This window comes from Bartonella sp. AP20NXHL, assembly GCF_042196165.1.
Classification (GTDB): Bacteria; Pseudomonadota; Alphaproteobacteria; order Rhizobiales; family Rhizobiaceae; genus Bartonella.
Genome location: NZ_JBHIPV010000002.1, coordinates 57,672 through 173,014, shown reverse-complemented (window position 1 = coordinate 173,014; position 115,343 = coordinate 57,672). Strand labels below are relative to the sequence as shown.

General features: G+C 37.6%; 88 protein-coding genes and 4 pseudogenes (2 of these 92 cut by a window edge). 48 read left to right on the top strand and 44 right to left on the bottom strand.

Going from position 1 to position 115,343, the window contains the following annotated elements:
* Both ACFILL_RS01935 and ACFILL_RS01930 read left to right on the top strand, forming a co-directional pair.
* Positions 1 to 123, top strand: partial view of a YfbR-like 5'-deoxynucleotidase gene (locus tag ACFILL_RS01935; protein ID WP_375630780.1) — the end only. The gene continues 495 nt to the left of window position 1, outside the view; 123 of the gene's 618 nt are visible here — the last part of the coding sequence; its start codon lies beyond the left edge, outside the window; the stop codon is at positions 121 to 123.
* Between the two features lie 351 nt (positions 124 to 474).
* Positions 475 to 617: pseudogene (locus ACFILL_RS01930) on the top strand (integrase); the annotation flags it as partial.
* A gap of 98 nt (positions 618 to 715) precedes the next feature.
* Here ACFILL_RS01930 and panB read toward each other — a convergent pair.
* The 11 genes from panB to rpoZ all read right to left on the bottom strand — a co-directional run bounded on the left by panB (position 716) and on the right by rpoZ (position 10,145).
* Positions 716 to 1,531 (bottom strand): 3-methyl-2-oxobutanoate hydroxymethyltransferase, encoded by an 816-nt coding sequence (gene panB, locus ACFILL_RS01925; protein ID WP_273791095.1) that lies wholly within the window; start codon positions 1,529 to 1,531, stop codon positions 716 to 718.
* Positions 1,528 to 2,388, bottom strand: a complete 861-nt coding sequence (gene panC, locus ACFILL_RS01920) for a pantoate--beta-alanine ligase (RefSeq protein WP_375611217.1) — start codon at positions 2,386 to 2,388, stop codon at positions 1,528 to 1,530. The genes panB and panC overlap by 4 nt, the downstream gene beginning before the upstream one ends.
* A 23-nt stretch (positions 2,389 to 2,411) precedes the next feature.
* Positions 2,412 to 3,158 carry a DNA repair protein RecO gene (recO, locus tag ACFILL_RS01915; protein ID WP_273791097.1) on the bottom strand — a complete coding sequence of 249 codons (747 nt, stop codon included), beginning with the start codon at positions 3,156 to 3,158 and terminating at the stop codon, positions 2,412 to 2,414.
* A gap of 26 nt (positions 3,159 to 3,184) precedes the next feature.
* Complete coding sequence (gene era / locus ACFILL_RS01910) at positions 3,185 to 4,090, bottom strand: GTPase Era (RefSeq protein WP_273791098.1); 906 nt, start codon at positions 4,088 to 4,090, stop codon at positions 3,185 to 3,187.
* Positions 4,083 to 4,790, bottom strand: a complete 708-nt coding sequence (rnc, locus tag ACFILL_RS01905) for a ribonuclease III (protein ID WP_273791099.1) — start codon at positions 4,788 to 4,790, stop codon at positions 4,083 to 4,085. The genes era and rnc overlap by 8 nt, the downstream gene beginning before the upstream one ends.
* On the bottom strand, positions 4,771 to 5,583 hold the full coding sequence (lepB, locus tag ACFILL_RS01900; protein ID WP_273791100.1) for a signal peptidase I: 813 nt from the start codon (positions 5,581 to 5,583) through the stop codon (positions 4,771 to 4,773). The genes rnc and lepB overlap by 20 nt, the downstream gene beginning before the upstream one ends.
* Positions 5,584 to 5,663: 80 nt before the next feature.
* The gene (acpS, locus tag ACFILL_RS01895; protein WP_273791101.1) at positions 5,664 to 6,065 is read right to left on the bottom strand and encodes a holo-ACP synthase; all 402 of its coding nucleotides are present in this window, start codon (positions 6,063 to 6,065) and stop codon (positions 5,664 to 5,666) included.
* A gap of 28 nt (positions 6,066 to 6,093) precedes the next feature.
* Positions 6,094 to 6,702 carry a DUF2062 domain-containing protein gene (locus ACFILL_RS01890; RefSeq protein WP_375630786.1) on the bottom strand — a complete coding sequence of 203 codons (609 nt, stop codon included), beginning with the start codon at positions 6,700 to 6,702 and terminating at the stop codon, positions 6,094 to 6,096.
* Positions 6,703 to 6,797: 95 nt separating this feature from the next.
* Positions 6,798 to 7,376, bottom strand: coding sequence for an orotate phosphoribosyltransferase (gene pyrE, locus ACFILL_RS01885; RefSeq protein WP_273791120.1), 579 nt, complete (start codon positions 7,374 to 7,376; stop codon positions 6,798 to 6,800).
* A gap of 16 nt (positions 7,377 to 7,392) precedes the next feature.
* A complete protein-coding gene (locus ACFILL_RS01880; protein WP_273791103.1) occupies positions 7,393 to 9,618 on the bottom strand; it encodes a bifunctional (p)ppGpp synthetase/guanosine-3',5'-bis(diphosphate) 3'-pyrophosphohydrolase in 2,226 nt (741 codons plus the stop codon).
* Positions 9,619 to 9,746: 128 nt separating this feature from the next.
* Positions 9,747 to 10,145, bottom strand: a complete 399-nt coding sequence (gene rpoZ / locus ACFILL_RS01875; RefSeq protein WP_273791104.1) for a DNA-directed RNA polymerase subunit omega — start codon at positions 10,143 to 10,145, stop codon at positions 9,747 to 9,749.
* A gap of 569 nt (positions 10,146 to 10,714) precedes the next feature.
* On the opposite strand from rpoZ, the gene ACFILL_RS01870 reads away from it, so the two are divergent.
* Positions 10,715 to 11,383, top strand: a complete 669-nt coding sequence (locus ACFILL_RS01870) for a uracil-DNA glycosylase (RefSeq protein ID WP_273791121.1) — start codon at positions 10,715 to 10,717, stop codon at positions 11,381 to 11,383.
* A gap of 48 nt (positions 11,384 to 11,431) precedes the next feature.
* On the opposite strand, the gene smpB is transcribed toward ACFILL_RS01870, so the two are convergent.
* Together smpB and dapA are read right to left on the bottom strand one after the other, a co-directional pair.
* Positions 11,432 to 11,908 (bottom strand): SsrA-binding protein SmpB, encoded by a 477-nt coding sequence (smpB, locus tag ACFILL_RS01865; protein ID WP_012231306.1) that lies wholly within the window; start codon positions 11,906 to 11,908, stop codon positions 11,432 to 11,434.
* An 18-nt stretch (positions 11,909 to 11,926) separates the two neighbouring features.
* Positions 11,927 to 12,811: a 4-hydroxy-tetrahydrodipicolinate synthase gene (dapA, locus tag ACFILL_RS01860; RefSeq protein ID WP_273791105.1), complete on the bottom strand. Its 885-nt coding sequence runs from the start codon at positions 12,809 to 12,811 to the stop codon at positions 11,927 to 11,929.
* Positions 12,812 to 13,061: 250 nt separating this feature from the next.
* Here dapA and ACFILL_RS01855 point away from each other — a divergent pair, with 250 nt between their 5' ends.
* Positions 13,062 to 15,152: a lytic transglycosylase domain-containing protein gene (locus ACFILL_RS01855; protein ID WP_375643104.1), complete on the top strand. Its 2,091-nt coding sequence runs from the start codon at positions 13,062 to 13,064 to the stop codon at positions 15,150 to 15,152.
* 1,039 nt (positions 15,153 to 16,191) lie between these two features.
* On the opposite strand, the gene ACFILL_RS01850 is transcribed toward ACFILL_RS01855, so the two are convergent.
* On the bottom strand, positions 16,192 to 16,962 hold the full coding sequence (locus ACFILL_RS01850) for an energy transducer TonB (protein ID WP_375630892.1): 771 nt from the start codon (positions 16,960 to 16,962) through the stop codon (positions 16,192 to 16,194).
* Between the two features lie 244 nt (positions 16,963 to 17,206).
* Between ACFILL_RS01850 and ACFILL_RS01845 the strand changes: the two genes are divergently transcribed.
* The 5 genes from ACFILL_RS01845 (at position 17,207) to ACFILL_RS01825 (ending at position 23,556) form a co-directional block, all read left to right on the top strand.
* Positions 17,207 to 19,387, top strand: coding sequence for a TonB-dependent hemoglobin/transferrin/lactoferrin family receptor (locus ACFILL_RS01845; protein ID WP_375630794.1), 2,181 nt, complete (start codon positions 17,207 to 17,209; stop codon positions 19,385 to 19,387).
* A gap of 271 nt (positions 19,388 to 19,658) precedes the next feature.
* Entirely contained in the window at positions 19,659 to 20,702 is a 1,044-nt protein-coding gene (locus tag ACFILL_RS01840) for a hemin-degrading factor (protein ID WP_375643105.1), read from the top strand.
* A gap of 18 nt (positions 20,703 to 20,720) precedes the next feature.
* Positions 20,721 to 21,623 carry a hemin ABC transporter substrate-binding protein gene (locus tag ACFILL_RS01835; protein ID WP_273791109.1) on the top strand — a complete coding sequence of 301 codons (903 nt, stop codon included), beginning with the start codon at positions 20,721 to 20,723 and terminating at the stop codon, positions 21,621 to 21,623.
* 5 nt (positions 21,624 to 21,628) lie between these two features.
* The gene (locus ACFILL_RS01830; protein WP_375630798.1) at positions 21,629 to 22,726 is read left to right on the top strand and encodes a FecCD family ABC transporter permease; all 1,098 of its coding nucleotides are present in this window, start codon (positions 21,629 to 21,631) and stop codon (positions 22,724 to 22,726) included.
* Positions 22,723 to 23,556: a heme ABC transporter ATP-binding protein gene (locus ACFILL_RS01825; protein WP_375643106.1), complete on the top strand. Its 834-nt coding sequence runs from the start codon at positions 22,723 to 22,725 to the stop codon at positions 23,554 to 23,556. Before ACFILL_RS01830 ends, ACFILL_RS01825 begins: the two co-directional genes overlap by 4 nt.
* A gap of 1,127 nt (positions 23,557 to 24,683) precedes the next feature.
* Here the strand turns inward: ACFILL_RS01825 and ACFILL_RS01820 are convergent.
* Positions 24,684 to 25,658 (bottom strand): tail fiber protein, encoded by a 975-nt coding sequence (locus tag ACFILL_RS01820; protein ID WP_375630802.1) that lies wholly within the window; start codon positions 25,656 to 25,658, stop codon positions 24,684 to 24,686.
* A gap of 3,342 nt (positions 25,659 to 29,000) precedes the next feature.
* Here ACFILL_RS01820 and thiC point away from each other — a divergent pair.
* From thiC to ACFILL_RS01775, 9 genes are all read left to right on the top strand, one after another.
* Positions 29,001 to 30,836 (top strand): phosphomethylpyrimidine synthase ThiC, encoded by a 1,836-nt coding sequence (gene thiC / locus ACFILL_RS01815; RefSeq protein WP_375643108.1) that lies wholly within the window; start codon positions 29,001 to 29,003, stop codon positions 30,834 to 30,836.
* Positions 30,833 to 31,783, top strand: a complete 951-nt coding sequence (locus ACFILL_RS01810; RefSeq protein ID WP_375643109.1) for an FAD-dependent oxidoreductase — start codon at positions 30,833 to 30,835, stop codon at positions 31,781 to 31,783. Before thiC ends, ACFILL_RS01810 begins: the two co-directional genes overlap by 4 nt.
* Positions 31,784 to 31,786: 3 nt before the next feature.
* Positions 31,787 to 31,984 (top strand): sulfur carrier protein ThiS, encoded by a 198-nt coding sequence (thiS, locus tag ACFILL_RS01805; protein WP_375630804.1) that lies wholly within the window; start codon positions 31,787 to 31,789, stop codon positions 31,982 to 31,984.
* Positions 31,985 to 31,988: 4 nt separating this feature from the next.
* Positions 31,989 to 32,762, top strand: coding sequence for a thiazole synthase (locus ACFILL_RS01800; protein WP_273791116.1), 774 nt, complete (start codon positions 31,989 to 31,991; stop codon positions 32,760 to 32,762).
* Entirely contained in the window at positions 32,759 to 33,364 is a 606-nt protein-coding gene (locus ACFILL_RS01795) for a thiamine phosphate synthase (RefSeq protein WP_273791117.1), read from the top strand. Before ACFILL_RS01800 ends, ACFILL_RS01795 begins: the two co-directional genes overlap by 4 nt.
* A complete protein-coding gene (locus ACFILL_RS01790) occupies positions 33,355 to 34,113 on the top strand; it encodes a hydroxymethylpyrimidine/phosphomethylpyrimidine kinase (protein WP_273791118.1) in 759 nt (252 codons plus the stop codon). The genes ACFILL_RS01795 and ACFILL_RS01790 overlap by 10 nt, the downstream gene beginning before the upstream one ends.
* Before the next feature lie 445 nt (positions 34,114 to 34,558).
* Positions 34,559 to 35,398, top strand: coding sequence for a uracil-DNA glycosylase family protein (locus ACFILL_RS01785; RefSeq protein ID WP_273791211.1), 840 nt, complete (start codon positions 34,559 to 34,561; stop codon positions 35,396 to 35,398).
* A 73-nt stretch (positions 35,399 to 35,471) separates the two neighbouring features.
* Positions 35,472 to 38,099 (top strand): aminopeptidase N, encoded by a 2,628-nt coding sequence (gene pepN / locus ACFILL_RS01780; RefSeq protein ID WP_375643110.1) that lies wholly within the window; start codon positions 35,472 to 35,474, stop codon positions 38,097 to 38,099.
* 285 nt (positions 38,100 to 38,384) lie between these two features.
* Positions 38,385 to 40,706 carry an ATP-binding protein gene (locus tag ACFILL_RS01775; protein ID WP_375630809.1) on the top strand — a complete coding sequence of 774 codons (2,322 nt, stop codon included), beginning with the start codon at positions 38,385 to 38,387 and terminating at the stop codon, positions 40,704 to 40,706.
* Here the strand turns inward: ACFILL_RS01775 and ACFILL_RS01770 are convergent.
* Positions 40,703 to 41,227 (bottom strand): methylated-DNA--[protein]-cysteine S-methyltransferase, encoded by a 525-nt coding sequence (locus tag ACFILL_RS01770; RefSeq protein ID WP_273791214.1) that lies wholly within the window; start codon positions 41,225 to 41,227, stop codon positions 40,703 to 40,705. The genes ACFILL_RS01775 and ACFILL_RS01770 overlap by 4 nt on opposite strands.
* An 818-nt stretch (positions 41,228 to 42,045) precedes the next feature.
* Here ACFILL_RS01770 and carB point away from each other — a divergent pair.
* The 3 genes from carB (at position 42,046) to ACFILL_RS01755 (ending at position 47,509) form a co-directional block, all read left to right on the top strand.
* The gene (gene carB / locus ACFILL_RS01765; protein ID WP_375643111.1) at positions 42,046 to 45,531 is read left to right on the top strand and encodes a carbamoyl-phosphate synthase large subunit; all 3,486 of its coding nucleotides are present in this window, start codon (positions 42,046 to 42,048) and stop codon (positions 45,529 to 45,531) included.
* 245 nt (positions 45,532 to 45,776) lie between these two features.
* Entirely contained in the window at positions 45,777 to 45,986 is a 210-nt protein-coding gene (locus ACFILL_RS01760; protein ID WP_012754908.1) for a cold-shock protein, read from the top strand.
* Positions 45,987 to 46,306: 320 nt separating this feature from the next.
* Complete coding sequence (locus ACFILL_RS01755) at positions 46,307 to 47,509, top strand: pyridoxal phosphate-dependent aminotransferase (protein ID WP_375643113.1); 1,203 nt, start codon at positions 46,307 to 46,309, stop codon at positions 47,507 to 47,509.
* A gap of 1,156 nt (positions 47,510 to 48,665) precedes the next feature.
* On the opposite strand, the gene ACFILL_RS01750 is transcribed toward ACFILL_RS01755, so the two are convergent.
* Together ACFILL_RS01750 and trxB are read right to left on the bottom strand one after the other, a co-directional pair.
* Positions 48,666 to 49,571, bottom strand: coding sequence for a LysR family transcriptional regulator (locus ACFILL_RS01750; RefSeq protein ID WP_273791217.1), 906 nt, complete (start codon positions 49,569 to 49,571; stop codon positions 48,666 to 48,668).
* 42 nt (positions 49,572 to 49,613) lie between these two features.
* Positions 49,614 to 50,570 (bottom strand): thioredoxin-disulfide reductase, encoded by a 957-nt coding sequence (gene trxB, locus ACFILL_RS01745; protein WP_375643115.1) that lies wholly within the window; start codon positions 50,568 to 50,570, stop codon positions 49,614 to 49,616.
* Positions 50,571 to 50,880: 310 nt separating this feature from the next.
* On the opposite strand from trxB, the gene ACFILL_RS01740 reads away from it, so the two are divergent.
* Positions 50,881 to 52,275, top strand: coding sequence for a TrkH family potassium uptake protein (locus ACFILL_RS01740; protein ID WP_273791219.1), 1,395 nt, complete (start codon positions 50,881 to 50,883; stop codon positions 52,273 to 52,275).
* A gap of 1,213 nt (positions 52,276 to 53,488) precedes the next feature.
* Here ACFILL_RS01740 and ACFILL_RS01735 read toward each other — a convergent pair.
* Entirely contained in the window at positions 53,489 to 54,547 is a 1,059-nt protein-coding gene (locus tag ACFILL_RS01735; RefSeq protein WP_273791220.1) for a glycosyltransferase family 4 protein, read from the bottom strand.
* A 17-nt stretch (positions 54,548 to 54,564) separates the two neighbouring features.
* Entirely contained in the window at positions 54,565 to 55,038 is a 474-nt protein-coding gene (gene greA / locus ACFILL_RS01730; protein WP_007347010.1) for a transcription elongation factor GreA, read from the bottom strand.
* A 338-nt stretch (positions 55,039 to 55,376) separates the two neighbouring features.
* On the opposite strand from greA, the gene ACFILL_RS01725 reads away from it, so the two are divergent.
* From ACFILL_RS01725 to ACFILL_RS01715, 3 genes are all read left to right on the top strand, one after another.
* Positions 55,377 to 55,691, top strand: a complete 315-nt coding sequence (locus ACFILL_RS01725) for an SH3 domain-containing protein (protein WP_375630822.1) — start codon at positions 55,377 to 55,379, stop codon at positions 55,689 to 55,691.
* A gap of 257 nt (positions 55,692 to 55,948) precedes the next feature.
* On the top strand, positions 55,949 to 58,258 hold the full coding sequence (uvrB, locus tag ACFILL_RS01720; protein ID WP_375643117.1) for an excinuclease ABC subunit UvrB: 2,310 nt from the start codon (positions 55,949 to 55,951) through the stop codon (positions 58,256 to 58,258).
* A gap of 627 nt (positions 58,259 to 58,885) precedes the next feature.
* On the top strand, positions 58,886 to 59,668 hold the full coding sequence (locus tag ACFILL_RS01715; protein WP_375643118.1) for a BA14K family protein: 783 nt from the start codon (positions 58,886 to 58,888) through the stop codon (positions 59,666 to 59,668).
* A gap of 69 nt (positions 59,669 to 59,737) precedes the next feature.
* Here ACFILL_RS01715 and ACFILL_RS01710 read toward each other — a convergent pair.
* Positions 59,738 to 60,049 (bottom strand): annotated as a pseudogene (locus ACFILL_RS01710) (MBL fold metallo-hydrolase); the annotation flags it as partial.
* 4 nt (positions 60,050 to 60,053) lie between these two features.
* On the opposite strand from ACFILL_RS01710, the pseudogene ACFILL_RS01705 reads away from it, so the two are divergent.
* Positions 60,054 to 60,674: pseudogene (locus ACFILL_RS01705) on the top strand (sensor histidine kinase); the annotation flags it as partial.
* 579 nt (positions 60,675 to 61,253) lie between these two features.
* Positions 61,254 to 61,877: a BA14K family protein gene (locus ACFILL_RS01700; protein ID WP_375630826.1), complete on the top strand. Its 624-nt coding sequence runs from the start codon at positions 61,254 to 61,256 to the stop codon at positions 61,875 to 61,877.
* A 69-nt stretch (positions 61,878 to 61,946) separates the two neighbouring features.
* Here ACFILL_RS01700 and ACFILL_RS01695 read toward each other — a convergent pair whose 3' ends face one another.
* Positions 61,947 to 62,597 (bottom strand): MBL fold metallo-hydrolase, encoded by a 651-nt coding sequence (locus tag ACFILL_RS01695; RefSeq protein WP_375643120.1) that lies wholly within the window; start codon positions 62,595 to 62,597, stop codon positions 61,947 to 61,949.
* Positions 62,598 to 62,741: 144 nt separating this feature from the next.
* Here ACFILL_RS01695 and ACFILL_RS01690 point away from each other — a divergent pair, with 144 nt between their 5' ends.
* Both ACFILL_RS01690 and ACFILL_RS01685 read left to right on the top strand, forming a co-directional pair.
* Positions 62,742 to 63,446, top strand: coding sequence for a response regulator (locus ACFILL_RS01690; protein ID WP_273791226.1), 705 nt, complete (start codon positions 62,742 to 62,744; stop codon positions 63,444 to 63,446).
* A gap of 8 nt (positions 63,447 to 63,454) precedes the next feature.
* Positions 63,455 to 64,795, top strand: coding sequence for an ATP-binding protein (locus ACFILL_RS01685; RefSeq protein WP_273791227.1), 1,341 nt, complete (start codon positions 63,455 to 63,457; stop codon positions 64,793 to 64,795).
* 45 nt (positions 64,796 to 64,840) lie between these two features.
* Here the strand turns inward: ACFILL_RS01685 and ACFILL_RS01680 are convergent, their stop codons facing one another.
* Together ACFILL_RS01680 and ACFILL_RS01675 are read right to left on the bottom strand one after the other, a co-directional pair.
* Positions 64,841 to 65,341 carry a YbjN domain-containing protein gene (locus ACFILL_RS01680; protein WP_375629408.1) on the bottom strand — a complete coding sequence of 167 codons (501 nt, stop codon included), beginning with the start codon at positions 65,339 to 65,341 and terminating at the stop codon, positions 64,841 to 64,843.
* A gap of 404 nt (positions 65,342 to 65,745) precedes the next feature.
* Positions 65,746 to 65,991 (bottom strand): accessory factor UbiK family protein, encoded by a 246-nt coding sequence (locus ACFILL_RS01675; RefSeq protein WP_375630830.1) that lies wholly within the window; start codon positions 65,989 to 65,991, stop codon positions 65,746 to 65,748.
* Between the two features lie 305 nt (positions 65,992 to 66,296).
* On the opposite strand from ACFILL_RS01675, the gene lgt reads away from it, so the two are divergent.
* The 4 genes from lgt (at position 66,297) to ACFILL_RS01655 (ending at position 70,530) form a co-directional block, all read left to right on the top strand.
* A complete protein-coding gene (gene lgt / locus ACFILL_RS01670) occupies positions 66,297 to 67,175 on the top strand; it encodes a prolipoprotein diacylglyceryl transferase (RefSeq protein WP_273791229.1) in 879 nt (292 codons plus the stop codon).
* Positions 67,150 to 68,229 carry a class I SAM-dependent methyltransferase gene (locus tag ACFILL_RS01665; RefSeq protein WP_375643121.1) on the top strand — a complete coding sequence of 360 codons (1,080 nt, stop codon included), beginning with the start codon at positions 67,150 to 67,152 and terminating at the stop codon, positions 68,227 to 68,229. Before lgt ends, ACFILL_RS01665 begins: the two co-directional genes overlap by 26 nt.
* Before the next feature lie 102 nt (positions 68,230 to 68,331).
* The gene (gene pgeF / locus ACFILL_RS01660; protein ID WP_375643122.1) at positions 68,332 to 69,123 is read left to right on the top strand and encodes a peptidoglycan editing factor PgeF; all 792 of its coding nucleotides are present in this window, start codon (positions 68,332 to 68,334) and stop codon (positions 69,121 to 69,123) included.
* 474 nt (positions 69,124 to 69,597) lie between these two features.
* Positions 69,598 to 70,530 (top strand): ribose-phosphate pyrophosphokinase, encoded by a 933-nt coding sequence (locus tag ACFILL_RS01655; RefSeq protein ID WP_273791232.1) that lies wholly within the window; start codon positions 69,598 to 69,600, stop codon positions 70,528 to 70,530.
* Here the strand turns inward: ACFILL_RS01655 and ACFILL_RS01650 are convergent.
* Positions 70,527 to 72,026 carry an ATP-binding protein gene (locus ACFILL_RS01650; protein ID WP_273791233.1) on the bottom strand — a complete coding sequence of 500 codons (1,500 nt, stop codon included), beginning with the start codon at positions 72,024 to 72,026 and terminating at the stop codon, positions 70,527 to 70,529. The genes ACFILL_RS01655 and ACFILL_RS01650 overlap by 4 nt on opposite strands.
* A 292-nt stretch (positions 72,027 to 72,318) precedes the next feature.
* Between ACFILL_RS01650 and ACFILL_RS01645 the strand changes: the two genes are divergently transcribed.
* Together ACFILL_RS01645 and pth are read left to right on the top strand one after the other, a co-directional pair.
* Positions 72,319 to 72,948 carry a 50S ribosomal protein L25/general stress protein Ctc gene (locus tag ACFILL_RS01645; protein WP_375630835.1) on the top strand — a complete coding sequence of 210 codons (630 nt, stop codon included), beginning with the start codon at positions 72,319 to 72,321 and terminating at the stop codon, positions 72,946 to 72,948.
* A gap of 76 nt (positions 72,949 to 73,024) precedes the next feature.
* Positions 73,025 to 73,651 (top strand): aminoacyl-tRNA hydrolase, encoded by a 627-nt coding sequence (gene pth, locus ACFILL_RS01640; protein ID WP_375630837.1) that lies wholly within the window; start codon positions 73,025 to 73,027, stop codon positions 73,649 to 73,651.
* A 190-nt stretch (positions 73,652 to 73,841) separates the two neighbouring features.
* Here the strand turns inward: pth and ACFILL_RS01635 are convergent, their stop codons facing one another.
* Positions 73,842 to 74,585 (bottom strand): L,D-transpeptidase, encoded by a 744-nt coding sequence (locus ACFILL_RS01635; RefSeq protein ID WP_273791236.1) that lies wholly within the window; start codon positions 74,583 to 74,585, stop codon positions 73,842 to 73,844.
* 266 nt (positions 74,586 to 74,851) lie between these two features.
* Between ACFILL_RS01635 and ychF the strand changes: the two genes are divergently transcribed.
* Positions 74,852 to 75,955, top strand: coding sequence for a redox-regulated ATPase YchF (ychF, locus tag ACFILL_RS01630; RefSeq protein ID WP_375630839.1), 1,104 nt, complete (start codon positions 74,852 to 74,854; stop codon positions 75,953 to 75,955).
* A 159-nt stretch (positions 75,956 to 76,114) separates the two neighbouring features.
* On the opposite strand, the gene ACFILL_RS01625 is transcribed toward ychF, so the two are convergent.
* The 4 genes from ACFILL_RS01625 to petA all read right to left on the bottom strand — a co-directional run bounded on the left by ACFILL_RS01625 (position 76,115) and on the right by petA (position 79,362).
* Positions 76,115 to 76,555 carry a PRC-barrel domain-containing protein gene (locus ACFILL_RS01625; protein ID WP_273791238.1) on the bottom strand — a complete coding sequence of 147 codons (441 nt, stop codon included), beginning with the start codon at positions 76,553 to 76,555 and terminating at the stop codon, positions 76,115 to 76,117.
* A 110-nt stretch (positions 76,556 to 76,665) separates the two neighbouring features.
* Entirely contained in the window at positions 76,666 to 77,562 is an 897-nt protein-coding gene (locus tag ACFILL_RS01620) for a cytochrome c1 (RefSeq protein ID WP_273791239.1), read from the bottom strand.
* A complete protein-coding gene (locus tag ACFILL_RS01615; RefSeq protein WP_375643123.1) occupies positions 77,556 to 78,809 on the bottom strand; it encodes a cytochrome bc complex cytochrome b subunit in 1,254 nt (417 codons plus the stop codon). Before ACFILL_RS01615 ends, ACFILL_RS01620 begins: the two co-directional genes overlap by 7 nt.
* Positions 78,810 to 78,813: 4 nt before the next feature.
* Positions 78,814 to 79,362 (bottom strand): ubiquinol-cytochrome c reductase iron-sulfur subunit, encoded by a 549-nt coding sequence (gene petA, locus ACFILL_RS01610; RefSeq protein ID WP_375622263.1) that lies wholly within the window; start codon positions 79,360 to 79,362, stop codon positions 78,814 to 78,816.
* 724 nt (positions 79,363 to 80,086) lie between these two features.
* Between petA and ACFILL_RS01605 the strand changes: the two genes are divergently transcribed.
* On the top strand, positions 80,087 to 80,563 hold the full coding sequence (locus tag ACFILL_RS01605) for a tRNA (cytidine(34)-2'-O)-methyltransferase (protein ID WP_273791242.1): 477 nt from the start codon (positions 80,087 to 80,089) through the stop codon (positions 80,561 to 80,563).
* A 633-nt stretch (positions 80,564 to 81,196) separates the two neighbouring features.
* Here ACFILL_RS01605 and ACFILL_RS01600 read toward each other — a convergent pair.
* Positions 81,197 to 82,450 carry a CCA tRNA nucleotidyltransferase gene (locus ACFILL_RS01600; RefSeq protein WP_375643125.1) on the bottom strand — a complete coding sequence of 418 codons (1,254 nt, stop codon included), beginning with the start codon at positions 82,448 to 82,450 and terminating at the stop codon, positions 81,197 to 81,199.
* 248 nt (positions 82,451 to 82,698) lie between these two features.
* Here ACFILL_RS01600 and ACFILL_RS01595 point away from each other — a divergent pair, with 248 nt between their 5' ends.
* The 5 genes from ACFILL_RS01595 (at position 82,699) to ACFILL_RS01575 (ending at position 91,008) form a co-directional block, all read left to right on the top strand.
* Entirely contained in the window at positions 82,699 to 83,730 is a 1,032-nt protein-coding gene (locus ACFILL_RS01595; protein ID WP_375643126.1) for an AAA family ATPase, read from the top strand.
* Positions 83,731 to 84,642 carry a DUF58 domain-containing protein gene (locus ACFILL_RS01590; protein ID WP_273791245.1) on the top strand — a complete coding sequence of 304 codons (912 nt, stop codon included), beginning with the start codon at positions 83,731 to 83,733 and terminating at the stop codon, positions 84,640 to 84,642.
* Entirely contained in the window at positions 84,639 to 87,437 is a 2,799-nt protein-coding gene (locus ACFILL_RS01585) for a DUF4159 domain-containing protein (protein WP_375643128.1), read from the top strand. Before ACFILL_RS01590 ends, ACFILL_RS01585 begins: the two co-directional genes overlap by 4 nt.
* Positions 87,434 to 89,530: a glutamine amidotransferase gene (locus ACFILL_RS01580; protein WP_375643129.1), complete on the top strand. Its 2,097-nt coding sequence runs from the start codon at positions 87,434 to 87,436 to the stop codon at positions 89,528 to 89,530. The genes ACFILL_RS01585 and ACFILL_RS01580 overlap by 4 nt, the downstream gene beginning before the upstream one ends.
* Positions 89,531 to 90,123: 593 nt before the next feature.
* Positions 90,124 to 91,008 carry a metallophosphoesterase family protein gene (locus tag ACFILL_RS01575; RefSeq protein ID WP_375630853.1) on the top strand — a complete coding sequence of 295 codons (885 nt, stop codon included), beginning with the start codon at positions 90,124 to 90,126 and terminating at the stop codon, positions 91,006 to 91,008.
* A 1,454-nt stretch (positions 91,009 to 92,462) separates the two neighbouring features.
* Here ACFILL_RS01575 and ACFILL_RS01570 read toward each other — a convergent pair.
* The 12 genes from ACFILL_RS01570 to ACFILL_RS01515 form a co-directional block, all read right to left on the bottom strand.
* Positions 92,463 to 93,287: an outer membrane protein gene (locus tag ACFILL_RS01570; protein WP_273791555.1), complete on the bottom strand. Its 825-nt coding sequence runs from the start codon at positions 93,285 to 93,287 to the stop codon at positions 92,463 to 92,465.
* A gap of 443 nt (positions 93,288 to 93,730) precedes the next feature.
* On the bottom strand, positions 93,731 to 96,676 hold the full coding sequence (locus tag ACFILL_RS01565) for a bifunctional [glutamine synthetase] adenylyltransferase/[glutamine synthetase]-adenylyl-L-tyrosine phosphorylase (RefSeq protein WP_375643130.1): 2,946 nt from the start codon (positions 96,674 to 96,676) through the stop codon (positions 93,731 to 93,733).
* A 77-nt stretch (positions 96,677 to 96,753) separates the two neighbouring features.
* Positions 96,754 to 98,136: a HAMP domain-containing sensor histidine kinase gene (locus tag ACFILL_RS01560; RefSeq protein WP_273791553.1), complete on the bottom strand. Its 1,383-nt coding sequence runs from the start codon at positions 98,134 to 98,136 to the stop codon at positions 96,754 to 96,756.
* The gene (locus ACFILL_RS01555) at positions 98,133 to 98,819 is read right to left on the bottom strand and encodes a response regulator transcription factor (RefSeq protein ID WP_273791552.1); all 687 of its coding nucleotides are present in this window, start codon (positions 98,817 to 98,819) and stop codon (positions 98,133 to 98,135) included. Before ACFILL_RS01555 ends, ACFILL_RS01560 begins: the two co-directional genes overlap by 4 nt.
* A gap of 73 nt (positions 98,820 to 98,892) precedes the next feature.
* Positions 98,893 to 100,404, bottom strand: coding sequence for a Do family serine endopeptidase (locus ACFILL_RS01550; RefSeq protein ID WP_273791551.1), 1,512 nt, complete (start codon positions 100,402 to 100,404; stop codon positions 98,893 to 98,895).
* A 214-nt stretch (positions 100,405 to 100,618) separates the two neighbouring features.
* Positions 100,619 to 101,029: a cytochrome c-type biogenesis protein CcmH gene (locus ACFILL_RS01545; protein ID WP_375643132.1), complete on the bottom strand. Its 411-nt coding sequence runs from the start codon at positions 101,027 to 101,029 to the stop codon at positions 100,619 to 100,621.
* A gap of 1 nt (position 101,030) precedes the next feature.
* A complete protein-coding gene (locus ACFILL_RS01540; protein ID WP_375643133.1) occupies positions 101,031 to 103,010 on the bottom strand; it encodes a heme lyase CcmF/NrfE family subunit in 1,980 nt (659 codons plus the stop codon).
* Between the two features lie 7 nt (positions 103,011 to 103,017).
* The gene (ccmE, locus tag ACFILL_RS01535; RefSeq protein WP_273791548.1) at positions 103,018 to 103,497 is read right to left on the bottom strand and encodes a cytochrome c maturation protein CcmE; all 480 of its coding nucleotides are present in this window, start codon (positions 103,495 to 103,497) and stop codon (positions 103,018 to 103,020) included.
* Between the two features lie 77 nt (positions 103,498 to 103,574).
* Positions 103,575 to 104,345, bottom strand: a complete 771-nt coding sequence (locus ACFILL_RS01530; RefSeq protein ID WP_273791547.1) for a tetratricopeptide repeat protein — start codon at positions 104,343 to 104,345, stop codon at positions 103,575 to 103,577.
* A 234-nt stretch (positions 104,346 to 104,579) separates the two neighbouring features.
* Positions 104,580 to 105,998 (bottom strand): ATP-binding protein, encoded by a 1,419-nt coding sequence (locus tag ACFILL_RS01525; protein ID WP_273791546.1) that lies wholly within the window; start codon positions 105,996 to 105,998, stop codon positions 104,580 to 104,582.
* Positions 105,998 to 106,663, bottom strand: a complete 666-nt coding sequence (locus ACFILL_RS01520) for a response regulator transcription factor (protein ID WP_273791556.1) — start codon at positions 106,661 to 106,663, stop codon at positions 105,998 to 106,000. The genes ACFILL_RS01525 and ACFILL_RS01520 overlap by 1 nt, the downstream gene beginning before the upstream one ends.
* 21 nt (positions 106,664 to 106,684) lie before the next feature.
* A complete protein-coding gene (locus tag ACFILL_RS01515) occupies positions 106,685 to 106,921 on the bottom strand; it encodes a hypothetical protein (RefSeq protein ID WP_375643134.1) in 237 nt (78 codons plus the stop codon).
* 343 nt (positions 106,922 to 107,264) lie between these two features.
* On the opposite strand from ACFILL_RS01515, the gene ACFILL_RS01510 reads away from it, so the two are divergent.
* The 4 genes from ACFILL_RS01510 (at position 107,265) to ACFILL_RS01495 (ending at position 111,880) form a co-directional block, all read left to right on the top strand.
* Positions 107,265 to 109,415, top strand: a complete 2,151-nt coding sequence (locus tag ACFILL_RS01510) for a transglycosylase domain-containing protein (protein ID WP_375643136.1) — start codon at positions 107,265 to 107,267, stop codon at positions 109,413 to 109,415.
* A 17-nt stretch (positions 109,416 to 109,432) separates the two neighbouring features.
* Entirely contained in the window at positions 109,433 to 110,029 is a 597-nt protein-coding gene (locus ACFILL_RS01505; protein ID WP_273791544.1) for a DUF1214 domain-containing protein, read from the top strand.
* Positions 110,022 to 110,561 (top strand): hypothetical protein, encoded by a 540-nt coding sequence (locus ACFILL_RS01500; RefSeq protein ID WP_375643137.1) that lies wholly within the window; start codon positions 110,022 to 110,024, stop codon positions 110,559 to 110,561. The genes ACFILL_RS01505 and ACFILL_RS01500 overlap by 8 nt, the downstream gene beginning before the upstream one ends.
* Positions 110,562 to 111,094: 533 nt before the next feature.
* A complete protein-coding gene (locus ACFILL_RS01495; RefSeq protein ID WP_375643138.1) occupies positions 111,095 to 111,880 on the top strand; it encodes a DUF1499 domain-containing protein in 786 nt (261 codons plus the stop codon).
* 689 nt (positions 111,881 to 112,569) lie between these two features.
* Here the strand turns inward: ACFILL_RS01495 and ACFILL_RS01490 are convergent.
* Complete coding sequence (locus tag ACFILL_RS01490; protein WP_375643140.1) at positions 112,570 to 113,166, bottom strand: hypothetical protein; 597 nt, start codon at positions 113,164 to 113,166, stop codon at positions 112,570 to 112,572.
* A gap of 208 nt (positions 113,167 to 113,374) precedes the next feature.
* Here ACFILL_RS01490 and ACFILL_RS01485 point away from each other — a divergent pair.
* Together ACFILL_RS01485 and ACFILL_RS01480 are read left to right on the top strand one after the other, a co-directional pair.
* Positions 113,375 to 115,089, top strand: a pseudogene (locus tag ACFILL_RS01485) (peptidase domain-containing ABC transporter).
* Positions 115,079 to 115,343 carry the 5' end (the start) of an HlyD family type I secretion periplasmic adaptor subunit gene (locus ACFILL_RS01480; RefSeq protein WP_375643141.1) on the top strand. It continues 1,061 nt past the right edge of the window, so 265 of the gene's 1,326 nt are visible here — the first part of the coding sequence; it begins with the start codon at positions 115,079 to 115,081; its stop codon lies beyond the right edge, outside the window. The pseudogene ACFILL_RS01485 and the gene ACFILL_RS01480 overlap by 11 nt, the downstream one beginning before the upstream one ends.

Genomic DNA, 115,343 nt, shown 5'->3' with positions numbered 1-115,343 from the left:
CGCTATTTTGGCTCTCCCAATAATATTCTACCCGATGATCTTAATTTATCCCCCTATTCTACACAACACATTGAAAACGCATTTTTAACGCGCTTTAATGACTTGGATGCCCAAAGATTATAGACTCTTCGCATTGTTGATTCCTTGTCATTACAGAATCATCACACTGACTTATAATAATAATTCATTGTTTTTTCATTTTGAATGAGAGCTCCTAATATCGTAAGCTTCACTCATTTCAAATCTGTTTATATTGAATCAATCAAAATCATTCTCTTGCACACCACAAGTGGAGCTGGCGTGTAGATAAAACTTTTTAAAGAAAGAATTAAAATGCTTCTTATGAACCATCTCAAGTGCTAAGCGCTGTCGCAACATTGAAAATTGGCAAAGTGCGTGATGATGCCGGCTTGCTCTCTTATGAAGCGTAAAGACGGGAGTGCTCTATAAATTTTATACACTTCATAAGGGACTTACCACTATACTATTCACGAACGCCGTCGCGAAATAGGATTGGGTACCTTAAGAAAGCTTTCTTTAAAAAAGCACGTGAATTAGCGACCCAATGGCGTTCTGTTTTGCATGAGAGGCGTGACTTCATTAAAGAAATGGAAAAAATCACAGTTCAAATTGCATACAAAATATATTAAAAATGCACATTCATTATCAAAATAACAAATGTTCTCTTGTCAAACCTTTCATCTTAAACTGAAGTTTATTTTAGTTTATAAACTTCATTATCCGCTGGGAAAGAACGAGATGTGACATCCTCTGCATAATTCTTTATTGCAGTTTCCATGGCTTGTTCAAGGTCTCCATAACGGCGTACAAATTTTGGCACATGAGAACCATAGCCCAACATATCTTCCATAACCAATACTTGCCCATCACATTGATTGGACGCCCCTATACCGATCGTAGGGATAGAAAGCTTATCTGTCAGTTTCACCGCTAAAGGTTCGACCATTGCTTCTAAAACAACAGCAAAAGCACCTGCCTCTTCAATCGCTGCTCCATCTGCTTCAATTCTTTGCCAATCATTCTCCTTGCGTCCTTGTGTTTTAAAACCACCAAAACGATTCATTGCTTGGGGTGTAAGACCGATATGCCCCATCACTGGAATGCCACGTTTACACAAAAAATCTATTGTTTCGGCTATATAAACGCCCCCTTCAAGCTTAACTGCACCACACCCCGTTTGTGCAAGAATGCGCGATGCATTTAAAAAAGCTTGCTCTGGACTTTCCTCATAAGAACCAAAAGGCATATCAATAACAACAAGAGCTTTTTGAGATCCACGCACCACGGCTTTCCCGTGTGAAATCATCATATCTAAATTAACAGGAAGCGTTGTCTCAAACCCATACACAACCATCCCAACGCTATCACCAACCAAAAGGATATCGCAATATGGATCAGCAATCCGCGCAGTATAAGCTTGATAAGCTGTTAAAGAAACAATTGGCTGTTGTCCCTTTCTTGCACGTATTTCGGAAGATGTTATACGCTTTACGGTTTTATGTACACTCATTTTCCACTCTTCTCTTGCAATATATATTGATCAATCAGCCTTACCTCACCAAAGCGGACAGTAAGGAGTAAAACCGCCGGTTTATTCAATGTTCCTTTAACCACGCATAAAGTTTCCATATCCCGTAAATCTATCGCTTCAATGATTGCACGCGTTTCTTGTTGTAAAATATCACGAACAGTTTTGCATAATTTATCAACCGACCGTTCACCTTCATGATAAAGCTTTTCAGCAGCTTTTCCACTTTCAGGAATAATTTTGGCAGCTTTACGATCTTCTAATGTTAAAAGCTGATTGCGTGAAGAACAAGCTACACCATCTGACTCCCGTAGAATAGGAACTCCAACGATTTCAATAGGAAAAGCCAAATCTTCAACCATACGCCGAATAATTAAAATTTGTTGAAAATCCTTTTCCCCAAAAAAAGCCTTATCTGGTTGGACAATGTTAAAAAGTTTAGCAACAACGCTTGTTACACCACAAAAATGCCCCGGACGTAATTTTCCCATCAAAATACGTGATAATTTTTTCACTTGTACAATTGTATCATTTCCCAGTGGCCACATTTCATCTACAGAAGGAGCAAAAACACATTCAACACCTGCTTCTTTTAACAAAGCACAATCGCCCTTCAAATCTCTTGGATATTGAGAAAAATCTTCATGAGGTCCAAATTGCTTTGGATTGACAAAAATAGAAACCACTACGCGATCACACATTGCTCTTGCATACTGTACTAATGCAAGATGGCCATCATGCAATGCCCCCATTGTTGGAACAAAACCAATCGAAAAACCTAAACGTCGTTCCTCTGAAGTATATTGGCGGACTTCAGCAATTGTCTTTAAAATTCTCATTTTCCCATTCAATTATCATCAGATCAACCAATTAATGCCTGCACACCAAATTGGCGCTCAAACAATTGTATCATATTCATGCGCACTGACGGCTGCTTTATATCTCGTGGCTCCCAGACATGACGCATAAGAAAAAAACCCGTCAGTATAAAACCATTTATTATGTCACTAAAATCAGCAGGACGAGTCGTTCTTTGTACAAGAAACTGTGGTAGAATGAGAAGCTTTTTTTTCCAAGGTTCCCCTGCTTCTTCACAGACAGCCCGTCCAGATTTTGGTGATACGTAATGAAGCCTTTCCTGACGACCTGTTGCAGCACAACAAGATAAATCAAGACCAAAACCAAGTTCTTCAAGAAGCCGCATTTCAAAACGTACAAGCAATTCTGCATTTACAAATGGTTCATCAAAATTCTGCATAAAAAGGTGTAAAATATCATATAAAATGGGGTGCGGATCACGTTCGGGAAGAAGCCGCAAATGAAAAGCTATCAATTGCAAAGCATAAAGTGCTTCTGGTAGACAGATTAATCGTGCCGCATGTAAATCAAGAGCTTCAAGCCGAAAAAGTCCCAAATGTTCGTCTAAACGAGCCCACCATTCAGCCTCCACAAAATTTCCAGGTTGAAGAAGAGCTGCCATACGACGCGACCGCCCCCCTTTTACCACCCCCATATAACGACCATGTTCACGTGTCATAATCTCAAGAATAACACTTGTTTCACCATATTGGCGTGTACCAAGAATAACGGCTTGTTCTTTCCACTTCATTTTACTTTAATTATTTTTTTAAAATCTTATTTTAAAAAATCCAATCCCATTTCGCGATAACGTTCTGGATCGGTATCCCAATTATCGCGCACTTTCACAAAGAGAAAAAGATGAACCTTTTGATCCATAATTTCCATGAGTTCTTTACGTGCTGCTTGTCCAATCGCTTTAATTGTATCGCCTTTTGCTCCTAAGACAATTTTTTTCTGACTCTCACGCTCGACATAAATAACTTGATTAATTTTAACGGAACCATCTGAACGCTCTTCCCAGCTTTCTGTTTCAACCGTTGAGGAATAAGGAAGTTCATCATGAAGACGAAGAAAAAGTTTTTCACGCGTAATTTCAGCAGCAAGATGACGCATGGGCATATCAGAAATTTGATCTTCCGGATAATACCACGGCCCCTCCTGCATCATATTACTCAACGCATGCAGTAAATCCTTGCAACCAGAACCGTTTAGAGCAGAAATCATAAATGTTTGCGCAAACTTTACACGTTCATTTATTTTAGTGGTTAACGCTAGAAGAGATGATTTAACAACTGTATCAACCTTATTAAGAACAAGAACTTTTTCTTGTTTCAGATTGTTTACAATATCTAACATCATATCAACTTCATCCGAAAGACCATTTTGAGCGTCGATTAAAACGAGTAGAACATCAGCGCTCTTAGCCCCTCCCCAAGCAGCAGAGACCATGGCTCGTTCTAAGCGCTTATGGGGACGAAAAACACCCGGTGTATCGACCAACACAATTTGCACATCATCATGAATGACAATACCGCGGATTAAAGTTCGTGTTGTTTGTACCTTATGCGTTACAATTGAAACCTTTGTTCCAACCAATTGATTAACCAGTGTCGATTTACCGGCATTAGGCATCCCAATAAGCACAACAAATCCAGAACGCGTTTTCATAACGTCACTCATGATCATTTTTTCCCACTGTTTTCCATACACCCTCTCGTCGCAAAATTTTTTCAGCTGCCATTCTTTCGGCATATCTTTTGGAGCTTCCCTGCCCAATCTCTGAAGCAAACCCAGAAATACTGACCTCTACCATAAAAACAGGATCGTGATCGGGACCTGAACGTTTGATAACCTGATAATGTGGTTGTGCATTGCCTTGGATATGCGCCCATTCTTGTAATTCTGTCTTGGCATCACGTCGACCAGCATCCATTTTCTTTGCCCGACTTTGCCAATATTTTTGAATAAAAGGGCGAACACTTTCCAATCCTCCATCGAGATATATCACGGCAATCAAAGCTTCCACGACATCTGCATGCATATTGATAAGTCGACGCCCCTCGAAATTTTTCATCTCAAAACCAACACGGATCATATCAGGAAGCCTCATTTCACGCGCAATATCAGCACATGTCTGCGCATTGACAAGATGATTCAAACGGACTGATAATTCACCTTCACTTGCCTGAGGAAAAAGTTGATACAGCATTTCCGCAATCAAAAGCCCTAAAACCCGATCCCCTAAAAACTCTAGTCGTTCATAATTTCCCTGTTCCGAATCTTGTACACTCGAATGTGTTAATGCCTTCGTTAACCGCTCTTCATCTTTAAAACGATGCCCCGTCAGCTTGAAAAGCTGATCAATCATGAGACGTTTCATCGTTGTTTCCTTGCTTGATAAGCGGCAAATCATGAACCGTATTTATGAAAGAAAACAAACGTTTCCAACGCACATCAAATGGCCAGCGCCAAATCTGCCAAGCACTTGAACCGTTACTGATAGAAAAGAAAATCACGCTCGCGCGACCAATAAGATTTTCTTCTGGAACATAGCCTACATCTAAACGACTATCATCTGAATTGTCGCGGTTATCTCCCATCATAAAGTAATGTCCTTGAGGAACTTCAAAAACTTTTGTATCATCAACTTTCGGGATGAAAGCTAAATCAAGTGTATCATAACTGACACCGTTAGGCATTGTCTCGCGATAAACCTCAACAGGATAGTTAACCTCTGTTATATCAGAATTATTAATCTCCCCCATAAAGTGACGTGAAACAGCCTCATCATTAATATAAAGAACACTTTGACGGACTTGTATACGATCACCTGGTAGCCCAACAACGCGTTTTATATAATCAATCTTCGGATTACTTGGTAAGCGAAAAACGACCACATCTCCACGTTGAGGTTGAGATGCCCAAATCCGTCCAGAAAAAAGAGGGGGAGAAAAGGGGATGGAAAAATGAGAATACCCATATGCATACTTAGAAACAAACAGATAATCTCCCACCAACAAAGTAGGACGCATTGAACCGGAAGGAATACTAAACGGCTGGAAAAAAAGTGTCCGAATAAACGCTGCTAAAAGCAGAGCCTGTACTAAAACAGAAATAAATTCACGAATCCCACCTTTTTTTTCTTTTTTATGCACTTTATCTTTTTGGATCATCACCAACTGCCTTCTCATCACAGATATAATTTTTTTTCATCATAATATTCAAATAACAAAAGCACAATCTCTCACGCCATCTATCCACGTGGAAGTGCTTCGATAATAATAAATGCCTGTGCCCAAGGAAAATCATCTGTTATGCTAAGATGAATAACTGCATCATGATGAGGAGGTAATAACTTTTGAAGTTGCATTTGCGCACGATTTGTTAATTGCATTATTGGTTTACCAGATGGCAAATTAACTACCCCCATGTCTTTCCAATTGATACCACAAGCGATTCCCGTTCCTAAGGCTTTAGCACATGCTTCTTTAGCAGCAAATCTTTTTGCATAGGAAGAGGAGCTTTTTTTGAGATTTTCAGATCTATTTTTTTCAATATCCGTAAAAATACGTTGGATAAAACGCTCACCATAACGAACCAACATTTTCTCAATACGTCGTATATCAACCAGATCATTTCCAAGACCAATAATCATAAGATATTAACCCGATCTTTCTCAAAATTTATTTCTGTTTTAATACAGGCGATGAACGCTTCTTTAAACGCCTTTTTTTTATAATCTTTTGATATCGCTTTTGTTTAAAACGAACCGTTGCTCTGTAAACACCTATATAAGATAAACCACCAAAAACAATACCTAAAAGAGTTCCACCTAAAATCATAGGACTCATAATTGTGTCCCATGCGCCTTTAAAGAGGAGAGAGAGATTTGACAATGTCAAACCATTAAATAGAGCACGAATTTGCGAAAGAGAAATCTCTTTGACATCGCTAAAAAGTGATAAACAAAAGTACCCTACTTTATAATCAGCCATGATAATCAATAAAAATGTGAGTGGATTAGAAAAAATCGTCCCAATGATTGCGGCAGCAAAGTTTGCACGCAAAAGCCAAGAAAAAAATATTGCCAAAATAATATGCAGCCCAAAGAAAGGGGAACAAGCTAAAAAAATGCCAACAGCAACCCCTAATGCTACTTCATGCGGTGTTGCTGATATACGCAAAATACGTTTATATATGTAGCAAAATGAGCGAGAAAATGAACGACGTGGCCATAACCAAAGTCGAATACGCGTTACAAAATCTATTGGTTCTCGACGACGAAAAAGCATATGACTCTCAATATACATCTTTTGATAATGAAATAACCTATATCATCCAAATTAATCTTTTTAAGCTTTTGCACAAAAAAAAAATAGAAAGACAATTAAATATTTCGACTGCCTGGTTTAATCGCTGGAAGAACAGAAAGCTCTGCAGGAAGAGCATCACTAGCATAAGAGGTTATCTCGTATTCAGCAAGCGCAATCAATGGAACTCCAACATTGACCTTACCACCAGAACGATCAAGAATACATGCACTGGCCAATACCTCTGCTCCTGCTGCAACAAGCGCTTCAACAGTCTCACGAATGGAAAGACCCGTTGTCACAATATCTTCAACAATAACAACCCGTGCACCCTTCTTGATTTCAAAACGACGCAATTCAAAGATGCCATTTACACGCTCTACCCAAAGAGAAGGAACACCAAGGTGACGTGAAGTTTCATAGGAAGGAATAAGACCGCCAATTGCGGGCCCAACAACATAATCAATTTTTTCCTCGATAGATTTTTTGATTTTTTCAGCCAATCCACGACATAACTTTTCTGTCAAGTCAGCATGCATGAATACTTTCGCTTTTTGCATATAAGTCGCACTATGGCGCCCCGATGTTAAAATAAAATGCCCTTCTAGAATAGCATCTGCTTGTTTAAAAATATCAATGACATCTTGTGTATTCATTGCTAAATCTTTCTTTTTATCCATGAACCCGCCGTACTGTACTTACTGAACCTGCCTTTTTTAATTGAGAAAAAATACGATTCAAATGTTTTAAATCCCACACTTCCAAATCAATCATAATTTCTGTAAAATCTGGTGCTGTACGGATAAAAGATAAATTTTGGATATTGGCATCGTTAGCAGAAATTATTTGTGTAATTTCAGCCAAAGAACCAGGACTATTTACAACCAAAATATTCATCCGTGCAGGAAAACGTTCATTCATTTGGGCATCAATATCCCAGCGAACATCAATCCATCGTTCTGGCTGATCATCATACGCCATCAAAGCTGAAGACTGTATTGGATAAATAACGATCCCAGCTCCTGGCTGCATAATACCAACAATCCGATCTCCAGGTACTGCTCCTTCCGGTGAAAAACGTACGGGTATATCTCCATGGGTTCCTCTAATAGGCAATGCTTTAGATTGATGATTCTCGACCTTTGCATTCTTTTCATTTTCTGGAACTTTAAAAATCATACCTTGAGCATTTTCAATATTAAACCAACCTTCTTCCCCAGGCCTAAAAGATGACTTTTGTACCACACGGTGATCTTGATAATCAGGATAAACCGCTTTAATCACATCAGCGGAAAACAGCTCTCCACGCCCAACAGCAGCCAATACATCCTCTACATCTTTACGTGCTAAACGTGGCAAAACTTTCTTCAAAAGGTCTTTTGAAAATTGCTTTCCCATATATTCAAATGAACGCTCGAGAATACGATATCCTAAACCCGAATATTGTTTACGTACCGCAGCACGACTTGCTCGTCGAATAGCTGAACGTGCTTTACCTGTGACAACAAGAAATTCCCATGCTGCTGGCGGAATTTGAGCGTGTGAGCGAATAATATCAACCTCATCACCATTTTTTAATTTGGTCATTAAAGGCATAATACGACCATTGATTTTTACACCCACACAAGAATCACCGATGTCTGTATGGACGGCATAAGCAAAATCAATAGGCGTAGCTCCTTTAGGAAAAGCAATTAATCGACCTTTCGGCGTAAAACAAAAAACTTGGTCTTGAAAAAGCTCAAGTTTTGTATGTTCTAAAAACTCTTCTGGATTATCTCCATCAGACAAAGATTGTATCGTTTGACGCAACCATGCATAGGCATTCGTTTCACTTGATAACTTCACAGTCGAATAATTGGAACCGCGCTCTTTATATATGGAATGAGCAGCAACCCCATATTCAGCAACTTCATCCATAGCAGCCGTTCTAATTTGCAACTCAACACGTTGTCTTGAAGGGCCAACAATTGTTGTATGAATAGAACGATAATCATTTTGCTTTGGTATAGAGATATAATCTTTGAAACGACCAGGAACCATTGGCCATGTCGTATGAATGACACCAAGAGCACGATAACAATCATTCACGGACTCAACAATCACACGAAATCCAAAAATATCCGATAATTGTTCAAAAGATAATGCTTTACTTTCCATTTTGCGAAAGACTGAATAAGATTTTTTCTGACGGCTTTTAACATCTGCTTTAATGCCATGCTCCAAAAAAAGTTTTGTCAATTCATTTTCAATTGTGGAAAGCAAATCACGGTTGTGTTTCAATAATTCAGAAAGTCGATTGGTAATCGTACGATAACCTTCTGGATTTAAATAAAAGAAAGAGAGATCCTCTAATTCCTCACGCATATCCTGCATACCCATACGGCCTGCAAGTGGCGCATAGATATCCATCGTCTCTTCAGCAATTCGCCGACGTTTATCATCACGCATAACACCAAGGGTACGCATATTATGAAGACGGTCAGCAAGTTTGACTAAAAGAACACGAACATCATCAGAAATAGCAATAAGAAGTTTACGAAGATTTTCTGCCTGTACGGCTTTCTTTGATACAAGATCAAGCTTATTAAGCTTTGTAAGCCCTTCAACCAACTTCCCAATTTCAGAACCAAAAAGCTGATCAATTTCTGCTCGTGTAGCGCTTGTATCTTCAATTGTATCATGCAAAAGAGCAACAGCAATCGTTGCCTCGTCCAACCGCATATCTGTCAAAATAGCAGCAACTTCTAAAGGATGAGAAAAATAAAGATCACCTGACGCACGCTTTTGATGCGCATGCTTTTTCATTGCATAATCATAGGCCCTGTTTAAAAGAGCCTCATCTACGTCAGACTTGTAACGTTGAACACGTCCAACAAGCTCACACTGACGCATCATACGAGCATATCCTTTATCTTTTCACACCCCTAATCTTTATTGAACACGTCCTATTAATAAAAGACACGAAAAATAATTGCTCCTCACATGACAAAGTATCTTTACTCCTGTAACATAAATTGCTGCAATTAATAATCGTCACTTTTTTCTGGAACAACCAAACCTTCAATACCCGCTAAAAGCTCTTCTTCTGACATATGATCAAATGAAGTACCTTCTTCTTGCGATGACGTATTAAAAACACTTTCAGCTTCACCTGAATGGGTAATAAATTCACTTGCCATTTCTGGCTCATCTACTTCCACATGCTTTTGCAGCGAATGAATAAGGTCTTCCTTTAAATCAGCAGGCGACAATGTTTCTTCTGCTATTTCACGCAAAGCAACAACTGGATTTTTATCATTATCGCGATCAACCGTAATCTGGGCTCCTTGTGAAATCTGACGCGCCCGATGACCTGCTAAAAGTACCAACTCAAAGCGGTTGTCAACTTTATCAATACAATCTTCTACCGTTACGCGGGCCATTTATGCCTCTTTCTCAAATAAAAAAATTTAATAGCGGATAAGGGAGTATATACAATAATCAAAATAAAACACAAGAAAAACAACACAAACTTTTATATTTTTTGATTAAAGAACTTATTTAAGAAAATTCTTGGAAAATTTATAAAAATGTATAACCTATTCATGCTCGTTATCAAAGTTTCTCTTAAAAGCATTCCAATAGATTGACTTCAAACAAAGGACGGTCTTTCTTGACAAAATATTTGTCTGGAGTATTCATCCTTTTAAAAGGAATGCCAGCTATTTAAAATCCTTTGCAATAACGGCAGCCTTACGCATACTTTTTATGATAATATCTTTATCTAAAGAGAAAACTTTTTTTTCTTTGAACATCATGTGTATTGCACTCTTATTCATCGAATAAATTACTGAAAGATGACCTCTTACACAATAATTAGCAATAAGTTTATATTAAACTTTCTTCTAAAAAAGTTTATTTATATTCATTATAGATTGTTTATCAAAACATAACCCGTCATATACGCTATAAAAGACTCAAAAAAATAGAAAAACGATTGATGCCTAACACCATGAATAGCCAATTAACATCACTTTGCCCAGAACCACCCCAAAATTGCAATTTATGTCCTAGGCTTCATCAATTTATCGCTGGCTGGCGTGTAAAAGAACCAAGTTGGTATAACGCACCGGTGCGCCCATTCTTTCCTCATAAAGGGCCAGACACAACACGCCTTCTTATTGTTGGGCTTGCTCCTGGATTGCGCGGAGCAAATCGAACTGGACGTCCATTTACTGGTGATTATGCTGGGCACTTACTTTATTCAACTTTAAAAAAGTTTGGTTTTGCCCAAGGAACCTTTGAAGAAAGAGCAGACGATACTCTTGAACTTATTGATGCAGCAATCGTTAACTCTGTTCGTTGCGTTCCACCAGAAAATAAACCCACCGGTGCAGAAATTAACACGTGCCGCTATTTCTTTTCACCTCTTTTAACAAATCTTCCCAAACTTAAAGCCGTTATTACCTTAGGCACCATTGCGCACCATTCAACGATACGTGCCCTTAATGCAAAAGTTTTATCTCACCCTTTTGGACATGGTGAAATCAATAACATCGGCAGATTACGCATCTTTTCGAGCTATCACTGTTCTCGTTATAATACAAATACTGGGCGCTTGACAGACGCCATGTTTCACCAAATCTTTCAAGCAGCAAAAACATACTTAGATCAATGCTAAAACTGTTTTAAAAAGTGCTATAAATAAAGAATATCGAAATTGCATCCATCATCCATATCTTTTTAAAAGTCTTGCTTTTTCACGTCCCCAATCACGTTTTTTTTCCGTTTCGCGCTTATCATGAAGCTTTTTCCCCCGCGCTAGAGCGATCTCCAACTTAACGCGCCCTCGTTCATTAAAATAAAGTTTGAGAGGAACAAGTGTCATTCCTTCACGAGACGTTGCATTAAAAAAACGTGCCATCTCACGTTTTGAAAGTAATAATTTGCGCAAACGTCGTGGTTCATGATTAAAACGATTAGCCTGCGTATATTCAGGAATATAGCTGTTTACTAACCATAATTCCCCATTCTCAAAACTCGCATAGCTTTCAGCAATATTGGCATGATTAGAACGTAAGGACTTCACTTCCGCTCCCTGAAGGACAAGACCAGCCTCGAGATTATTAAGGATTTCAAAATTAAAACGTGCTTTACGATTGTCAGCAATTATTTTCCGTACGGGCGCGTTCTTTTTTTTATTCATGGCTTTGTCAATATCATTTTATGCTTTTAAAAGACCAGCATGACTGAGGGCTGCATCAATAATCTTCTTTGTTCTTTCTGTTAATGGAACAATAGGAGAACGCACAGTATCACCACAAAATCCTAATTTTGCAGCAGCATATTTAATACCTGCTGGACTAGGTTCAATAAACACAGCACGATTAAGAGGCATCAAGCGATCATTTAATTCTCGTGCTGTTTTATAATCACCACGAAAACAAGCTGCTTGAAGTTCTGCACAAAGCTTCGGAGCAACATTGGAGGAAACTGAAATACACCCCATACCTCCATGTGCATTAAAACCTAACGCCGTACAATCATCACCGGAAAGCTGCACAAAATCTTTTCCACACTTTTCACTTTGTTCACTAACGCGCTCAATTCTGCTCGTTGCATCCTTAACACCAATGATATTGTTAAAATCTTGATAAAGGTCTTTCATCGTTTCTACAGCCATATCGATAATAGAACGACCAGGAATATTATAAATTATAATCGGAATAGAAACAGCTTTGGCAATGGAAGAAAAATGCTTGTATAAACCAGATTGATTTGGTTTATTATAATAGGGAGTGACAACCAAAACTGCATCTGCACCAGCTTTTTGCGCGTATTGTGCAAGCTCTACAGCCTCGCTTGTGCTATTTGATCCCGCTCCAGCAACAACAGGAACACGCTTTGCAACCTGCTCAACACACAATTCTATAATCCGCTTATGTTCTTCATGACTTAACGTTGCTGATTCACCTGTTGTCCCAACAGGGCTTACACCGTTAATCCCTTGTGTGATCTGCCATTCAACAAAATCACAAAACGCCTTCTCATCAATTGCGCCCTTGTTATCAAACGGTGTGATAAGCGCAGTTATAGCTCCCTTGAGCATGATAAACTCCCTATAATGTTTGCTTTTATTTTTTTATAATCGCCTTTTATAAATTTTAAATAGAGCATAATCTTGCTCTATCATTGAAGCAAGATGAATTTCAAAAAAAGCCCTCATAAGATGAAAATGCCCCTCCTTAAATGTTGAACAGTTCTTTAAAATAAGCCGTCTATATTAACGCGTTTTTCACGCTTGTGTTCTATAAATCCTTAAGTTTTTACAAAAAGCAAGGTCTCAAGGTCTTTTCTCTATGCGTGTATTCTCCACCTCTCTTTTCGTATCAACCTTTACTGCACTTATACTGGCAATAAGAATTTTATTTTCAAGTGCATACGCGCAAACACCCCTTTTGCAAGGGAAAGCGCCAATCCCTTTGGTTCGCCCTACTCCCTTTACCACAAAAGAAGCTCAAGACTCTCTTCAACAGATACACACGACATCACACAATACTGCTACACTTCAGCAACTGAAAGCTGGGCTAGATGCACTAGCAAACAACAATATTGCAAAAACAATAAATCTTCGTAATTCAATGGAAAAACATAGCCTTGATCGTCATATTTTGACATGGGCGCTGGGGGTATCAAACCAAGCGAATATACCAAGTTCTGAAATATTTAATGCAATCAACATGCTAAAAGGATGGCCAGGTATAGAAACGATGCAACGCAATGCTGAACGTGCTTTTCTTAACGAAACCAACGTTACACGCGCAATCATCCAAAAATTTTCTCATCACCCGCCCCAAACAGCACAAGGGATGGCTCTCTTCGCTAAAGCACTTATCGAAACCAGACAAACCACTCGTGCTCAACACATTATTGCACCATGGTGGCATAAAACACAACTCAATGCAAAAGAAGAAGTATTTGTTCTTAAAAATGCAAGCGCTGCATTAAAACCTATTGATCATTTGAAACGCATGCAGTTTATGCTGTATGCACATCGTTTTGATTCAGCAGCACGCGTTGCAAAATTAGCCCATGCTCAATCTCTTTTTAATGCTTTTGTGGCCGTTGAAAAAAATGATCCTAGAGCTACACAAAAATTAAAAGCTGTAGAGAGATCATGGCAAAAAGATCCTCTTTTTCAGTTTGCTCGAATACGCCATCTTCGACGAACAGAGCAATATGATGCAGCCGCAGCACTCATGATGAAAACATCAAACGATGCATTTCGCCTTATGAACCCTCATTCATTGTGGAAAGAACAACGCGCCCTTTCTCGTGAAATGCTCGATTTAAACAAACCAAAAATTGCTTATCAACTCGTTGCAACGCACACTGGTATAACATCTGCATTAGCCGTCGATGCTGAGTTTCATGCAGGATGGTATGCACTACGGTTTCTTCATAACCCTAAATTAGCAATGCAGCATTTTTCACGTATTCCTCAACTCTCTTCTTTACCTTTTTATGCATCACGTGGATATTACTGGATGGGACGAACAGCAGAAACGCTAAAAGAACATCAAAATGCCCAGCAATACTTTCATCGTGCAGCTCATTTTGGTGCAACTTACTATGGTCAATTAGCCGCTGCACGACTCAACCAACAAAAGCTTAAAGTTTTCTTTCCCAAACCAACAACCGCTGAGCGACAACATTTTAGTGCACGAAAAGCGATCAAAGCAATTCAACGTCTTGAAGCAGCCGGCTATGCTGATTTTGCTAAAATTTTTTATAGAGAGCTCGGAAAAAGAATAGAAAGCCCCGGTGAATTAGCTCTTCTGGCTGTTATGGCAGAAAAAAATGGAGACTATTATACCAGCCTCAAAATTGGAAAAATGGCTGCTTTTCAGGGAAAAAATGTTGGTGCACTCTCTCATCCTCTGGGAGCTATACCAGCTTCTGCTAATATTTCTGTAGAAGAAAAATCGCTTATCTATGCCATTGCACGCCAAGAAAGCGAATTTAATCCAACAGCCATATCAAAAGCAGGTGCACAAGGTATACTCCAATTGCTTCCTACAACAGCAAAAGCACTGGCAAAAAAATACTCAATCGCATGGTCTCCTAAAAAATTTAGCAGTGATGCTCATTATAATGCAACATTAGGTGCCCATTTTCTCAATGAACAATTAGAACGTTTTAATGGATCCTATATACTAACTCTTATTGGCTATAATGCGGGTCCCCGTCGAGTCAATGAATGGATAAAACGTTATGGCGATCCTCGAGGACAATCTCTCGATAACGTCATTGATTGGATTGAACGTATTCCTTATACAGAAACACGTAATTACGTGATGCGTGTCATGGAAAATTATGGTGTCTACAAAGCAAGACTCACTGGGAAAATAGATATAAAAACCGACCTGCTTTCTGGTCGACGGAAATAATATGCCTTAACTTCCCAAATAGCATTTGAAAGCATTCATAAGAAGTGTTTTTATTCCTTTTTAAATAGTACCCACATACCAGCCTTCTTATGATGTATAAGCAAGTAATTTTAATTGATTCAGTATCAATAAATTCAAAATAAGAAAACCCTGCGCTATTCGGGTCTTTTATTCTAAATACAAAATGATGAATTATCATTATAAATCAACATGTCATACAAATAGTTCATTTCTTCTCAACATAAACGACAATATCATAGAGATTACAAATATAAGAGAAGAGTGAAACAAATAGCTCATCCTTTTACTGTTGCTTATTAGTCAATATTCAAATCTTGTGAAACAGCATATTTTAAAACTATTTTTTTCTGCTTATAACATTTCTATACCAAATAGAGAGTAGGTTGTTATATATATCGTTTGGATTATCTCTGATAACAGAAAGACAGACTCATTGAGTTAGAAAGCCTTAAAGACAAACAATTTTCTTCTGCCCCTTCCCTTTCATTCGGTTTTACGACTTTTAAATATGTCAATATCTTTTAATGATGAAGATGAAGCTTTGCTTTTTGTTTTTCTCATTTTTACATATAAGTTCACATCCTTCACACAAAAACAGAGCATCCCAAAATAGTATGTTTTTCTTATTGATATTCTTGTTTTATTTTAATGTTTCTAAGTCTATTTCACAACGGTGTATCTGGAAAGTACTTACGAAAATCCTCTCACGAACGGTATAAAAATCGATGAGACACGTTTAACCTTTACTTAATTACTTAATAAAAGCTATAGCTCTATCATCCCATAACTCCCAATGTTGCAACAACCCTTTCATTTAGAGCATTCATAAGAAGTATATTCGCTGCTTTTTAGAAGTTTTTATTCATGCTCCCCCCTCAACTTATATCATAAGTAAGCGAATGGTTTTGATTAATTCAACGTCAAAAAAATTAGAACAAACTATATTTTAACTTTCATTAAAATTATAAATAATCATTATAAATCAATATATTATAAGAAAAGCGCCCCGCATAAGAAATCAGCTAAATATTAGGGATACTCTGATTGTTTTATTCACTTTTGATGGTGGTGGTGGTGGAAAAGAACCAATGCGTTGAAGTGCCGCCATCGCTAATCGATCAAGTTCCGGATCACCAGCAGAGACTGCTACACGACTAGAAAAAATACTCCCCTGCTCATGTACCATAAATTCTAACTTCACCGTTCCTTTTGTATGACTGGTACGCTGTCCCACAATATAATTTTTTTGCCTTTCTAATTGTGACTGTACCTTTGCTAACCACTCCATTAACAACATATCTTCAGTCCCTGCTGTACCACCGCCCTTATTGGTGGAAGAAGAACGTACCGCCTTTGTATTGGAGCGCTTTACTACAGCCTTTGGCATCGGTATTGTTTTTTTGATAAACGCTTTATGCTCCACTTTTTGAGGAAGGGGGTCTTCTAAAGACTTTAAGTCATCCTGTTCTACTATATGCTGAGGTTCTTGCGATTGAACTTCATCCACGGATTGCAATCCTTCTAACTCCTGCTCTAGGAGATCAGACTGTAATACTTCTGGCTCTGTATTAATATCCGACTCTGTATGAATATCTGGCAAATCTGTATCAACATCCGGATATACAGTTTCTTGCGCAAAAGTCAGCATAATCTCCGACGAGAGCAAGCCATTACTTACACCAATACTTTGAAAATAAAACTGCGCTCCCAATAATACATGCAAAAAGAAAGCTCCAACAAATGCACCAATCCAAAGAGTTAATAATTGCTTCGTATTTGCAAAATTCATCGTTTTTTCTGCCACTATTTTAAGCTTAATATTGGTGTTCAATCTCATTAAAACAGGCTATTTTGAAATTGCAACTTTTTTCTTGACTGATTTTGTCATGTTTAATATGGTTTTCCAGTGATTTTGTGTTGTTTTCAAAATCATTTCTACTTGGCTGGCAAGTTTTAATCAGCGGGTCCAGCCTTTTTGTATGTAAATAAAATTTCAAAACAGAGAGGGGACGTTAAAAGGGTTGTGATGTGTTATGCAAATAAGACGAAAAAATATCTATAAAAGCTGTGTGATTTTAAGTGCATTATCGGTCTGTATACCTTCATTTGTTTTCGCACGAAGTAATGATGGAGCTTCTGTCACTGAACTCAAACCAATTGTTATTGAAGAGAAAAAAATAGGGACGGCCTTGGATTCGGTCACTATTTTGACGAGTCGAAAAACCGCGAAAGATATTCGTGAAAAACAAATAACTGATGCCTATGATATTAATCGCCTTGATCCATCCGTATCCTATAACCCAGGGAATAACAGTTTTGTCATTCGTGGTTTAGAGGCAAGCCGTATTCTTACAACAATGGATGGTATCGTTCTTCCATGGTTGGACGATATATTCCGCGGAAATAGTGGTAACACAACGTTTGATTTTGGTGCACTTTCCACACTTGATATTATTCAAGGATCGGATTCTAGCCTTTATGGATCTGGTGCGCTAGGAGGAATTGTTGCTTTGCGTACCCTTGATCCTGAAGATCTTATCACAGAAGGAAAAAATTGGGGTGGTCTTATAAAAGGTGGTTATCATTCTGTTGATAATAGTTGGCACGTAGATCAAGCTGTTGCAATGCGTGCTCAACAAACGTTTTTGCTTTTCCAGGGTTCTTATGCGGAAGGTCATGAGCGCAAAAATATGGGAACCTTAGAGGGCTATGGAGAGCGCACACGTAAAAACCCTGCTCATTTTGATCAAAATAATTTGCTCTTTAAAATTCACCAATACCTTGATGATAATCACCGACTTGGTTTTACCGCCGAGCGTTTTGGTCACACCATTGATACACATTCATTGAATGCTTCTGAGAGATATTATGCCCCTAGTTCTGTTTATGATAAGGACGACAAACTCCGTGAACGCCTTTCTCTTTCTTATGACTATAATGGCAATGAAGATGCACTTTTTGATGCATTTCGTGGGCAGATTTATTGGCAAAGACAGTCAAATCGTCATATTCTGACCGGATTTCGTGTTAGGGCCCCCAAAGGGGATTTTTTGAGAGATAATTTTTTGCGTAATACTAATTATGGTATCAATGCTAACGCTCTCAAGAAAGTTCATATTGGCACTGTAGATCATACGTTAAAGATTGCCACTAATGTTTTATCATCTAAATTTCATCATTATTTGTTAGGGAAAGATAATTGTCATTTGGCGGAAAATGCACGGGGCTGTCTCTTTGTACCCGCTAATCGGTCAGATTCACCAGATGCGAATGGCTATAATTTGGGTTTTGTTTTCGAAGATGAAATTGGCTTTGCTGATAACCATTTCCGTATAACACCTGGAGTTCGTTATGATTGGTTTAAATATATCCCTCAAAAAACGTCCTCTTATGAGAAAGCTCTGATTTCTGACAAATTTCCTCCAGAAAGAAATGGTTCACGTTTTTCTCCCAAATTACGTATGGAGCTGGATGTTCGTAATCAAGTAACACTTTATGCTCAATGGGCGCAAGCTTTTCGTGCACCACGTATTCCAGAACTTTATGTCTCTTATATAAAACCCTCTGCTTATTATGTGAAGGGAAACCCTGATCTTAAAGCAGAAACAAGCAATGGATATGATGTTGGTATAAGGTATGGAAATGGAAATTTCGGCGGTTCAGTCAGTGCCTTTTTTAATCAATACAAGGACTTCATAGATACTATAGATAAAGGGCCATCAGAGGAATTCAAATTTGCGCGTCGCCATTACATAAATCGTGCGAATGTGCGTATTTATGGTGCTGAAGCCAAAATACATTTGGCTCTTAATGGTGGATTCCATAGCAATTTTGCTCTTGCCTATTCGCAAGGAAAAGATCTTGATAAAGATGAATATCTTAACTCAATTCCAGCTTTAAAAGCGATTGTTGGGATCGGATATGCAAAAGAAATCTGGGGAGCAGACGTTGTTCTTACCTCATCTGCCAAACGCGATAAAGTTGCTAAGGAATCGGACTATCAAAAAATTCCAGGTTATAATATTATTGATGTGTCAGGTTGGTTGAAGCCATTTGGTGAAAAGGGTCCTGTTATAAGGGCTGGTGTTTATAATCTGTTCAATCAAAAATATTGGAATGTATCAGATCTTCCTTCCGGTGAAAGCTCAACGCCGAAGGATTATTATACTCAGCCTGGTCGCAACTTTAAAGTTTCGTTCGTGCAAAAATTTTAGTTACTTTTGTTAACCATTAGATCAATTAAAAAGGTTAGATCGATAAAGAATAAGTTATTGTGTTTCTGTTCTTCTTGTTCTCTAAACAACAGATTTTGAGGTTTAAGCTTTAGCTTTTTGTAATTTATCGGTTTTTATTGTTCTACTGTTAATAAAAAAAGGGCTTATTTGGTAGTAGGTTGAACCATTAGTTGATAGTGGTTCGACTTACTGTCTTTGAGTTGAAAAATTAAACAATTAACCCTCAAACAGGTAACATAAGGATAAGCCCATGTCATACACAGCCGAAATGATTATTCGCTTGCGTGAAGAAAAAAAAGAGATGCGTAACCGCGATTTCGCGGACTCTATTGGTATATCTGAAGCAGAACTCGTTGCGGCTTATTGTACAATTGGAAAAGCAAAAAAACTACGCGCTGATGTCGCTACTCTCTTGGAAAATGCTCCTAAACTTGGCACAGTTATGGCATTGACACGGAATGATAATGCTGTCCATGAAATAACAGGATGTTTTGAGAAAATTGTTCAAAGCCAGCATATCCCGATAACACTCGGTGAAATTGACTTGCGTATTTTTTCAAAAAAATGGAAGTTTGGTTTCGAGCATGATGTGATTATTCTCGGAACACCTATGAAAAGTTTGCAATTCTTTGATCAATATGGCATTGCCATTTTCAAACTCTATTCTAAAGACGCAACAAATATGGATGAATGGGCTGCACTTGTTGAAAAGTTGCTTCATGACGATCAATCACCTGTACTTGATATTTCTCCCGTTCTTACTCCAGTACAATGTGATACGACAAAGCTGGATGTTGAAAAGTTCCGAGATCGTTGGCGCCAGATGACTGATGTGCATCAACTTCATGAGATTATTTCTGAACTGAAAATTAATCGACATGATGCTGTAAAACATGTCGGAAATGAGTTTGCCGATGAGTTAAAAATAGAAGCTGTTGAAATGATGCTCAGACAAGTTGCACAACAAGAGTTACCAATTATGTGTTTTGTTGGTAATAAAGGATGTATCCAAATTTTCACTGGGCAAGTAAAGAACATTAAGCAAATGGGACCTTGGCTTAATGTTCTCGATCAGAAATTTCACCTTCATTTACTCGTTTCTGGATTTTATAAGGTATGGCGTGTTCGCAAGCCTACGATTGATGGGTATGTCAGCTCACTTGAAGTTTTCGATAAAGCTGATGAGATGGTTATTCAATTCTTTGGCGTACGCAAGGAGGGACAAAAAGAACGTGACGATTGGCGCTCTTTATTGAATAGTTTGCCATCATGCCAAGAAAACAGCAGTAACTAAGATAAGGTAAGGTTGGACATGTTCATATCTCTTTTACATAGGTTATCAAACCTTTTTCTTATGTGTTTACTGCTCTCTCTTACTTGTTTTTCTAAACAAGTAATTGCTGAACCTGCAACGCGTTTTCCTGAAAATGCTCGAATTGTTTCTATCGGCGGAGCACTTACAGAAATTGTCTATGCATTAGGAGCCCAAGATCAACTTGTCGCCCGTGATAGTACAAGTGTCTACCCACAAGAAGCGCTCAAGCTTCCTGTGCTTGGATATATGCGTGCTCTTTCACCTGAGGGTGTTTTATCACTTGCTCCAGAGGGTATATTGCTTGTTGAAGGAAGCGGTCCCGCTTCAACAATTGATATTCTCAAAAAAACATCGATACCTCTGGTGATCATACCAGAAGACTACTCCCGTGAAAATGTGATAGAAAAGATTCGCCTCGTTGGTCAAGCCATTCATCGGGAAGTGCAAGCCGCGGCGTTAATTGAGAAATTGAAGCGTAATTTTTTAGACAACGATGCGCTTTTGGCGAAAGTAACAAGACCAAAGCGTGTTCTTTTTGTTTTCTCTGTGCAAAATGGACGCGTCATGGCATCTGGAACAGGTACTGCAGCTGATAGTATGATAAAACTTTCAGGCGCTATCAATGCTATCACCGATTATAAAGGATATAAACTTCTCAACGGCGAAGCGTTATTGAAATCAGATCCCGATGTTATCTTACTTGTAAAACATGGTGCAAGATCAACCAGCATTGATAAGATTTTAGCCATACCGGCAGTTCAAGCAACAACTGCAGCAAAAAATCATGCCATAAAACAGATGGATGCCATGTATTTTTTGGGATTTGGTCCACGCACTGCAGACGCATCAAGAGAGCTTATTGAGATACTTTATGGTGCAAATCAAAACGGTAAGAGCTGATAAAAATGGTAGACGGTACATCCATGATGCATTTACCTGAAGCAAAAGAAGGTAAAAAAATAAGCCGTTCAAAGCAGGGGAAGATTTTATTATTAAGCTTAATAATCTTCCTTATCTTCAGTATTTTTGGTGGGCTCTTGAATGGTGCTGCAAAAGTTTCTTTCGTTGATCTCCTCCATGTGATGCTTACACAAGATTTTTCGGTAAGTAGTAAAACGCGTGATTACCTCGTGCTCATAGACATAAGGCTTCCCCGTGTTATCTTGGGATTATTGATTGGAGCAGCTTTAGCTGTCTCCGGTGTTCTTATGCAAGGGCTTTTTCGTAATCCTCTTGCAGATCCCGGAATTGTAGGTGTATCAGCAGGTGCTGGACTTGGAGCAGTCTTAGCAATTGTTGTCGGCATTGCTTTTCCTGTTTCATTTGCACCTTTTCTAGAGCCTTATAAAGTTATCATAGGTGCTTTTTTTGGTGGACTTTTATCAACGATTATTCTCTACATAATAGCAACGCATAATAGCTTTACCTCTATTGCAACCATGCTGCTTGCTGGTATTGCTCTTGGTGCATTAAGCAGTGCAGTTGTCGGAACATTGATTTTTGTCGCAAATGACCAACAACTGCGTGATATCACTTTTTGGAGTCTTGGCTCTCTTGCGGGCGCTACATGGTTAAAAGTATGGCTCGTTCTTCCTTTTATCGTTATTGGTCTTCTTTTCTCTCCCTTTTTATCACGAGCACTTAATGCCCTTGCTCTTGGAGAAGCTGTTGCTGGCCATATTGGTTTCCATATTCAACGCGTCAAAAATATTGCTATTCCCCTTGTTGCTCTTATGTGTGGTAGTGCTGTTGCTGTCAGTGGTGGTATTGGTTTTATTGGTATTATTGTTCCTCATATTTTACGTCAGCTCATAGGTCCTGATCATCGCTATCTCATTCCTTGCTCTGCTCTCCTGGGAGCAGCATTACTTATTTTTGCTGATATGTTTGCACGCTTAATTGTTGCCCCCGCAGAATTGCCGATTGGGATTGTAACAGCACTTTTTGGTGCACCTTTCTTTCTATGGATCCTTATATGCAAACGAGGAACAGACTTTTCATGATTGAAGCGACAAATATTTGTGTTCAGCGCGGAAAGAAGAAGATTCTTAAACACATTAATCTTCAAGCTAAAAGTGGTGCTTTTACCATTATTATTGGTCCTAATGGATCAGGAAAAAGTACTTTTATCAAAGCTCTGAGTGGTGAAATTCCTTACAGCGGAAAAATAACCTTAAATGGTTATAATGTACGCCAAACAAAAACTCATGTAATGGCAAAAATGCGCGCTGTACTACCACAATCAACAACGCTCGTATTTCCATTCTTAGTCCATGAAGTTGTAGGACTTGGTCTTTCTGTAAACCAATTTACCTTTGCCACAGCCGAATTGCAAAATCTTATCCAGAAAGCTTTAGAGTGCGTTGACCTTTCTGATTATGGCAACCTGTATTATCACCAATTATCAGGCGGAGAACAAGCTAGAGTACAACTTGCCCGTGTACTTTGCCAAGTCTGGAAACCTGTTCATAATGGGATTCCTCGCTGGATGATATTAGATGAACCTATTGCTAGCCTCGATATTCAACATCAAATCATCGTTATGGATATTGCTAAACAATTTTCCTATTCTGGTGGCGGCGTTCTTGCTGTTCTTCATGACCTCAATCTCGCGGCACATTATGCAGATAACATGATCTTGCTCAAGGAAGGTGAGATTTATTGCGAAGGAAATGCAACTAATGTTTTGACAACACAAAATCTCCGCAATGTTTATCATTGTTCTTTAAACGTTTCTGAATTACCTAAAGAAGATATCCCTTTTATACTCCCTCAAACGGCATCCTCCTATGAAATTAGATCTCTAAGCTGTCGGCTTCAATCTAAAAACTAAAGTCCATAGCAAAATAAAACACGCAAATATTCAAGAATCTTTTTTATTTTTATATGAACTCCTTTTTGTCATCTATCATTAAAAAAGAAGACCAAGCACCCTAAAGATATTTTTTGAAAAAACTACCAGTTTAAAATCTTTCAAGATTTTACGTAACTAAAAACATGTGAAGTTTTGTTTTGCTATCAAACTGTTAGATAATACGAATTTATACAACATAAATATGCGTTTTCCTACTCTTTCTATCACTTTTATCTTTATAAAAATGATTCAAGAAATGCGTACAAATGCCTTTGTTATAATAACGGGTGTATTATTTATATCTTCTAAGGACCATATAGAAATCAAGTACTTTTCTCCCCTCCACAAAAGATTTGTTTGTAGCTTTAATAGTAACATCTTCTTTATAACACATATACTTTAACTTTTTTTATAAATAAATATTAATTTATACTAATATTTTTTACTTTTCTCTTTCTATTAAAAAATTGTTTATTGGCATATCACAAAGAATTAACCTATTGAATAAAAACTTTAAAATAAACTCAATAACGCTTCTTGTAAGCCCCCCTAATGCAAAAACAATGCGAAATATAGGGATGAGGAGAGAGTATAGAAATAGCGTTTGTCTTCTGCTTCACAAGCATAATGATGATTCCACTCAAGGAGTACTATCATTTACAGATAAAGCCTCCACCATGGCAATGCAAAGAAATGAAATCGACAACAAGGTGAGAGATATCTTTATAAGATGAATTAACTCATACGGGGGTATGCTGTTTTTGCACAAAAAAACGTTAAAATATTGTACTTTATTTATGCCTCAGGTTGAATAATTTTATCACCTTACCCCCTATCAAAACACCTTATGAAAAAATGTATCTCTAGATCACTTCACGGTACAGTTTAAATGATTTTTACATATTTTCCCTATATTATCATACAATTATAAAATAAATTATATCCTCAACTCTTTCTTTCAATCATTTTTAAATTGTTTTTTGACTCTCTCAAGTATCCTATTAACAATATAGATTTCCTCTTCATATGCATAGAAAATAACGCGGAATTGCTCCGCGTTAACAAAATTATCAAGGTCTATAGATTATTTATGGACCCGACCATACTCATGATTTTATAGCATAGACAACGGTTGTATTAACAGGGCGCGTTTCTGCCTCACCTGTATGGGAAAGAGTTACCTTGTGTGTATGTGCACCAGCAGAAGCTGTTCTCCCTTTCAGGGTCGTATTATAAGTATAATGATTCGGGAGTCTTCCAATATCACCAACGGGCCAGCCTACCCCTTGATACTCAAAATTGTGTGCATGCTCGCCTGCGTTTTCAATGCTCCCAATATGCGTATGCGATTTTATGCTATCTTGTTGTTCATCCGCAAACTTTCTACCACCATCTAAACCCCGACCATTATCAAAGCCGCGTAAAAACATGCCTCTAAAATCAGGAACTTTAAAAGTTTTATTGCTGTCTTTTCCCCATTTATCACCTATTGCATTGAATAACAGCGGATAATCTTCACGCTTATAGGCCTTACCATCACATAAAAGCCAACCATTTGGCACATTTTGCATAGCAAATGTTGCAATGAATCCAGCGGGAAAACTTTCTATCTTTGGTGGTGTAGGATTTAATAAATACCAACCCTCATGCTCTTTTATTAAAACACCATTATTGTATACCATTTCATAAATGCCATCTGTTTGAAATTCTCCACCTTCTAATGGTATAACCCCCACATCAGTGGCTTTATAGATAAGCTTTTCTCCTATATTATTAACAGTTATGGTTGTCGCGCCAATATTTACACCACAAGCTTTAAAACGTATGACGATATCATTGTTGTATTTCTTTATAGGCGAAACTGTCTTTAAAGTAATTAATGTTGTTTTATCATCCACATTTACTGTAAAGCTTGAATTAATAGATCCTCCATTATCTGCAAGATATTCACGTACGCGCTGCATCATCGCCCGTGCACTATCATTAACAGAACTAGGCGGCTGACCTTCTGCCCAATTAATGATACTATCTGAATAAGCATTTTCATCAGCCTTTAGAGACCAATCGTAAATATTAGACATTTTAAATCCCCCATTATTTTCATAGTTTTTCTAACAATTTCTCGTTCTGTGCACTAAAATGTGCGGCCGCTGTTGATTGGTACATCATAACCACTGTACCATCCGTATTTACGCATTTTATCTCTCTTCACTCCTTCCAATTTTATAACCTAAATTCACCAGACGCTTTTCATAACATTAGTATTAATGCTTTCTCTTCTAATGTGTAATGTAACCACCTCATTTGAGGTTACTCAGTATCTTGTTTTGTTGTTTTGCTGTTGTTATATAATTATTTCTCAAATCTTGCATCTTGTTGCAAAATTTATAAATACTGTTCAAAATTTTTCTTATTATGGATTTCATATAACCATTACTGAATGTAATAACTTATCACCCACATAGAAAGTTTCTGACTTAAACATTATCTTTTTTTATTTTTTCAATAGTTTAAATCTATCTCGTCGATATTTTAAACAAAGAAATTCTATCTTTTAGCTATCATTTGTATTAAAATTTTAAAATTAGCTTCAAATTTTTTGCATGCTTCATTATGTTTTTATTCACATGCAGATACTTTGTTCTATTTTATTCAATTTATTCCTGAAATTGTGTTACAGGATTATCACCAATGTTTTTTTGAACAAGCTTTTGTTCAATCTAAATACATCATAGAGAATATATTCAATATGGCTATTTCCTCACGCTTTCATTGAACTGAAAAGAAATACTTTGAAATACTAAAGAAACACTACACACCTTCACAAAATTTGAAGGTTGTATCCGATCCGGAAAAAATTAAAAAGCATAACCTAGCGCCCTCCCCCAATTTTTATGAACAATATCCTTGTTTTTTAAACGCCCCATAACCAACTTTTCCCCTCCCACACTTAGCACATCTGCCTCTATATATTATTATATGTATATCTTTTTTGCAAGAACAATAAATCATTCTAAACAACATCTTGCAATTATTGGTGTTCTTCTTAATTCATGGCAATATCAAAAAGCATTCTCTAAACTGTTTTTCTAACTCATCTGCTTCATCAATCCAAACAAAAAATACGCTCCATCGATTTAACACTTGCTATACCCTTAACTATCAAAGAAAACACCTTACAAAATCTTGCATAAGTAGCCAGACAATTGGACTATCCATGGCTTGTCTTTTCCAAATAAAATATCCCCTCCACTCATTACCGACTTTATTTTCAGTGTTCTCTGCACCTTGAACTTCTATCTTCCCTTTAAAATATACATCATTTATTAGCTACACCCTTTACCAGCTCTCGATGGGGTTATTTTTACTGTTTTTGAAGTTATTGCTATATTTTCTAATGTCAGAAACATTTTCTTTAGGTAATAAAAAACTCAGAAATTCCAGACTTTTTACATACATAACGCTAATATATAACCTTACAATACATGAATAAAATGTGATCTATTCTACAAAAATATAATACGTATTGATGAATCAACAAAACCAACACTCAAAAAGAAAGATGGGAATATGAGTTTTGGAGATCTTATCGTATGCAGTATATTAGGATTTTTGTTTACAATCTTTTCATTGGGGGGGATGCTTAAAATCGTTACAGTAGAATTACAAAAAGAATATTTTAGGTGTCCTTTTCTATTCCTTCCAGCATTTACCTCACTATTTAGTATAATTGCACTACTTAAATATGATCTTTTTAACAAGATTTAAAAGATAAGCTGTTTTTATATCCTTCATAAGGTGCATAACGAGTTTTATGATGTGAGTGGGGTAATGCAAAGCGATTATAGAATGCTATGATACTGCAGATAAAGAATTCACTAACGAATTTATTTATGAATCTCTTGTCAACACATTTGTCTATCTTTGGGGTGCACCAATCATCACTGGCTGTATAGCTGCAGCTTTTATATGGCTACCATTTATAATACTGTTAATAATAGTAATATTGGTGGGAATTTGGTTACTCTTCCTCATAATTCCCTACTTATTCAAAAATTGGTTTTCGGCTTTATTAATCATCATTATAATAATTCTTTGTTTGTGTTTATTTTAATTATTACCTATTTTAGTGTTTAAAATTTTTTTTGACGCAAATTTTCTCAATTTTTCTCTTGTTGTATTATAATAATAAGAGCACTTCATTATAATTAGAAAGCTTTTTGTATATAATTAGTGATTTCTTATCTGTAATATTGTTGCACGATATCACATGACACTTGAATAACTTTACCTTGAAAACAAAGAGCTTTATGTCTCAGAAAATGAATTTTCACCTCGTCTTAAGCTAAAACACAGCGCTTTGCACGCATTTCTATTGCAAACTAATTAATGAATTTACGTATACTTTTGTGCTGAGATACATCCTTTTGCTTTCCTCTCTCTTCCAACTATTTAAAATTGTTGATGAAATTTCAAGATAAAAAGCCTTTGTTCATTTTCATCATCATTTTTTAATTCAGCTTACGATTTTCAAAACATTCAAAACAATATTATTTTTAATAATAAAGATTAGGTATTGTTTCACGCTTTTGTTTATCGCATTCTTAATGGGAACATCCCCCTCATGAAGAATAGAATGCTCCAAACAAAATATAATGATATTGCATATTACGCACTTTTTAAAGAAATATTGCTCAAAATATACTCCTTTTATTTTACGACAGCGCACGTCAATAATAAAATAGTAAGCCATTATAGATCATCAGCGTTAAGCTTTTGAAGATACAAGCTGGAACCCATTATACATTTTACTGTCCCCCACGTTTTGACAGTCCTCACATCTTAGAATATTCATTAAATGACATTGGGCTTCCTTTCTTCAAGTGTTTTGCCCCATACGCCCCCACTTATGACGTGCAAGGAAGTGATTTTATATGAAAAGATGTATGATGAGAGAATCTTATGGTATTCTGAGTTATTATTTTAATATGAAAAAAATCTCAATCAGAGCCATAAACTATCTACTTTTTCCCTGATAATCCGTTTTTAACTTTATTCTGGTTTATAAAAGCTTCAATATCATAGTTTATCACTTCATAATATCTATTTACACTCTTAAAAACACACCAAAATCGTTTAAAATATATTTTTATGATTGACAATATAGATATTTAAGCCAACCATATTCGTATTAACAAAAATACTTCAAGTGGGAGGAGGCATGCAAATATTAGAATAGATATTGTATCAATTTTCAAAATAACTTTTCTTGAGCTGTATTGGATTTTCTTTGCTACAAAGCAATATTATTCCTATTCACCCGGATGCTCGTGATTGATAATTTGAATACATCTCCATTAACATCGTAACTCCATTAACATCGCAACCTATTTTTGAACTCTGTGTCTATAAGGAAAAAGTTTGTGCAGAAAAATACTCCATCAATCAGTTGTAGCCCCTTTCCCGCTTCACGCAAAATTTATCAACAGAGCCTTCTCTTTTCTGATGTGCGCGTACCATTGCGTGAAATTTCACTGACTGATGGCAGTGGTGAAAAACCTTTAAACGTCTACGATACTTCTGGCCCCTATACAGATAAAGATATGATCATTGATATTACAAAAGGCTTGCCAGCAATTAGCTTACCTTGGCTCTCTAAGCGGGATGATACTGAAACTTATCCTGCACGATTAGTTAAACCTGAAGATAATGGATTGACTTCTGATAAAAATCTTACACCAGCCTTTAAACAAAAACGTCCTATTTTACGAGCAAAAAATGGCAAAGCAATTACACAAATGGCTTACGCACGCGCAGGCATTATTACCGAAGAAATGGAATATGTGGCTATACGAGAAAATGAAGGATTAGCAGTAAAAGAACGGCAGAATGTACCATCAAATGAAACATTTTCTGGATCAATACCAGAAATTTATACTGCCGAATTTGTTCGCAATGAAATTGCTTGTGGACGCGCCATTATTCCACAAAACATTAATCATCCAGAGTGCGAACCCATGATTATTGGGCGTAATTTCCGTGTTAAAATTAATGCCAATATTGGTAATTCAGCAGTAACGTCATCTATGGAAGAAGAAGTTGATAAAATGGTTTGGGCCATTCGCTGGGGAGCAGATACAGTTATGGATCTCTCTACAGGACGAAATATTCACAATATTCGTGAATGGATTATCCGAAATTCTCCTGTGCCCATCGGAACAGTCCCTCTTTATCAAGCACTCGAAAAAGTACAGGGTATTGCCGAAAACTTAACATGGGATATTTTCCGTGATACCCTTATTGAGCAAGCAGAGCAAGGTGTTGATTATTTTACCATTCATGCAGGATTAAGATTACCATTTATTCCTATGACCATTGATCGTGTAACAGGTATTGTTTCACGAGGCGGTTCTATTATGGCAAAATGGTGTCTCCATCATCACAAAGAAAGCTTTCTCTATGAACATTTTGATGAAATTTGTGATGTTGCAAAAACATATGATATCTCTCTTTCATTGGGGGATGGATTGCGCCCTGGCTCTATTGCCGATGCCAATGATGAAGCCCAATTTGCAGAGCTTAAAACTTTGGGAGAATTGACAAAAATTGCTTGGAAAAAAGATGTACAGGTTATGATTGAAGGTCCTGGGCATGTCCCAATGCACAAAATTAAAGAAAATATGGAGCAACAATTAGATCTTTGTCATGAGGCGCCTTTTTATACTTTGGGACCTCTTACAACGGACATTGCTCCTGGTTATGACCATATTACATCAGCAATTGGTGCCGCTATGATTGGATGGTTTGGAACTGCTATGTTGTGTTATGTAACACCTAAAGAACACCTAGGACTCCCCGATAGGAATGATGTAAAAACTGGTGTGATCACTTATAAAATTGCTGCTCATGCCGCTGACCTTGCTAAAGGTTTGCCTAGAGCACAATTGCGCGACAATGCTCTTTCGCGTGCACGATTTGATTTTAGATGGCACGATCAATTTAACCTTTCTCTTGATCCAGAAACAGCCTGTGCCTTTCATGATGAGACAATGCCTAAAGAAGTCCATAAATTAGTGCATTTTTGTTCCATGTGTGGACCAAAATTCTGTTCTATGCGTATTTCCCATGATATTCGTGAGGCAGCTGCAATAAGAAAAACAAAAGGGGAAGGTATGATCGCCATGGCCGAAAAATATCAGAAAAATGGTGACCTTTATATGGAAACTGTTCCTCCTCAAAAAAAGAAAGTAAACAGTTGAAAAACATTCTTATCAAAGGTGCAGGTGTAGGCGGCTTAACAGTTGCCTTTATGTTACAGCAAAAAGGTGCTTCTGTTACTGTATCGGCCCCCCCTCATTCACCTATAGGAAGTGCTAGTTGGTATGCAGGAGGAATGCTTGCACCTTACTGTGAAAGGGAAAGTGCAGAACAAATTGTTGAAGATCTTGGTGTACAAGCTATACAATGGTGGCGTAAAACGCTCCCCAACCTTGTCATACAAAAAGGCACTTTAGTGGTTGCACCTACACGAGATAGAGGAGAGCTTGAACGATTTTCTGTGCGTACGCATAATCACAAAACCGTAGATAATACAGAAATAGCTCATCTTGAACCAGATCTTGCGGAACGTTTTAACTGTGCACTCTTTTATGAAAATGAAGCCCATATTGATCCTCGCAAAGCACTTATGGCTTTAAAAGAAAAGCTTCTCAACAATAGAGCCTGTTTTGTTGATGTAGAAATAGCTGAAAAAAAATTTGATATTGTTATTGATGCGACAGGAATAGCACGTTTAGGAAAAGATAAAAATATACGGGGCGTACGTGGTGAAATGCTTCTCGTGCGCTGCACCGATATTAAAATTTCGCGTCCAATTCGTCTTCTTCATCCACGGTTTCCTCTCTACATTGTACCTCGACAAGATAATATTTTTATGATTGGTGCAACGATGATTGAAAGTGACTTTGATGGTGCAATCTCTGTAAGATCAATGATGGAACTGCTCAACGCGGCTTATACTTTACATCCTGCTTTTGCTGAAGCAGAAATTATTGAATCTGGCGTTGGTGTTCGTCCATGTTATCCTAATAACTTCCCTTCTGTGCATAAAGATGGTAACTTTATTTCTATTAATGGATTTTATAGACATGGTTTTCTGTTGTCTCCAGAAATGGCAAAACGAGCAATGGAATTGGCATTGGAATAAAACATGCAAGTATTTGTTAATGGTGAAACAGTCCAAACAGAAGTTATGACTCTCGGTCTCTTGCTTGAAGAATTGGGGTATGAAGGAAATTGGCTTGCAACTGCTGTTAACGCTGAAGTTGTTCCCATAGATGCACGAAGCCAATTTGTCTTGCATGAAGGAGATAAAATTGAAATTTTAAGCCCAATGCAAGGAGGCTAAAATTATGCTGAATCTTTATGGACGACAATTCTCTTCCCGTCTTCTATTAGGTACAGCGCAATATCCTTCACCAGCAATCCTTCGTGATGCTATTCATAAATCGAATACGGAAATTGTAACTGTTTCCTTGCGCCGTGAAACTGCAGGTGGAAAACAAGGTGGACAATTTTGGAAATTTCTTCAAGAACTTGGGGTAACAGTGCTTCCTAATACTGCTGGTTGTTATACTGTTAAAGAGGCCGTAACCACAGCCCAATTAGCAAGAGATCTTTTTAAAACGGCTTGGATTAAACTCGAAATTATCGGTAATTCAGATACCTTACAGCCAAATATTTTTTCCTTAATCGAAGCTGCTCAAATTTTAAACAATGAAGGTTTCAAAATTTTTGCCTATACAACGGATGATCTCATTGTTGCTGAAAAACTTTTTGACATTGGTTGCCGTGTTATTATGCCTTGGTGTGCTCCTATTGGTTCTGCCAAAGGACCTCATAATACTGATGGATTGCGTTCTATCCGTGCTTACCTTCCTGATGCTACTCTTGTTATTGATGCCGGCATTGGACGCCCATCACATGCCGCCATTGCGATGGAACTCGGTTATGATGCAGTACTGCTTAATACCGCAGTTGCTAAAGCAGGTGATCCTGTCTTAATGGCTGAAGCATTTTCTAAAGCTGTTCAAGCAGGACGTATGGGATATAAAGCTGGCATGATCGAAGCACGCAGTGTAGCAGTCCCTTCAACGCCAATCATTGGAAAAGCAGTATTTTCATGAAACTGGATCCATTTTACCTCATCGTTGATAACGCTGATTGGATTGAACGTTTGCTTCCTCTTGGTATCAAGCTCGTACAATTGCGTATGAAACATGAAAATCAACAAATAATCCGTCAACATATCAAGCGTGCAAAAAACATATGCAATAAATTGGGAGCACAATTAATTATTAATGATCATTGGGAAATAGCAATTGATGAAAAGTGCAATTTTATTCATCTGGGACAAGAAGACCTGAGCAATGCTGATCTTCACGCAATTCGTAAAAGTGATATAAAAGTTGGTCTTAGTACACATGATGAACATGAATTGGATACCGCACTCTCTGCTAATCCTGAGTATATTGCACTTGGTCCTATTTATCCGACAATCTTAAAAAAAATGAAATGGATGCCGCAAGGATTAGAGAAAATCAAACAATGGAGAAAGCGGATTGGTGCTTTACCTTTGGTGGGTATTGGTGGTTTAACACCAGAACGCGCAGTTGGTGTTTTAAAAGCAGGAGCAAATAGTGCTGCTGTTGTGACTGATATTATCCTCCATAAAAAACCTGAAGAGCGTGTACAGCAGTGGATAAAAGTGACACAAACATGGCGTTGATACCTTCCATTCTTATTGTTGCGGGCACTGATCCAACAGGAGGTGCTGGTATTGTTCGTGATATAGAAACCTCTGCGCATTTTCAAATAAAAGCAAATTTAGCAATTACTTGTGTTAACGTACAAGATGATAATCGCGTTGTCGAAATCATTCCAATGCGTGGAGACCTCGTCGCTGCGCAAATGCGTGCTGCCCTAGAAGCAAATCCAATAAGCGCAATAAAAATCGGTATGACGGGGACAAAAGCAATTATAGCAGCAATCTGTAACGTACTCAAAGACTATCCCCATGTTCCAGTTATTTTGGACCCTGTACTTGTCGCTTCATCAGGAGGAAAACTAATAACGGAAACAATCATCGACACTATGATCGATAAACTGCTTCCTCATGTTGATCTTTTAACACCGAATAGAGAAGAACTCGCTCTTCTTAGCCAAAGTCCATTGGCATCTCATGATAAGCAAGCAATACAACAAGCAAAAAAACTTTTGTCATTGGGAGCTCGCTCTATTTTAGTAAAAGGGGGACATGCGGAGGGGCCTCTTGCAATTGATAGCTTCATTGACAAAACTGAAGTCATAAATATCTCTACTCCACGTTTAAAAGGAACAATGCGAGGAACAGGTTGCATTCTCTCAAGCGCTATTGCAGCGCATTTAGCATTAAATGAACCTCTCATTTCAGCGGTAAAAAAAGCAAAAGAATATATCCACACATTGCTTTTAACCCATTGTAAAAATAGTTTATAACGTCTTAGTATTTTTTTCATATAAAATTAATATTTATATATTCATTAATATATTTATTTTTTAATAAAAATTATTTAAAAAATATAATAATAAAAAATTTATACTTTATTTTATAAATAAAATACTAAAAAAGTAACTTTAATTAAGTATTAAATATATAATACAATGATAACAAATATTATAACACCACTTGCATTCAGTAAAAAAATCTTTTATTATGAATGAGTTTAGTCTGTTTAAAAAGTTGAAATAGCGCAATTTAAACAAATTGTACATTTAAAGATGTATATAATCGCGAACACTCGCATTTTACGATTTGCCTTTTTTGTGAAAAGAGAGAATCCTATCAGCGTTCTTATACATTAATGGCTAGCGAATACATTTAATAAAACTTGAAGGATAATTTTGTTTGATCTATAATCGCTAGATCATTAGAAAAAGTAAAATGTTAAATCAAACGCCGTGCTCAATTTCCTATGAAGAACTCTTAAACTTTTATAAAGAAAGTGGTGCGGATGCCGTTCTGACGGATTTCCCTATTGATCGTTTTAAGCAGTCTGCTTGTTCAGAGAGAAAATTAATATCTGTCGTGAACATTTCTCATAATCAACAAGCATCTCCCAAAACATCTCCAACCGTAAAATTAGATCATCATCAGCTGCATAACTCTAGGACTATACAAAATGAATCCACAGCTATAGAGAGTGCAAAAAGTGCCAAGACACTTGATGAATTAAAATCTGCTCTCCTTGCATTTAATGGCTGTTCATTAAAATTGACAGCAAAAAATACCTGTTTTTCAGATGGAACAGCAGGAAGCCCCCTGATGCTTATAGGCGAAGCACCAGGACGAGACGAGGATATACAAGGAATTCCTTTTGTGGGAAAAGCTGGGATGTTGCTTAATAAAATCCTCGCATCAATTGGCTTAACAAGAAATAATGTTTACATTGCCAACACTATTCCTTGGCGTCCACCAGGAAATCGTACACCAACACCAAGAGAAGTTGCCTTGTGCCGCCCTTTTATTGAACGGCACATTTATTTAGCGCGTCCTCGTGTTCTTATAGCACTGGGAGGTGTTGCTGCACAGTTTCTTACTGGATCTCAAAATGGGATTATCCGAACAAGAGGGAAATGGCATATCTATGAAAGCGAGGATAATATAAAAATACCTGTTATGCCAACTTTCCACCCAGCCTACCTTCTTAGAACCCCTAGTCAAAAGAAGCTTACATGGATAGACTTCTTAGAAGTAAAAAATCGCCTCGACAGCCTTTTGTAATTCTTTAATCCTATCTTGCTTCTAAAATTAACACACCCTTCTTTAACTCTTAAAATACAAATGGGAAAAAACTATGAAACAGCCAATAACATCTATTTATCGTTTGGAAGACTACCAACCAACCCCTTACGTTATCCCTAAAACACAACTTTCTTTCCAATTGGCACCGACAAAAACCTATGTTACAGCCATATTGTCTATTGAATCCCGTCACGATACAAAAGAATTAACACCTCTTGTTCTTTCTGGTGATGATCTTACTTTAATTTCCGTTTCTATTAATGATGAGATATTAGCCCCAAACACTTATAAAGTGACGCCTTCACGTTTAGAAATTACAACGCCACCAACGGCTCCTTTTACATTGAAATTGGTTACAGAACTGAATCCTGAAAGCAACCGCCAACTTATGGGGCTTTACCTTTCAAATGGTGTTTATTGCTCACAATGCGAATCGGAAGGTTTTCGTCGTATTACTTATTTTTACGACCGCCCAGATGTTCTTTCTACCTATAGAGTGAAAATTGAAGCAGATTCCCAAACAATCCCAATCTTGCTTTCCAATGGTAATCTGGTGGAAACAGGAACTTTAGAGAATAATCGCCATTTTGCCATTTGGGAAGATCCTTATCCCAAACCATCTTATCTCTTTGCTTTAGTAGGTGGAGATCTTGATAAGTTAGAAGACCATTTTACAACTGTATCTGGACGACGTATCGAGCTTGGTATCTATGTAGAAAAAGGAAAAACCGAACGCGCAACCTATGCAATGGATGCTCTTAAACGTTCCATGCGTTGGGATGAACAATGTTTCGGACGCGAATATGATCTTGATATTTTCAATATTGTTGCTGTGTCCGACTTTAACATGGGAGCAATGGAAAACAAAGGCCTTAACGTTTTTAATGATAAATATGTTCTTGTCGATCCTGAAACAGCAACCGATCAGGATTATAGAAATGTTGAACGTGTCATTGCACATGAATATTTCCATAATTGGAGCGGTAATCGTGTTACCTGTCGCGATTGGTTTCAACTCTGTTTAAAAGAAGGATTCACTGTTTATCGTGATCAGGAATTTTCATCAGATCAAAATGTACGCAGCCTACAGCGAATTGAAAATGTAAAAGCATTAAAAGCAACGCAATTTGCAGAAGACGCAGGACCTCTTGCGCATCCTGTACGTCCTCGTCAATATAGCCAAATTAATAATTTTTACACCACAACTGTTTATGAAAAAGGTGCTGAAGTTGTTCGCATGATACGAACTATTTTAGGTCCTACTCTGTTTCGTAAAGGCACTGATCTTTATTTTCAACGTCATGATGGACAAGCTTGTACAATTGAAGATTTTATTACCTGTTTTGCTGAAGTGTCTGGTCAAGACTTCTCCCAATTCATGCTATGGTATGAACAGGCAGGAACACCCAATGTAGAAATCGATAGTCATTATAGCGATGGTGTTTTAACAATTCATGCAAAGCAACATATTCCCGCAACCCCACAACAAAATACAAAAAAGCCCATGCTTATCCCTATCGTATTTGGCTTGTTAGGACCTAACGGAGAAAACCTCACCTATGAAGCAGATACAGATATTCAATCAGATGTTATGCTTTTATCCAAGGAAAGCCAAACGTTTACATTAAAGGGACTGCGTGAAAAACCCGTTTTATCACTGCTGCGAGACTTTTCAGCACCAATCATTCTACACACTCCATTCAATGAAAGAGAACTTATTTTTCTTGCACAACATGATGACAATCACATCAATCGCTGGCAATCTCTTAATCATTTAATGACGCAAGCTTTGATTCAAAGCATTCAAGATAAAACACAAGAAAAAGCAACACTTCCTTCTGCTTTGCTAAAGCTGATTGAAACGATCATAACAGATGAAACCTTAGAGCCTGAATTTCGTGCCTTCTGTTTAAATTTACCTAGTGAAGTTGAGCTTGCTCATACAATCGGTAAAAATATTGACCCAGATCGTATTCATTATATCCGCAATCAGTTTTTAGCTTCACTTGCACAAACTCATCAAGAGCTCTTAACAAAATTCTATGGACAAATGCAAACCCAAGAGCCCTATTCACCAAACACTGCACAAGCTGGAAAACGAGCATTAAAGAATATCATACTGGATTACCTTTCCATTGCTGAAGCCAATCCAAATCGAGCTGCTATACAATATGCAACAGCTGATAATATGACTGACCGTATGGCTAGTATCGCTGTTCTCGTGAAGCGTTTTAATGAAAGTGAGCAAGCACAAAATGCCTTAAATGATTTTGAAAACCGCTATCGGCATGACCCTTTGGTCATGGATAAATGGTTTTCTATTCAAGCAATGGTTGCTGGCACATCAACACTCGAGAATGTTCAAAAGCTCATGCAACATCCGCTTTTTTCACAAGATAATCCTAATCGTGTACGTTCCCTAATCGGTGTTTTTGCCTCTAACAATCTCACGGGCTTTAATAGGATGGATGGAGCGTCTTATCATTTTCTTTGCCAAGTCATTTTGGAAATTGACAAAAAAAATCCACAGCTTGCTTCACGATTATTAACAATGATGCGCTCTTGGCGACAATTAGAACCTATTCGACAACAAAAACTTGAAACTGAATTAAAAATGATTGCTGTTGCGCCAAAATTATCAAGCGATGTTGCTGATATCATTAATCGTCTGCTCACTTAAAACAAAAAATTATTTTAAATCAATATGCTATAATATTTTTTAAAATAAATTCTATAAACTATTCGATCATCATTAAACCTATAAACAGGTAATCTAAGCCTGTTTATAGGTCACGTTTAAAGTGCTTTTTTCTTTTCATATTCCAAAATTATAAAAGTAAAATTATTTTTTTAAAAAAAAGACTGGACAGAAGACTCCTGTTTTGATTCATTGCACTCGATGGGGTTACTATGAATATCGAAGCAGTTTTTAAATCACATTATTCCAGAATTAAAGGAACGCGAGATGGCTAAATTGGACGCATATAATGCGCCAAGGGAGGTGTATGCTGATTCAAAATCAAGCGCTCAAAGTCGCAAGGAGCGGACAGAGCGTACCAATCTGTTTTCTGGTCCTGCCTATCAAAAACTTCTTTTTATTGAACCTTGGCTGCGACGTTCACTCCCATTTGTAATTCTTGCATTTCTTGTTACGCTAGCAGCGATCCGTTTCCTATCAATCTATGATTGGCGCAACACAATTGATAAAAACACGCATTCTACCATCACTCTCTTAGCTTCTCATATTACCAATACGATTGACCGTGACTTACTTGCAGCCACTCGACAAGGAAAAACTGCTGTTCTTTCTCATAATCATTTACAAAATATCCTGACTAATTTTCGTAACAAAGGTCTTATAAAAACCAGCGCTGTTATTGCTATTGTCGATCAAAAAGGCAATGTCCTAGCTTCATCAAGTTCCGAGATTGTCTTAGGAAAACCCTTACAGGATTTTACCTCTGAAAGCATTGCTTTACAAGCTCTAGGAAAACATGCTGGAATCATGAAAATTACAATAGGAAAAGATATTCCTGCTCTCGCTTCCTTTCAGCAAACAGAAAATGGACAATATGGGGTATTCATCAGTGAAAAAATGCAACATATTTACATGGAATGGCGGAAAGCTCTCTCGTTAAATATAACCATGTTTATTGGAACTAGTGGCGTTATCCTCGCTCTTCTTTATGCTTATTACAACCAAATTGTACGAGCACGCAAAACAGATCTTGTTTCAGAAAAAATTCAAAACCGTATTGATATGGCAATGATGCGTGGACGCTGTGGACTATGGGATTGGAATATGGCAAGTGGACGTGTCTACTGGTCACGAGCAATGTACGAAATGCTCGGCTATGTCCCTCAAGATGCACTGCTCTCAATTTCCCAAATTAGCGCCATTATCAATCCAAATGATGCGAATTTTTTTGATCTTGCTCAGGAATTAATGAGCGGTAAAAAGAAGCATATCGATATTAACGTTCCTATGCGTCATGCTGATGGTCATTATGTATGGATGCGCATTCGTGCCGAAGTTACTGAAGAAGAAGAACCCCATTTGGTTGGTATTTCCTTCGATATTAGTGAACAGCAACAATTGGCTGAACAAACAGCGCAAGCCGACCTTCGTATCCGTGATGCGATTGAAAACATTTCAGAATCTTTCGTTTTGTGGGATGCTGAAGGACGTTTAGTCATGTCCAACAGCAAATTTTGCGAATATGCCGCTATTCCTAAACAAATTCTCCAATCAGGTATCCAACGTGCAACGGTCGAAGCCATGGCACGCCCTGCACTCAGTGAATATCCCCTTAAAGATGATGGTACTGGTAACTTAACCAGTATTCGCCAAACGGCAGATGGTTGTTGGCTCAAAATTAACGAACGACGAACCCAAGATGGAGGATTGGTTTGTATTGGTACTGACATTTCTGAGCTTAAACAACAACAGGAAAAATTTGAAGACAGTGAAAGGCGTCTTTTTTCTTTCATTCAAGAACTCAAGCGCGCGCGAGGGAGTGCTCAACAACGCGCAACAGAAGTTGAAAAACTTAATAAAAGTTTGAAAGCAGAAAAAGAACGCGCCGAAAGTGCTAATAAGGCTAAATCAGAATTTTTAGCCAATATGTCTCATGAATTGCGCACGCCTCTGAATGCTATTCTTGGTTTTTCAGATATCATGTTGCAATCGACTTTTGGTCCTCTTGGTTCACAACGCTATAAGGAATATATGCATGATATTTACAATTCAGGAACCCATCTTCTAACCCTTATCAATGACATCCTTGATATGTCAAAAATCGAAGCAGGAAGATTTACGCTTGATTGTAAAAATACCGATCTTGAGCCCATCATTAGTGAAGCAGTACGAACACTAACACCTCAAGCTCAAGAAAAAAATATTGTTGTTACAACAAACATTACCCCAGAACTTCATGCTGAAGTTGATGGTCGTGCAATGAAACAGATTTTCCTTAATCTCATCTCTAATGCCGTTAAATTTACGCCTTCTGGCGGAAATATTGATGTCTGCGCTTTCAAGAAAAAAAATAACCTTATTTTTAAAATTACAGATACAGGCGTTGGTATTCCCCAATCAGCAATTAAAAAACTTGGGCAACCTTTTGAACAAGTCGAAAATCAGCTCACTAAATCTCATACGGGCTCAGGTCTTGGATTAGCCATTTCACGCTCCTTGCTAGAACTCCACAAAGGAAAACTTGAAATTACTTCAAAAGAAATGAAAGGAACAACTGTAACGATTATAATGCCCATCACACAAAGTTAAATTTTTCCATTTTGTTCCCGTTGTAGTAAAATCTGTTTCCGTTTTTCCCCCCAACGATACCCTGAAATAAAACCATTTTTACGCACAACACGATGACACGGAATGATAATAGCCAATTCGTTACGTGCACAGGCATGAGCAACGGCACGAAAAGCTTTCGGCATACCAATACGGCATGCTAAGATCTCATATGAAATTGTTTCACCACATGGTATATCACATAATACTGCCCATACTTGTCGTTGAAAAACTGTACCATTTATATCTAAGGGAAAATTATATTTTTTTACCAGCTTAGGTGTTTCTATCATGGCTATAATATGGGCAACTTCTCTCTTAAATGTATTGTCACCTACAACTTGTTGTGCATCACCAAAGCGTATCGTAAACTCCTGTAATAATTGCTCTATAGTGTCTCCTAACGCTATATGACAAATCCCTTTTTGAGACCTAGCCACCAAAAGCTTTCCTATTGATACATCTTTCAGACAGAATACTCTCGTTTGGGAAATATTCAGCATTTTAGTCTTCTTTATATTTTAAAAAGTTTTGAACATCATCCATAAAGTAAAGGGAGAGTATTCACTATCTTTTAAAAACAAACAAAATCATTCTGAAATTATATCCTTAGCCATTGTATTAAAATACACTCTCACCCTTTTATGAAATGGAAAGATACATAGATTGACTGTCTTCCTACCCTAAAACGGAAACTTCGACCAGAACCGGATCTATCAACAATCTTGCTTTTTATATAACAGATTCCAACTGAACCCATTTGATATGGTTTATTTCATAAGCTCTCTACAGACAAATCCTGCTCTGAATTCTATCATACACTCTAACAAAAACACCTTAATGTGGTAAATTTTCATACCTTATATCACAACTCTAAACGGCAGTATTTTACGGAACAACACGATAAGCTTCCCATTTTATTTTACGAAATCCCATCGAACCATAAATAATAGCTTATGTTTTACAAGCAACAGAAAAAGCGCGTGCTCTCTTAAGCAAAAAACGTCATAAAACACAAAGAAAGTATGCCGGCAATGGATTGGAAAGATGTTCCGGCTTTTTATGCTCCACAGTATGCTTGAATATTCTAATTTGTTGGAGCACTGTTATTATTTTTTATCAAAGGTCATACTTTTGATAAACTGACGAGATGACTCAACTCAAAAAAGAAATTTATCTTCAATTTTATGAAAAAAAGCATGGAAAAGGTATTTTAATGCTTACTTTCTTTGTCACTTAACTTATAAAATGACGGTAGCCTCAGAACTAAAATATTTTGCCCACAACAATCGCACACAGATATTTGTCATAGGAAAAAGTCATGCCCAAACGCACAGATATAAAATCTATTCTTATCATCGGAGCAGGACCTATTATCATTGGTCAGGCATGTGAATTTGATTATTCAGGCACTCAAGCCTGTAAAGCATTAAAAGAAGAAGGTTACCGAATTATTTTGGTAAATTCTAATCCTGCCACGATTATGACAGATCCAGATCTAGCTGATGCAACTTATATAGAGCCCATTACTCCTGAAATAGTTGCCAAAATTATTGCTCACGAGCGTCCCGATGCCCTTTTGCCCACTATGGGAGGACAAACAGCCCTCAATACTGCTTTATCATTAAAGCGTATGGGTATTTTAAACCGCTACCATGTTGAAATGATAGGAGCCAATGCTGATGCTATTGATAAAGCTGAAGATCGTGCTTTATTCCGCCAAGCGATGGCAAAAATCGGTTTGGAAACGCCACGCTCTATGTTAGCCAATGCAACAGAACTGAAAGAAGAAAATCGCCAACAACACGCAAAAACGTGTGCTGAACTTAAAGCAAAACTTTCTGGTGCTGCGCTTGACAAAGCACTCGAAGAACTTGAGCGCAACTGGCGACATACCGAAGCTGATCGCAAACAACATTATATCGCTCATGCAACAGCAAAAGCAGTTCAAGCTCTTGATGTTGTTGGGCTTCCAGCTATTATTCGTCCTTCATTCACCCTTGGTGGAACTGGTGGTGGAATCGCTTATAACCGCTCTGAATTCTATGAAATTATTGAACGTGGGCTTGAAGCTTCACCAACAACAGAAGTATTAATTGAAGAAAGTGTTTTAGGGTGGAAAGAATATGAGATGGAAGTTGTTCGTGATAAGAACGACAACTGTATCATCGTTTGTTCTATTGAAAACATTGATCCAATGGGGATTCATACCGGTGATTCGATCACTGTAGCACCTGCTCTCACCTTAACCGATAAAGAATATCAATGTATGCGTAATGCTTCGATTGCTGTTTTGCGCGAAATTGGTGTTGAAACGGGGGGATCCAATGTACAGTTTGCTGTCAATCCTGAAAATGGGCGCCTCATTGTTATTGAAATGAATCCGCGTGTTTCTCGCTCTTCAGCGCTTGCCTCAAAAGCAACGGGGTTTCCCATTGCCAAAGTAGCGGCTAAACTGGCTGTTGGTTATACACTTGATGAATTAAAAAATGATATCACGGGTGGTGCAACACCAGCATCATTTGAACCTTCTATTGACTATATTGTGACAAAAATTCCTCGTTTTGCGTTCGAAAAATTTCCCGGTTCATCACCTGTCCTCACAACTGCGATGAAATCTGTAGGAGAAGTCATGGCAATTGGACGCACTTTTCAAGAATCGTTACAAAAAGCACTCCGTGGACTTGAAACAGGGCTTACGGGTCTTGATGAAATTGTGATTCCAGAGCATGCTGAAGGTGATGAAAAAAGTTCTATACGCTCAGCCATTGCCATACCAAGCCCTGATCGTCTACGCTATATTGCTCAAGCCATGCGCACAGGCTTACCCTTAAATGAGATTCACCAAATTAGCAAAATTGATCCGTGGTTTTTAGAACAAATAGCCTCCATCATTGAAATGGAGCAGCGTATCCGCATTCATGGATTACCCCAAGACGCAGATAATTTACGTATGTTAAAAGCTATGGGCTTTTCAGATGCGCGATTAGCCTCCCTTACAGGGAAAGAACCCGATTATATCGCAGCTTTACGTAAATCACTGAATGTTAAACACGTCTTCAAACGGATTGATACTTGTGCCGCTGAATTTTCTTCTCCTACAGCCTATATGTATTCAACATATGAAGTTCCCTTTGCAGGTGTAGAGCACTCGGAAGCACACGTTTCTGAACGCAAAAAAATTGCTATTTTAGGCGGTGGACCAAACCGCATTGGGCAAGGTATTGAATTTGATTACTGTTGCTGCCACGCTGCTTTTGCACTGCGTGATGCAGGATTTGAAGCGATTATGATTAACTGTAATCCTGAAACAGTTTCAACCGACTATGATACCTCTGATCGCCTTTACTTTGAATCTTTAACAACAGAAGACGTTATCGCTATTTTAGAAGCAGAACAGGAAAAAGGAGATTTGGTTGGAGTCATCGTCCAATTTGGCGGACAAACACCCTTAAAATTGGCAAGCGCTCTAGAAAAACACAATATCCCCATCCTAGGTACTTCACCTGACGCTATCGACTTAGCAGAAGATAGAGACCGCTTTCAAAAACTGTTATTTAAACTTAATTTAACACAACCTCAAAATAGTATTGCCCACTCCATTGAACAAGCACGCCTCATTGCCCACGAACTAGGCTTCCCTTTGGTTGTACGTCCCTCTTATGTTTTAGGAGGACGTGCTATGCAAATTATTCGTGATGAACGTAGCTTACAAAATTATTTACTTGAGAGTGTCCCTGAATTAATTTCAGAAGATATCAAAGTCCGTTATCCTAACGACACAACAGGACAAATCAATATATTGCTTGGTAAAAATCCGCTTCTCTTTGATACCTATTTAACAGAAGCAATTGAAGTAGATGTTGATTGTCTATGTGATGGTAACGAAACACTAATCGTTGGTATTATGGAACATATTGAAGAAGCTGGTATCCACTCTGGTGATTCAGCATGTTCTCTACCAGTCCATACGCTCTCAAATAAAATAGTTACTGAATTAGAGCGCCAAACCAAAGCATTAGCACAAGCACTTCATGTTCGCGGCTTAATGAATGTACAATATGCTATAAAAGATGACACCATTTATGTCTTAGAAGTCAATCCCCGTGCTTCACGTACTGTCCCATTTGTTGCAAAAACGATTGGTCGCCCTATTGCTAAAATGGCTGCACGTATTATGGCAGGAGAAACGCTTCATGATGCTCTTCAAGCTTATGGTGGATTACCTTCTTTGCAAAAAAAACAACATATTGCCGTCAAGGAAGCAGTATTTCCTTTTGCTCGTTTTTCAGGTGTTGATACACTTCTTGGTCCAGAAATGCGCTCAACCGGTGAAGTTATGGGACTTGACTATGAATTTTCGCTTGCTTTTGCTAAAGCCCAACTTGGAGCTGGTGTAAAACTCCCTAAAGAGGGAACTTTGTTCGTTTCTGTAAGAGATGAAGATAAAAAACGCATCTTAAATCCTGTAAAACGTTTAACTGAGCTTGGCTTTTCTGTTGTCGCCACAAGTGGAACACAAAAATTTCTCACCGAACACCACGTTGAAGCAAAAAAAATTAACAAAGTTCTAGAGGGACACCCCCATATTGAAGACGCTATTCGTAATCGCAAAATTCAATTGATTTTTAATACAACTAGCACGGCCAGTGCCATCTCAGATTCAAAATCATTACGTTATGCAGCCCTCATGCAAAATGTTCCCTATTATACAACAATAGCTGGAGCCGAAGCCGTTGTAGAAGCGATCAAAGCACTCAAAAAAAGGCGCCTTGAAGTACGTTCACTACAAAGTTATTTCAGTTGAATTTTTCTACTTAACAAAATGTACACTGTTTTCTTATTTTTTCTTTATATAAAAATTGATTAAGACTTGCTTTTTGTTCCAAAAACTTTTATAGAGGTCTCATCGAATTTTCGGTTACGTGACTTTCTTTCCTGTGCAATCTGCACTTTCGACGAAACTTCTCCCACCTAATTTCGATCTACAACCGTATTGAAGAAATGAAAGCTTCAATACTCAATATAATTATATATTCTAAGGAGTTTCCTATGTCTACAGGAACAGTTAAGTGGTTTAATACAACAAAAGGTTTCGGATTCATTCAACCTAGTGATGGTAGTGCAGATGTATTTGTACACATTTCTGCTGTCGAGCGTTCTGGTCTAAACAGTCTTAATGAAGGGCAAAAAATTTCTTATGATGTTCTTCAAGATCGTCGTTCAGGAAAATTTGCCGCTGGTAACCTTGCAGCCCTTTAAAGTTTAAATTCTGCAATATTTTATTTAAAAATCTTCGTCTGTAATGACGAAGATTTTTTTTATTTTGTATAAAGCATCATTTTACCTTGTTAACATAAAAGACTGCTTATCTCCTTTGCACAATTTATCAAACCTCCCTTATACTTCCTCAAAACTTTCATAAAATCTACAAAGAGATTATCTTGTGAAATCTCAAAAAAGAAGAATATAAAGCCCGTGTAAGAGTATTTTGGAAGTTTTTTATTGCATACAATATAATCTCTTATAGAATATCCTTAAAGCAATAACCATTTGTTGATATAATATAAGGATTTAAAATTATGGCTTTTATTGCCGACAAACTGTCTCTTATCAAACCTTCTGCAACAATAGCTGCTTCTCAAAAGGCCCGCCATTTAAAAGCATTAGGGCGCAATGTTATTGCTTTAAGTGCTGGAGAGCCAGACTTTGATACCCCAGAAAACATCAAAAACGCGGCTATTGAAGCTATTCGAAGGGGAGAAACAAAATACCCTCCCATATCTGGAATTCCAGAATTGCGCCAAGCAATTTCTGCAAAGTTTAAAAGAGAAAATAACCTTCTTTACCAACCAGAACAAATTATTGTTGGTACCGGTGGAAAACAAATTCTCTTTAATGCATTCATGGCAACTTTGAATAAAGGAGATGAGGTCATCATTCCATCCCCTTATTGGGTTAGTTATCCAGAAATGGTCGCACTCAACGATGGTAAGCCTGTCTTTTTAGAAACAAAAGCCGAATTTTCTTATAAACTCCAACCCCAAGAGCTAGAAGCTGCCATTACCCCCAAAACCAAATGGTTCATCTTTAACTCTCCTTCAAATCCATCAGGTGCTGCTTATACACATAATGAATTGAAAAAACTCACAGATGTTTTAGTAAAATATCCTCATGTTTATATCCTTTCCGATGATATATATGAACATCTCACATATGAGGGTTTTACCTTTGTTACTCCAGCTCAAGTAGAACCAGCGCTTTATGAGCGTACACTCACAATGAATGGTGTTTCTAAAGCCTATGCGATGACGGGATGGAGAATCGGCTATGCAGGCGGACCACAAGGATTAATTAAAGCCATGGATACCATTCAAGGACAGCAAACATCTGGAACAAGTGTCATTTCACAATGGGCTGCGGTTGAAGCACTCAACGGGCCACAAGACTTTATTGCTAAAAATAAAAGTATTTTTCAAACACGCCGTGATCTCGTTGTCTCCATGCTAAATCAAGCTCCTGGCATTCACTGTCCAACGCCTGAGGGTGCTTTTTATGTTTATCCTTCTTGCTCCGGAATTATTGGAAAGAAAACACCTAACGGCCAATGTATTACCAATGATGAGGACTTTGCCATAGCGCTTCTAGAAACAGAAGCTGTTGCTGTCGTCCAAGGATCTGCTTTTGGACTTGGATCAGCTTTTCGTATTTCTTATGCAACATCAGAAGAATTACTTGAAGAAGCTTGTATACGTATACAGCGCTTTTGCAACAGTCTAATTTAAAATTTTTAAATATCATCTCTTGTGATTGTTTTTACCGAATGTCAGTATATCCGAGAAAATATCGGAAACTGTGTCATGGTCTAAATCTATCGATTCAGCAAAAATATCTATGAATAAACACAAAAATAGAGGCTGTAGATAAAGATCAAAAAAATCTAGCTATCAAATAAATGAATCGGTCTATTATCATAAGAGATGAAAAACCTATTCTGCTTTCTCCATTCAATTTATAACTCTAAAAAAGACCGAGCACTTTTAAACACAATTGCCCTTATAATCAAAGGCCCTTACAATAAAATCTCTTCTATTTCTCGGCTTCTTCTTCGTCCTAAAATGAAGAAGAAGCCACCTCCCATCGTTGTGTAAGCAATCCAGTTTCCTTTAAGTTCTATCTAATAACTACTTGATTTACTTCATAGGCTTTATGAACAAGACCTGCCTTAAATATTCACCTCACACTCTAATAAAAAGCACTTCATGTATAAGGTTTTAAATATTTTATATCACACCCCTAAAAGACAGACTTTTATGGTACAACAGGATAAATCTCTCTCAAACTCCTCATTGAATTTTAGTATTCTTAAAAAATTGTTGGATATCCACAAGTTTCGAAATTTTTTCCTTATCATCTTCCCATATATTGCAATTTCTAAGGACTCTTTCAAAAATAATAAAAAAAAGCCGGACATATTGTCCGGCAAATTTGGAAAATCTTCAGAGATAAAATCAATCTGATAGATCTTCGTAAGGGAACACTCAAGAAAACGCACTGGGAGGCAACATAATCAAGAGATAGCATTCTATGTCATTTTATAAGAAAAAGCACAATAAAGACTTAAGCGTATCTGCTATGCAATAAACACATAGCTTTAAATTTGTCTCCATTATGTAGCACTCTCTTTAATTAAATATAAAAATGTAAGCTACACCATCACACGATTGTCCATTATATAATAGCTCTCACGTTTGCTAGCATTTGTAAAAAAACATTTATCCCTTTTTTCAAAAATATTTACCCGCGCAGACTCCCTCCACTTTTAATGTGCAACGAATAATTTTAATTGATTCAATATGAGCAAATTTGAAACGAAAGAATATTACGGGAGTCTCAAGTTGCAAAACAGCTAATTGTTCCTTATAAATTAAGACATTAATATTAAAAAGACCACTGACGAGCTTTTAAAAAAATATAATCTCGAAAAGCATTTAACCTTGCCAAATTCTTTAAATTATAAGGATAACAAAAAAAAGTATCAAAAGAAGGAATATCAACCATATCAGGAAAAAGACGCACCAAATGCTCATCATTATTGACGATATAATCAGGAAGCACAGCAATCCCAAGATCACGCATAAGCGCATTCTTTATTGAGATGATATTGTTGATTTGTAGAACTGAAACGCGCAATGATCCATCACTTCTACCAGCCTTTTCCAACCAATTTAAACCAGACAAATAAGGTGGAACAGGTTCACCGAACGAAATAATACGATGCTCATCGAGATCAGATAATTTTTCCGGCTTTCCATAATTTGCAATATACTTTTCCGAAGCATAAACATGCATATGAATTGTAAAGAGTTTTCTTTGTATAAGATCAGGTTGTTTGGGTTGATGTAAGCGAACAGCACAATCCGCATGACACATTGTCAAATCAAGCTCTTCATCGGAAAGCAAAAGCTGAACCTGCATATCAGGATAAAGACTAAGAAATTCTGGCATACGCTCTGCAATCCACCCTGCCCCCATTCCAAAGGTCGAGGTCACACGCAAGTGCCCCGTTGGTTTTGCATAGCTTTCACTTAATTGCAAACGCACACTTTCAAGCTTCATCAAAACATCATGAGCTGTACGATAAAGAGTTTCTCCCTGTTCTGTAAGAATCAAACCACGCGCATGACGTTGAAATAAGGATACCCCAACCTCTTGTTCTAAAGCCGAAACCTGTCGTGAAACGGCTGATTGAGATAAATGAAGTTTTTGAGCAGCATGCGTAAAAGATCCCGCTTCTGCTGCAGCGTGAAAAACCCTTAACTTATCCCAATCCAACGGTGGCGCCACAATTAATTCTACCTCTATATTCTCTATTTTCTCAATGAGTTACTAACGCTTGGATATATCCAAAAACCGTTCTGCTTCCAACGCTGCCATACATCCTCTTCCCGCAGCTGTTACAGCTTGGCGGAATGTTTCATCTGTCACATCCCCAGCAGCAAAAACACCAGCAATGCTTGTTGCTGTTGAGTCCGGTGCTGTCCATAAATAGCCGCCTCGTTTTTGTTTCAGCTGTCCTTCAAACAGAGAAACAGCAGGATCATGCCCAATGGCAATAAATATGCCCTCTGCATTCACTTTCATCTCATGACCTGTCTTAACATTTTTCAGACGTGCCCCTGTTACAACAGCGCCCATTGAATCTTGAGCTGGCAGCCCCAGAATTTCTTCAACCACATGATCCCAAAAAACACGCACATTATTACAAGCCAGCAACCTATCTTGCAAAATTTTTTCTGCCCGAAACTGCCCCCGCCTGTGAACCACGCTTACACTCTTAGCCAAATGCGATAAATAAAGTGCTTCTTCAACAGCCGTATTTCCTCCTCCCACGACAATAACGTCCTTATCACGATAAAAAAAGCCATCACATGTAGCACAAGCGGAAACACCTCCGCCCATAAAGGTCTGTTCACTTTCTAAACCAAGCCAGCGTGCTTGAGCTCCTGTTGCAATAATCAGTGCATCACAAGAATATTGTGTTCCTGAATCCCCATATAAGACAAAAGGATACTTCAACAAATCAGCCTTTATAATTGTATCATAGACAATTTTTGTCCCCATATTCTCAGCTTGTTTTGCCATTTGTTCCATCAACCATGGTCCTTGAATGGGATCTGCAAAACCTGGATAATTCTCAACATCAGTTGTAATTGTTAATTGTCCACCCTGCTGCAAGCCCGTCACCAAAACCGGCTTAAGCATTGCTCTTGCTGCATAGATCGCCGCTGTATAACCAGCCGGACCTGAGCCAATAATCAGCAGACGAATATGCGATTGCACCATTAAATCCCCTTCACTTTATTATAAATTAATTATTCTATAAATGATAACGGAATGCAGCCTTTTAAAAAAATATTTTTCAAGAGCCCTAATTATGTTATGTATACTTCTTTTCAAGTTTTATGAAAAGGTCTGATTACTAATTCATCAAGGCACGCTAATGTTAAGAATTAATCCTTATCCTATAAAGAGAAAAATGTAACTTCTTATGAGCACAAAACCATAATAAAAAGAGATACAAAGATAGGGAACGATCATTTTTCAATTTATTATCAATGTCTGTGCACGTTTTGCCTTAATCATGGGAGGAGCAATGCTTTTGCCAATTTTTGTGGATTTGCACGACAACAATCGTAATTGGATAAGCTTTCTCTATTCTTGTGCCATAACCACCATGTTAGCAACGCTGATTCTTTTAGCAACTAAGGGAGCTACTTGTCGCTTTTCAGCACGGCTTGGCTTTATGCTCACTGTTTGTCTTTGGCTTACAGGAAGCATCGTAGGTGCCTTACCTCTTTATCTTTCTCCTCTTCCCATTTCTCTAGCAGGAGCCATTTTTGAATCTGTTTCTGGAATTACAACAACAGGCTCCACAGTCCTTTCTGATCTTGATAATTTATCGCGAAGTATTTTATTATGGCGTTCTCTTATATGCTGGATTGGGGGCATTGGTTTTATCGGTTTAGCCCTCTTAATTTTGCCTTCACTGCGTGTGGGTGGCGTGCGACTTTTTCATATGGAATCATCTGATAAATCTGAAAAAATATTGCCTCGCATCAACCAAATTGCTAACGGAATTATCATCGCTTATGTTGGGTTAACATTGGCTTGTATGCTTTCTTATTTTGCTGCAGGCATGAATTTATTTGATGCCATTAACCATGCAATGAGTACAGTAGCAACAGCTGGTTTTTCAACGCATGATGCTTCTTTTGGCTATTTTTCTGATAAACCAGCCATCTTAATTATTTCAACAATCTTCATGTTGCTTTCTGCTTTACCCTTCGTACTTTATGTTAAATTAGTCCTTCCTGGACACTCCAAACGCTTCCTTGACCCACAAGTGATTGTTTTTCTCCATATCGTTCTCCTTTTCAGCTTTGCTTTAGCGGCATGGCTACGGTTTTATGATCATCGCGCGTTCCACTTGATTTTCCTTGATGTCATTTTTCACCTTTCATCCATTATTAGCACCACAGGTTATAGCGCTGAAGATTATCAACTTTGGGGACCGTTTGCGCTTGGAATTTTCTTCATTGTTTCTTTTACAGGCGGATGTGCTGGTTCTACTTCTGGTGGCATGAAAATCAATCGCCTCATTATTCTTTGGCGTATTACACAAACAAATATAGAAAAACTTCTTTCTCCTAATGTCGTTGTAAAAGCGCGCTACGATCACTCAAATATATCAAATGATGTTGCTCAAGCCGTTTTGTTTTTTGTCTGTCTTTATATGTTTTGCCTTGTTATCGGCACTGCACTTTTGCTTACAACCGGTCTTGACTTTACCTCTGCCTTTACGGGGGTCTTAACCGCACTTTCAAATGTTGGTCCAGGCTTTGGAGATATTATTGGCCCCACTGGTAATTTCTCTACAATCAACGACCATGCTTTATGGATTTTAAGTTTTCTAATGTTAGCTGGACGCCTTGAAATCATAACAATATTCGTCCTTTTTATTCCCGCTTTCTGGCGTGAACAATTCTAATGCAGAGAGTATTTTATTCTACCATGATAAAAAATTTACAAGATAAAAAGGTGTGAACAGTATGCATCATAATATTCACCCCTTACTCAATCCACTGAAGATTTTCTAAAATTTCCATACAAATCATCATATCAATGATATAAAAATAATTCAACAAAAACAATCAAATACCAATATTTTCAAAGCCATAACATATAAAACTTCACTTTATTGATCTTCTTTATCAAATAAAGTGGACGCATAGAACATTCTTTTTTACGAATAATCTCTCATGCAAAAAATATGAATATTTGCTGATAAAAGTGTTTTTTCTCTTTAATAGAGTTACCTCCTTATAGAAAAAAATGCTATTATATTACGAACTCACAAGCTTATAAAAAAACATCTCACAGTACTCATCACCCCCATTCCACAACAGCCTTCATGAAAGATATAAAATGGTCACCATCATTTTTACTTAAATAATAATAAGGTGCAAGTCGGTACTACAAAATAAGATATAAATTAGTACCACCATATTATTTTTTTTCTGTTAATGTCGTAACAGCTTGCATTTCAGACAATTTATAAGAAATCTCTTTACACCTTGTCTTCAATAGTTTTTATCCACCACATGCCTTCTTCCGATTGTGATGTGCTAGAGGATAGCTCTCCTTGATTTAATATCAACAGATTTGACATAAGAAAATCTTACGCTACTCAAAGCTCTTATTCAAATTGAAAAGGTAAATTATCTATAAAAATCATATATATATATTGATCTTAAATCCATCTTATCATGAATTTATTGAAAATATGTACGACTATTTTATCCATGGAGATAGCATCATTATCTTTTTAAGACAAGAAAACGTTTTTTTTGCTATCTATTTAAGTCTTACAAAACGAACAATATCAGTACGAAACCGTATAAGATAGTGCATAAATCCCCAGACTTGAGTTAAAGCATTATTTTCTTATTCTAAAATATCAATGAATAAAAGTAGCTTTCCTCTCTCCTAGTATGCTTTATCATAAACTACATATCGCTCTCAAGCATATACATTTTTAATCTTTTATCCAAAATTTTGGGAACTTTTTATAGTGTTCTACTAAAGACAATATAAATTTTGTAAAATAACATTTATATCATTGAGCTGTTTTCTTGATGACTATGAAAAACCTTTAAGGAAAACACTTTTTATCATCCCTCAAGAAGATTTTTGATATCATATCAAAGTGTTTTTTCCGCAAACAGTTCTTTGTAAACACTTTCAATCTTGCTTGCCTCTTTTTCCAAAGGAAAGTGAGTACGAACATGGGTTAAAGCTTTCTTTCCGGCTGCCAATGTTTTTTCCACATCAGAAAAATAAGGTTCAATTGCTGCGGTTAAAGCCGAACCATCTCCTGCTTTTACAACTGTTCCTGTCGCTTCTACAACCAATTCTTTATAAGCTCCTGCATCACTCGTTACAACCGCAACCTGTGATGCCATTGCTTCTAATGGCGTTAAACCGAAACCTTCTGTACGAGAAGGTGCAACATAAAGTGTTAAACGACGATACCACAAAGGGATGTCCAGAATCTCACCAAGAAAAATAATGCGATCATCCAGACCAGCTTTAGCAATCTTTTGGCGTAACTCTTTTTCAAAATGATAATATTGCTCTGTCGTACGACCAGCGATAAGTGCTGTCCATTCGGGGTAATCAGGCAATAATGCTATCATGGCATCAACAAATAAATCTGTTCCCTTTGAGTAGCGCAGACGCCCAAAACATCCTACCGCATATTTTCCTGGAAATCCTGTCGAAGAAAAGCAATCATCAAAAGTCTGTGGTGGAGTAAAACGCCTCACATCCACCCCATGCATAATAACCTTATGAGGCACTTCTAGATAAGCGCCCGTACGTGTACTGGTAGCTATAACCCTATCCATACAGCGAATCAACCATTTGGTAAAAGGCTTATGATGACGTTGTGAAGCCGAAGTAAAGATGAGTTTAAGCTTCATTCGCAAAACATCGCGTAAAAAGATCCCACAAAGCATCTCAATATTGCGTCGTGCATGCCAAATACGAAATGGCTTCCCTTTCGGACTTTTCCAAAGTCCGAAAAGGTCCCTAAAGGCAAGAGCCGGTAAAGTTTGTGGTAAACCAAACCCCAAAGTGGATATACGCATACCCTGTTCGCGTTGCATTGGAATAAGCTGAATAATCGTAGATGTTACTCCCGACAAACGCCTTTTAAAGTGAGGCGCAATAACCTCAGTTTCGTCCAAAGATACACGCATAATAATCCATATGTTATTTAGATGTACTGAACCTTAATGATCTCATAATTATGCGCACCACCTGGTGCATTCACCTCAATCACATCACCTTCTTGCTTGCCAATAAGTGCACGTGCGATAGGCGAAGAAATAGAGATTTTACCAACCTTTACATCAGCTTCTTGATCTCCTACGATCTGATACACTTTTTTTTCTTCAGTGTCCTCATCCAAGAGTTTAATGGTTGCGCCAAATTTTATTTTGTCACCTGAAAGACGCGAGACATCTATAACTTCTGCTCGCGCGATATAATCTTCAAGCTCATTTATACGCCCCTCATTATGACTTTGCGCTTCTTTAGCTGCGTGATACTCAGCATTTTCGGATAAATCACCATGCGCACGCGCTTCAGAAATTGCTTCAATAATTCGCGGACGCTCCTGTTGTTGACGCCAACGCAACTCTTCTTTAAGACTCTCAAAACCAGCTGTAGTCATCGGAACTTTTTCCATAATCCGTCCCTTTCTATTACACGGAAGGTTTAATAAAAATACAAAAAACGGCTTCCAAAATTACTTTTGGAATCCGAAAACTACGATCTTTTTTATTATATAGTACAGTATCGCTGTTTTCCATACAAAAATAAATAAAGGAAACAAAACATGCACAAATAGTGATTAAAACATCTCATTTTGGTGTTTAAAACGTTAAACTTCACTATTCTCTTTAAAGTGTCCTAAAGAAGAAAGAATTGTATTTTTTTCTGTTTTATCATAATCTAGTAAAAGAAATCATATGGGATATGAAGAGAGAAGGATAGAAAATCTCTAAAGAAATTCTTTACAGAAAAATGAAAAAAATCGTCATTTTTTTTATGTTTGGCTCTTTCTTTTTAGCCACAACAATATCAGAGGCAGCAGATGCTTTTGTTACGAGAAATCTTAATTTTAGAACAGGTCCCAGCACTCAGTATGCGCTTTGCGGCTTAATCTCTGCTGGAGAATTGGTTTTTGTTAAAAACTGTGAAGGAAATTGGTGCCATATCCGATATAACACTCAAATAGGTTGGGTGTCATCTCGTTATCTTTCATTTAAAGATGGAAACGATCTTTATCACACATATACAATGTCTTTAGTGCCCAAACATACCGATTATTCTCCATAACAGCCATAATAACTTATGCCCTCTTGAATATCATCATGGCAAAAATGCAATAGTGTCCACGAACAACCACAAATATACCCCCTCCAAAGAAATACTTCAAAGAACTCTTCTCATAAAAAACTTGATCAATATCCTAATGAAAGCTCTAATAAACCAAAATAAATCTGTTCAATAACGTTTTGCTGTTGTCGTAATAAATTTGTAAAATTAGTATTTTCTTTAAAATCACCAACACTTTTCTATCAAAGGATACAACAATGAAAAATGGTGTTACTGCAACAGTAGAAGCTCTTTCTGCTCTCATTGCTTCAGGTAATCCTCTTTTTAAGAATGGCGCGTTATGGACACCTCACCGCCCTGTTCGTCCTGAAAAGTCTGAAGGTGGTATTCCATTTCAACTCGAAACATCTTTTAAACCCGCGGGAGATCAACCTCAAGCCATAAAAACTCTGGTTGAGGGAATTCAAAAAGATGAACGTACACAAGTGCTTTTGGGTGTTACCGGCTCAGGAAAAACCTATACAATGGCCAATATCATTGAAAAAACACAGCGTCCAGCTTTAATCTTAGCACCAAATAAAACTCTAGCAGCGCAGCTTTACGGTGAATTTAAAAGTTTTTTTCCCCATAATGCCGTCGAATATTTTGTTTCCTATTATGACTATTATCAGCCAGAAGCCTACGTTGCACGCTCTGATACCTATATTGAAAAAGAATCCTCAATTAATGAACAAATCGACCGGATGCGTCATGCTGCAACACGCGCCGTCTTAGAGCGTGATGACGTTATTATCGTCGCCTCTGTCTCCTGCATCTACGGAATTGGTTCCGTAGAAACCTATACGGCCATGACCTTCCAAATAGCAAAAGGGGACAAACTCAATCAACGAACACTCTTGGCTGATTTAGTCTCTCAACAGTATTATCGACAAGATATCAATTTCATTCGTGGTTCCTTTCGTGTACGAGGGGATACAATCGAAATTTTCCCTGCCCACCTCGAAGATCGTGCTTGGCGTATTTCGCTCTTTGGCGATGAAGTGGAAACAATTACGGAATTCGATCCTCTCACCGGACAAAAAACAGGCGATCTTCAATCGATTAAAATTTATGCCAATTCACACTATGTAATACCGCGACCAACACTCAATCAAGCAATGAAAGCCATCAAAATGGAACTCGTTCAACGCCTCGATGAGTTGAACGCAGCTGGACGTCTTTTAGAAGCACAACGTTTAGAACAACGTACAATTTTTGATTTAGAAATGTTAGAAACCACCGGTTCATGCGCCGGAATAGAAAATTATTCACGTTATTTAACAGGACGAAAACCCGGAGAACCACCACCAACCTTGTTCGAATACATTCCAAATAATGCTCTTGTTTTTATCGATGAAAGCCACGTAACCATTCCCCAAATTGGGGGCATGTACCGAGGTGACTTTCGTAGAAAAGCAACACTAGCAGAATATGGTTTTCGCCTCCCTTCTTGTATGGATAACCGTCCTTTGCGCTTTGAAGAATGGGATGCTATGCGCCCACAAACGATTGCTGTCTCCGCAACACCTGGACGCTGGGAAATAGAACAATCTCACGGCACTTTTGCGGAACAAGTTATTCGCCCAACAGGGCTTGTTGACCCACCAACAGAGGTTCGTCCAGCCAAAAATCAAGTCGATGATGTTGTGAATGAAATTCGTAAAACAATTCAAAAAGGCTACCGTACATTGGTGACAGTTCTCACAAAGCGTATGGCTGAGGACTTAACTGAATATCTCCACGAACAAGACATTCGTGTACGCTACATGCATTCTGACATTGATACACTAGAACGCATTGAAATTCTACGCGATCTTCGGCTTGGCACCTTTGATGTCCTCATCGGTATCAACTTGCTCCGAGAAGGCTTAGATATTCCAGAATGTGGTTTTGTTGCCATTCTAGATGCCGATAAAGAGGGCTTTTTGCGCTCTGAAACTTCCCTCATACAAACAATCGGACGTGCTGCACGTAACGTAGATGGCCGTGTTATCCTCTATGCAGATACGATCACTGGTTCCATAGAACGAGCCTTACAGGAGACACAAAGACGTCGACAAAAACAAATAGCCTATAATGAAGAACACCATATCACACCGAAAAGTATCAAAAAAAATATCGGAGATATTCTCAATTTAGGCGATGAAAACAACCATGTTCGTACAAATATCCCTGATGTTATCGAGAAAAAAAAAATAGTTGGCAACAATTTAGCATCTCATATTAAACACCTTGAAAAATTAATGCATGAAGCAGCTGCTGACCTTAATTTTGAAGAAGCAGCGCGACTTCGCGATGAAATCAAACAATTACAAAAGATAGAACTAGAACTCGCAGAAAATCCCTTAACACATCATAGCGAACAATCCACCCATGAGCCCGTGTTACAACAAAGTCTTTTCTCCAAACCAGACCTTGCACACATGGGACCAACCATGGACACTGGTATTTTGGAAAATCAAAAAGGAAAATCTCGTAAAAACACCCCTAATCAAGCAACAATAAAACGAAAAAAACGCAATCAATGAAGGAGTAAGAAATTTCAAACCGCATAAAATAATCTTCAGCTCTTCTAAAAAAGACTAAGGTTCAAAAGCAAACAGCATTATTCGAAAAATAGACAACCTCCAACATCAAGGGTGCTCCAATTTGTCTAAAACAACATAAGAAAGAACATTTTACAAAAAATTCCAAAATATATTATTTTATACAGTTATACTCTGATATTTAACTCAATATTATCGATCCTTACAAAAAAATATTCAAATAGGTCACTGTTCTATAACACAAATAAAGTAAAATAAGACTTTCTCATAGAACCATAAGACTATGATAAAAAATGATAACTTTGTATTCATACACCTATTGTTCAATTCATATTGTACCAAACAATAAAAAAGTACCAATAAATAAAGATTTTATATCCCATAGTAAAAAATCGGGTACTCTCAATACAAATTTATTAATTAACCTCAAGCAGAGTACATTAATTGAAATCAAAATTCTGTTATGATTTTATTGTACTGTCTCCGTGGTAGATTTAACTAAATGAATTTTTATTTTTTTGTCACAATAAAGTCCAAAATTGTTCAGGCTCTATTCAGTTTGAAACGTGTAGGATGTGAAAAATACGAATTTACACAAGGAGCATCATTATGAAAAAAGTGATCAGGTTAGCGGTATTATCAGCAATGTCAACTGTGACCGTTTTGATGCCGCTAAATGCAACGCTTGCGAATATGGCATGGAATCGTAGTGACTCTATCTCGAGAGAAATAGATGATATGATGAGGAAGATGCGTAAAGAAACAGATGATGCGATAAGGGAAATAAGGAAGAAAGCTGATATCCCGCCTTGCGGTTTTTCTCGCTCCCATTGTTATGATAGAAAACGTGGCTTTTTTTCTGATGATTTCCAAAAGTTTGTTGATGATTTCCACAAGAGTTTTGAAGACGGCAAAAGAAGATTTAAAGCCGAACATGAAAGGTTTGTAGCCAAACATAGTAAGACGGAACAACAACACCATCATCACCACCACCACCATTATCATTATATTGAAAACAAAACGTATCATTACGTCGAGCGCAAAAAAACAAAACACCGTAATGTTCATATAGAAAACTCAGGAGATGCTGTAGTAATGGGTATTCTTGGTCTTGCAACAGGTACGATTCTTGGTACAGTTTTAAAAAAACCAGAACAGCCACAAGTTGTTTATCAAATAGTACCACAAAATCAAATTGTATATCAACAGGTTCCACAAGAACAGATAATTTATGAAGCTCCGCAAATGGTGAAATATGAGCCAGTACAACAATCATGGGAATCTGATTGGCTTAACTATTGTAAGAAAAAATACCGTTCTTTCAACCCTAAAACAGGAACTTTCCGAGACCGTAATGGTTTGGAACACGTTTGTTATGCCCCAATAAATTAACTTCTGTTCCGCCCTACTAAAAAGTCTTAAATGGCACAAAAAAACGCTTCAAAGCGTTTTTTTGTTTGCTCATATATTAAAATCTTGAAGAAAAGGATTATTTTGGCGCTCATAGCCTATGCTACTTTTAGGACCATGCCCACAAATAAAACAAACATCATCGCCTAAGGGTAAAACTTTTTCTCGAAGAGATTGTATCAATTTTTCATAGGAACAGAAGGGGAAGTCCGTACGTCCAATAGAACCACAAAAGAGAACATCACCCAAGAGGGCTAAGCGCTCTTTTTCATTGAAATAAATAACATGACCAAGGGAATGCCCTAGTGTATGCAAAACCCTAAACTCATGTCTAGCAAAATACACACACTCACCATCTTCTAACTATATCGAACAACGCACCATAATGCTTTCGGGTGTAAGCCATGATTTAAGAACCATTCTCACCCGTTTTAAACTTCAACTAGCGTTAGCAAATACTGACTTTGATATTAAGCCGCTTGAGCAAGATGTGAGCGACATGCAAAATATGTTAGAAAATGACCTTGCTTTTGCCCGTAGTGAAGGAAGTGAGTGTATTAAAACTTTTGATTTAAATGCTCTTATGCAAAAATTCTCTACCGATGCGCATCTTCACAAACGTCAATTTTCCTACACCATTGAAAGCCCTACACAAATACAAGTACGCCCACATGCCTTCACGCGTCTCATCAGCAATCTTGTATCAAAAGCATTTTGTCACGCTAATATTGTCAAACTAACAGCCATATCCCAACAAGAATCTTTCATCATAACTATTGATGATGATGGACATGGGATTCATAAAAATATGCGCACAGAAGTCTTTAAGCCATTCTTTAAACTTGATAAAACACAAAATCAAGATGCGAGTAGAGCAGGACTCGGCCTTTCTATTGCTCAAGATATAGCACGTAGCCATGGAGGCAATATTCAATTGGATGATAGCCCTCTAGGGGGCTTACGCGCTATTATTGATGTCCCCCTTTAGCAATTTTTCTTGTTAAACCACGTTATAAAAAAATCCCTAAAACTATCAAAACATGCCAAAAACACTTCTAAAACCTAAATGAGCACAAAAAAATTAAAGAGAATGTTTCCCATATATCAAAAAAAGTTCCCGCAATATATTATCTTATACAGTTATAATCTGATATCGAACTCAATATTTAACCTCACAAGAGAGTAGTCAAACAGGACTGTATTCTATCACACAAATAAGATTTTATCTTAGCACCATAAGCCTATAATAAAAAACGATAACTTTTATTCATACACCTATTGTTTAATTCATATTGTATCAATTAATAAAAAAGTACTCATCAATAAAGAATTTATAACCAATAGTAAAAAATCTGCTGCTCTCAATACAAGCTGCTTAATTAACCTTAAGAATATTACATTAATTGAAATCAAAATTTTGTCATGATTTTATTTTACTGTACCGGCAATGTTTTAACTAAATGAATTTTTATTTTTTTGTCACAATAAAGTCCAAAATTGTTCAGGCTCTATTCAGTTTGAAACGTGTAGGATGTGAAAAATACGAATTTACACAAGGAGCATCATTATGAAAAAACTCTTCAGATTAGCGGTATTATCAGCAATGTCTACTGCAACCGTTTTGATGCCATTAAATCCAACGCTTGCAGATATGGCATGGTATCATAGCTATGATATGAGGAGGGAGGCTGGTTTACCAGCTCACAATTTTAGCTCCCATTTTTCTCATAGTGAACATCGCTCTTTTGATAATCCCCACAAGCGTCATTATGTTAGCCATAAATGGGGAGCACAACAACACCATCATGTTGAACACAAGACATATCATTATGTCGAGCGCAAAAAGACAAAACACAGTAGTATTAATATAAATAACTCAGGAGAAGCTTTAGCAATAGGCATTCTTGCTCTTGCAGCAGGTGCACTTCTCGGCAAAATTTTAAAAAAACCAGAACAGCCACAAGTTGTTTATCAAACCGCACCACAGCATCAAATTGTATATCAACAGGTTCCACAAGAACAGATAATTTATGAAGCTCCGCAAACGGTGGAATATGAGCCAGTACAACAATCATGGGAGTCTGATTGGCTTAACTATTGCAAGAAAAAATACCGTTCTTTCAACCCTAAAACAGGAACTTTCCGAGACCGTAATGGTTTGGAACACGTTTGTTATGCCCCAATAAATTAACTTCTGTTCCGCCCTACTAAAAAGTCTTAAATGGCACAAAAAAACGCTTCAAAGCGTTTTTTTGTTTGCTCATATATTAAAATCTTGAAGAAAAGGATTATTTTGGCGCTCATAGCCTATGCTACTTTTGGGACCATGCCCACAAATAAAACAAACATCATCGCCTAAGGGTAAAACTTTTTCTCGAAGAGATTGCATCAATTTTTCATAGGAACAGAAGGGGAAGTCCGTACGTCCAATAGAACCACGAAAAAGAACATCACCCAAGAGGGCTAAGCGCTCTTTTTCATTGAAATAAATAACATGACCAGGGGAATGTCCTGGGGTGTGAAAAACCTTAAACACATGTCCAGCAAAATGAACACACTCACCATCTTCTAACCATTTGTCAGGAATACAGATGCAAGCATCAGTGATGCCATAATTTTTTGCGCTTTCGCTCACAGCATCCATCACAGGCTTATCATCGCGATGTGAACCGATAATTTTTACATTAAGCGCTTCTTTCGCTTGCATTGCTGCTCCTACATGATCAAAATGACCATGTGTTACCCAAATAGCCTCAACAATAACACCCTTCTTTTCGATTACGTCTTGAATCCGCGGCCAATCACCACCAGGATCAACGAGAACCCCCGTTTTACATTCACTATCAAAAAGCAAAGTGCAATTTTGTTGGAATGTCGTAACGGGAATAATATGTATATTAAGACTACCCATAATATCCTTTTCAAAAGTAACTTTTTTAAATTTATAAATAAAACTTTCTCTCCTTTAAGGTAAAGGTGCTGCTCGACAGCTTTATACAACTTATGTAAACTTGCATTTTGTGTAAACTAAATTTTTATCAAGGTTTTTTTAAGAATGACCAATCACGTTCAAGTTTTGTGTGACGATGCCCCTCACCTTCTTGTGATTGATGACGATACTCGTATTCGCAATCTTTTATTTCAGTTTCTCATTAAAAATGGATTTCGTGTTTCAGTTTCAGCCAATGCGAATGAAGCAAGACGACTGTTGGCAAGTTTAGATTTTGATCTTCTTATTGTTGATGTCATGATGCCTAGCGAAAACGGTATTGATCTCACTCATTCACTCCGCCAAACAAAAGATGTTCCTATCTTGATGCTAACAGCTTTATCAGAAATAGACAATCGTATCCGTGGATTAGAAGCAGGGGCCGATGATTATCTGTCTAAGCCGTTTGACCCTCGTGAACTTCTCCTTCGCATCAACGCCATTTTACGACGTGGTTTTCCCCTTAGCCAACCTAAAATTGAGCAAATCGTTTTTGGTCCTTATATATTTTCAATTTCACGACGCGAACTCAAAAAAGGAGGAGAAATTATTAAATTAACAGATAAAGAACAAGAAATGATGGTCATGTTTGCCGAAAATGCAGGCGATACAATTCCGCGCCATAAATTCGCGACAGATGACAGCAATATAAGTGAACGTGCCATTGATGTGCAGATCAACCGCCTTCGTCGTAAGATCGAAAAAAATCCAGCACTGCCTATATGGCTCCAAACCGTGCGAGGAATAGGGTATAAACTCTCTATTGAATAGGCACAAGAATGATCAAACCTTTAAGATTTTTTCTTCGATGGTTAACGAAAAAAATGCCTAAACGGCTTTATGCTCGCTCTTTAATCATTATTATCGCTCCCATGGTGCTTCTGCAAACGGTCATTGCTTATGTCTTTATGGAACGCCATTGGCAAATGGTAACCGAGCGTCTTTCAACGGCTGTCGTGCATGATATTTCAGCCATTATTGATATTCTTGAAACATATCCCCAACAAGATAACTATGAAGATATCAAGCGTATTGCACAACAACGTATGGGATTAAATATTTCTATTCTATCTCCTACCTCCTTACCCCCTCCAGGACCTAAGCCATTTTTTGCAATTCTTGACTATTTTTTAAGTGAAGAAATCACCCGCCAAATTAACCGTCCCTTCTGGATCGATACCGTAGGAGATTCTGATCTTGTTGAAATCCGTATCCACCTTGGTCACAACATCTTACGCGTCTTTGCTCCACGCAGCCAAGCCTATGCTTCCAATACTGCTATTTTTTTAAGCTGGATGGTAGGAACAGCTCTTGTTTTATTGCTGATAGCAATTTACTTCTTGCGCAATCAAATCAAACCGATTCAACAATTGGCTGAAGCAGCAGAAAGCTTTGGACGCGGTCGTCCTTTACCAAAAGGATTTCAACCACAAGGAGCTGATGAAGTCCGTCGTGCAGGCATCGCTTTTTTACGCATGCGTGAACGTATTGAACGCCAAATTGAACAACGTACCATGATGCTCTCAGGAGTAAGTCATGATTTAAGAACCATTCTTACACGCTTTAAACTTCAGCTGGCATTAGTAAATACTGACTTTGATATTAAACCGCTTGAGCAAGATGTAAGTGACATGCAAAATATGTTAGAAGATTATCTTGCTTTTGCTCGTGGTGAAGGAAGTGAAAGTGTCAAGACTTTTGATTTAAATGCTCTTATGCAAAAATTCTCCACCGATGCTCGTCTTCACAAACGTCAATTTTCTTACACCATTGAAGGTCCTACAGAAATACAAGTACGTCCCCGTGCTTTCACACGCTTAGTCAGCAATCTTGTAACAAATGCATTTTGTTACGGCACGACTGTTAAACTAACCGCTAACTCTCAACAAGAATCTTTTATATTGATAATCGATGATAATGGACCTGGAATTCATGAAGATATGCGCACAGAAGTTTTTAAGCCATTCTTTCGACTTGATAAAGCGCGAAATCAAGATGCAAGTGGAACAGGACTTGGTCTTTCTATTGCTCAAGACATAGCACGCAGCCATGGTGGCAATATACAATTAGATGAGAGCCCACTCGGGGGAGTGCGCGCTATTCTTGATGTCCCCCTATGAGCAATATTTCCGCAAACCGTCTGTAAAAATAACAGACTGTATATTTTAGGCATTCCCTACAGTTTCAAACAAAGTGTACTGTAGTGCCTTGTAAGCACTTTCTCCCGACAAAGCAACCATCTGAAATGCAACATAATGGCTTTCACAGGCTTTAAGTGCATGTATCAACAATGTTTCAACCTGTATATGAGATGGATGCATCCCACCAGCCAAAAGAAGACCTTGTCGATAAATAACTGAATTATTCCTTTGCCAGTAATCAAAATGTCCCAACAACAACTTTTCATTAATTGCTAGCAATAAGCGCTGTATTTCAGCTGTTCGAGCATTTTTAGTAGAGAGATCAAACGAACAAGCTAAATGAAGTGCTTCATGCTCTTCCATCCATGAAAAAGCAAGACGATAGTTTGCGCGTTTTCCTTCCACACAAACGCTAATTTCATCTTGTGCATCCCGCTCAAACGACCAATCATATTCACAGGCAATCTGTTCGATAAAGTCAACAGGGTGCTCTTTTCTTTCTGTGGCGCAAAATGCAAGCCTCATCACAATCCTCAATCATCTTAAAACATTGTCAACAGAATATAAACCGTCTAAACTGTAACAATATTTTGCTACAATCAGAACCTTTACACCAAACAAATACACATAAAAACATCGACAGTACACAAACACCCAGAACACAATCGCGCTGTTTAGGGCAACCTGATAGTCATAAAACGAATCATCAAGTCTTTTCAGTGTATTGATACAATTTCATAGCGCCAGCCCCCCTGATTCAAAAAAATGTATTTTACCCAAAAAAAAATCAAAAATAAACAAATGCTCCGCTCTAACAGACTCAAGATTAAGCATTTTTTAGTTTCACGCATCACATTGAAAAATTGGGGATATTTTTTGAAGATTCTTTTTTTAAGAAACTATTTTACTTTTTTGTGTCTGCGTTTTTTTTAATCACCTTTCTTTAAATCATCAAGGCGCCTTTTCAAATCAGCATTATCAGCATGGATTTTCAGCACCATCTCCTTAAAAGTCTCAAACTCTTCGCGAGAAACAAGATCAAGCTTGTTTGCTATCTTTTCAGCCTGCACACGAAAAGCTGTTCCAGCTTCACGTCGTATGCCTTGCGCAACGTCAGCAGCATCCGTTGCTAATTTTGCTAATTCATCAAGAATACGATTTGATCCATTACGCATAACATTTTTCCTTAAATTTTAATTATTGACGCACGCATTATAGCGTATTCTCATAACATTTAGATACTGTAATTTGTTCCTTTTACTCTATATTTTACATACTATGTAGACTTTTCATAACGATTTTGTTTAAGATTTTTTAATATTCCTTTATCACCATATTTTTTTACCGCGATAAATCAGTGGAAATCTATCTCCCTTTCTGACTAGCCTCCCTACTGACTTGACCATTGTGCATTCATCTGTCATTTCTGACCATCAGAGTCACTTCATATTCATCTCGTATAATGTAAAATGCTTAACTCATGAACAATCTGTCTTGTCCAGCCATTGCTTTTCCGTCTTTCCTTGATCCTGTCATTATCCAGCTAGGTCCCATAGCACTTCATTGGTATGGACTTGGTTACGTACTGGGTATTCTTTTTGCTTGGTGGTATGCGCAAAAATTATTAAAAAAAACATCTCTATGGTATAGAGACCACCCTCCTATGGATAAAGAAAAGATCGGAGATTTTGTTGTCTGGTCTGCCATAAGTGTTGTTATCGGAGGGCGTTTAGGACAAGTTCTTGTATGGGATCCCATTTACTATTTTAACCATCCAAGTGCTATCATTGCCGTATGGGATGGGGGAATGTCCTTTCATGGCGGACTTATTGGTATTATCATTGCTATGATCTGGTTTGCCCGTAAAAATTATATTAACATACGAGCCATGTTTGATATCATTGCTGCAGGTGCTCCTATTGGTATCGGCATTGTACGAATCTGCAACTTCATCAACCAAGAGTTATGGGGCAATATCACTACACATCCTTGGGCTGTTTGTTTTCCTCTCGATCCTTACTATTTACCGCGCCATCCAAGCCAGCTTTACGAAGCATTTATGGAAGGATTTCTTCTCTTCATCATCTTGTGTCTTCTTATTTTTGGGTTCAAAGCATTAAAGCGTCCCGGTGCTGTATCAGGAACATTTATTATAGGCTACGCAGTAGCACGCAGCATTTCTGAAGTTTACCGTGCGCCTCAAGAAGATCCAGAATGGTTTTCGACACTTTTCCATTCTACTGGTTTTACCTATGGCATGGCTTTATCTCTTCCCATGCTTCTTTTAGGGGGGTATCTTCTTCTCCACGCCTTTAAATATAAATCGACAGAAAATGGCCAATCTAAAAGAAAAAATTAAAGAAATTATTGTCCTTAATGGACCAATCACTGTTAGCCAATATATGACGTTGGCACTTACAGATCCTCAGTTTGGTTATTATCAAACACAAACACCTTTTGGACGTGATGGTGATTTCATTACAGCACCTGAAATAAGCCAATTATTTGGAGAGATGATTGGCATTTGGACTCTTGCGAGCTGGAAAGCTCAAGGTTGTCCTCATCCTTTTATCCTCGCTGAGATAGGTCCAGGACGTGGAATTTTGATGGATGACATTTTGCGAACCATCCAAAAGCTTTCTACAAGAGCATTTAATGCTGCTGAAATTTTTCTGATCGAAATAAGCAAAAAACTTGCAAAAGAACAAAAAAAGCGCCTTTGCTCTTATCAAAAACAAATCCATAGCATTGAAAATTTTAATCAAATTCCTTCAAAACCTCTCTTCCTCATTGCTAATGAATTTCTCGATACACTCCCTATCAACCAATATATTAAAGTCAATGGAGAATGGAAAGAGCGCTGCATTACAGTCAATCAAAATGGAGATTTCATCTTTATTGCTGCCCCGCATAAACTTCCCTCTTCTTGTCTACAAACCTATTGTTCTAAAGTGCCTGACGGAACAATTTTTGAACATGCCCCTTTACGGCATCAATTCATGCAACAAATCAGCCACCATTTAGTGCAAGTGACAGGTTCTGCTTTACTTATCGACTATGGTGCTTGTGAGCTTGCCTTTGGCGATACCTTGCAAGCACTCTCAAAACATAAATTTCGTGATGTTTTTGATGCCCCTGGTGAACATGATTTAACATCCCATGTTGATTTTTCTTTTTTAAAAAACATAGCTCTTGAACAGGGCTGTTTTGCTGAAATCTTAGAGCAAGGAGAATTTCTTTTTAAAATGGGGCTACTGGAGCGCGCAAACCAGCTTGGAGTTGGCAAAAGTGCTCCTTTGCAAGACAAAATCCGCCAAGACATCGAACGGCTCGCTGGTCCAGATCAGATGGGAAAATTATTTAAAGTTTTACATTTCAGTGATAAAAACATCTCCATACCTCCTCAATTTTGATGATCGGCGCTTTTGTCAATAAGCACATCAGTATCTGAAATATTCATTGACAAATATGAACATCTCCATCCTCATTTCAAATAATCTCCATAAGGAACTTTTATGAAATCTATCCCTCATCCCATTCTTGCAAAAAATCTTTCTACTTTACACACCCATGGGATAAAACATGGATTTTTTACACGTCAAGGTGGTGTTTCAAAAAATCTTTATCATAGTCTTAATGTTGGGAAAGGTTCAAATGATCAGCTTGAATATATTGTACAGAATCGTCTTTTGATCGCCAATTATTTTTCTATTGAGGCGCAAAATTTAGTCACAGTCAATCAAATACACTCCTGTAACGTTGTCGTAGCTCATCAAGCAACTATCGGTGCACCTCCTCAAGCTGATGCTTTGGTTACGACCACCCCAGAACTCGTTATTGGGGTTCTTACAGCAGATTGCGGACCCATTCTGTTTGCTGATCCACAAGCTGAAGTCATCGCTGCAACTCATGCTGGCTGGCGTGGAAGCTTAAATGGAATTATCGAGAAAACAATTGCTGTTATGGAAACACAAGGAGCCAAAAGACAATCAATAACAGCAGTCCTTGGACCTTGTATTGGCCCTTATCACTACGAAGTAACAAATGAATTTTACGACCAATTTATTGATTACCACAGCAAATACCAAAAATATTTTTTAAAAACAGACAAAATAAATCGCTTTTATTTTAATCTATGGGCATTTATTATAAACCAACTCAAAGAAGCAGGCGTTAATGCTTCTTGTGTAGAGCTTTGTACCTATCAAGATGAACAGCGTTTTTTCTCCTATCGCCGTGCAATACACCGCAACGAACCCGATTACGGACGGCAAATTTCTGCTATTATGCTGAAAAACAAAAGATGAGCCCCTTTTATACTTGAGAACAATACCAAAACTGCAAAACTAAACTTTTTACCCAAATGTAAAAATAAATCCCATTGGACTTTGCTTTTTTCACAAAATTATCTACCAGCACATAAAATATGATAGCCTTCGCTGTGATCATTTTCAATGTTTGGTTATAATAATTGAAGGCAAGATGATACTTCTTTTTATTACTCCCCTTCATTCATCTTAAATATGAAACATTCCCCATATTGAAAGCATTTTTATAAAGTAATAACCAAAAAGATTAATCAATATGTATTTCTTTGCCGCATGGAGAAAAAACTTTGCTCTAAAAGTAACAAACTTTTGGAAAAAGAGAAAACATACTGCATAGCTCTTTAATAATAATCGATAAAATTGTAAGGCTTTTGTAATTGTTCTCTTGCAATTTAATAAAAAGAAATTAAAAACCGTGTCGCATTCTCACCATGATGATTCAGAGGTTCTACTATGAAACTTTTCTGCGGAAATTCTAATCCACGCCTAGCTGAAGATGTTGCAAATTATTTGAACATCCCCTTAGGCAAAGCAACTGTAAAGCGCTTTGCTGATCAAGAAATTTTCGTAGAACTGCATGAAAATGTACGTGGCCAAGATGTTTTTGTTTTGCAATCTACATCCTATCCCGCAAATGATCATTTGATGGAATTGCTCATCATGATTGATGCCCTTCGTCGTTCTTCTGCACGTCGTATTACAGCTGTTATCCCCTATTTTGGCTATGCCCGCCAAGATAGAAAACCAGGACCACGGACTCCTATTTCTGCAAAACTTGTTGCCAACCTAATTACGGAAGCAGGGGCCCATCGTGTTTTAACATTGGACCTTCATGCAGGACAAATTCAAGGTTTTTTTGATATCCCTACAGATAATCTCTATGCTGTTCCTGTCATTTCTCGCGATGTCAAAGTGCATTATTCTCTTGAAAATGTTATCGTTGTTTCACCTGATGTGGGTGGTGTGGTTCGCGCGCGCGCGCTCGCCAAGCGCTTGAACAGTTTGCTCGCTATTGTGGATAAACGTCGCGAAAGCCCCGGTGAATCAGAAGTTATGAATATCATTGGAGATGTATCGGGAAAAGATTGCCTTTTGCTTGATGATATTGTTGATTCAGGTGGAACTTTATGCAATGCAGCAAGTGCTCTGCTTAAACATGGTGCCAATAGTGTCACGGCTTATATCACGCACGGTGTTCTTTCTGGTAATGCAATCGAACGAATTGCCAATTCAGAGATGAAAGAATTGGTTATTACAGATTCAATTATGCCAACACAAGCTATTGAGAAAACCCATAATATTCGTGTTTTGCCCATTGCCGACCTTATTGGAGAAGCAATAGCAAGGACAGCAGCAGAACAATCGGTTTCCAGCTTATTTGGTTAAAGTGGTTCCTTGGGGTCTCCCGGTGCTGTTTCAACACCAAGATCAGGAAATGCAACAATACGTTGACCACTAAAATGCGTATGAATAACAATAAGTCCACGCTCTTCAAAGTAGGTTAAAAGTCGGCGTGCACGGCTTAAAGAATGAGTTCCATAAAGACGTGCTAAAAATGCATCAGATGGACATGGCTTTCCCCCTAATGCGGCCTGTGCCACATTCAAGAAGACTCCTTGAACATCTTCTTCCAAACTTTCTGATATCTGCAAAATATGTTTCCAATGTTCACTGACAGCCGTTTGTTCATCAACAAAAGCCTGAGCAATAGCCAATTTACGCCGAAATTGTGAAAGATTAAAAGGAACCTTTGACATACCATGGATACGGCAACGAACTGAAAAATCTTGATAAAGCACCGCTGTTGAACGATAAAAAGCCTCAGAATCCTCAAGAATTTCCCGAATAATATGTTCTGCTTGGCCGTCACGCTCAACATCAGAAAGTTCAGGAAATAAACTCAGGTTTTCTTCCAACAGCTCTTGTTTTTTATGCACTACCTCCTCTAACATCTCGTGCATTGATTTTTCCCTCATCGGCTCTCGTGTTTGTTTAAATGGCGTTAAAATTTCCTCTGGTGAAGCAGTAAAAACGAGCTCTTGCACATCATCCCGCTCTGTTGGAAGTGGCATTAATTTAGGACTAGAAGAGCGTGCCAAAGTTTCAACAGAACCGATAATGATTGGTAAGGGACGTCGTGATAAAGCAGGGCCTAAAGCTATAAAATTTCCCCGTTCAAGATCTCTAAACATTTCCGCTTGGCGACGCTCCATTCCCAAAAGATCAGCAGCGCGCACCATATCAATATCTAAAAAAGTCCGCCCTATTAAAAAGTTTGAAGCTTCAGCAGCAACATTTTTGGCAAGCTTAGCCAAACGTTGTGTCGCAATAACACCAGCAAGACCACGTTTACGTCCTCGACACATAAGATTGGTCATAGCGCTCAAAGAAATTTTACGCGCTTCATCAGAAACTTCTCCTGCTGCAGTTGGAGCAAACAATTGTGCTTCATCGACAACGACAAGCATAGGATACCAATAATCACGTTCCACATCAAAAAGTGCCCCAAGGAAAGCCCCTACAGCACGCATCTGTTGTTCAGTATCCAAGCCTTCAAGATTAAATACCACTGAAACTCGATGTTGTCGAATGCGATGGGCAATACGAGTCAACTCTAATTCACTACGTTGAGCCTCTACAATAACATGACCAAATTTATCTGCCAAAGTTACAAAATCGCCTTCTGGATCAATTACACAATGCTGCACCCACTTAGCACTTTGCTCCAAAAGACGGCGTAAAAGATGTGATTTCCCTGAACCGGAATTACCTTGTACAAGAAGACGTGTCGCCAATAATTCTTCTAAGTCAAGAAGTGCTGGCATCGATTTATGCAAAGCACGATTCTCTGACATCTCACCCAAGGCAATCTCAACCTTCATAACATCTCCAGTGTTTGATTTTGAACATATCAGTGCCAGCACATATTGGTTGATTCTCCATCCACACCGCAATTTGTAACATTTCCTCCTTTTTAACGGTAGAAATCATCGATTTTTCCCACAACTCTTGCATCTATGAATAGTTTGAACTATAGAACAAACTTCTGCGTAGACACCCTTGGAGGCAACGTAGAATGGAGTGATCGCTGTTGGTTAGCGCATATCTTCATATCCATGCAAAAACTATTACTGTTTTTGAAGGATCTCCAATCATGTAAAAAGGACTTAAATTATGAGTAAAAGCTACACTCTTAAGGCCGAAAAACGCGAGCGGGTTGGTAAGGGGTCCTCCCGTGAACTTCGCCGCAACGGTCTTATTCCTGCTGTCATTTATGGTGAAAAACAACCACCCTTGGCAATAACAGTTCCCTATAAAGAAATTTTCTACAAAATTCATGCCGGTGGCTTTCGTACCACCATTGCAACGATTATTCTTGACAAGCAAAAAATTATGGTTTTGCCAAAAGATTATCAATTAGATCCCGTGCGTGACTTTCCCCTCCATGTAGACTTTTTACGCATTTCAGCAAAATCTGTTGTAGAAGTGAATATTCCTGTCCACTTCCTCAATGAAGATACGGCACCTGGACTTAAAAAGGGTGGTGTCCTCAATATTGTTCGGCACGAAATTGAATGTACAGCTCCAGCAAGTGCTATTCCTGAAGCTATTGAAATTGATCTCTCCAGCTACTCTATTGGTGATTCTATTCACATTTCAGCAGTGCAACTGCCAAAAGATGTGACTCCCATCATCCAAGATCGAGACTTTACCATTGCAACTATTGCAACTCCTGCTGGCATGGATGTCAGCGATGAAACTTCTGAGCAAGAAAATGATGAAGAAAACACGGAAACTTCATAAAACTCAAAAGGCGGGAATTTTTTCCGCCTTAATTTATGAGGCATTACCCTTACTCATACTTTGACTGAAGATACACATGTGGCTTATTGCTGGTCTTGGCAATCCTGGTTTACAATATCAAAATAACCGCCATAATATCGGTTTTATGGCTGTTGATGCCATTTATCAGTCCTTCTCTTTTTCTCCATGGTCAAAGAAGTTTCAAGCAGAAATCTCCAATGGTTTCATAAGTAATGAGAAAATTTTTCTTATAAAACCACAAACTTTCATGAATCTTTCTGGTCAAGCTATTGGCGAAGCTTTGCGATTTTATAAATTAGATTTGAAGAATTTGATCATCATTTATGATGAGTTAGACCTGTCACCGGGAAAAGTTCGTATAAAAATTGGTGGAGGAAATAATGGGCATAATGGCATTAAGTCTATTGATGCCCATTGTGGTACTGACTATTGTCGTATACGCATAGGAATTGGTCATCCTGGAAGCAAAGAACTTGTTCATCAGCATGTTCTGGGAAATTTCACCAAATCTGATCAAGAATGGTTATCCCCTCTCTTAGAGGCAATTGCAAAAAATATTGCTCTCCTTATAAAAGATGAGAAATCCCTCTTTATGAATGAAGTTTCACAAACGATAAAAAACAATCAAAACCATTGGCTTGAGTGTCCCAGTCGCGTGAAGAATATGGATAAGAACTCTTAAAAAAAATCCTCTTATAAACTTTCTCAAAGGAAAAATCTGTTGGCAACGTGAGAAGCTAAAAAATAGAATCAGAATACAAGCTTGTATGCACTTTTGAAAAAGAAAGGCTTATTTTCTCTTTTAAGAAAAAGAGAAGATTGAACAGAAAACCAAAACACTTAAACAGCTCTCTCCAATCTTCTCCCCAAAATTAAAAAAATTCATTTGGCTGAATGGTCGACTGTAGCGGATCATAGCCATTTGATTGTTGACTATAAACTGTAGGAATACTCCTATTGTTTTGCAATACCACAACACGCGAACCAACGGGAACACGATCATAAAGATCGATAATATCTTGATTAAGCAAACGAATGCACCCACTTGAAATAGCACGCCCAATTGACCACGATTCGTGTGAACCATGAATACGGAAAAGTGTATCTTTCCCATTTTTGAACAAATAAAGTGCCCGCGCACCTAATGGATTATCGGGTCCTGGTGGCATTCCTTTCCCAAGATGTCCATAACGTTCTGGTTCTCGAGCCATCATAGCTGCAGTAGGAGCCCAATTTGGCCACCGACGCTTGCGCTGTATAACCCCCTCACCTTCAAATGCTAAACCTTCCTTACCGACCCCAATCCCATAACGCAAAGCTTTTCCATTTTCACCAATAAGGTAAAGAAAACACTCTTGCGTATCTACAACCAATGTTCCAGCTGGATAAGATGTATAATAAATCACTTCTTGTCGCCAATATTTTGGATCAATTGTCGCAAGATCAACAGCAGGTAACGAATAAGTCTCATTCGTTACAGGACCATACAAAGCCTGTATTTCTGGTGGAATGTATCGAACTTGTTGAAAAGAAACCGATGACATATCTGACTGATGTGTAGCACATCCAGCCAAAGCCAAAAGTGCTGCAATTAAAAAGGCACAACGAGATAACACTCTTCTATTTTCTCCGATTAATTATTTATGCAGATTTGCATACCATGAAAAACTTAGCACAATATTAACATTAATTCGAAGTTTTCTTATCCTTGAAACTAAGGAGAGAATTAAGATAAGAAGAACTAAGGTAAAAAAAGCAGATACCTGCTACTTTATACTTTTTTCTCACTTATCGCAAGGCAAGGACTATAACTCTTATGAAAATATGCTATAAAAAAGAAGCTTTATCTTGACTATAAAATCAAACGAAAAGAAAGACTCTCATGGGCTTTAAATGCGGTATTGTCGGATTACCTAATGTTGGGAAATCAACTCTTTTTAATGCATTAACAAAAACAGCCACTGCACAGGCTGCCAATTATCCTTTCTGTACCATTGAACCCAATACCGGTGAAGTTGCTGTTCCAGATTTACGAATGGAAAAAATTGCATCAATCGCTGGTTCAAAAGAAATGATTCCTACACGCATTAACTTCGTCGATATTGCGGGGCTTGTGCGAGGAGCTTCAAAAGGCGAAGGTTTAGGAAACAAATTTTTAGCCAATATTCGCGAAGTCGATGCCATTGTCCACGTTTTACGCTGTTTTCAAAATGAAGATATTACCCATGTAGAGGGACGTATTGATCCTGTTAGTGATGCAACAACGGTTGAAACCGAACTCATGCTTGCGGATCTTGAAAGTCTTGAGAGACGAATCATACAAATTCGTAAACGAGCAACCGGAAAAGACAAAGAAGCTCTCACAATTTTGCCTATTATGGAAAAAGCATTAAACATACTGCAACAGGGAAACCCTGTCCGGTTATTGCTCAAAGATATCTCTTCCGATGAACACCACATTCTTAAAAGCTTGAATCTTTTAACCTCCAAGCCTGTACTTTATGTTTGTAATGTAAGCGAAAATGACGCCGCTCATGGAAATAGCTTTACCCAAACAGTTGAAAAAATGGCAACAGAGCAAAATGCGCAAAGCATTATCATTTCTGCTTCTATCGAAGCGGAAATCACACAACTGAGTGATGCTGAAGCATCAGAATATCTCAATGCTTTAGGACTCTTTGAACCGAGTCTCAATCGCCTCATTCGCGCTGGTTACCATTTACTTGATCTCATTACTTACTTCACCTGTGGGCCTAAGGAAACACGAGCATGGACAATTACGCGTGGTACAAAAGCTCCCCAAGCAGCTGGCGTTATTCACTCAGATTTTGAGCGCGGTTTCATTCGTGCTCAAACCATCAGCTACAATGACTATATTGCTCTGGGTGGAGAAAGCGGTGCAAAAGAAGCAGGAAAAGCCCGCGATGAAGGAAAAGAATACATTGTGCAAGATGGCGATATCATGTTATTTAAACATAATACTTAAATCTTCACTCTGTCTTAATAGTTTATCTTGAAAACTTTGGTAATAGCTCCTTGGAATCTTGTCGCAAAAGCTCTCAAGAGTTTTTAGAACAAAAAGACTGTTGCTAGCATATGATTATGATAGCAACAGTTTTATCCATTAAAGAATGAAAATATAAAATTAGCGTGTCCAACGCCCTTCGTATTTAAATGTTGGAGCGTCCTTTAAAGAATCTTTTGTCGCATTTGTAATGAGTTTCCATTTACCATAATCATTTGTCATCTGGATTGTTTCTGGAGAAACGACCACATAACTCTCGCCTATGCCAAGAAAACCACCAACAGCAATAACAAATCCTGCAATATTATTTTCACGTAAAATAATATCTTTTACTTCACCAATATTTTCATCTTCTATATTATATACATTGGCGCCTATAAGACTGGAAGCTACAAAATCCGTTGCTAAAGGTGTCACATAACGCACAGACTTATCTATCCCCACCTGTACAATACCCGTCGAAGAGATCATTTCAGGTTTTGAAGGCACTTCAAAAGACTGAGCATAAGTACTAGAAACCATCAAAATTGACATAAGAGTAGTACATGCAATTTTTTTCATTTTAACATCTCCATTTTTACTTTGCTTTTACTTTATAAAACCTCAATGCATCATAAAAAGATTTGTTCCTTATGCTCTTTATACTCTATACTCTTTCGAGTCTTGTCGCTTTACCCTTTTCTCTTTATTTCGTCTTTTATTTCTTTCTCTAACTCTTTTTCTAAACCACACCAAATACGATTTTTTAAAATATAAACAAGCCCTGCAAAAATGATTAAAAATAAAATAACACGAAAACCGGTTTTTTTACGAATTTCCATATGAGGATCAGCAGCCCACATCAAAAAAGCAGAAACATCGCGCGCATAATGTTCAATGATTTCTGGAGTTCCATCTTCATAAGCAACCATACCATCACTCAAAGGAGGAGCCATCGTTAAAGAATTACCGGCAATAAAATAAGGATTATACCAATAACCATTCGCAATTTTTATCTCCTTCGGTGCCTTCTGATATCCTGTTAAAAGAGCTGTAATATAATCTGGACCAGCTGTATCATAATGAGTTAATACATCAGTAATTAAAGCAGGAAACGGCAAAGATACCCCACGTGCACGTGCCATCAATGACAAATCTGGAGGATAAGCACTATTCAAAATAAATCTTTCTTCTTCTTCATGTGAAAAGGGAGAAGGAAAATAATCCGTTGCAACCCCAGCACGTTTAAAAAATTTTCCTTCTCGATTAGGGCCATCGCGCACTTCATATTGCCCCGCCAAAGCTTTAATCTGTTCTTGATCATACCCTAGAGCTTTTAAATTGCGAAACGCCACATATTTTAGCCCATGGCAGCTGGAACAAACTTGTTTATAAACCTTTAATCCGCGCCTCAATTGCGCCTTATCATAAAGCCCAAATGGACCTGAAAAACTCCATTCTTGTTTTTTAGGAACTTGTAAAGGAAAAGAAATAAATCCCTCTTCCTGATCAGAGTCATCACTCGCTAAACTCTGAGCAGAAAAGCTCATAGCAACAATAAAAATCAGTCCGACAAAAACATTTACCATAGTCTCTTTTTCTGTTTTAAATCTTGCATAATTGAAGAAGGAAGAGAACAATTTTTTTCAAATGCTGGCAAAATCGGCAAAATAACCAAAAAAAATATAAAATAATAAACAGTAGCCAATTGTGTCCATAAAAGAATTTTATCACTTATTTCTCTTGACCCCAACCAACCAAGAAAAACGACATCAATAACCAACGCCCAAAAGAAAATTTTATAAACAGGTCGATATCTTGCTGAACATATTTTAGAACGGTCTAACCATGGCACAAAAATTAAAATGCAAATCGAACTGACGAATAAAACAAAGCCAACAAAGTTTGAAGAGAAAATACCAATATCAAAAGTTATAGCACGAAGCATCGCATAAAAAGGCAAAAAATACCATTCTGGAACCACACGAAGAGGTACCTTTAAAGGATCTGCCACACTATAATTTTCAGCCTGCCCCATATAATCGGGCATATAAAACAAAAACCAGGCAAAGAAGATCAGAAAAACAGTAATAGCAAAAATATCTTTGATAAGCGCATAAGGCGAAAATGGAACTGTTTCCTTATCTGATTGTATAGCAAGACCCGTTGGATTACCTTGCCCAACACAATGGATTGCCCAAATATGCAGCCCCACAAAAAGAAGCAAAATAAATGATAAAACATAATGGAAAACATAAAAACGATTCAACGTTGGTTGTCCTACGACATAACCACCCAGAAGTGTCTCATGCAACCATGTCCCCACCAAAGGTATCGTTTTAAAAAGCCCTGCAATCACTGAAGCCGCTGAAATAGACATCATCCCCCAAACAAGCACATAACCAAAAAATGCTATTGCCATCATGATGATATAAATAAAAATACCTGTAACCCATACCATTTCTCGCATGTTTTTATAAGAACCATAATAAAGTCCACGTGCCAAATGGATATAAACAGCAATAAAAAAAAACGAAGAGCCTACACAATGCCATGGACGAAAAAGCCAACCAAACTGCCCTTCACGCCGAAATCGTTCACTGGTTTCAAAAGCCAAATGAATATCCGGAACATAATGCATAGCCAAGACAATACCAGTCAAGAGCTGTGATAAAAGCATAATGGTTAAAATACCGCCAAATGTGTAAAAGTAATTAAGATTACGCGGAACAGGAAAAATCACAAATGCATTATAAAAAAAACGAGGAAGAGGAAAACGCTTATCAAACCAACGGGCAAGAGCATTTTTAGGACAATAAGGAGGAAACCTTATCATGACTTTATCCTATTTTGAGCAAAGTATCAGAAAGAAATTGGTAAGGTGGAATAGTCAAATTATAGTTAGCTGGGCCTGACCGCACTCTTCCAGCGGTATCATAAACAGACCCATGACAGGGACACAACCATCCTCCAAATTTACCCGATTGCCCAAGTGTTACACAGCCTAGATGCGTACAAAGATTAATAACAATCAGCCAATTTTCACGTCCTTTACCTGCTGAACGCGCAAAATCTGTTGCTTCTTTTTCACCTTCAAGATTAGGATTGCGCGCTTGACGATCTTTTAGAAGTCTCAATTCAGTAGCGCGCGCATCAGCAATTTCTTTTGCCGTACGATTTCGAATAACAACAGGCTGTCCTCGCCACTTTACCGTTACCGACATCCCCTCTTCAATACCAGAAAGATCAACCTCAACAGAGGAAGATGCCAAAACAGCTTCATCTGGACGCAACTGACGGATAAAAGGCCACGCAACCGCTCCCATTCCAACTGCTCCTGCAACAGCTGTTACCAAAAACAGAAAATCCCGCCTCGTTTGCTCACCCATGGACTTAACTTAAAGAGACACTTTGCTAAAACATTCTTTTACCATACCCTCTCCCATTGTACAATGCTTGATCATTCAGTTACCTCAACCATGAAAACATCCCCGTAAAAAACTCCTGCCATTTGTATGGTTTATACAAAAACTGTTTTATAATGATAATTCATCGTTTTACAGAGTGAATGAAATTCTGAAACACCGTAAGTTTCTTTCATTTCAAACCTATTCATATTAATCAATCAAAATTACTCCCCCACCCGTGAAAATCAGAGATAGCATGTAAATAAACACTTCTAAAGAAAGAAATATTGTCTTGTTATGACCATATCTCAGTAAATAAGTTGAGCTTATCGGTTATTTCTTTAACACATTTACAGCATCTCTCCCTTCCTCAATTCCAACTGGTTGCATGAGTATTTGTTTCGCTTCTGTTTTTGCATAAAAAGCATATTTTGTTGATTTTAATTAAAATGGATGATCTAACCGCATTAAATACCCCACTTTTCAACATAATGAGCCAATCCATTTCATGGATCGCTCAATAAAAGGAAGTCTCTAATAAGGAGCTTCTCTCTTATCCCAAACAGACCTGTATACATAACTTTTTCCCTGAAATTTAAAGGGAATAAAAATTAACCGTAAAAACATGTATTTCTCAAAGCATATTTTTCGAATAAATTGTGGTGCTTCTTTACAAAGTCGAAAGAAAAATCATATTACAGAGAACATGACACTTCATATAGCTCTTTTCCAACCTGATATTGCTGGTAATACTGGAACGATTTTACGTCTTAGCGCTTGCTTTGGTTTACATGTGCACATTATTGAACCTGCAGGCTTTAATCTGTCGGATCGTAATCTCAAACGCGCAGGATTGGATTATCTCGAATATGCTTCCTTAGAACGACACATTGATTGGCAACATTTTATAAGCTCCATGAAACACTTAAACCGCCGCCTGTTGCTTTTAAGTACAAAAGCAAAAACATGCTATACGCAGATATGCTATCAAAGAAATGATGTTTTACTTTTTGGTCGTGAAACAGCTGGCGTTCCCGATTATGTTCATGAAGCGGCCGATTACACATTGAAAATTCCCATGCAACCACAGGCACGCTCTCTAAATCTCGCCATGAGCGTAGCCATAACAACAGGAGAAGCATTACGCCAAATTGGTTATCATGAAAGAACCTGTAATCTATAAAAACACAACAATTCCACTAAAATTTTAATAGAACGATAAAAATACATAAAATATGGTTTTAAATAATTAAAAAATATTTTTTATAGCGTATAATAAGTAATTAAAAGCGCATACGTTTCAATAATACTTTTGGAATAACTTACAGAATTCCTGTAAAAAAACATAAATTATTACGAAAAACAATATACAATATATAAAAAACAGTTAGAGTGTATAATGCCTATCATTTTCCAACAATTAAGTGCTGATAAAATAAACATTTCTTAGTGCCCATCATATCCATTTCATATCACCACCTATAAATGATTAAATACTCCTCCTAGTAAAAATCCATTAGATATCCCCCTCTTCATGCTCATACAAAGTGCAAACCGCTATCACTATTCTCTTTATTCATTCTCATTTTCGAGAATCCTTATCTTTGAGATGGTTCATAAGAGACATTTTTCCTCTCTGTAATCACTTTTCCTCACTTGTGACATCTAAGGCAAATAATTTTGATTGATGTAATATGAACAGGTTTGAAATAACCTTACAATATTTGGAGCTCTTGTTTCACATGAAAAATTACTATTATAAATTAATATGTTGACTTAAAAAATATAAACAACAGTGGGTTTGTAAACAGATATATTATAAATCAATTTTTTCTAATAGTGCATGACGATCCATTAAAAATCCGCTTTCAACCCATATCATTTCTAGCTCTTTAAGCTTTTTTCCTAAAAGTACACCTTTCGTAAAACCTTTCTTTATTAAATCGTTACCATTAATAGGAAAAGTTGGAATCTGCCATTTTTTGGCAAGTTGATGAAGCTTGACATAACCCTCTGCTTTTTGCAAAGCATCACTTTTTTCCAGATGATCAAGATGTGATGCAGCGACAGACAACGATAATTGATCTAAAACTGGCTGTCGTCCATGAAAATAAATCAGTTTTTGCACAAAATGATCAGAACAGTTTTGGTTTATTATTTCTAACTCTGCCCATTCTTTTAATCGCGTTCTTTCTTTATGGGAAAAATGCAAGCGCTGTGCCATTTCATGAAGACGTATGGGGTCAGGAGGAAGAAGGCTTTCTAGCCGTAATAATGGATCAACTTTCCAACCAAGAGTCTGTTCTGTCTTCACCAATGCGTGAATTGCATCAATGCCCCATCGTTCTGTTTCAGGAAAAATGAGTGCCAAAATTCTGCTTTGTCGCATCCATAAAAGAGCACGCGTTGGATCAAACGCCGCAAGAAGCTTTTTCATTTCTGCCCAAATACGTTCAGAAGAAAGTTTTTTTAAACCGTGTTTTAAACGAACACATGCCTTCAATCCTTGCACATCAGGTCGCCCTGCTCCATACCACGCAAAAAAGCGAAAAAACCGTAAAATACGCAAATAATCTTCGCAAATACGATCTTCTGCAACCCCAATAAAACGAACTGTTCGGCTAGCAATATCACTCAAACCTCCCACATCATCATAAAGGTTTCCAGCAGCATCACAATAAAGTGCATTTATCGTAAAATCCCGCCGTTCAGCATCTTTTTTCCAATCACGACCAAATGCCACTTTTGCATGACGACCATCTGTTTCAATATCGCAGCGAAGCGTTGTAACCTCATAAGAACATGAATGAGCAATTACTGTTATTGTACCAAAAGCAATCCCTGTAGGAATAGCTTTAAATCCTGCTTCTTCTACACGTGCAATAACCTGTTGCGGCAAACAGGTTGTTGCAATATCAATATCACTAATAGGCTGCCCTAGCAGTTGATTGCGCACTGCTCCCCCTACAATACGCGCCTCTTCCCCCTCCTCAGACAAAACACGAAGAAGTGTTTGAATATCACTTTGTTGTAACCACGCAACCTGTTTGAAGTTCTGTCTTATATTCACCCTTTAACCTTTCAAAAAAGTTGTCTTCATTGCTTTAAAGCACCCTCTTCATAAAACAAAATTTTTAAGACATCCCTTATAAAACACGTCTATTCCGTCCAAAGAAACTTTTCTCTTCTTATATACGAATATGAAAAAAATGGCATATGATACTTCATTTCTTCTCATTTTCTGTTACAAACAATAAGATATTCATTATCATGCAGAGAAAATTACCATTTTTGCGACAAACGCCTTAAGGAAGAAATATGAGTCAACATGATCCATCATCCAATTTTATAAAAAAGGTCAATATCAATCATGAGGCTCAAGTCATTATTGATGATATTGATACGGCACACAAAGAATTGGATATTTTACAACAAGAAATTGACAAAGTTATTTTTGGGCAAAATCAGGTAATCGAATATGCTTTAATCGCTATTTTTGCTGGTGGTCACGCCCTTCTTGTCGGTGCTCCAGGACTTGCAAAAACACGTCTTGTTGAAACATTGGGAACAGTCTTAGGACTTGATGAAAAACGCATCCAATTCACTCCTGACTTAATGCCATCGGATATTATTGGTTCTGAAATTATGGATTCCGATAAAGACGGTAAACGTTCTTTTCGATACATTCAAGGTCCTATTTTTACGCAACTTCTCATGGCCGATGAAATCAATCGTGCTTCCCCACGGACACAGTCAGCCCTTTTACAAGCTATGCAAGAATATCATGTTACTGTTGCAGGTACCCGTTATGATTTGCCACAACCTTTTCATGTTCTTGCAACGCAAAACCCTCTCGAACAAGAAGGGACATACCCACTTCCTGAAGCACAACTGGATCGCTTTTTGATGCAAATCGATATTGACTATCCTGACCTCACAACAGAGCGACGGATTATTTTAGAAACAACAAAAGAAAAAAAATCAAATGCAAAACCAATTTTATCCGGCAAAAAATTGCAAAAAATTCAAAATATCGTTCGCAAAATGCCTCTTTCAGAAAATGTGATTGAAGCTATTTTAAAAATTGTCCGCTCATCTCGCCCTCATAAAGACAATAGCCTTGCTAATACTTATGTTTCTTGGGGACCTGGTCCACGGGCATCACAAGCCCTTTCACTTTGTGTTCGCGCCCGTGCTCTTTATTATGGACGCTTAGCCCCTTCACTTGATGATGTTGAAGCATTAGCCTATCCCGTATTACAACACCGCATGGCTCTTAATTTTTCTGCCCGTGCTGAAGATATAACCGTAAAAGATATTATCAATAACCTTGTGAAAGATGCTCTTTGAATGGCACTTGGCAAAAAAGTTTTACAAAAGCCTCCATTGTCGCTGGCAAATGAACTGCATAAGGATACTGGCAAAATGCCATATTTCCTTTTGCAAGCGCGTCATATCGCTAATACACTGATAACCGGATGGCACAGACAACGTAAAAGCGGTAATGGGGAAAACTTTTGGCAATTTCGTCCCTATATGGAAGGAGAATCCATTACCCGCATTGATTGGCGTCGCTCAGCGCGTGATGAAAATACGTATCTGCGCGAAAACGAATGGCAAATGACACAAACCGTTTGGCTTTGTCCTGATCAGAGCGCATCAATGCATTACTGTTCGCGCTTTTCTAAAATCTCTAAAGGTAATCATGCCATTATTCTTACCCTTACCTTGGCATCCCTTCTTGCACGCAGTGGCGAACATATTGCTATTCCCAACTTAATGTCCCCCACAATGACATCCAATGTCGTAGAACGAATAGCCTTTGCTTTAGAAAATCATTCAGATGAAAATTCATTTCCGGATTTTTCAACGATTACACGCTTTTCACATGTCGTTATAATGAGTGATTTTCTCGACTATCCTGAAAAAATCATCCAACATTTAACCGTTTTAACTACAAAACAGGTGACAGCTCATTTAATTGAAATTTCTGATCCCGCAGAAGAAAGCTTTCCCTACACAGGTCACACAGAATTTTTGGATCCTGAAACGAAAGAGAAACATGTTTCCACTAAAGCAGAAGATCTTCGTAAGAGCTATTGTAAACTATATCACGCAAGGCGACAAGAATTGGTAAATTTTTGCGCACGCCAAGGATGGTCTTATCACGTTAGTACAACGGATCAACCTTTAACAGAGACCATTTTTCATCTTGCAAATACAATGAGCGACTCTCCATTGCAAAAAAGGAGGGCACTTTGAGTTTTGCTGCTCCCTTTCTGTTACTAGGGCTTTTGTTCCTACCGGTCATTTGGTGGCTGTTGCGGATAACTCCTCCATCTCCGCGCAAAGAGCTTTTTCCCCCTTTTCGCTTCTTACCCAAACCAACTCATCAACAAGAAACAGCAAAACATACACCTTGGTGGTTGCTCTTGTTGCGTTTAACCATAGCGGCACTTGTTATCATAGCTCTAGCACGCCCCACTTGGAATCAAAAACCAATCATCTTTTCTGGATCTCAACCCCTTGCACTCATTATTGATAATGGTTGGGCTTCTGTAAAAGAATGGAAAAAGCGCATCTCTATCACTGAAATGCTTCTTGCACAGGCAGAAAAACAGCAAAAAAATATTTATCTTGTTGCAACGGCTGAAAATGATATCTCCAATATAGAGCCCCAACCAGCCAAGGTTATAAAACAGCATTTAATGCATTTGCAACCGCGTCCTTGGCCTGTCAACCGTGTGCATGCCTTCAAAAAACTCAGCGAAATAACCAAAGGAAAACCTCTTGATATTGCTTATTTGAGTGATGGATTACGAACAAATGAAGATGAGCAAGCTTTTGCTCATCTTGAAGAATTAAAACCTAGAAACTTCTTGTGGTATTTGACTGATATTTCCGATTTAACCGGCATAACATCCATAGAAAATAACAATGGAAACATGGGCGCGCGTATTATCCGCTCAACAACACACAGCAACACTCCCGCTATACTCAGCCTCTACGATTCAAATAATCAACTTCTCGGTCAATTTACGAACAATTTCTCTGAAGGAGAAACAACAGCACTTGTTCCTTTTAATGTACCACTTGAACTACGCAATGATATCGCTTGGATAAAAATAAACAATCAAAACCATGCTGCTGCAACCTTCTTGGTAGACAGCCATAACAGGATAAGCCGTGTTGCTCTTCTCTCACCAGATACCAATGAAATGGCACAGCCTTTACTTGCTCCATTTTATTACATTATCAAAGCCTTACAAGGTCATACACAGCTTATAACAGCCGGTGGAAGAGAACTTTCAACGGATATTGATCATTTGCTTAAACAAAATCCATCTGTTTTGATTATGGGTGACATTGTTAACATACCCCCAAAAGCAGAAAAAAAACTTTCTTATTTTGTGAATAAAGGGGGAACACTCATCCGCTTTGCAGGAGAAAAACTCAGTGGCGCAGAACATTACGATAACCTTCTTCCGATACCACTACGCCCAGGTCAACGTTCCCTTGGAAGTATTATGTCTTGGACAAAACCACAAAAGCTTGCCCCTTTTGCAAAAAATAGCTTTTTCTTTGATCTTCCTTTTCCAAAAGATGTTACTGTCTCGCGCCAAATCCTCGCAGAACCAACCCCAGATCTTTTTGAAAAAACGTGGCTTAGCCTTTCGGACGGAACTCCTCTTATTACCGCAGCAAAACGTGGTAAAGGAACCCTCATTCTCATTCATGTTGCTCCTGACCCAACATGGTCTAATCTTCCTCTTTCTGGCTTTTTTGCACAAATGCTGCAAAAATTAATCACATTAGGTTCTAACGAAAACACAAACCTAACACACAGAGAAAAAAGAACCGTGGTACAAAGCCCTTGGCGAACTATAGCCGTTGACGGACAATTACAAGTACCACCCTCTGATGTTGTTCCTTTGATCTTTGACTCTCAAAATCCACCCCATCCTTCCTACCATACTCCCCCAGGACTTTATGGTGTCAAAAACAATTTTTATGCACTCAATCTCTTAACTCATTCGTCGCACTTGATGAAACAATTATCATTGCCAACTTCTCTTAATAAAAGCCCTTTATCTTACGATACAAAAGAAAAAAATCTTATTGGTCCACTTTTAGGATTAGCCATCTTATTATTCGCCTTTGACAATTTTCTCATTTTATGGATGGGAGATATTTTTTCTTTCATGAAACGGCGTAATATGTTTCTCCTCCCCTTTATAAGTCTTATTGCCTTGTTTTCATATGATCCAACTCTTCATGCACAAACGAAAGAAAACCATCATGATAGTGTACAAGCTGCCGGCGCAACACATCTTGCCTATGTTATAACCAATAATCATGAAATTGATACAACGAGTAAAAGTGGTCTAGAAGCGTTAAGTCAATTTATCGCAGAGCGCACAATGCTTACCCTCGGCTCTGTTACAGCACTTGATCTCGATAAAGATGAACTCTCTTTTTATCCTCTTATTTACTGGCCAATTGATGTTAAAAGTCCTATACCAACCCCCAAAAGCCTTGAAAAAATAAATAACTTTATGAAACATGGGGGAACAATTTTATTTGACACGCGCGATCAGATAAAGAGCAATCTTAATCTTGAAGGAGATGCCACTCCAGAAACGCAAAGATTACGAGATATCTTAAAAGAGTTAAATATTCCATCCATTGAGCCAGCATCAACAGATCATGTTGTTGCACGTTCTTTTTATATTATGCCAGATTTTCCTGGTCTCTACCGTGGTTCACCTTTATGGATTGAATCCTCCTCAACAAACAAAAAAAATAAAAATTCTCTTGCCAGCGGCGATAATGTAAGTTCTCTTCTCATTACTGCCAATAACTTTGCCGGTGCTTGGGCACTCGATGAAAAAGGGACATGGAAATATCCCCTTGTTCCCAATGATCCAATGCAACGTCTATGGGCATTTCGTGCAGGTTTAAATATTGTCCTTTATGTTCTTACAGGAAACTATAAAGCGGATCAAGTTCATGTTCCAGCACTCTTGGAACGCTTTAAAAGAGAAAGAAGGCAATGATATCATTTTTCACTTTTCAGCCTTTTTTACCACTCATTTGGATTCTGTTCTTAAGTGGAATATCGATTCTTTTTGTCGTTGTTGGTCTTGTTACGCAACGGCAAGGTTCTTTATTTCGTCTGATGGCATTAAGCGCCCTCATCCTTGCTTTGCTCAATCCAATGATCATAAAAGAACAGCGCGAACCACTGAAAAGCACAGTGGGAATTGTTATTGACCGCAGCAAAAGCCAAACATTTGGAACACGTACAAACGACAGTGATGAAGCGCGCGCGCAATTAACTCAAGCATTGGCGCATTATCCACAATTTGAACCACGCTTTATTGAAGCTGGAAAACTTGCTGATAATCAGTACGCGCCCTCAACGAATTTGTTTGAGGCTTTAACACAAGCAGTATCTGATGTACCGCTCTCTCGTTATGCAGGAACCATTTTTATCACCGATGGACAAGTGCATGACATTCCTGACCTATCAGACCTTCATCATGAAGCACCTCTCAATGCTCTGATTACAGGGCACTCAGAGGAATTTGATCGCCAAATTAAGTTTATCTCTCCTCCACGATTTGCCCTTGTCAACAAACCACAAACGCTCTCCATTTTGGTAGAAGATAAAGGCCCCACCAAAAAAACAATACCACAGAAAGCAAATATTACACTAAGCATCAATGGACAAGACATTGGCCATTATTCTGTGACTCCTGGCGTGATTTTTCAAACTGAAATTACCCTTCCTCATGCTGAAAAAAATATTATCCAAGTTATAACCGATCCACACAAAGGTGAACTAAGCTTTGAAAACAACCGCGCCATAACAATTATTGAAGGAATCAGAGAAAATTTACGCGTTCTTCTTATTTCAGGTGCTCCTTATAATGGAGAACGGACATGGCGAGACCTTTTGAAAGGTGACTCCAATATTGATCTTGTTCACTTTACTATTTTGCGTCCTCCCACCAAAGCAGATAATACGCCCTCAAGCCAATTATCCTTAGTGGTCTTTCCCACAAGAAAACTCTTTGTTGAAGAAATTAATAACTTTGATCTCATCATCCTTGATGGCTACCAGCACTCTACTGTTCTCCCCTTAATCTATTATGATTATATCGCCCAATATGTACAAAAGGGGGGGGCATTGTTGATGGTAACAGGACCTGAATTTGCCCAAAAAAACTCACTTGCGAAAACACCTTTAATAAGCATTTTACCGGCATTACCTAATGGAACTATTATTGAAAAACCTTTTCGCCCCACATTAACCAAAGAAGGTGAGCGCCATCCTGTCACAAGAGGTCTTGCAACACTTAACCTTCCAGCTTCTCAATGGGGGCAATGGTTGAGACAAATTGCTATTCAAAACATAAATAACGGAATCGCCCTCATGAAAGGAGCCGATGAGCAACCACTTTTACTTCTCTCGCATGTTGATAAAGGACGTGTAGGCATGTTGCTTTCTGATGAAAGTTGGCTTTGGGCTCGAGGTTTCGAAGGCGGCGGTCCTTATGCTGCTCTTTATCGACGAATTGCTCATTGGCTCATGAAAGAACCAGAACTTGAAGAAGAAAAATTAAGTGCGACCAGCAGCCATCATCATTTAACAATTCGCCGCCAAACTCTAAAAGACCATCCAGAACCCGCTGAAATAATCTTTCCCTCTGGAAAAAAAGAAAATATTACTCTGACCAAAGATCAAGAAGGCCTTTTTACTGCAACTGTGACCACTGATGAGACAGGAATTTTTACCATTAAAAATGGCGATTTAACAATACTTTCTTCTGTAGGGATGCTCGATAATCTTGAGTTGTTTGACTTGACTTCAACACAAGAAAAACTAGCCCCCATTATTAAGCACACAGGCGGCTACATCGGACGTTTACACCCTGAGGGAAAAGAAAACATTCATCTTCCTCCATTCAAGCTGATTCAATCAAAAACAAGTCCGTCCTCTTCCCCAGAACATTCAATTGTTCTGAAAGAAGCAACAGAAACCCGTTTAATCAATACCTTTTATTTTTCGATATTTTCTGGTTTTTTTGCATTGCTTGCTTGCCTTTTACTGTTGAGCAGCATGTGGTATTATGAAGGACGTTAAAAGGTTTGAGATTTCGTATAATAGTTTTAAAATTCAGCTTATCTTTTTACGTATTTACTTGTCTTTTATAATTAGATAACGTATTGATTTATAACTAAAAATACAGTATAATTCTCCTTATTTCAAATATCCTCATATTAAAAAAATAAAAAACATTCTCTTGCGTATTATTAGAAGAGATGCAGTATGGATAGAAACCATCGAAGAAAAGAATGAAATACCTCTTATGAATCCTCTTAAAGCAAGGATTTTCATAAAATTGGGGGAAAATAGTATGATGGTTTTTATTTGCACCTTGTATAAGCGTAGAGATGGTAGTGTACAGTAAGCCCTATATACTTCACAGAAGCTTTCTATTATAGCATCGAATACCGGTCGTGAAATTAGCTCAAACGCATTGAGAAATGTTTTTTTTTACAAATATGTGAATGTACAACACAATGATATTCTATTGGGGATATTCTATTTGGAACATTCCGCTTGAGGCGTTCTTTTTTGCAAGCTAATTTTTATTTTACAATCTTTCTTGCCTTTAAGCACTAACTTATCTTATGTTTATTCTTTAAATCGTTTTTAATACTCTACGAGCTTTTATGTTTTATCTTGCCCATATATCGGATGTACATCTTTCACCTCTCCCGCAACCTTCCCTCTTCGAACTTTCTGGGAAACGTCTTACCGGTTATCTGAATTGGCAAAAAAAACGTAAGAGTCAGATGGCAACAGACGTCCTAGAAACTTTAATAGATGCCTTGAACAAAACAAAACCTGATCACCTTGTGATCTCTGGTGATCTTGTAAATCTTGCTCTCGATAAGGAATTTGAACAAGCACGTCGTTGGCTACTTAACTTAGGACAACCTCAAGATATTTCTTTGACATTTGGAAATCACGATGCCTATGTCCGCGGCGCTTTCCAAAAAGCATGCACTCTCTTTAAACCTTGGATTACAGGTGACATCCCTCAAAAAAGCGTCTTTCCTTATATGCGCATTCGCAAAGATGTTGCCATCATAGCAGCTTCTTCAGCCATTGCGACACTGCCTTTTCAAGCTTCTGGTTATTTTGGTAAAATGCAAGCGCAAACTTTACCGCTCTTTTTAAAAGAAGCAGCACAGCGCAACCTTTTTCGTGTCGTCATGATTCACCATCCCCCCTTTCCCAATGCAACGTCTTGGCATAAAAAACTACGGGATATAAAACGTTTTCTAAACGTTATCAAATATCACGGTTGTGAACTTATTCTTCACGGACATACTCATTTACCCACATTGAATTACATTGAAGGACCAATTAAAAAAATTCCTATTGTTGGTGTTCCTTCCGCATCACAAGCTTTTGGTGATAAAAAACCACCCGCAGGCTTTAATTTATTTTCCATTGAACGCTTACAAAATCAATGGCATTGCCAATTACAACGTTATAGCATTATCAACCCCAAAAACGAGATTGCATGTACTGAAACAATTAATCTTTAAACACCTTCATAGTTGCCAAAACAACCAAAAACGAAAATATTTTTATTTCATATCCCTTTGGAAATCATAATTCTTATTTCCCTTTTTCTCCTTAAAAGACAAAGTTTCACCTTCTCTGTTAATAGATCAATTTTTCTCAGAGAATTCCATCTGCTGCCCCACTTATGTAACGAGCTTTTTACAAACTTATTGGTTTTCTTCCTTCCCGCCCTAAAGGACGAAAATTCTACCCCATCTGATTTATAAATAATCCGGATTCTTGTCGCACGGGTTCCAGCTGCTAATTGCGCATGTGATTTACTTCACAAAGCTCTACACATAAACCCTGCTTTAAATTTCATCATACACTCCTCCAAAAGCATCTAATGCGTAAAATCCTTATAATATTACAATGATGATATTTTATAGAATAATAGAGAAGCTCATTCAGCTTCTATACCTGAAAATAGATGACTAAAAAAGCCAAATAATAACTAAAGTATATAATTTAAATAACCCAACCTACTTGTGATTTATAAACAAATAATGTTGATTGATTTATCGTAAATAGATTTGAAATAATCCCTTACTATTTCACTCGATATTTATTATCGTACATTTAAAAAAAATATAAAAAATAATAGATTATATTTCGATAACAGATATAGGTAATAATGTTTTTTATGTCTCGATAAATTCCTAATTTGCTATCTATTTTTTCCTATAAATAAATTTATAATACTCTTTATAATTATTTTATTATTATAAATTATTATTTATAATATCACATAAAATATCTAATAATAATAAAAATTATAATATGAATTTTTATTATTATTGAGTTATATTGCGGATGTAATTTTACGTGCTTTAGAATTTTTTTTGCGATCTTTTTGTTATTAAATAAAATATTTTACGATAACGCAAAACAGAAAAGTCGATTGTATCAGAGGTCTTTCAAATAAAACAAAACACCATTAAGTTGCCAATTCATGTGTTGGTTTAAAAAAGCATCTTTTACAGCACCCAAACTCATTTCCCGACGGCACCTATGAATGATGTAATGATAAGTCCATTTAGCATCACCATCTTTACGTTTATGGAAAAGCAAGCTAGTATCAAACCTCACACTTTGCCAATCCCCAATGTAGCGACAGCTTTTGGCACTTAAGATGATTCATAAGAGGCATTTTTATTCTTTCTTTAATGTTTTTTATCTCACTGCTCTCCCTCCTTTTGACGTACAAAAGACGCGGTTTTGATTGGTCAACATGGTATAGGTTTAAAATGAGAAAATCTTATGATCCTTGGATCTCTCACTCAACATGACAAAAAGTAAATTATATTTATAAATCAACGTATTGTTCGAATAAAATAGTAGCTCTTTTGAGTGAAGAATATTTTCCAGCGCATATCTGAAAAATAAAAGCCTCATTCGAAAATGAGACTTTTGAATTGTTTAATTCTGCAAAAAATTAAAATTTATAAGCTACACCCACGCGGAAATCATTTGTTTTGTAGCCCATTTCAAATTTATCCTGTATGAACTTTTTTTTGCCAAAATCTGAATAACGATATTCTGCACGCACAATAACATTATCAGTCATTGCAAAATCAATACCACCTCCAAGGGTGTAACCAATCATGGTCTTTTTTTCATCATGCAACCAATCAGAAAAATCAACTTCTCCATTTTTGCTATCAGTAACTAACCCAAAAATATTCTGAAGCTGCGTATAAGCAACCCCTCCGGAAATATAAGGCATCATACGCTCAATCGCAAAACCAACTCTCACCCGTGTAGCACCAGCCCATTTTTGTTTTAAGGTATGACGTACAGCTTTAATACGCCTTGTTGAATCATTCTCATGCAAATCTCTTGTTAGACTTTTTTCTTCTGTAGGTTGTGGTTTTTCTTCAGTTGGACTTTTTTCCGGTAGATCGACATCTTTAGAATCCTTTTTACCAGACCACATAATATCCGTATCAATACCTATAATAAAACTATTATCGATATCAATATTGGAACCTGCATAAACTCCCCCTATAAAACCAGAAAGTTTAGGTAAATTCTCCTTTCCAATTGGATTCCATATCCTTGTCTCATCTTTTAAATAACTTGCAGTTGTTTTACCTGAAAAGTTACCAATCTGTCCTCCAAGATAAAATCCTGTCCAAGAAAAAGCAGGCGCTGCAATAACAGGAACAGGCTGTTCAGGAATAGCGATATCCGATGCCTGTACTACAGAAATTGAAATTAAAGAAAATATAGATGTTGAGGCTAAATACTTTGTAATCATAATTGCTCCCCTAAAAGCTAATGTGATACATAAATAATAATAAATCGTTTCACACTTTTTTCAAAAAATCTATAGCAAAAATGACACAGTTGAAAAATTAAAATCTTATTTATAATTTCCTAAAACTATTAATCTATAGTAGCTTTTATAGCTTCATATTGATCATTATTATCCAGAATTATATAAATAATTATAATATCAATTTTTTGAAAAGAATGAGATAAGGCTCATAAAGCATATCATTCACTAAACTAGTCACTCATCGTTTTTTGTATAAAGAATAATACCTAGAATAGCACATTTAACAGAGAAATTTTTTCATCACACTTGAAAAACCACTAGAGAACTTCACTCTACCCCTCTCAAGCGTGTAATGAAATAAAAGACAAAAATTAATATATAAAAATGGAATTAATAATTTTTATTATTCTTATAGAATTATTTTAATGTTTCATGATTTTTGTAAAAACTGAACAGACCAATTGCCCAGTTTCTGCAATTAATTTTTCAACACGAAGCAAATCAGGTTCCCCAACACTATTTAACAAAAGGTCACTTAATCCAGGTGGCATGTCATTGGGATCAAGAGAATCATTTAAGCAAAGCCGTATAATTTGACTCAAATTTGTATAAAGACGATAGGCATAATGTAAATCAGCAATACATGACTGATTAAGAAAACTGTTTGGTAAGTGATCTAAAATATCCGCTGTCGTCGCTCCAATTTGAAACTCAATGACATGCGTAATAAGAGAAAATTGAGCAATAAACTCCAAATCCATAATGCCACCAGACATCGTTTTAAAATCCCATTGATTTTTTGGCGGCTTTTCTTTTGCAATCAAGGAACGCATTTCACACACTTCTTTTGCAACTTCCTTCTTATCACGAGAAATAGCAATAATTGCACACACTTCATTTTCTAGCTTTTGTAAAAAATCAGGATCTCCTGCAATGCCTCGAGCCCTTGTTAAAGCAAGATATTCCCATATCCATGCTTCTTGGCGATAATACTTTTTAAAAAATGGAAAAGAAACAGCAATAGGTCCTTTATTGCCTAACGGCCGTAACCTTAAATCAACGACATAAAGAACACCTTGGCTTGTAAGAGTGGATAAAGCAGAAACGAGGCGCTGTGCTAAACGCGTATAATATTGAGAAATATAAAGAGGCTTTTCTCCATCAGATATTTCTGCATCATCATCATGTTCATAAAGCAAAACGAGGTCAACATCGGAATCTGCTGTTAATTCACGACTTCCAAGTTTCCCCATACCCAATATGCCAACACGCCCTCCTTTAATACGACCATGAAGACGAGAAAATTCCTCTTGAACGGTAGCAAATGTTTTTGTAATCATAAGATCAGCAAGTGCAGTAAAAGCAAAACCCGCTCTTTCTCCTGTAATTGCACCATTCAAAATTCGAATACCAATCAAAAAACGTTGTTCATCTGCAAAAATCCTTAAATGGTCAAGAATCTCCTCATAAGAAAGAACATTTTCAAGAAAATATTCAAGCCGTTTTTCTAAATACGTTTTTGTTGGTAATTCTGAAAGAATATTTGGGTCTAACATTCCATCAAAAACGTGGGATCTGCGTGTAATAATTTCTGCAAGACGTGGAGCAGCACCCATAATAAGGACAAGCATATCCAAAAGAGAGGGATTAGACTGCAAAAGACTAAAAAGCTGAATTCCTGAAGGTAAGCCCTGTAAAAAACCATCAAAACGCAACATCGCCTCATCAGCTCGTTTTGTCCCACCAAAAGCTTTCAAAAGAGCTGGTGTTAATTCCGTTAATCTCTCGCGTGCTTCGGCTGATTGCGTTGCTTTATAACGACCAAAATGGAGCGTGCGCATAATACGACAAATATCACTTGCTCTTTCGAAGCCTAAACGGCTTAACGTTATTAATGTCTCCGGATCATCTTCTTCACCGGTAAAAACTAAATTACCAATTTCTAAACCAAGTTCTTGCTCATTCTCAAACAGTGCTGCATAATGTTTTTCAACAACCTGAAGTGTTTTTAATAAATCACGGATAAAACTGCTACTGTCTTGATAACCCATTAAATAGGCAACACTTGTGAATTGAGCAGTATCATTTGGAAGAAGATGTGTTTGTTCATCGAAAAGCATTTGAATACGATGTTCCACATTTCGAAGAAAAGCATAACTTTTTATAAGGCTATTTCTCGTTTTCTCACTGATCCAACCAAGCGTGTGAAGTTCTGCTAACATTGCAACTGTCTGACGTCCACGTAATTGAGGAAAACGTCCACCAGCAATGAGTTGCTGTGTCTGAACAAAAAACTCAATCTCACGAATACCACCACGACCTAACTTTATATTATGCCCATAAGCTGCAATTTGACCGTAATTTTTATGCGCATGAATTTGACGTTTGATCGAATGAATATCAGCAATAGCAGCGTAATCTAAATATTTCCGCCACACATAGGGAAACAGCTCTTTGAGAAAGTTAAAACCTGCCCTCTTATCACCAGCAACTGGACGTGCTTTAATCATGGCTGCTCGTTCCCAATTTTGCCCACGCCCTTCGTAATAACGCAATGCAGTCCTTACTGGTAAGGCCAAAGGGGTTGAACCTGGATCTGGACGAAGACGAAAATCAAGACGAAAAACATATCCTTCCGCAGTGCGTTCTTGAATGATACGGATTAATCGGCGTACCATTTTAGAAAATACGTCAACACTTTCAGAAAGATTACCAATATGAGGTGATGTTTCATCAATGAAAACAATAAGATCAATATCAGAAGAATAATTAAGTTCCCCTGCTCCTAACTTTCCCATCCCTAAAATAATTAAACCACAGTCTTTTTCTGGATTCTCACGGCTTAATAAATTGATCTTACCATGATCATGCGCTTCTCTTAATAGAAAACGTAGTGCTACACTTAATGCTGCTTCGCCCAAACGTGTCAACCAAGCACATGAAACTTCGTAAGTAAAAACACCTCCCAAATCAGCTAAAGCAATGAGAACATGCGCTTCTCGTTTTTTGCGCCTTAAAGCAGCCATCAATGAAGTTTCATTTATAGTTTCATCCTTATCGATAGCCGTAATATCATCTATAATTTCGCTCAGCCTTGTTTCTACATCAACATTTAATAAAGCACTAAGATATGATGGATTGGCAATTAAAACCTCACGCAAAAAAGGAGATAAGGTCATAACCGAACTGATAAAATCAATCTGCGTTCCACTCTCTGAAATGATGGAAATAAGCGATTCTAAACCTTCTTTCCTTGCTTGTTCTTCCATGTCTTTTAACCATTGGGAACTACTTTTATCGAGAGGGCATAAAGGGAGAAGCTGTGTTTTTAAAAAAGCTTGTTTCGTCTGCGCTCCCTTGAAAAGCATTTTGCTTTCCTTTCTACTGCTTTATACTTTTAAAATAGTTGTTACGTATGAAAAGAGAAAAGTGAAGAAAAATATCTTTAAGGAAATAACAAAACAGCCCTAAGCCCTGGATTTGCATTTTCAAGTAACAATTCACCCCCGTGAAGCTTCATAACTGCTTTTGCTATACTTAACCCAATCCCAAACCCAGGTTGTGTGCGGCTTTCTTCAAGACGAACAAATCGTTCTGTCACTTTTTCACGTTTATCCTCTGCTATTCCTGGTCCATTATCGCTCACAACAACTAATAAATGTTCATCACGATATTCCATTGATAAGCAAACCTCCGCTTTCCTTTCACCTTTAGACGCATATTTAATGGCATTATCTATAAGATTAAAAATTGATTGTGCAACAAGCTCACGATTCAACTTAAGCTCTTTATCAAATATATTCCCCAACCGAAGTAAAACACCTGACTCTTCAGCAAAAGGTTCGTAAATCTCAACAGCATCCTCAAGGATCAGTTTCATATTCATCATTTCAAGATGCTCAATTGCACTGCTGGCCTCAATACGTGAAATCATTAAAATTGCATTGAACGTACAAATAAGTTGATCTGATTCTGCAATAACCCTATCAAGGACCTGACGATATTCAAGCTTTGTCTTATTTCCTGAAAGTGCTTCTTCAGCACGATTTCTAAGACGCGTTAACGGCGTTTTCAGGTCATGAGCAATATTATCTGATACTTGACGTAAACCAATATTTAACTCTTCAATGCGGTCTAACATAACATTAAGATTGGTTGACAATCGATCAAACTCATCCCCTACTCCAGAGACAGGTAAACGCCCACTGAAGTCACCATCCATCAAGCGCTGTGATGCAGCCGTTACATGATCAATCCTTTGTAAAGCTCTCCTGCCAACAAAAAACCATATGAGTAAAGCGCCTCCAACCATTGCAGCAAGTGCAATGATCACAGCTTTGCGAATAACAACAGCAAAACGTTCTGGCTCATCCAAATCACGTCCTATAAGAATCTTCATAGCATTAGGTAAATCAACAATAACCGCCAAAGCGCGATGTTCACTTGTTTTGCCATGTTCTCCAAAACGGGAATATAAAAAAGAGGTAGAAATAAAACCACTCTGATTCAAAAGACCTAATTCAATACGTGCTACATTTCCTGCTAAAATACGCCCCATAGAATCCGTGACAAGATAAAGAAATGCTCCTGGTTGTCTTGAACGATAATCAATAGTGCGCATTAATAAGGATAATCCCCCATAATTATAAGCATTTTCAATATACTTTAATTCTTCATGTAAAGCCTGTTCAGTTTGCTCTGTTAACAATGAAGCAGAAAATGCCGTCATATAAATAGAAAGTCCTGTTGCCACCAATCCAAACAATAAAATGTAAAGTGCTGAAAGCCTTAGCGCTGTCGTGCGCATTATATTAATCAAACGATTCATGCTTTGTTATCTGGTACTTTCAGCATATATCCAGCTCCACGCACTGTATGAAGAAGGGGAACATCAAAATCTTTTTCAATTTTGGCTCTCAAACGGGAGATATGGACATCAATGACATTCGTTTGTGGATCAAAATGGTAATTCCAAACATTTTCCAAAAGCATAGTGCGTGTAACAACCTGCCCGGCATAACGCATCAAATATTCAAGTAAACGAAACTCTCGTGGTTGCAATAGAATGTTTCTATCACCTCGTTTTACCGTATGTGCTAACCGATCAAGCTCAAGATTACCTACACAGTAAACAGTTTCTGCTTCTTTAGGATTTTTCCGCCGTTGTAAAACTTCAACACGCGCAAGAAGTTCAGAAAAAGCATAAGGCTTTGTCAAATAATCATCTCCCCCTGCACGCAGCCCCGTTACACGATCATTAACTTGCCCTAAAGCAGACAGGATAAGAACCGGTGTTTCATTGCCTTTAGCGCGCAATTCAGCAATAATAGAAAGACCATCACGATGTAAAAGCATTCGGTCAACAACCATAACGTCATAATTTTCCGTGGTTGCTAAAGCATATCCCGTATCCCCATCATAAGCAACATCAACGGAATGCCCTACTTCCAAAAAAGCTTTTTCGAGATAATGCCCCGTCTCATGATCATCTTCAATAACGAGTATCTTCATAAAACGTATCTCCATTATTTTATTATGTTGTAGGACAAATATTTAATAAACATTTGTCCTACAAACTAAAGCCTTACTTTTTGAAAATTGGAAGAGCAACAAAACGATTTTGATCATTTGTCCGCACTTGTAAGAGTATAGCCTTTCGTCCTAACTGCTGAGCATTTTTGATTGTGTTAATAATATCAGAGACTCGTTTAACCGGTTTATTATTTACTGTCACAATGACATCACCAGGGCGTATCCCTTTATCTGCAGCATCTGAATCGGTATCGACATCCGTTACGACAACCCCTACACCATCATCAGAAGGCATAACAATCAGACCATAATCTTCCAATGTTTCATCTAAATCACTCTGTCCATTTGAATATTTTGAAGTCTCTTTCTTACTTTCATCTTCAGACATTGAAGCGAGTTTAACCTTGATGCTCTCCTCCTTACCTGATCTCCAAATCCCTATGGTTACCATTTCTCCTGGTTTAATATTTGCAATACGTTTCGCCAGCTCACGCGCATCAGCAATTTTTTCATTATTCACTGAAATAATTACATCACCCGCTTTAATACCAGCCTTTTCTGCCGGTCCTTTTAACGGATCAGTAACCAAAGCACCTTTGGCTTCTTTCAAACCTATTGAATCGGAAATCTCCTTTGTTACCGGCTGAATCTGAACACCTAACCAACCACGTTGAACTGAACCTTTTTCAATAAGTTGTTGTACAACCTGTTTTACAGTCGCAGCCGGAATAGCAAAAGCAATCCCAACATTTCCTCCAGAAGGAGAAAAAATTGCTGTATTAACCCCAACAACCTTTCCATTAAGATCAAACGTTGGACCACCAGAGTTTCCTCTATTAACAGCAGCATCAATCTGAATAAAATCATCGTACACACCAGTGCCAATATCACGTCCACGTGCAGAAACAATACCTGCTGTCACAGTTCCACCAAGACCAAATGGATTCCCAATGGCAACAACCCAATCCCCAACACGAAGCTTTGAATCATCACCAAAATCAACATAGGAAAATTTTCTTTTATCATTCACTTTTAGTACGGCAAGGTCGGTTTTGGGGTCTTTCCCAATGAGCTTTGCATTCAATTCTGTACCATCATCAAGAACAACAGTATAACTTGTTCCATCAGAAATCACATGATCATTGGTCACAATGTAACCATCAGATGAAATAAAAAAACCCGATCCAAAAGCAACAGGACGGAGTCTCTGCGATTGGTGCGGAAATTTATTTTTAGGTTTATCAAAATCATAAAACTCTTTAAAAAATCTTTTTAAAGGATGCTGATCTGGTAATTGATCAAGTCCTGGACCACTAAAAAAGTTGCTAAAGAACCTATCTTCTTTCTTTTTATTGCTCTTTACTTGTACTGCTACAACGGCTGGTTTCACTTGAGCAACAATATCGGCAAATCCCTGTTGTTGCATTAACGAAGTAAATACAGAACTTGCATGAGCCTTTGTCATCCACAAGCTTGATGTACATCCACTAAAAAACAGTGCACTTTCCAATATCGCAGAAAAACTCACTGCGACAAATGTTTTAAAGAAAGCCTTTTTAACCATTTACTCTATGCTCCTATTCAATCATACCTTTATTCCAATTCCGACCACTTATAAAATACCAGACCTTACCGTTTTCTGTCTAAATTATTAAAGTTTTGTAAGGTTTCAGTATTCCCTAATATAATTACAATAAGATTGTATGCTCATTGCAAATGATCTGATTTCTTTTATGTAACATCTTTTTTAATGCAATGACATTTTTGACTGTTCTTTTTCATTCACATAACGCATGATTATTCCGTTTGAAGTGGAAAAATATGATACTTATGCCAGTGATAATAATGATCAAAGGCGAGAACCATAAAAACCAAGTTATTTTATTCAATGGTGGCTTCAAGAGAATAAATTCACCATATCGCTCAACAAGAAAGTCAGTGACTTGCTGATTACTATAGCCCATTTTTAGCCTTTCCCGAATTAAAAGCCGTAAATCACGTGCTAAAGCAGCATCTGAATCATCAATTGATTGATTTTGACAAACCGGACAACGTAAATGCGATGAAATATGGCGTGCTCGCGCTTCAAGAATCTTATCCTTTAAAATCTCATCCGGCTCTACTGCTATTGCTAATTGAAAAGGAAACGTTGCAATTAAAAAAAATACAATCCAAAGAATTTGTTTCATCTCAATGTCTTTTCCAAAAATTTAAAGCAAGCACTACCCTATTGTACATGCCAATGCGAAACCAATACCCCAGAAGAGAAAGACATCCCCCCATAGCCATCATGAATGCCCCTAACCAAATACATATTACATAAGGCTTCCACCATACGTGCACAACAAGACCCCGATTATCGATATGTCCCGGTACAATATATAGCTGCGATAAGCCATGATTTTTCAGACCAACTTCTGTTGTTGATGTATTTTGACTTGAGTAAAATCGCTTTGAGGCTGTTACATGACCCACAATGTTTTTATTTTCATATATTTTAAAATAAAACTCCATTGTCGAATAATTCGAACCAACACCATCATACACTGCATCAAAATGAAGCGTTTTATCCGCTATCGTCACCCTATCCCCTATGTTCATGATTAAAATACGTTCTTGCCCAAAACTTGCCACACAAACAATACCAAATAGTGTAACGCCTAATCCCATATGTGCTATTGCTGCACCAAAAGTAGACCATGGCAATCCAAGAAATCTCTTAACGCGTACTGAAAAAGCTCTCTTGCCATATCCACTCTTTCCCCATAGATCCGCTAAACTGCCTAAAAAAACAAACGCTGAAAGCCCAATCCCTAAAACTGCAAAAATATCACGCACAGATGCCGCATAGAATATTATAAAACAGACGATACCAACGAATACAAAAACAAACCATAACCGTTCAAAAACTGCAAGAAAATCACCGCGTTTCCATGCCATCATTGTCCCAAACGGAACAAACAACAACAGCAAAACCATTAGCGGTCCACAAGTAATGTTAAAAAAAGCAGACCCTACAGAAATTTTTTGCCCAGTTAATATCTCAATAAAATAAGGATAAAGCGTACCAATCAATACTGTTGCTGTTATTGTTGTAAATAACAAATTATTTAAAACAATAAACCCTTCACGTGAAATTGGTTGAAAAAATCTTTCTGTTTTTAAAATAGGGGTGCGCAAAGCAAAAAGAAAAAAAGCCGCTCCTGTAAAAAAAAAGAAAAGCGCAAGCATTGCCTGCCCCCGTGCTGGATCAACAGCAAAACTATGAACAGAAATTAAAAGCCCAGAACGCACAAGAAAAGTTCCCATCAGAGAAAGGGAAAAAGTAAGCAGCGCTAAAAACAAAGTCCAACTTTTCAATATTTCTCGTTTTTCGAGAACAAGAGCAGAATGTAAAAGAGCCGTTCCTGAAAGCCAAGGCATAAACGAAACATTTTCAACAGGATCCCAAAACCAATAGCCGCCCCATCCTAGCTCATAATAAGCCCAATAGGAGCCAACCATAATACCCAATGTCAAAAAACACCAAGAAAGTAAAAGCCACGGACGAATCCCACGCGCCCAAATTCTATCAACATGTCCCATAATCAATGCCGCAACGGCAAAAGAAAAACAAAGTGAAAAACCAACATAACCTAAATAAAGTAGCGGTGGATGAATTGCTAATGCGATATCTTGTAAAAGAGGATTGAGACCATTTCCCTGCAATGCTGGTGGATTCACGCGTAAAAATGGATTGGATACAAAAAGAATAAATAAAAGAAAAGAAGTTGTAATCCAACTTTGGCAAATTAAAACAAGCGTCTTAAAATCTTCTGGCAAATGTTGGCTAAAAAAAGCCATCAATGCGCTAAAAAAAGCAAGACTTAAAACCCATAACAACATAGAGCCTTCGTGATTTCCCCAAACACCTGTAATTTTATAGAGCATCGGTTTTTCTGAATGAGAATTCTCAACAACGTTCAAAACAGAAAAATCAGATACGACATAAGCATAAATTATCACTAAAAAAGATAAAAGTAGTAATGTAAAAGTGATATATGTTAGAGGAACAGCTGTTTGCATTAACAAACGCTCTCTCCACCAAAAACCTAAAGCAGGTAAAAACGCCCCTAATAAGCTTACTGAAAATGCTGCAGCTAAAAAAATATGACCCAGTTCGACAAGCACAATCGAATTATTTCTCCATAATGTAATGTTTTTTCAAACGATCAGCTGTTTCTTTAGGCATATAAGTTTCATCATGTTTTGCTAAAATACGCATCCCTATAAAAAAGCCCTGTTTATCGAAATGCCCTTCTACAATCACCCCCTGACCTTCACGAAAAAGATCCGGTAATGCACCATTGAAAACCACTTTTTCATGTTTTTTGTTATCCGTTACAAAAAAAATAACGCCTCTCTCTCCAACATATTGAACGGTTCCCTTTTCAACAAAGCCACCCAAACGCAAAGGGCGCTCCGTTAAAATATCTTCTCTTGTAATTTCAGAGGGCATTCTAAAAAAACTGACCGCATGACGCATTGCATACACTATGAGACTTGCTGCAATTGTCATAACCAAACAACATAATAATATGATCAGTAAGCGCCTTTTTTTTCGCTGCTCTAAAATAACCTTCCATGAGGCAGAACTCTTTAAAGATTGACTGTTCATAGACACTCTGCGAAAAAAGTTTAAATACGTTATAATTAAGTATCAATATTTTATTTTTTAAGAGCTTTGCACATCTTCTACATAGGTGCAAGATTTCTTTTCTCTGTATGCTCACTCGATAAATCACGTAACTGAATCATCATTTTTTTAACACGTGATTGTCCTGAAAAATTTTCAGGCATTGTATCAAGAAAGCTTTGTAAAAATTGCACTGCCTGCGCAGTTTTTCCTGCTTGATGCAATGCATCGGCCAACAACAAACGTGGATAAAAATCTGTTGGGGCTAAATCTGCTGCTTTTTGAAAGGCATTTTGCGCTTCTTGCGTTATCACCCCCCCTTCATAACCAACCAATGCTAAACCGTATCCGACAAGCCTTGGAGCTGTTTCGCCATTCAAACGAAGTGCATCTAAATAAGTATTCACAGCTTCTTGAAAAAGGCTTTCTTCGAGATACCCTACCGCTAACGCATCTGCTAGCTTGCCATCGTGAGGTGCACGGAAAAAAAGCACTTGTAAACGAATAAGCTTTTCTTGCTTACTGAGAGTTTTAGGATCCTTATCCATTAATTCGCTAAAAAAATAACTTTTCACTTCTGGATTGCCTGTCAGCCCATAAATACTCCATGTCATCAGAAGAACAAACAAAATACTCAAAGCCTTAAGAATATTTCTTTTTTTATAATTCATATAAAGCTTGTTAAACTCAATCATACGCTTATGGCTTCTATAACCATCTACGGTTTCAACTGTCCATTCTTTCTTTATCTCATCGTCAAAACGTAGTGAAAGAAAAAGAATACTTGCCAGAAAAGTCAGAAAAAATGCTGCAAAAATTAATAAGAGCATATCGTTTTTTTCCAATACGAACAGAGAATAACTCGCTTACATTTTATCCTCTTCATGAGAAAAGTAATGTGAATTAATAAAAATTCATTTTTTCATGGAGAATATTATAAAATATCTATCATATATATCAATTAAGCAAAGAAACTAAAAACAATGTTTCCCTACTCTTTATGTATTGTCTAAAATACTGCTTTATAAACTTTATAGACATTTCTTGCTTAAGAAGAAAATATGTCATTCTCCCATCTTAGGTAACAAAACTTTTGCATACAATCCACCCAAATCAGAACGTGATAAAAAGAGATTGCCACCATATTCACTGACCATATCTGAAACAATTGCTAACCCTAAGCCTGCCCCTAGTTTACTTTCATTAAACCGCCGCCCTCTTTTTAATGCTTCATCAATTTTGTCTTCTGTTAAACCAGGACCATCATCTTCTACAAAGATACTAAAATATTCTTTTTCTTCAACATTTTCTTCTAAACAACAAGAGATCAAAACCTTTGCTCGAGACCACTGAGTAGCATTTTCAATCAAATTCCCTACAATTTCTTCTAAATCTTCCTTCTCTCCAGAAAAAACAATATCATCAACATCCATAATAAATTGAATTTGTTTTTCAGGATTAAGCTTTTTCATAACCCGCACCAAACGTTCAAGCACACTGCGAACAGACGTATGATAGACAATACTATCGCATTGTGCTGCAATCCGTGCACGCTGAAGATAATGATTGATTTGAGCTTGCATTATTTGCGTTTGCTCTCTCAACAAACAAGCCTTTTCTCCGCGCATCTTATCTGTCTCATTCATAATCACAGATAGAGGCGTCTTCAATGAATGCGCGAGATTACCAACTTGTGTGCGAAATCGCTCAATAATACGCTGATTATTATTAATGAGAGCATTCATCTCTTGTACAAGCGGCATCACTTCGCTTACTAAATCCGTATTCACATAATGAACTCTTCCTTCGCGAATATCATTCAATGCGTGTCGAATAAGCTTCAACGGTTGAAAACTAAAGAAAATAATAGCAATATTAATAAGAACACTCCCGATACCGAAACTCCAAAGAAAAATTTGCAAAGTTCGCGTAAATTCCTTTACCTGGGCATGAGCTTCATCGATATTCCCAACAAGCCGAAAACGTGCAATATGATTTTTATTATCAAGAACAACATCACTCTCAATCACTTGTAATTTTTGACCATTGTTCCCCGTTATCCGATAAGAGCGAAAGAATTTATTGTCAAAAGGTATATCAACATCACTTGGTGTAAATATCTCGCCTGTTCCCAATGAGGGGGATGTCAATCTTCCTTTTAAATTATGGGATATCGCAACAACTTCCCAATACCATCCTGTTGTTGGATCAGAATAACGAATATCATCAATCCCAGCCCCTCCTATCAAAGTACCTTCCGATGACACCGTCACTGTTGCAATAAGACTGTAGAGTTGAGCAGAAAGGATACGCTCTAGGCTTTGTTCAGTTGAACGCTTATAAAATAAAATACTTACTGCAGAAATCGATAAAAGAGAAATAACAACCCATAATGTTGATAAGATCATAACACGTAAACTGAGAGATCGAGTAATTACAAAAAAGAACCTCCTACACCAATTATTCTCTTCAAAAACATTCATTAATCACCTAGCATTCTCACGCGATACCCCATTCCTCGAATAGTTTCAATCAAATCCACTCCAAGCTTTTTCCGTAACCGACCTACAAAGACTTCCACCGTATTCGAATCCTTATCAAAATCCTGATCATAAAGATGTTCAGTAAGCTCTGTTCTTGAAATGACCCTGTCACAATGATGCATGAGATACGAAAGCAGTCTGAATTCATAAGATGTTAGTTTAATCAATTGACCATCTACAAAAACACGAGACGTCTTTGTATCCAACAAAACATTTCCGCAACATAATGCACTTGTCGCATGTCCCGTAGTGCGACGAATTAATGCTCGCAAACGCGCCATCACTTCCTCCAAATGAAATGGCTTCACAACATAATCGTCAGCTCCAGCATCAATACCGTGCACCTTATCAGACCAACGGTCTCGCGCCGTTAGCATTAAAACAGGCATGGAGAGCCCTTCTTGACGCCACTTTTCAACAACACTAATACCATCAATCTGCGGTAAACCTATATCAAGTATCACCGCGTCGTAAGACTCTGTGCTCCCTAAAAAATAAGCCTCTTCACCATCGAAAGCACTATCGGAAACATATCCTGCACGTCTTACAGCTTCTACTAATTGATGGTGAAGATTCCGATCATCTTCAACGATTAAGATACGCATCACAACACCATCTGCCAAAAACTAATCAGCAGGAACAAAAAACTCAACACGACGTAACTTTTCACCATTACGGGCTGGTACAACAACTACAATTGCACACATGTCCTTTCCATCCTGAACAACCGGTTTTGAACGGACGAGAACCCCGCTCTCTCGCGCGGCAGCCTTCTTACCTACTTCAGCACACCCAGAAGCTAGAACAGAATCTGCTCCTAAAAAAGCTGCTATTATTACGAACAAGAATTTTTTTTTCATCATAAATATTTCAATAACCCATCTCTTCTCCTTGATAAAGGATAAAAGAAATAATGGTTTTTTTTAGTCGATTTAAAAATCACAAATGGAAATAATTTATCCTCTATCTTACAGAAGAACATATTAACATTACTCCAAATTTTTAAAAAATCAAAAAAATATTTTTAATAATGAGAATAAAATTTATTCAATAAAATAATAAAATATTAATACACTATCTTACGAAAAATGAATAATTCTAAAATAAACTCTTTCTCTGTTAGCACTATAGCAAAAAAATACTTCTACTCCATATAATTATTGTAGATTTGTTTGGTTGTATTTCTTTGCCATAGGCTCTCTTTAAATGTTTGATTTTTTTAAAAAAAAGAAAGGGCAACATCGTAAGCCATTTCACAGTCCTGCTCTCATTGAATTAGACGCACGATTAGACACAGCGCTTTATCACATTCGTTCTGCTAACAGTTTTTTCTGGAAAAAGGCAAAAATCGTCTCACAAAATTTTCATCTTCAAGGATGGAAACGTTTTATCGTTGAAGTTCTCGATGAAATACTGACATTAGGGTTGATGGGATTTACTCTTTTCACTATTTTGGGCATTTCTGTTTTTGAAGTGACCAAAACAGATTGGTCTTCTCCTAAAAACTTTTCCATTCTTTTTCTAGATCGCTATGGAAATTCCATTGGGCACCGTGGTGCACTGCCGGCGATCTCTGTCCCCGTTGAAGAAATGCCTGACACTGTTATTAAAGCGGTTCTCGCTACAGAAGACCGTCGTTTTTTTGATCATTGGGGCATTGATTTTCAAGGACTTACACGGGCAATTTCACAAAATATGCAAGCTAAAGGTGTGGTGCAAGGTGGTTCAACTCTCACACAACAATTGGCTAAAAATTTATTTTTAACAAACGAAAGAACCATAACACGTAAAATCAGAGAAGCTTATCTTGCTCTTTGGCTAGAAGCAAATTTTAGCAAAAAGCAGATTTTACAACTTTACCTTGACCGAGCCTATATGGGAGGAAACAATTTTGGTATTGCCGCAGCAGCAAAATTTTATTTTGGAAAAAACATACGTCATGTCTCTTTAAGTGAATCTGCTATGTTAGCAGGACTCTTTAAAGCTCCAACAAAATATGCTCCTCATAGTCATCTCTTTGCGGCTCAAACACGTGCCAATATCGTCCTTTCTAATCTTGTTAATAGTGGCTTTATGACGAAGAGCCAGATTATCAATGCGCATCGCCACCCTGCTAGGGCACTTCCCCAAATAGAAAATAATCAGCCTGATTATTTTCTTGATTGGGCATTCGAGGAAGTCAAAAAAATGCGCAATCAACTTCCAAGCCATAGTTTAATTATTCAAACGACTCTTGATCCAAATATTCAAAAAGCAGCAGAAGAATCAATTGCATATCATTTACATCAGTATGGTCAACAATATCGCGTAACACAAGCTTCCACTGTTATACTCGATAATAACGGTGCCGTATGCGCAATTGTTGGAGGACAAGATTATAAAAAGAGTCAATTTAACAGAGCAACACAAGGCGGACGGCAAACTGGTTCTTCATTCAAACCTTATGTTTACGCAACCGCACTGGAACACGGACTTTCTCCCTCGACAATCGTTTTAGATGCTCCGATCAATTGGGGAGGTTGGACACCAAAAAATAATTCTGGCCGTTATTTGGGGAAAATTGATTTAGCAACAGCTTTAGCTTTTTCTATTAATACAGTCCCTGTGTATCTCACCTATCAATATCTTCACCGCGATACCCAACCTATCATAGATCTCATCAAGAATATGGGGATTAACGCGCATATTTTATCACACAAAACGATGGTTCTGGGCACTTCCAACATGACCCCCATGGATCAAGCAACTGGCTTTAATGTCTTTGCGAATGGCGGGATAGCTGGTAATCGTCATGGGTTCACGCAAATCAGAACAATCGATGGACATGTGGTATGGGATTTCGAACATAACGGAAATAAGTTACACCGAGTTCTCAGCAGACAATCAGCTGCTTATATGAACCAAATGATGGTGGGTGTCACAACACGAGGGTCTGGTAAGCGTGCTGCTCTGCCCATGACTCTTGTCGCTGGGAAAACTGGAACATCACAATCCTATCGTGATGCTTGGTTTGTTGGCTTTACTGGCAATTATACTGGAGCGGTATGGATGGGAAATGATAACTTTTCACCGATGAATCGTGCTTTTGGGGGTGGAGTCCCTGCCATGATATGGCAACGCATCATGCTTGCTGCACACCAAAATATTATGCTCAAACAACTCTATGGTGTTAAAGATTCTCTTCTTCCTTATCATCCCCCAATACTTTCCTCCCATGCAGATTCTGAATTTTTTTCCCCAATACCCTCTACGCTTTCTCCTGAAACATTGAATATTGTGCGATTGATTAACAAAGATCTGAAAAAACCATCTGCAATTTCTTTGAAGGTGAAAACAACTGGAGATTCAACATTTTGAATTCAAGATATTCACTGATGTTTTTTAATATCACCATTTTCTTTTTTATCTTCGCTTTTTCCATTTTATGTGGAAAACTGAGTGTCGATTATGTGCTCAATTCCTTTCCTCATTTTGAACGCTTTAGAATTGGAAAATGGAGTGCTTATCCAAAAATGGGAACCGCCAATATGGATCCTTATACCCGCGCCCGCACGACCAAACGAGGCATTGTTTCACTCGGACGCACTGAAGGTCTTCAATTCCAGATTTGGCAAGACAACCAAGGGCGTCCACTCCACCCCCACTGTCATTATTTACTCAAAGGCACCATCCCTGAAACTCGTCTTTTCACCCTTTATACAGCTGACAAATCCCTAAAACCCTATACTTCATCCAAAGAAATACCTTTTGAACTCCACACGAACGCTATTATTTATGAGCATGATGGCTCATTGCGCATCAATATTTCACCTACACCGCAAGCCGGCAATTGGCTTGCAACAGTTAGTCAAAAAGAATTCGGGCTTATTCTTACCTTATACGATACCTCAATCATCTCTGCAACGGCATTACAAAAGCTTACAATGCCATCAATAGAACAAATCCCATCAGGACAAATAAATTGTGACTAGATTCATTTATATCGCACTTCTTGCAATCATTGGCGCTATTATCGTTCATATTTGCGTTCTCTTTCTGATCCCCTATTGGGCACAAAATAATATATGGACAGCACTTAAAAAATCCGGAGCCCCTTATCAATTTGTTGCTTTTACTCCCGATAATCCTATTCAACAATCTGCTGATCCACTCTTTCTTCTTAAAGTCTGCAGATTTAATCTTGAAAATGGACCTGTTCATTTAAAAGCTTTGAAAACACGACAATTTTGGTCACTAGCAGCCTACACACACAAAGGAATTATTTTCTATAGCCTTAATGACCGAACAGCCCCTGATAATACACTCGATCTTATTATTGGAAAACCAATACAAATCATAGAACTCAAAAAATCAAAACCTAAAAAAAATGCCAATTCAGTTTTGGTTGCTAAAAATTTGAATGAAGGTTTTGTCATTTTACGTATTTTTGCCCCTTCTTCACTTGCAAAAAAAGAAAGTGAAGCTTTTCTTTCATCTGCGACCTGCCGCATATTTTATGAATAAAAACGGAGTAACCTCTCATTTGTACAATACCTTACTTTCTATACAAAATACATGAAGCCTATCAAAATGGTTATCTTTTTTCTCTATTAATTGAATCTTCGAATTCAGATTTATCTGATTATAAATCCCTCAATTTTTATTGAGATAGAATGAAATCTCTATTGCACATCATCATATCCTATTTGATTACGCATTATCTGACAGAAAAAACTCCCAGCAATCAGAAGAGAAAATCAAGAGTAAAGTTCTAGAAAAATATGCTGCTAACAACCGTAAAACTTGTTATTTGAGTTTATTTCTTTTTATTTACAAACATTCCCATAAAATTCGCATCAATGACATGATAAACTATAGAAAAAATACTGATTACCTTCAATGAAGTGCAAAAATAATCGCTGGAGACTTATAAGACATTATGCATCCTTGACCTCAAAAATAAGTGCTTTATTTTTGTTTTATGAGCATAAGCTTTTTGTAAGATATGCACTCTGAAAAAACTTGGCTTATAGTTTACAATTGAGGGGAAAAACTTCATGAAGAAGAGATATGTTCGGTTCATTTCAAGAGCAGCAGTATGGTCCCCTCGATTTGGTGGATTGTCGTTCTTTGTTTTATTATTTTCATTCATTTTACAACGTTTTTCCGTCATTAACGTAACCGACTTCATAATTTTGATCGGAATCTCTACCGGCTGTGTGATTATTTCTCTTTTTCTTGCTTTAAAAGCACTTTACAGCTTATGGGTCTATGGAGCCCTAGGGGGAATGAAAGCTTTAAAAGGGATCATTTATTCGGTAATAACGGCTACACCACTGATGTTATTTTTTGGACTTTGGTTTACCTTACCGGCTCTTTACGATATTTCTACCGATACACAAAGCCCGCCGGCTTTTTTTCGCACAATACGTCCCAGCGATGCTTTACCGCTCAAAAGTGTTTTGACTGAACAAGAAACATTACAGATGTCACAATGGCCAGAAATATCGGGGCGCCGTTATGATGGTTCACCTGATCGTATTCGCGAATCTGTTCTCAATGTTTTAGCAGCCTATGATTGGCCTGTTGTGGCTCAACGAGAGTTTAAAGGTGAAGAAAATGCGCTTTATATTGAAACGAGAGCTAAAACTTTTTACCTTGGGTTTATTTCGGATATCGTGATACGCTTAACTGATGAAGGGGATACAACTTTTGTTGATATGCGTTCTGCTTCTCGTTATTTGCCAAGAGATTTGGGGACAAATGCTGCTTTTATTATCGATTTTATGGATGCCCTTGATACGGAAATCGCTTCCCTTCCTCTTTCACAAGACGATGAATAACAATCTAAGAGAAATAAGGCATTTTATATCCATAACAATTGCCTATTTTTCAATAAACATGATACATAAGCAAACAATCACTTTTCAAAAACTATAAATTGATAATCCTTATACAAAAGATAATAATCTCAAAACAACCCATGCTTGAAATAATTAAAAAGATTTAAAATAGGAAATAAAAAACAGAATTCTTGATGATAATACTGATTTTAAAGTATCTATCTCAATGTAATCAGTAAACATTTTTTTAAAGATAAATATTATATAAAAATAATAACTTATTTTTTATAAATAACTCTACAAATAACACCTTATAATTATATTTTAAAATAATATAACAACTTGATTTTATATTATTTTAAAATTCCCATATATTCAATTAATAAATTTGCAGCATAATATAATATAAAAAACCTAATTGTTGATAATGTTGTCCTTTTTATACTCCAGTTCTCACCTTTAAATCTATTGTAAGAAAACATTAAAAATCCACATATAAACGTTGCCAATAAGGAGCCAGTAAAAGTATTCATAACAAAAAAATCCAAAATAAAATATCTATTATCATACACAAAAATATCCCTGAAATCAGTTTAGCCATAGCTTTAAAGTATGTTTACAATATCACTGATCTCAGAAATATCTTACTAGCTATTTTCTAAATAAATTAGAAACAGCCTCCCTCTACTTTACGGATGACATTGATTGTACTTATCTTTAAAACCACTAATAGCTCCCATTACTCCGCCTGCGACTGCTGTTTCCGGACCACCTAATAAACCAATTAATGCTCCTGCGCCTCCCTTTATGGCTGTTGATACAACATAATCGCTTACTTCACAACTTGGATTCGGATGGCATTCATTGTACTTATCTATCAAACCGTCAGCAGCTCCTCCTAATCCGCCTGTTAGTGCTACTTGCGGACCAAATAATGCACCAGATGCTAGTCCTATGCCTCCGTGTATGGCAGCTGCTTCAACATAATCGCTTGTTTCACAACTTGGTGCCGTATAGCATGCATTGTATTTATCTACCACAGCGTCACCAGCTCCTGCTAGTCCACCTCCTATTGCTCCATTGACAAAGCCAGAACTGACACCTCCCGGTCCAGAAAAAAGACCTCCAACTGCACCAGCAATACCTCCTATTACGTCTCCTATGATGCCGCCTGCACCTGCTGCTTGGGCATGAGCGCCTGGGCTACAATCATCTTCTTCTGGAAAAAGCCAACTTTTTGGATGTGAGTTACTAATTGAATCATGTGATGAGCTTGAACTACCCATTTATATCATTCTTTTATTATTAGAAATAACTGTATCACAAAGATACAGTGGGAATTTCATTATTGTTCATTTTAGCAAATTTCAAACATAATTTGTAAAAATAATAATAAAAATACTGTATAAATAATAAATACATTATGTTTATATTATATTAATACAAGATATATATTTTGTATTAATATAATACTATTTACAATACTGTTTAAATATGCGACATCAATCGCTCTTTCTCTTAAATAAAATTATAAATTCAAATGAGACATTCACAAGAAAAACTAGTATCCTTTTCTCTTGGTTTACAATAACAACAAAGAAATATATTTATTATGTCATCGAACTCAGTTGCGTTGCTGTTGTTTTGCGTTTGCTGGGCTTGGTGAATCCTTTTATTTTTCAAGCGATTATCGACCGTATTCCCCCTTTTCAGCGTATTGAAAGTCTCTATGCTATCGTTGTCTTGATGGTTGCTATCATGCTGTTTAGCACGGCTCTTAGCACTCTTTCAGGTTACTTAGGTGCCTATTTAGCCAATCGGCTTACGCTAGAATTTGGACGGCGCATTTACACCCATGTGTTAAGCCTTTCCTTGCCCACTTTACGCACTTGGCAAATGGGGAAACTGTTCACGCGAATCTGAGATGTTGATACAATTCGCGGGTTTCTAACAGGAACCATCGCCACAACCGTACTGAATGTTCTGTTTGCCATTATTTATATTGCTGCACTCTTTTCCATTAGTCCAAAACTGACCTTTATTGTCCTTATCATTTTACCTTTACAAATGGGTTCTTTAGCGTTTGTCGGTCCCTTCTTGCGCCGCCAATTACGCCGTGCTTTCACTCTGCAAGCCGCCCATCAATCGCGCCTCATTGAAAGTTTTATCAATCTTGAAGCCATTAAAGCGCATGTAAAGGAGCCAGCCCATACAATACGCATGCAAGAGACTTTAGCCCGTAGTTTAGATCAAAGCCTTACAACTAGTAAATTGCATCTTCTCAATGGAGCCATGAGTCATATTTTTGGTGATCTTTTCACTATTTTTATTATCTTTTTTGGTGCTCAGGCAGTTCTTCAAAACCAGATTACACTAGGACAACTTATTGCCTTTCATCTCCTCGCTGGAAATGTTTCTGGTCCTATCTTAAGCCTTGCATCCCTATGGGAAGAATGGCAGCATTTGAAAATCTCTCGTCTTCGTTTGGGCGATATTCTTAACTCCCCTTCAGAATGGGAAGAAAAAAAGCCGCCTCTTCAACTCAGTGCTCCTCCTCATCTTGAGGCCAACGATCTCTGTTTTTCTTATGGAGATAAATCCATTATCAATCATCTTGATGTCTGTTTACAACCTGGGCAACCAATTATGTTACTTGGTCCTTCAGGGTGCGGAAAAACAACCTTGGCGAAGCTCCTTTGTGGACTCTCCCCCCAACAAGCGGGAAGATATTGATTAACGCACAACCTTTACAGAATTTTGATGTCCGTAGCGTGCGTGAAACAATCGCGTATTTTCCCCAAAATCCTTGCCTTTTTTCCGGAACCATTCTTGAGAATATGCTTCTTGCTAAACCAGATGCCACTAAAGATGAAATCGACTCTGCACTATATGTTAGTGCTTGCCATGATTTGATTGCTCAGTTGCCTCTAGGACTCAATACTCAAGTAGGAGAGCAAGGTGGTTTTTTATCAGGTGGTCAGCGCCAACGCTTGGCTTTGGCTTGTTTCTTTCTGATAAATCCAAGCCTTCTTATTTTGGATGAACCTACTTCCGCATTGGATGACACTGTCAGTGCACAAATTGTTGAGCATTTATATAAACTTTCACAAGATCGTATTGTTCTTGTTATTACCCACAAACGTGATCTCTTCCCTCAGCATGCAACCGTCTTAAACTTTACTGATTTGGAGGCAAAAAATGGCAGATAAAGCTCCCTATTTGCGCCTTTTGTCACCAACGCTTCATATGGTGGTTGCTGTTTTGGTCACCTTATTTCTCTTTATTGTAATCGGCAGCTTTATCGCAAAAACAGAGATTGTTGCACGGGGGCAAGAAAGTGTTATTCCCACCACCTATGTTCAGCTGGTCCAAGCGCAAAATACAGGACGCATTGAGAAAATCCTTGTAAAAGAAGGGCAATTTGTTCATCAAGGGGATCTCCTTATTCAATTAGATCCCCGTG

Excerpts from the sequence above, each read along its gene's own strand:
- ACFILL_RS01510 (WP_375643136.1), top strand. The coding sequence starts at position 107,265 with ATGTTTGATTTTTTTAAAAAAAAGAAAGGGCAACATCGTAAGCCATTT.
- pgeF (WP_375643122.1), top strand. The coding sequence starts at position 68,332 with ATGAAATCTATCCCTCATCCCATTCTTGCAAAAAATCTTTCTACTTTA.
- ACFILL_RS01645 (WP_375630835.1), top strand. The coding sequence starts at position 72,319 with ATGAGTAAAAGCTACACTCTTAAGGCCGAAAAACGCGAGCGGGTTGGT.
- lepB (WP_273791100.1), bottom strand. The coding sequence starts at position 5,583 with ATGATCCAAAAAGATAAAGTGCATAAAAAAGAAAAAAAAGGTGGGATT.
- ACFILL_RS01605 (WP_273791242.1), top strand. The coding sequence starts at position 80,087 with ATGACACTTCATATAGCTCTTTTCCAACCTGATATTGCTGGTAATACT.
- ACFILL_RS01760 (WP_012754908.1), top strand. The coding sequence starts at position 45,777 with ATGTCTACAGGAACAGTTAAGTGGTTTAATACAACAAAAGGTTTCGGA.
- pth (WP_375630837.1), top strand. The coding sequence starts at position 73,025 with ATGTGGCTTATTGCTGGTCTTGGCAATCCTGGTTTACAATATCAAAAT.
- greA (WP_007347010.1), bottom strand. The coding sequence starts at position 55,038 with ATGGAAAAAGTTCCGATGACTACAGCTGGTTTTGAGAGTCTTAAAGAA.
- ACFILL_RS01770 (WP_273791214.1), bottom strand. The coding sequence starts at position 41,227 with ATGCTGAATATTTCCCAAACGAGAGTATTCTGTCTGAAAGATGTATCA.
- ACFILL_RS01695 (WP_375643120.1), bottom strand. The coding sequence starts at position 62,597 with ATGGGTAGTCTTAATATACATATTATTCCCGTTACGACATTCCAACAA.
- ACFILL_RS01850 (WP_375630892.1), bottom strand. The coding sequence starts at position 16,962 with ATGAATTTTGCAAATACGAAGCAATTATTAACTCTTTGGATTGGTGCA.
- ACFILL_RS01840 (WP_375643105.1), top strand. The coding sequence starts at position 19,659 with ATGTCATACACAGCCGAAATGATTATTCGCTTGCGTGAAGAAAAAAAA.
- ACFILL_RS01620 (WP_273791239.1), bottom strand. The coding sequence starts at position 77,562 with ATGGTAAATGTTTTTGTCGGACTGATTTTTATTGTTGCTATGAGCTTT.
- ACFILL_RS01715 (WP_375643118.1), top strand. The coding sequence starts at position 58,886 with ATGAAAAAAGTGATCAGGTTAGCGGTATTATCAGCAATGTCAACTGTG.
- ACFILL_RS01830 (WP_375630798.1), top strand. The coding sequence starts at position 21,629 with ATGGTAGACGGTACATCCATGATGCATTTACCTGAAGCAAAAGAAGGT.
- petA (WP_375622263.1), bottom strand. The coding sequence starts at position 79,362 with ATGGGTGAGCAAACGAGGCGGGATTTTCTGTTTTTGGTAACAGCTGTT.
- ACFILL_RS01625 (WP_273791238.1), bottom strand. The coding sequence starts at position 76,555 with ATGAAAAAAATTGCATGTACTACTCTTATGTCAATTTTGATGGTTTCT.
- uvrB (WP_375643117.1), top strand. The coding sequence starts at position 55,949 with ATGAAAAATGGTGTTACTGCAACAGTAGAAGCTCTTTCTGCTCTCATT.
- ACFILL_RS01795 (WP_273791117.1), top strand. The coding sequence starts at position 32,759 with ATGAAACTGGATCCATTTTACCTCATCGTTGATAACGCTGATTGGATT.
- ccmE (WP_273791548.1), bottom strand. The coding sequence starts at position 103,497 with ATGAACAGTCAATCTTTAAAGAGTTCTGCCTCATGGAAGGTTATTTTA.
- era (WP_273791098.1), bottom strand. The coding sequence starts at position 4,090 with ATGAGTGACGTTATGAAAACGCGTTCTGGATTTGTTGTGCTTATTGGG.
- ACFILL_RS01545 (WP_375643132.1), bottom strand. The coding sequence starts at position 101,029 with ATGAAACAAATTCTTTGGATTGTATTTTTTTTAATTGCAACGTTTCCT.
- ACFILL_RS01790 (WP_273791118.1), top strand. The coding sequence starts at position 33,355 with ATGGCGTTGATACCTTCCATTCTTATTGTTGCGGGCACTGATCCAACA.
- ychF (WP_375630839.1), top strand. The coding sequence starts at position 74,852 with ATGGGCTTTAAATGCGGTATTGTCGGATTACCTAATGTTGGGAAATCA.
- ACFILL_RS01570 (WP_273791555.1), bottom strand. The coding sequence starts at position 93,287 with ATGATTACAAAGTATTTAGCCTCAACATCTATATTTTCTTTAATTTCA.
- ACFILL_RS01530 (WP_273791547.1), bottom strand. The coding sequence starts at position 104,345 with ATGCTCTTATTAATTTTTGCAGCATTTTTTCTGACTTTTCTGGCAAGT.
- ACFILL_RS01555 (WP_273791552.1), bottom strand. The coding sequence starts at position 98,819 with ATGAAGATACTCGTTATTGAAGATGATCATGAGACGGGGCATTATCTC.
- ACFILL_RS01800 (WP_273791116.1), top strand. The coding sequence starts at position 31,989 with ATGCTGAATCTTTATGGACGACAATTCTCTTCCCGTCTTCTATTAGGT.
- trxB (WP_375643115.1), bottom strand. The coding sequence starts at position 50,570 with ATGGTGCAATCGCATATTCGTCTGCTGATTATTGGCTCAGGTCCGGCT.
- rpoZ (WP_273791104.1), bottom strand. The coding sequence starts at position 10,145 with ATGGCCCGCGTAACGGTAGAAGATTGTATTGATAAAGTTGACAACCGC.
- ACFILL_RS01775 (WP_375630809.1), top strand. The coding sequence starts at position 38,385 with ATGGCTAAATTGGACGCATATAATGCGCCAAGGGAGGTGTATGCTGAT.
- ACFILL_RS01565 (WP_375643130.1), bottom strand. The coding sequence starts at position 96,676 with ATGCTTTTCAAGGGAGCGCAGACGAAACAAGCTTTTTTAAAAACACAG.
- dapA (WP_273791105.1), bottom strand. The coding sequence starts at position 12,811 with ATGCTCAAGGGAGCTATAACTGCGCTTATCACACCGTTTGATAACAAG.
- ACFILL_RS01825 (WP_375643106.1), top strand. The coding sequence starts at position 22,723 with ATGATTGAAGCGACAAATATTTGTGTTCAGCGCGGAAAGAAGAAGATT.
- ACFILL_RS01880 (WP_273791103.1), bottom strand. The coding sequence starts at position 9,618 with ATGATGCGTCAGTGTGAGCTTGTTGGACGTGTTCAACGTTACAAGTCT.
- ACFILL_RS01575 (WP_375630853.1), top strand. The coding sequence starts at position 90,124 with ATGTTTTATCTTGCCCATATATCGGATGTACATCTTTCACCTCTCCCG.
- panB (WP_273791095.1), bottom strand. The coding sequence starts at position 1,531 with ATGAGTGTACATAAAACCGTAAAGCGTATAACATCTTCCGAAATACGT.
- ACFILL_RS01680 (WP_375629408.1), bottom strand. The coding sequence starts at position 65,341 with ATGAGGCTTGCATTTTGCGCCACAGAAAGAAAAGAGCACCCTGTTGAC.
- rnc (WP_273791099.1), bottom strand. The coding sequence starts at position 4,790 with ATGAAACGTCTCATGATTGATCAGCTTTTCAAGCTGACGGGGCATCGT.
- ACFILL_RS01685 (WP_273791227.1), top strand. The coding sequence starts at position 63,455 with ATGATCAAACCTTTAAGATTTTTTCTTCGATGGTTAACGAAAAAAATG.
- pepN (WP_375643110.1), top strand. The coding sequence starts at position 35,472 with ATGAAACAGCCAATAACATCTATTTATCGTTTGGAAGACTACCAACCA.
- ACFILL_RS01845 (WP_375630794.1), top strand. The coding sequence starts at position 17,207 with ATGCAAATAAGACGAAAAAATATCTATAAAAGCTGTGTGATTTTAAGT.
- ACFILL_RS01595 (WP_375643126.1), top strand. The coding sequence starts at position 82,699 with ATGAGTCAACATGATCCATCATCCAATTTTATAAAAAAGGTCAATATC.
- ACFILL_RS01870 (WP_273791121.1), top strand. The coding sequence starts at position 10,715 with ATGAATAGCCAATTAACATCACTTTGCCCAGAACCACCCCAAAATTGC.
- ACFILL_RS01495 (WP_375643138.1), top strand. The coding sequence starts at position 111,095 with ATGAAGAAGAGATATGTTCGGTTCATTTCAAGAGCAGCAGTATGGTCC.
- ACFILL_RS01580 (WP_375643129.1), top strand. The coding sequence starts at position 87,434 with ATGATATCATTTTTCACTTTTCAGCCTTTTTTACCACTCATTTGGATT.
- ACFILL_RS01675 (WP_375630830.1), bottom strand. The coding sequence starts at position 65,991 with ATGCGTAATGGATCAAATCGTATTCTTGATGAATTAGCAAAATTAGCA.
- recO (WP_273791097.1), bottom strand. The coding sequence starts at position 3,158 with ATGAAGTGGAAAGAACAAGCCGTTATTCTTGGTACACGCCAATATGGT.
- ACFILL_RS01550 (WP_273791551.1), bottom strand. The coding sequence starts at position 100,404 with ATGGTTAAAAAGGCTTTCTTTAAAACATTTGTCGCAGTGAGTTTTTCT.
- ACFILL_RS01615 (WP_375643123.1), bottom strand. The coding sequence starts at position 78,809 with ATGATAAGGTTTCCTCCTTATTGTCCTAAAAATGCTCTTGCCCGTTGG.
- ACFILL_RS01520 (WP_273791556.1), bottom strand. The coding sequence starts at position 106,663 with ATGCGTATCTTAATCGTTGAAGATGATCGGAATCTTCACCATCAATTA.
- acpS (WP_273791101.1), bottom strand. The coding sequence starts at position 6,065 with ATGATTATTGGTCTTGGAAATGATCTGGTTGATATACGACGTATTGAG.
- ACFILL_RS01690 (WP_273791226.1), top strand. The coding sequence starts at position 62,742 with ATGACCAATCACGTTCAAGTTTTGTGTGACGATGCCCCTCACCTTCTT.
- ACFILL_RS01490 (WP_375643140.1), bottom strand. The coding sequence starts at position 113,166 with ATGGGTAGTTCAAGCTCATCACATGATTCAATTAGTAACTCACATCCA.
- carB (WP_375643111.1), top strand. The coding sequence starts at position 42,046 with ATGCCCAAACGCACAGATATAAAATCTATTCTTATCATCGGAGCAGGA.
- ACFILL_RS01505 (WP_273791544.1), top strand. The coding sequence starts at position 109,433 with ATGTTTTTTAATATCACCATTTTCTTTTTTATCTTCGCTTTTTCCATT.
- panC (WP_375611217.1), bottom strand. The coding sequence starts at position 2,388 with ATGAGAATTTTAAAGACAATTGCTGAAGTCCGCCAATATACTTCAGAG.
- pyrE (WP_273791120.1), bottom strand. The coding sequence starts at position 7,376 with ATGAATACACAAGATGTCATTGATATTTTTAAACAAGCAGATGCTATT.
- ACFILL_RS01700 (WP_375630826.1), top strand. The coding sequence starts at position 61,254 with ATGAAAAAACTCTTCAGATTAGCGGTATTATCAGCAATGTCTACTGCA.
- ACFILL_RS01560 (WP_273791553.1), bottom strand. The coding sequence starts at position 98,136 with ATGAATCGTTTGATTAATATAATGCGCACGACAGCGCTAAGGCTTTCA.
- ACFILL_RS01525 (WP_273791546.1), bottom strand. The coding sequence starts at position 105,998 with ATGAATGTTTTTGAAGAGAATAATTGGTGTAGGAGGTTCTTTTTTGTA.
- thiS (WP_375630804.1), top strand. The coding sequence starts at position 31,787 with ATGCAAGTATTTGTTAATGGTGAAACAGTCCAAACAGAAGTTATGACT.
- ACFILL_RS01855 (WP_375643104.1), top strand. The coding sequence starts at position 13,062 with ATGCGTGTATTCTCCACCTCTCTTTTCGTATCAACCTTTACTGCACTT.
- ACFILL_RS01755 (WP_375643113.1), top strand. The coding sequence starts at position 46,307 with ATGGCTTTTATTGCCGACAAACTGTCTCTTATCAAACCTTCTGCAACA.
- ACFILL_RS01740 (WP_273791219.1), top strand. The coding sequence starts at position 50,881 with ATGCTTTTGCCAATTTTTGTGGATTTGCACGACAACAATCGTAATTGG.
- ACFILL_RS01665 (WP_375643121.1), top strand. The coding sequence starts at position 67,150 with ATGGCCAATCTAAAAGAAAAAATTAAAGAAATTATTGTCCTTAATGGA.
- ACFILL_RS01650 (WP_273791233.1), bottom strand. The coding sequence starts at position 72,026 with ATGAAGGTTGAGATTGCCTTGGGTGAGATGTCAGAGAATCGTGCTTTG.
- ACFILL_RS01515 (WP_375643134.1), bottom strand. The coding sequence starts at position 106,921 with ATGATGAAAAAAAAATTCTTGTTCGTAATAATAGCAGCTTTTTTAGGA.
- smpB (WP_012231306.1), bottom strand. The coding sequence starts at position 11,908 with ATGAATAAAAAAAAGAACGCGCCCGTACGGAAAATAATTGCTGACAAT.
- ACFILL_RS01590 (WP_273791245.1), top strand. The coding sequence starts at position 83,731 with ATGGCACTTGGCAAAAAAGTTTTACAAAAGCCTCCATTGTCGCTGGCA.
- ACFILL_RS01655 (WP_273791232.1), top strand. The coding sequence starts at position 69,598 with ATGAAACTTTTCTGCGGAAATTCTAATCCACGCCTAGCTGAAGATGTT.
- ACFILL_RS01835 (WP_273791109.1), top strand. The coding sequence starts at position 20,721 with ATGTTCATATCTCTTTTACATAGGTTATCAAACCTTTTTCTTATGTGT.
- ACFILL_RS01785 (WP_273791211.1), top strand. The coding sequence starts at position 34,559 with ATGTTAAATCAAACGCCGTGCTCAATTTCCTATGAAGAACTCTTAAAC.
- lgt (WP_273791229.1), top strand. The coding sequence starts at position 66,297 with ATGAACAATCTGTCTTGTCCAGCCATTGCTTTTCCGTCTTTCCTTGAT.
- ACFILL_RS01890 (WP_375630786.1), bottom strand. The coding sequence starts at position 6,702 with ATGCTTTTTCGTCGTCGAGAACCAATAGATTTTGTAACGCGTATTCGA.
- ACFILL_RS01725 (WP_375630822.1), top strand. The coding sequence starts at position 55,377 with ATGAAAAAAATCGTCATTTTTTTTATGTTTGGCTCTTTCTTTTTAGCC.
- ACFILL_RS01820 (WP_375630802.1), bottom strand. The coding sequence starts at position 25,658 with ATGTCTAATATTTACGATTGGTCTCTAAAGGCTGATGAAAATGCTTAT.
- ACFILL_RS01735 (WP_273791220.1), bottom strand. The coding sequence starts at position 54,547 with ATGCGTGTATCTTTGGACGAAACTGAGGTTATTGCGCCTCACTTTAAA.